The sequence below is a fragment of the Paenibacillus sp. FSL R10-2788 genome (assembly GCF_038003885.1).
Taxonomy (GTDB): domain Bacteria; phylum Bacillota; class Bacilli; order Paenibacillales; family Paenibacillaceae; genus Paenibacillus_AQ; species Paenibacillus_AQ odorifer.
The window spans coordinates 5,419,558-5,534,900 of sequence record NZ_JBBOQA010000001.1 but is presented as its reverse complement, the minus strand read 5'-3'; the positions used below and the strand labels follow the sequence as shown (position 1 = coordinate 5,534,900).

The following is a 115,343-nucleotide window of genomic DNA, read 5'->3' as shown; positions in this document are numbered from 1 at the left end:
TGCTCCTGTGCAAGAAATTGAAATGCAGAGTTTATTTGTTCAGATTACGGTTCCAAATCAAGAGCCGGTTGCTCAACAAGAAGCACCTAAAGCTGAGAAGAAAGCAGACAATGATTGCTCATGGGACAATTCCAACGGATACCCGGGACTGGGAGGAAATCCTTATCTCTATGATTCATATCAAAATAGCCCTAATATGAACATGAACTGGGCACCAAGTTATGTTCAGCCAATGGCTTATGCACCAGAATGTATTTCACCATGTTATTTTTCGGGCAATATGTATTCTAATATGAGTCCAGAACAATGGAATCCAAATGCCGCGCCAAACATAAGCCCAGAACAGTGGAATCCAAATGCCGCGCCAAACATAAGCCCGGAACAGTGGAATCCAAATGCCGCGCCAAACATAAGCCCAGAACAATGGAATCCAAATGCCGCGCCAAACATAAGCCCAGAGCAATGGAATCTCAATGCTGCCCCTAATATGAGTCCAGGACAGTGGAATCCGATGGAGGCTAATGTTGCTGGCATGAATGTTGGCGGGGATTTCTCCCCGTATGCTGTTCCTCAATATGGAGGACAGACGCCGAACCTTCCTTGGCCAACTTGTGGGTGCGGAGGCGTGCATATTCAACCAGTGCAAACTTATTCATATGACATGCCTGTATATAACACCTATCCTGAATATGGGAATCCAAACGCTTTTTCCGCATATGGAGCAGGAATGCCTAATCAGGGAATGGTACCTACTTCTACGCTTGGAGCATTTGGTGGACCGGATAACTCTAATATTCCATCCAATCCGCAGTATCCAGGGATAGGTAATTATTCGCAGCATAATCGGGTGCCGGAAATTCAAGAACCTGAAGCGTTCGTGCAGGAATCTCCCGAAACGGCTAGAACAGAGACTGATGAGTCAACTTCTAACGCTTCTCTCAAGAATAAGGGGAATGTAGCAAAGGAAACAGCAACAGGCAAAAAAGCAAAGACCTCAGGTCAACCTAGTAGCAAGAAAAGCAAAACTGCTACGAAATCTCAAGGTTCAGCAGCGAGTACTAAAAAACGTAGAAATCCTTGGATTTCAAACTAATAAATTTATATATTAAGCCGTTGTTTGACTTACGTGTAGATTCTGTATCCTTAGAATCTACACGTTTTTTTATAGGTAAATAGGGATAAAAGATGTTAAATAAAGTGGGGCAAAAGCACTTATTTATAAAATATAAATTTTTAAGTATTGTTTTTATATAGGGATATATGGTACATTATAAATCCAGTCGCAAAGATGAACTATAAAGCTTTCGGTTGGTGAATGTTAATCTGAATTAGATTGCAAAGAACTTTGAAAAAAAAGAGTTGCAATAAATCAGAAAGCATGATATATTATAAGAGTTGCTGCTGAGACATTAAACGGCGCCAGCGAGAATTTGATCTTTGGAAACTGAACAACGAGTGAGTAGGAAATCACGTAAGTGAAATCCAAAATTAGAGAATTAATTTTCTCGTCAGATGTTTCAAAATGAGCATATCGCTCTTTTCAATACTAATTGGAGAGTTTGATCCTGGCTCAGGACGAACGCTGGCGGCGTGCCTAATACATGCAAGTCGAGCGGAGTTACTTTGAAAGCTTGCTTTCAAAGTAACTTAGCGGCGGACGGGTGAGTAACACGTAGGCAACCTGCCCTTCAGACTGGGATAACTACCGGAAACGGTAGCTAATACCGGATAATTTCTTTTTTCTCCTGAGAGAAGAATGAAAGACGGAGCAATCTGTCACTGAGGGATGGGCCTGCGGCGCATTAGCTAGTTGGTGGGGTAACGGCCCACCAAGGCGACGATGCGTAGCCGACCTGAGAGGGTGAACGGCCACACTGGGACTGAGACACGGCCCAGACTCCTACGGGAGGCAGCAGTAGGGAATCTTCCGCAATGGGCGAAAGCCTGACGGAGCAACGCCGCGTGAGTGATGAAGGTTTTCGGATCGTAAAGCTCTGTTGCCAGGGAAGAACGTCCGGTAGAGTAACTGCTACCGGAGTGACGGTACCTGAGAAGAAAGCCCCGGCTAACTACGTGCCAGCAGCCGCGGTAATACGTAGGGGGCAAGCGTTGTCCGGAATTATTGGGCGTAAAGCGCGCGCAGGCGGCTATTTAAGTCTGGTGTTTAAACCTTGGGCTCAACCTGAGGTCGCACTGGAAACTGGGTGGCTTGAGTACAGAAGAGGAAAGTGGAATTCCACGTGTAGCGGTGAAATGCGTAGATATGTGGAGGAACACCAGTGGCGAAGGCGACTTTCTGGGCTGTAACTGACGCTGAGGCGCGAAAGCGTGGGGAGCAAACAGGATTAGATACCCTGGTAGTCCACGCCGTAAACGATGAGTGCTAGGTGTTAGGGGTTTCGATACCCTTGGTGCCGAAGTTAACACAGTAAGCACTCCGCCTGGGGAGTACGGTCGCAAGACTGAAACTCAAAGGAATTGACGGGGACCCGCACAAGCAGTGGAGTATGTGGTTTAATTCGAAGCAACGCGAAGAACCTTACCAGGTCTTGACATCCCTCTGAATCTGCTAGAGATAGCAGCGGCCTTCGGGACAGAGGAGACAGGTGGTGCATGGTTGTCGTCAGCTCGTGTCGTGAGATGTTGGGTTAAGTCCCGCAACGAGCGCAACCCTTAACTTTAGTTGCCAGCAGGTAATGCTGGGCACTCTAGAGTGACTGCCGGTGACAAACCGGAGGAAGGTGGGGATGACGTCAAATCATCATGCCCCTTATGACCTGGGCTACACACGTACTACAATGGCCGGTACAACGGGAAGCGAAGCCGCGAGGTGGAGCCAATCCCATCAAAGCCGGTCTCAGTTCGGATTGCAGGCTGCAACTCGCCTGCATGAAGTCGGAATTGCTAGTAATCGCGGATCAGCATGCCGCGGTGAATACGTTCCCGGGTCTTGTACACACCGCCCGTCACACCACGAGAGTTTACAACACCCGAAGTCGGTGGGGTAACCCGCAAGGGAGCCAGCCGCCGAAGGTGGGGTAGATGATTGGGGTGAAGTCGTAACAAGGTAGCCGTATCGGAAGGTGCGGCTGGATCACCTCCTTTCTATGGAGAATCGTTCTCTGCAATGAGGACATTCAAATCGGAAGCTCAGCTTCCAAAACTCAGGTTTAGGCCTGTTACTCACTCGTTGCTCAGTTTTGAGAGTTTAAGCTCTCAAGTAAGACTTGATCCTTGAAAACTGGATACCGAAACGAATTTGCGTTTTAGAACATCTTTTAGCAACTTGTGCAAACAAGTAAATGTTATTAGTGAGATGATTCCAAAGAGAATGTCATCGTATGATATTTTTCTACGGAAAAATCAAGGTTAAGCTAATAAGAGCACACGGAGGATGCCTAGGCGCCAGGAGCCGACGAAGGACGTGGCGAACAACGAAACTGCCTCGGGGAGCTGTAAGCAAGCTTTGATCCGGGGGTGTCCGAATGGGGAAACCCAGCTGTGGTAATTCGCAGTTACTCATTTCTGAATACATAGGAAATGTAGAGGCAGACCAGGGGAACTGAAACATCTAAGTACCCTGAGGAAGAGAAAACAATAGTGATTCCGTCAGTAGCGGCGAGCGAACGCGGAACAGCCTAAACCTAAGAGCTTGCTCTTAGGGGTTGTGGGACGTCTCACATGGAGTTACAAAGGAATATGGTAGGTGAAGAGGTCTGGAAAGGCCCGCGATAGAGGTAAAAGCCCTGTAACCTAAACTGTGTTCTCTCCGAGACGGATCCCGAGTAGTGCGGGGCACGTGAAACCCCGTATGAATCCAGCAGGACCATCTGCTAAGGCTAAATACTACCTGGCGACCGATAGTGAAACAGTACCGTGAGGGAAAGGTGAAAAGCACCCCGGAAGGGGAGTGAAATAGAACCTGAAACCGTGTGCTTACAAAAAGTCAGAGCCCTATTAATGGGTGATGGCGTGCCTTTTGTAGAATGAACCGGCGAGTTACGTTTAACATGCAAGGTTAAGCCGAGAAGGTGGAGCCGCAGCGAAAGCGAGTCTGAATAGGGCGAATGAGTATGTGGACGTAGACCCGAAACCGTGTGATCTACCCCTGTCCAGGGTGAAGGTGCGGTAACACGCACTGGAGGCCCGAACCCACGTACGTTGAAAAGTGCGGGGATGAGGTGGGGGTAGCGGAGAAATTCCAATCGAACTCGGAGATAGCTGGTTCTCCCCGAAATAGCTTTAGGGCTAGCCTCGGTATAAGAGTAGTGGAGGTAGAGCACTGATTGGGTGCGGGGTCCGCAAGGATTACCAAGCTCAGTCAAACTCCGAATGCCATATACTTATTGCCGGGAGTCAGACAGTGAGTGCTAAGATCCATTGTCAAAAGGGAAACAGCCCAGACCATCAGCTAAGGTCCCCAAGTGTGTGTTAAGTGGGAAAGGATGTGGAGTTGCACAGACAACCAGGATGTTGGCTTAGAAGCAGCCACCATTGAAAGAGTGCGTAATAGCTCACTGGTCGAGTGACTCTGCGCCGAAAATGTAACGGGGCTAAACACACCACCGAAGCTATGGCTAGATACGTATGTATCTGGGGTAGGGGAGCGTTGTGTAGGGGTTGAAGGTGTACTGAAAAGAGCGCTGGACACTACACAAGTGAGAATGCCGGTATGAGTAACGAAAAGATCAGTGAGAATCTGATCCGCCGAAAGCCCAAGGTTTCCTGAGGAAGGCTCGTCCGCTCAGGGTAAGTCGGGACCTAAGGCGAGGCCGAAAGGCGTAGTCGAAGGACAACAGTTTGAAATTACTGTACCACCGTAATCCGCTATGAGCGATGGGGTGACGCAGGAGGGTAGTGACGCGGACTGATGGATGTCCGTCTAAGCAGTGAGGCTGATGTGTAGGCAAATCCGCACATCGTTAAGGCTGGGCTGTGATGGGGAGCGAAAATTATAGTAGCGAAGGTCATGATCTCACACTGCCAAGAAAAGCCTCTAGCCAGGAGAAGGTGCCCGTACCGCAAACCGACACAGGTAGGCGAGAAGAGAATTCTAAGGCGCGCGGAAGAACTCTCGTTAAGGAACTCGGCAAAATGACCCCGTAACTTCGGGAGAAGGGGTGCCCCGGTAGTGTGAATAGCACGAGGGGGCCGCAGTGAAAAGGCCCAAGCGACTGTTTAGCAAAAACACAGGTCTGTGCGAAGCCGCAAGGCGAAGTATACGGGCTGACGCCTGCCCGGTGCTGGAAGGTTAAGGGGAGTGGTTAGGGGTAACCCGAAGCTATGAACCGAAGCCCCAGTAAACGGCGGCCGTAACTATAACGGTCCTAAGGTAGCGAAATTCCTTGTCAGGTAAATTCTGACCCGCACGAATGGCGTAACGACTTGGGCGCTGTCTCAACGAGAGATCCGGTGAAATTTTAATACCTGTGAAGATGCAGGTTACCCGCGACAAGACGGAAAGACCCCATGGAGCTTTACTGCAGCTTGATATTGAATTTGGGTACGATCTGTACAGGATAGGTGGGAGCCGTAGAAATCGGAGCGCAAGCTTCGGTGGAGGCGCCGTTGGGATACCACCCTGATCGTATCTAGGTTCTAACCTAGTACCCTTACCGGGTACGGGGACCGTGTCAGGCGGGCAGTTTGACTGGGGCGGTCGCCTCCTAAAGAGTAACGGAGGCGTTCCAAGGTTCCCTCAGAATGGTTGGAAATCATTCGCAGAGTGCAAAGGCATAAGGGAGCTTGACTGCGAGACCTACAAGTCGAGCAGGGACGAAAGTCGGACTTAGTGATCCGGTGGTACCGCATGGAAGGGCCATCGCTCAACGGATAAAAGCTACCCTGGGGATAACAGGCTTATCTCCCCCAAGAGTCCACATCGACGGGGAGGTTTGGCACCTCGATGTCGGCTCATCGCATCCTGGGGCTGAAGTAGGTCCCAAGGGTTGGGCTGTTCGCCCATTAAAGCGGTACGCGAGCTGGGTTCAGAACGTCGTGAGACAGTTCGGTCCCTATCTGTCGTGGGCGCAGGAAATTTGAGAGGAGCTGTCCTTAGTACGAGAGGACCGGGATGGACGTACCGCTGGTGCACCAGTTGTTCCGCCAGGAGCATGGCTGGGTAGCTACGTACGGACGGGATAAGCGCTGAAAGCATCTAAGCGTGAAGCCCCCCTCAAGATGAGATTTCCCAATTAGTAAGACCCCTTGAAGACGACGAGGTAGATAGGTTGGAGGTGGAAGTGCAGCAATGCATGGAGCTGACCAATACTAATCGGTCGAGGGCTTATCCTATACTTAGAATGCAGATTCGTTTCGGATTCAGTTTTCAGGCATCAAGCCTGAAATACGCTTAGAAATTCATTGTCACTTCTGGTGATGAACCGAATTTCACGCGGCAGCGTCTGTTTCACAGACGCATGTTTGGTGGCGATAGCGGAGGGGTTCCACGCGTACCCATCCCGAACACGACCGTTAAGCCCTCCAGCGCCGATGGTACTTGGACCGAAGGGTCCTGGGAGAGTAGGACGTTGCCAAGCACGCAAGACCACTGTTGAGTATTCGACAGTGGTCTTTTTGTTGTACGATGTTTAGCAGTTTATTATAAGGATAGGCAATCACTGTGAAGTGGTTTTTGAATGAAAATTAGTTCATGGAGGCAAATGATCATGATTATATGGATCAATGGTGCTTTTGGTCCAGGGAAGACAGAAACCGCAAATGAAATTTATCGAAGAAAAACATAGCTAGCGAATATGATGGAATAATTATCGTACCTATGACCCTAGTGAATCCGGATTATTGCAGGGAAATCATCAGCAAGTTAATGGATGGAGGTATTGAGCTTTATCATTTTAGTTTGTGTGCCTCCCGAGAGACCTTGCTTAAGAGATTAAGCATTAGAGTGAAGGAAAAGACTCTTGGGCTGCTCAGCAGATCGACAGGTGCATCAGAGGGCTTGATCACGAGGTATTTAAGCAGCATCTAGACACGAATGATAGAACTATAGGTGAAATCGTTGAGATAATATCTCAAAAGCTTCATATCAATCTATTACCTAGGAAGAGTAAAAAGAAAAATAATTAGTTTAGGTATTGCTATACTTAATAATACATGATATAATCTTTTTTGTTGTCAAAACAATTTGTTTTTAAAACGGCCCGTTGGTCAAGGGGTTAAGACACCTCCCTTTCACGGAGGTAACATGGGTTCGAATCCCATACGGGTCACCATTTCTTCTTGAAACAACATTAGACTTCTAGAAAAAATGGTTGCATTACAGTTTTGATTGTGTTATGATAATTAAGTTGCTTCTTTACATGGAGGCTTAGCTCAGCTGGGAGAGCATCTGCCTTACAAGCAGAGGGTCGGGGGTTCGATCCCCTCAGCCTCCACCATAACACATCCCTAAAAGTGAAGTTAATGCTTCACTGAGGAATCCGGATACTTTCCGGGGGATCCAAGGGAATTAATACTTTTTACTGACGCGGGGTGGAGCAGCCCGGTAGCTCGTCGGGCTCATAACCCGAAGGTCGCAGGTTCAAATCCTGCCCCCGCAACCAATTTTCATTAAGCAATTATTCTTCTGGAACCGTGGTGTAGTTGGCCTAACATGCCTGCCTGTCACGCAGGAGACCGCGGGTTCGAATCCCGTCGGTTCCGCCATTTTCTTGCTTTATGAGCCATTAGCTCAGTTGGTAGAGCACCTGACTTTTAATCAGGGTGTCGAAGGTTCGAGTCCTTCATGGCTCACTTCTTTAGTGAGTCGGACATCAATACATACCGTGTGCGGACGTGGCTCAGCGGTAGAGCATCGCCTTGCCAAGGCGAGGGTCGCGGGTTCGATTCCCGTCGTCCGCTCCATATAAATTTTGCGCCCTTAGCTCAGCTGGATAGAGCGTTTGACTACGAATCAAAAGGCCGGGAGTTCGAATCTCTCAGGGCGCGCCATATTTTAACTTAATACTTTGCCGGTGTGGCGGAATGGCAGACGCGCTCGACTCAAAATCGAGAGGGAAACCGTGGAGGTTCGAGTCCTCTCACCGGTATATCGAAAAAACTTGTAAGATTGCTTCCAGCAATTTTACAAGTTTTTTTTATTTTTTAAATATAGCTATTTCTAGTGGTCTTTTTGTTTCGCTGAATGCTTCTAGTAGCATATATTGTGAATCATACATCACTTCCAAAATAAGGTTTATCAACTATTATTATGTATTATAATGTAAATTAAAGGGAGTGAAAATATTCATGTTCTTCACCATCCTATCTACTGTAGAAGTTAACGAGGATGTTGTATTTCTAACAGAGCTATACGATAGGTATTATCCTATTATGAAAAAGAAGGCTTATGAGATCTTGCAGGACTATGATGTTGTTGATGATATGATACAGGAGTCCTTCGTCAGACTAATCAGTAAAGCCGCATTATTGCGTTCCCTAGACCTGCATAAACAAGTATCCTATCTGGTCCATACCGTACATAATACTAGTATTAATCATGCGAAGCAGCGCAAAAGACATCTGAATCATACCTCTTCAGGGATAACCGCTGACAGTATAGAGCAAATAGCCGACAAGCAGCCTAGCATCGAGGAGATGTATAGCCTCAAGGAGGATTACACAGAGATTGCCAAGATACTCAGTGAGTTATCAGAACGGGATCAGACTTTATTGTATAACAAGTACATTCTTGAATGGAGTGATCACAAGCTTGCTGCTTCTATGGATGTCCAAGCGGTGAATATTAGATCCTATTTGACCAGAGCCAGGCGCAGAGCAATGAAGCTGCTTCTTAAGAATGGCGGAAGTGGAGTATGAAGAAACATCTGCATAAGAAAAAAATAGAGGGAAATTACGAAGAAATCTTTATTTGCATGACCTTAGAGAGTAGAATATGCTGAACCTGCTGTACAGGAGAAGATAATAATACCCTTTATAGTATATCTCGGTGACATCTGTTTCGCTGACTATTGAGAGTGGGAGAACAATAAAGAATTATACGGATTATGATACTTCTATTACTCTCACCCTACAAAAGAGGTAAAACAGCAGCAATCAATGGTCTGATGTGAAGTCTTGGACCCAGTCTTTCTCGAGCATGGGCTAACATGCTTCGAACGGGTTTAACTATGTCAATTCCGGGAATACCTACCGGGTGGTACATATAACAAAATTTGTGGAATATAGTACGGTTCTGGAGACAATAAACTCCTATTCGTATGAATTCAAGTATTAAGACTCCGATTCTAGCCTAGCAAAAAAGAGCAGCGCTTATGCTGCTCTTTTTTGATTTAGAGTGTTGCAGGTTTCTATGCGAAGTTGTCTATTAAAATATGGGGCTCGGTTTAGTCTTATCAAGTAGAGTTTTCGCCTACTAAACTTCATAACCTAGATGTGGTAAGACCAAAAAGTAACATATTAAAAAAATAATGTGTTGATATTTTTTTAATATGTTACTATAATAATATTCAAGAGTTGTATTTTAATGGCAGGAGGTAATGAAATGGATTTATATAAAGATAACTTCGAAAACTTTTCAGAACTCTTTAATTACATCCAAGAATACAAAAAAGAAAAACCAGCACAAACAGCACTTTCCATAGGGAAGATATTCTCTGAACATAACTTTTACTACTTCTACGATAGTGGTACAAGTAAGGTTGTGATGCTTGACAATGATATAGCTCAGTTATTTGAATTGTTAATTTCCTCTAATAAAAGCTTAGATGAATTAAATCAATATATTTATGCTCACAACGTTAATGTAGATGAATTAATGACTTCAATTAATGAGGAGGATTTATTCAAAGGATTCAAAATTAAGCACTTATATAATGACATATCCCTAGAGTATATAAAAAATGAAATGAATACAGGGACAACGCAACTCATTTTGGAATTAACTGGAAAATGCAACATGCGTTGTCGCTATTGTATATATCATGATGGGTATCCTCACAATCGGGCGTTTACTTCAAAAAGAATGTCATCTGATACGGCGCTTAAATCTATTGATTACATGAAACTTTATGGGGATCAGCAGGAAGTTTCTATTACTTTTTATGGTGGAGAGCCTTTACTTGAATTCGAGCTATTAAAAGAAGTTATTGAATACTCGAAGGTTGCTTTAGCAGGAAGGACTATACAATTTTCTTTTACTACTAACTTGTCTGTATTAACCCCCAAAATGGCTGAATATTTTTCTACCGTTGACAATTTATCTATTCTTTGTAGCATTGATGGTCCCAAAGAAATACATGATATGTATCGAGTTTATAAGAATGGCTCAGGCTCATTTGATGACGTTTTCAAGAAATTCAAATTATTAAATAGTGTAGCTAGAAAAAATGGTAAAGAAATGCACATAAGTGCAAATGCGGTGTACATGCCTCCGTTTAGCGAAGAAAAGGTTTCTCAAATAGATGACTTTTTTACAAATTTAGATTTTACTCATGAAGATTTCCGATATCAATTAGGTTATGCCGGTCCTGGTACTGTGCCTGAAGAATTGCTTAAAAGCTCCGATTATAATGACCAATCGCTACGACAATGGCAGGATAAGCAAATCAGTATTACTAGCAATTTGGAAGAAATTAAAGAACAAACTATCTTTAATTCACTTGACAGAATTCATAAAAGAAGTGTAACAAAAAGAGCTACTAATTTTGTGCCAATGAACGGTTGTTGTGTTGTTGGATCCCGACGATTATTTGTTTCCGCAGATGGCGATTTTCTCGCATGTGAAAGGATAGGAAACAGTCCTTCAATAGGAGATATAAATCAAGGGATTATTGAGGAAAAGATTTATAAAAAATATGTTTATGAATTTTCCGAAGTTTGGGAAAATATTTGCTCTGATTGTTGGGCTGCTAAACTTTGTAGTAGTTGTTATGTAGACAGAATGGATTCTTCGGGAGTCAGGGAACCTGATCTTGCAGAGTGTGAATATTATAGAAGTACAACAGAACGTAGTTTAAGGAATTATCACAACTTACTTAGGACATCACCGGAACAGTTAGCAATCTTTAATGAAGATGTTCTTTTATAACAATTGATTTCTCGGTTTAATTGTTCTCATTTAAACCTGGATAAATACATAATGAAAGGAGGTGAGAATATGCTGAAAATTATGAATCCATATCAACAGCAAGCTATTGACAATGAGAGCATAGCTTTTCGTGCGCCATGTGTGTGTAACTCTAAATTAGCGAACCAAGCAGCTACTAAGGTTTCAGGAACTGGTTGTCAATGCTCTTGCATCGGTTCAGTAAATGAAGCGGCTAACCAAGACGCAGCAAGAAACTAGTTTTACAAACCAGCAGTATGTGTAATTCTCAATTAACGAACTATTCAGTTAATAAAATTTCAGAACCTGATTGTAATTGCTCTTGCGTCGGTTCTGTAAACAACGCGTATAACTCCGACGCGGCAAGAAATTGAGTTTCACAATACAACAGTGTCTTCGTCCAATACCGACGAAGACACTGTTGTATTCAAATCTAAGGTTGTTAGACTGGAGTTACTCTTCAGAAGGCTATGACCTATATTGAAATACAATAACCATACCACATTATTCTTCAGGGTTTAGTCACGTCCTTAGTACTTAGAACACAATTAATACTGGAGGATAATTGAGATGAAGAAATTCAACAATTTTAGACACTTTAGTAACTACTTTGCTATTATAAAAACTACTCTAAGCGTATTATTCGCCTCTTCAAAAAAATACTTCATATTAATTTTAGTCTTAAGTTCTGTTATGGCTTTACCTGATATCATAAACTTAATTGTATGGCAGCATATAATAGATCAAATAGGTTCTCTTTTAATAAATGACACCAAAGATTATATTATCATAATATATCTCTTTCTTCTTCATTTCATTATTGTACTAATAAAATTAATTATTAATAAAACTACAAATTATGTAAAGGAAATTTATACTGTATTAGTTGATAAGTATATAACAAATAAAACTATTGAAATTGTAGACAGCATGGAAATGCAAGATTTCGAAGATCCAAGACTACATAATGACATCCAAAAAACAAATGACGAGTCAACAGTGAGAAGTATAGGTATTTTGAATAACATTGTTGAGATTATCATGAATATGACTTTATTCGTTGGTACAATAAGTATATTGGCATCTTACCAGATAAGTATAGTGATTATCATCATACTATCAATAGTCCCAAGTACAATAATTAATTTAAAATCTATGTCAAAGTTATTTGAAGTATATGATAAACGATATGAAAAAACTAGGTACTATAGTTCTTTAAAGGATATGATAGTTACATATGAAAATTTCAAAGAAATGAAATTATTTTCCAACATATCTTTTATACAGAATATCATTAATAATATTTTTGAAAAGATAATTGAGCAAGATAAAAATGTAAAAAGAACTTTAACTATAAAATCTACAGTAGGTGATTCTATTCAACATTTACTGACCTATTTATTGAAAATAATTATAGTTGTTAATGGTATTATGAGTAAACTGTCAATCGGTGTGATCATAATGAGTATTGAAACTGCTACCAAGCTGCAAAATGCTTTGATCAATTTAATAAGCTGTGCTTTGACACTATATGAAAATTGTTTGTATTTATTGAGCTTTGAAAGGTTAAACAAAATAAATTCAATAAAAAGCGAGGAAGTTAGTGAGGATTTAATAAAGGATTTTGTCGTGGATTCAATTGAGTTTATAGGAGTTTATTTTAAATATCCAAGCTCATGTAACCATATATTAGAAGATATAAATTTGACATTAAAAAAAGGATTTGATTATGCAGTTGTCGGATATAACGGAAGTGGAAAAACTACGTTGATCAAGCTCATTTTAGGGTTATATGCACCAACAAAAGGCGAGATATTAATCAATGGCATTAATAGAACTATGTACGACAAGAAAGCCTATTTCGAGAAAATGAGCGCGATGTTCCAGGATTTTGTGAAGTTTCCGCTTACAATAAGAGAAAATATTGGAATTTCAATGGTTGATAATATTAACAATATGCCAGTTATAATAGAAGCTTCCGTCTTAGGTCAAGCACATGATTTTATTAATGAATTGAATAGGAAATTTGATACAAAATTATTGATTGGATGGGAAAATAGTGAGGATATTTCAACAGGACAATGGCAAAGACTTGCTATCTCAAGAAGTTTCGTCCGGGAAGCAGACGTTATGGTATTTGATGAACCAACAGCAGCTTTAGATGCTAAGACAGAAAGTGAAGTCTTTGAAAATATGGTAAACAAAAAAACAGAGAGGATTAATATAATTATTACTCATAGATTCACTAATATAAAAAATATTGATCAAATAATTGTAATACACGAAGGAAAAGTAGACGCTGTGGGGGATCATGATTTTCTGATTAGCAATAATAAAATATATGCGGAGCTGTATGACATTCAAGCAGACAACTATAAAGGATTCATTAAAGAGCCTGCTCTTGCTGGTGAGTTGTTAAAATAATATAAAGAGCTCAAAGCAGTAATCAGTGCTTGACAAAGTGTCCAAAAGGTGAAAATGGAAAAACATCTGATACTCCTGTATTGTTGTAATTCTTGAAGAAGGAATAAACAGATGTCTATATAGTATATCAACAAAATGCTTGACATACTTAATTTTTCAGTTTTCATACTCGTCCTATATGAATTTTATCTTTAACTACGGTGAGATTAAACTTGGATTTGCATAACTACTTCAATTCTTTTAAACAATCTAACTCATTATTTTCTTTAAAATGTTCTACAAAGTTCGATACTGAAAAATTCTTAGCATTTATTTTTAAAATTTGCAACTGATATGCAGCATATTGTTCTGCACTTATAACAGGCTTATAACTTCTTGTTAATACGGTGCCACTATATACAATGTCAGAAATTTCAATATATTCCTTTTTCAATAAATTCCGAACCGCTGCTTGAACGGTATTAATACCCAATCCGTCCCCTTTATCTGCGATGGCTGATGCGGTTAAATTTCCGCCATCTCGCCAAAAAACCAATAACACATCTTGTTCTTTTTGACTGATTCTAGGCAGTTTTTTCATTTCATTCACCTTTCATATAGTAGGTTGTGTTTATTATAATTGCTAAATTACAATATATCAATCTTAAAATAGTGACATCATATTTTTTTATTCTTAAAATTTACTGGTTTGTTATTAGAGCATATTAAGGGATATATGAGTGATTTACAAAGAAAGAATCAACGTTAGGCAATACCAACATTGCAGTAAAATATTTAGATGATATTTTTTTGATGTCACTATTTATTTGAAACATTATATATATAACGCTCGGTTGAAGTTCGTGTACGGCAGGATACTAATGAAGCAGAGAAGAATAGCAAAGCCAAACCATTTATTTAAGAAAAATTTAAGATCTACACACCTAGATTTTTAAGGTGTTGAATCTATACTTTGTACCAAGAAGAATAGGGAGAAAATGGAAATGGAGAAAGGTGAACGTAGCAAGCTAAAGAACAGGAAACCCAAGTTAGTAAGAATATCAGTATTCACAATTGTTCTTCTCGGAGTGCTAATAGGAACAGCAAGTAAACTGAATTTAGATTCACAAAAGGTCTTGCCATTCTTTGGACAGAACACTTATGCCAGTCCATATATTTATGTCTATGACAGAGAGTCTGATCAAGCCATTTACGAAGAAAGTGCGGGAGCCAAGGTTTATCCTGCTTCACTGACAAAAATTATGACCGCAATTGTCACCCTTGAGCATGTTGATGACTTATCTGTAATCGCGCCGGTAGACCGGAGAACGTTCGGCGAGCTTCTTGCAAGTAACTCTTCTATGGCCGGATTTTGCGAAGATGAGGAGGTTACCTACCAAGACTTGTTATATGGGACGCTTCTCACTTCTGGCGGTGAAGCGGCAAACACTTTAGCTGTCCATGTTGCGGGAAGTGTGGAAAATTTTGTTCTGATGATGAATGATAAAGCCGCTGAATTCAGCTTAAATGGTACACATTTCACTAGTCCTGAGGGCCTTCATGATGACAATCAGTATACAACCGCTTCAGACGTGGGAAAGCTTTTGGATTATGCATTAGCTAACGAGGATTTTAAAAAGATGTTTACTCAAGAGACATACCTGACGACATCAACAACAGACCATCCAGAAGGGATTCTGTTAGAATCGACGGTACTGAAGTACCTTAATGAAGATCAGCAAATCGGCTTCAAAATTATTGGAGGTAAATCGGGAACTACATCTGCTGCTGGACAATGTTGGGCAACACTTGGGTTAGTGAATAACCGTGAGTATATAGTCATCGTCATGGGGGCGCCATTAGAGGACATTAGTCATCCAGATCAGGCTCAGATTAGGGATACTTTAAATTTATACGGAAAATTAAGTCAGTTGAAATAAACGATAAAATGTAGAATTACATATTAAAAATGGAGGTGTCTTAGTGAAAAAAATCATAATGTTTGTATTAACTATAACCATTTTGATTGGAGGAAGCCTCTACTTCCAAAATCGAAGCAGCTACTCAGAATATGCAAGCATACAGGATGATAAAACCATCTCAGAGGATTTAATTATCTTAGATAATAATCCGAAGGATGTAAAGTCAGAGAATAAGAGTCCGGGCAATGAGGAAACTCCAAAGGATGCAACGCTAGATGATAAAAGGACTTTTGAGGATATTGCCTTGGACAAACGTCTTGATGAAGGGAGGAAAAAAAATGAAAGAACTTATCGGGAGCAAGGAAGAAAAGAGTCATCAATTAGGCCAACAATAGAAGTTCCATCTCTTTCTATCGAGGATATAACAGGCATCTACAAAACAGTTGATGCATACATGAGAGAAAATTCAGATCGGTTTCCCGAACCAGCGGACAATGGCACTAGGGGAAACACTGATGATCCAAGAATCCAAAATATTCTATACAAGGAAGAAAAAACAGGTATCATAGCAGGATTCGAAAATGAAAATCTGTTCGCATGGGAAGTGAAAAAGCTGGACGGAGAATATACCAACCTCCTGTTAGGTAGAAAGTCTACGGGAGAAGAATGGAAAGTTCTCTCGGAAGGAGACGTATATCAATTGAGAGAGGAAATTAGCGATGGAAATTAAAGCGGAGAATTTAACAAGAACATTTGGAATGAAACGGGCAATCAGTGAACTAAATTTTACATTGCCTGAAGGTGTGTATGGGCTTTTGGGTGATAATGGGGCAGGGAAAAGCACCTTGATGAGAATTCTTGTGGCAGTTGACCATCAAACTAGTGGTAAGGTTACCTTTAACGGCAAGGATATCTTCCATATGAACGACGACTACCGGAATCTTGTGGGATATATTCCCCAGGATTTCGAGGTTTATTCCGCGTTTACAGCAACAGAATATCTGGAATATATGGGAGCACTGAAGGGGTTGTCAAAAAAAGAACTGAAGCACAAAGTTCCAGAGGTATTACAGTTTGTCAACCTGGAGAATGTTGCTAATAAAAAGGTCAAAACCTTTTCCGGAGGGATGAAAAGGCGGGTGGGCATTGCCCAAGCCATTATTAACGATCCGAAGATATTAATTTTTGACGAGCCCACCGCTGGGCTTGACCCCCATGAGCGAATCCGTTTTTCAAACATCATAAGCGAAATGGGACAGGACAAGATCATCTTGTTTTCTACCCACATTATTTCGGATATCGAAGCAATTACCACCAATGTGATCATCCTAAATCAGGGGAAAATTAAAGAGCAAGGTAATGTGCAAAAGATGTTATCCGGGATTAAAGGAAAAGTATTTACTGAGGAGATGGACAGAGAGCGACTGGCCTCCTTTAAAAAGAAGCACCTGATCGTACGGATCCGGCAGGAAGAAAACGTTGTTAATGTCCGTTACTTGGGAGAAAAGGAATCAGGCGCAATCGTATGCGAGCCCACGCTGGAAGATTACTACATCTACTTAGGGAGTGGGAGCCATGCGTAATTTCATTCCATTAGAACTGAAAAAAATATTAAATAAAAATACAGTAATTATCAGCCTACTCTTTCTCACTATTATTCTGATCCCCTGGATTCAAACCGCCAAGAGTATAGATGTCTTGGATGATGAGGGAACCATACATAGCGGTCTTGGAGGCTGGAAAATTTTAAGGGAGCGCACGGTTGAGGGCACGATGACGACGGATTATTTATTACAAATGAAACAAAACTACGAAAACAGCGTGGACAAACCTTATATTGAAGGCGAAGTGGATACAGATCGCAAGTTGGGAAAAAGATTAACTTTTCCTCACGATGCGCTGAACTGGGAACTGAACTTTCCATATATAAAGTACCGTGTTCTCGATAACAGCTTAAATTTAACGGATGAGCAGCTCGCCAATTTTTATGTAGATTGGAAGGGCAGTTTTACCGAATATTTATCCACTGAACAAAATCTATTTCCTTATACAGAGAAACAAATCGAAATCATATCCCAGAAAATGCAAAAAGTACCCACCCCATTTTTATTCAAATACGATAGTGGCTGGGAGTACCTGAAAATAGGTTTATTAAATACGATCTACCTTTTCTTCATGTTCTTGGCCTTTATCCTATGCGAGGGATTCTCCAAAAACAGCAGCAAAGGAATTGACAAGGTGACCTTATCCACCAAGGAGAGCAGGAGGAGGCTGCTCAGCTACAAGCTTGGTGCCGCTTGTGTGTTTTCTACGATAGCCTATTTTGTGTATATTGCGATCATACTGCTGTTTATTACCGCAGTGTATACGCTGCACGGCTGGGACTCTTCGGTTCAAATCGGAACAATTACATTTTATTCTATGAATCAGCTTCAAGAGGGGTTACTCTATATTTCCATGGGATACTTTTCCACACTTGTCGTGACGCATCTTATCCTGTTTTTGTCAGTGGTTTTTAAAAGAGGGAAACTGGTATTAGCACTTTCACTGATTTATTTTTATCTCGTAAATACTTATCAGATGGGGAGGGGGGCGCTGATTGAAAAAGTGATGGTCTTCATGCCCCAGAACTTTATCAATAATCTTATAGGCATAGAGAAATTATATTTTGTGGGTAATACTGTATTTCCTTATGTTTTTGTCGCCCTGTTTCTGGGTACTGTGTACATTCTCTTATCTCGAATCGGTATCTCTATATGGATGAGAAGATATTATTTACAGTAGAGGAAGGTAGGTGAAATCATGAGCTATTTATCAAAAGTAAACAGAAGTAAAATCCTAAACATAAACATATTCGGTTTTTTGTTGGCATTGTTTCTGATACTTACCTTTTACAACTTAGACACCATCAAAACAGGTTATTTAAATCAGGCAAGATATGAGATAACAGATGGGACGGAATACCGGTATTTCTATCAACCGGAGGTATTGGATGAAGTTGAGATTAATAAAATTTTGGAAAAATACAGAGAACTTAGCCTACCAGAAGACAGGAATAAAGCGGATGTTGCAGATTTGCCAGCCTTGGATATGATTATCCAAGTGTATGGCTGGAACTGGACTGGAATACGGGATGTCTCAGCAGAACAATTTTATCAGGACAGGGCAGACATCATCAAAAGTGCACAGAAGGAAGCGGGGAGTTCTAGGGAAGGAATCAGCAACGGGAATTATGCAGCGGCTTCTCTCTCCGAACCTATCCGGATGGGTTATGCCGAGGGATGGAAGAACGTTAACTCAGGGATGAGCCAGTGTGTTTTTATTATCCTGGTTCTCATTTCCATTCTACTGGTCCCAATTTTTAATGAAGACGAGACCTTGGGCGTGGACGGACTGGTCAAATCCACGAGGTTTGGAAAACGTAAGCTGAGTAGGATACGGATTATCAACGCCTTCCAGCTCTCTTTATTGCTTTATCTGGCGGCGGTGGCGATTTACATTACGCCTATATTCTTTATGTACGGTTTACAAGGAGCGGATTTGCCTATACAAAGTAGTCCACAATTTTTTTTATCAATGGTTGCGGTGAATTATTTCGAGCAGTTTTTAATCAACCTGGTTATTGGATATGTGGCAATCTCACTGATGACAGGGATTACTTTATTTATCAGCGTATTAGTCACACAGATTTATACTGGCTACGCCCTGTTACTATTCACCATAGCCATATCTTACGCCATTCAGATGAGTGAGGTATTCTTTCTGAAACATTATGTGGGCAATTTTCTGCCCATGCAGATAGCCAAGTTCAACAGCTATTACACAAGTTTTGAACCCTATGGAGGTATTTCTAGAATTATTGCCGTTCCTTCCATTACTGTTGCAGTTTTATTTATACTCCTACTATTTTTGCCAAGATGCATTAATAAAATGAGGTTTACTTCTTAGATTGAGCATTACGCATAAAGTTAAAACACATCAAGGATAAAAAAATGAAGTGAAGTTCGGAAAGAAGGTAGATGATGTATTCATTTTTTATTTTATGCGAAGCTGGATCAGAAAAAGATGGTATTAGCAACAACGGTTTAGCTCACGTTCTAGAGCACTTTGTTATACTGGCGATGCTCAAAGATTTTTTCACAGAGAAAGAAAGTAATTTGAGAGGACAAACAAGTTACTGCTATTGCTTATATAGTTGGAGCAATGCGAAGTACCAAGTAGGTTTAAACCTTATCTTTGAATTTGAAAACTATATGAGGAGGATATTAAATAATAAAAATGAATATTATGACTTAATGTTAATGGCCATTAGAGAGGTCGAGGAAGAAATACTATCGAAACACAATGAGGTGGCAAAGATCAATGTAATGATTCATTATTTAAATAAAGATATTGTTTCTCGACCAATAGGCCTACTTGAGGACGTAAAAAGTTTGAACGTTGACCAATTATTTGAGACTTTAAGTAGTATTTATGTAGCAGGAAATTTAAGATATTTCATTTTTAATCATGAAAAGAATGAGTTTGTTATTTCTGACTTGCCTCAAAAAACAAAGCGAAAAGGTTGTGTGGAAAAGCAAGAATTCCATGACAAAGAACTGGAACGCATAGCATCTAATTTAAATATAGATGTACAAATATTTAAATTATTTTGTAATAGTGATAAAAAAGTTGCACTTTCTAGTACTTATTTTTCTAAGATTTTTAACAAAGAACAAACGATTCTTAATGAATTGTACTTGATAAGTATTTGCAAATTATTAGATAAAGCTTATGGTGTCAAAAATAACTGTAAATTTGAAATTATATTTTTTAGTAATGAGGACTCTACTAGAATTTACTATATATTTGAATTAACGAGCAGCAATGATATTTACGAGACTCCAAATAAGATAACCATAGATGTGGAACAGATAATAAATTTCATGCTTGAAAGTGTAAATTTCCACGAGTTAAAAGAGGAGTTAAGGATAAATGTATACAGTAATAGATTTAGTCCAATAAGTCGAAGTGAATGCGAAGCAGAGATATTGAATAAAGTTTACTTTAATAATTTTCAAGTAATAAAAGATTATGAAGATTTTGCTGATATTTTACGGAATGTTACGATTGATAAATTCAAAGGATTCTTGTATTTTGCGTTAGGGGAGATAGATGACTTAATTATTTTTGAATAACGTAAAAGACAGGCCGACAGTTTTCCTCGCTTTGGAGTCTAGAGTCCATTTTCATTGATCAAAATAAACTTGCCGGACGACTGACTTCTATGATACACCACACTTTCACTAGACGAATGGTTTCATTATATAAATTGGTACGGGTGTCGCACTTGGTCATCAAGTCGCCCTCAATGCGAATATGTGGATTGATTCGCTTCTTTACCTTCACAATGGTCTGAGCAGTTGAGTGCTACCAAAGCATTGATATTGAGTAAGCCAAGTGATGGAGTCGTGTCTATAATGATGTAGTCATAGTTGGCTTTCATCGGTTCCAGTAAAGGGGTCAATGTCTTTTCACCGCCATTTTCATCCCGTAGGTTAATTTCGGCAACAGACAGTTCAATGTTGCTAGGAATCAGGTCAATGTTACCTTGAGAATGAATGCACTCTTCGGGCGATGGAAGCGGTTCGTCCGTCATCATCGCGTTCTTGATGTTGAACATAGAGTAAGGGAGTTTATCAGGTTGTTCGATACCAAAGTACATCGTTAGATTCCCTTGAGGATCCAAATCAATCAGTAATATCTTTTTTCCTTCATTATATAAGGCGTAAGCCAGGTTAAAAGCGGTGGTGGTTTTACCTGTACTGCCTTTTTGATTAGCGATAGTGTTTACTGTTGTTTTTCTCATATCAATTCCCCTCCCTGAAGCCAAAGCTTCGATATTATCTGTCAATGATAGGGAGCGGGCTGATCTGTTATAGTTCTCTCCGAGTTCTCTCATTTGTGCAAAAGCGACTACTATTTGAGAAGATTCCCGGAAGCCTTGCGGCGTTTAAATCTAACAAAAGAACCCGCAAAAAAACTTGATCTTACAAGGATTTTCGCGGGCTTTAGATTCCTTTTCTTTGACTTAGTTTCTGCTATCTTCCCGATAGCATGAGCGACTCAAAATCGAGAGGGAAACCGTGGAGGTTCGAGTCCTCTCACCGGTACCAACTAAATCAACTCAAAGTTCATTAGATACTATATCTGATGAACTTTTTTGTTTGTTTTTTTACAATTCCGTTCATGCCTGTGCCGGAAAACTTTTGATACATCCTTCAGTTGTGAATAAGAAATTGTACTTAGTTGTACCGAGAATGATTAATGTAAGAGGATATGTGAATGAGATAGAGGCATTCCTGAGGAAGCTCCACTTCGAAGCTATAAGCAAGCATGATACTAAACAGCGATTGACAAAATAGAGGAACTACCTAATACTAATTGATAATCATTATCATTGTTGTGGAATATAATTAATTCAAATAGATTGTGGAGCAGATCGGAGTGTATGGCAAAGATGAAGCTGGAAGATCATATTTTCGCATGGAATTATGCTGCTGTTAAAGTACTTGATATTCGACATGCTGTGATGGAGCCTGGGGACAATCTGCAAGGCTATATATTACCAGCATGCGGATTTATCTACTGTGTGCGGGGTACGGCCAGCTTGAATCTCAACGGCATAGATTACGACGCAGACCGTCACTTTATTGTGCATGGTGGCAAGGGCATGAGACTAAGTATAGAGACAGGGAAGTTGTTTGAATACTATTTATTATTCTATAGAGCCTCCTTGCCAGGAAGAAAGGATTTAGCAAGACTTTTAGAACGCAGCAATCCATTTCGGATGCAGTATAGCTTCGAGTCTTTGGAGCCATTACCACTGCACTATCAACTAATGGCAATGGAACAACTTTGGGCACAAGGAAGCCAATTGGAAAGAATTCAAGTTAAAGGCTTGTTCTATCAGTTTATACATGAATTATTAAAGCAGTTCACAAAGGATGGAATTAACCTCAGGCAACCGGATGTCATTGGGCAGGTTGTCCGTTATATTGAGGAGCATTATCGTCATAATTTATCACTAGAATCTATAGCGGAGCAATTTAATTACAGCCCTCGTCATTTATCAACCCGCTTTAAAGGGGAGACGGGGTTTAGCTTGATTGAATATTTGATACGATTCCGGCTTAAACATGCAGAAGAGCTATTACGATGTACCGATGCTCCACTTCGCGATATTGCAGAAGAAGTTGGATATAGCGATGTATATTACTTCAGTCGTATGTTCAGTAAATACAATGGTCAATCTCCCATCCGGTTCCGCAAGGAAAGCAGGCAGGTGAGTTCATCGGACAATCGTCCATTTACCACCGCCAAATTCTCCATTGGCGAGCACATATCCTCCCGATATAATGTTATTGAGTATGATAATCATTATCATTACTATTACCAAAATGAAATAACCGGAGGGTCTTCACCTATAAGATTAACAAAGACGTCAAGTTTTATTGTAGCGATGCTGCTTAGCTTTACCTTGCTTTTAAGTGCATGTGGATCTGCAAGCGTTGGTTCTAATGCCACAAATTCTAATGGATCCAAAGCTTCTGAAGTTACATCATCACCAGCAAATAATTCAATTGCAGCTGACAATGTCAATAAGGAGGCTCAGACAAGAACTATCTCTACAATAAAGGGAGATATTGTTGTTCCAGCTAATCCAAAGAGGGTTGTCGTGTTATACCTTCAAGGGGATCTTGTGGCCCTCGGCATTAAGCCAGTAGGTACTTCGAGTGTTTTTGAAGGAGCGGCCTTTGCAGAAGAGCTGGGGGGGATTGAAGATCTAGGTTCATGGTATGAGCCTAATCCAGAGGCTATTATGGCAGTAAAGCCGGACTTGATCATAGCTGCTTCTGAAGAAACTTACGAAATCCTTAAGGATATTGCACCGACCGTTCCAATTCCCTATGAAAAAATGGCGACGGATGAACGTGTAATGAAGATTGGCGAGGTATTTGGCAAGGAGCAGGAGGCACAAGCTCTATTAGATAATTTCCACGAGAAGTTGGAGAAGAGCAAGCAGCAGCTTGATGAACTTGGAATTTTGGATAAGACAGTAACCATTATCGAAGGCGGAAAAAAAGAGATGGCGGTGATCGATAGCAAGCTTTATGGAAGGGGCTCTCAGATCATTTATGAATATTTAGGGCTAAAAGCACCAGAGATTCTTCAGAAAAAGATTGATGGCAGAGAGAAGGCTACTGGAGGGTTTGTTTCCTTAGAGGTGTTACCAGAGTATATAGGAGACTTCGTGTTCCGCTCTGTATGGGATGGTGCTGATGATTTGTCGGACAATCCAATTTGGAACAGCATTCCAGCAATTAAAGAAGGTAGATTGATCGAAATTGGGTTTGATTTTTCATATTATTCCGATATCTACTCTCTTGATAAGCAACTAGATTTTGTAGTAGAGAAGCTAGTGTCAGCGTATGAAAAAAAATAGAAGGCTAGATGATAGAACAACCGTTATCCCTGATTTAAGAGGGAAATCGTATTTCGGTCTGTTTCTACTCCTAGGGATACTGCTGCTGCTGCTTTCAGTAGCAGCTTCTATCTCATTTGGCTCTGCTTCCATGAGCCTGAAGATGGCATGGACAGCGATTTTTAATTTTGATCCTGAACTGACCGAGCATCAGATTATTCATGCCCTTCGTATTCCGCGTACAGCAGCTGATATTATTGCGGGGATGTGTCTCGCGGTAGCAGGAGCGGTTATGCAGGGCTATACGCGAAATCCCTTAGCAGATTCCGGATTAATGGGAGTGAATGCAGGAGCAGCTCTTGCAATGGCCGTTACACTGGTTTTTCTTCCAGGGCAACTGCAGACAACAACCCTGCTGGTTAGCTTTATTGGCGCAGGACTTGGAGCAGGATTAACGTATCTTGCCGCTTCATTGAATCGTTCAGGAATGACACCTCAACGACTGGTGCTAGCTGGAATATCAATTACAATGCTATTTGGAGCTGTGGGGTCATTTATCTCATTAAACTATGGAATTGGTCGTGCCCTTGCTTATTGGACTTCGGGTAGTGTGGCTGGAGCAACATGGGTGGAAATTAGGCTAGTTATACCTTGGTTCTTAGGTGGACTGGCTTTGTCACTATTCATTGCACGCTCTATCACTATTTTAAACTTGGGGGAAGAGATCGCGAAAGGCTTCGGGCAACGGATCGTTCTCGTTAAGATGATAGCTACGCTTGCGGTCCTTTTACTAGCGGGTGTAGCTGTTGCACTTGTAGGGCCAATCGGCTTTGTAGGGTTAATTATTCCGCATATTATGCGTTTTTTTGTAGGTGTAGATTATCGTTATATTATTCCGGCATCAGCCATTTACGGCGGCGCACTTATGGTTGTAGCGGATATCGCTGGAAGGCTGATTAATCGTCCGGCAGAGACAGCACTGGGCATTATTTTTGCAATGATTGGTGTTCCTTTCTTCTTGCTAATTGCGAGCAAAGAGAGGAGAGCCTTCAAATGAATGTTGTTAAATCGCATAAGGCTACAATATGGATTCTATCTCTTTTAATACTGCTTATTGCAGGAGCTATTCTTAGTCTTAATATGGGAAAGGTGTCCCTCAATCCACTTGAAGTATTTCAAGTATTGCTTGGACAAGGTCCAGAGGAGCATAATCTCGTTGTTTATAAGTTTCGTCTTCCTCGGATCGTATTAGCGATACTTGTTGGATTTGGGATGGCACTGGCAGGTGCAGTTATGCAGGCTTTGCTGCGCAATGATCTGGCTGATCCCGGCATGCTTGGTATTAGCTCAGGTTCAGGTCTTATGGTGTTGCTGATTATCTCAACGGTAAGCATTCAAGGCGCCGCTATAACATTATTACTGCCGTCTATGGCATTCTTAGGCGGTCTGCTGGCAGCAGCTCTGATCTATGTTCTAGCCTATAGAAAACGTCGTATGATTTCTTCTACACGACTTGTCTTGACTGGTGTTGCAATCAATATGGGGTTTAGTGCGCTGTCGCTATTCCTGACTTTAAAGCTTGATGACCAGAAGTATGAGTTTGCGCAGCGTTGGCAAGCAGGATATTTATGGGGGGACAAGTGGTCTTATATCAGCTTGTTGGCACCTTGGGTATTGCTGCTATTCGCATATATTCTTTCTAATTTCAGGACATTGAACGTCTTGGTGCTAGGCAACGAAATTTCGATAGGATTAGGAGTCGCTGTAAAGAAGAAATTTTTGCGCTTGGCAATTGCGGCTGTAGGCATAGCTTCTGGCTGTGTAGCGCTCGGGGGCTCGATCTTCTTTATTGGATTGATTAGTCCGCATGTGGCTCGCAAGCTGGTAGGTCACGACTACAAAGTTCTTCTACCTACTTCAGCGCTTATTGGTGCGCTATTGCTGCTTGTAGCGGATACGATTGCTCGAACGGTCAGCTTTAAGTCAGATATTCCCGCAGGAATTATTGTAACAATGCTGAGTGTGCCTTACTTCCTATATCTATTGATGCGTTCAAAATAAATATCGATAGGTTCCATTCCTCTCACCGGTATACTAAAAAGGTCTATAAAATTGCTTAATAAGCGATTTTATAGACCTTTTTCATTTTCAGAGCTTATTGAATTTCTAATAGGAGCATTAGGTTTTCCTCTACTACTACTTCTGAATTACCCTATTTCCAAAGTTCTAGTGTATACCGTTAGCTTCGCATTCGATGATTTAGCATTGATACTATAAAGTGCAAACCTTTTCCTACTTTTCAACGTCTCTAATTTATAGAAACAAAAGAAAAGATGACTTGCATTTTATTTATACAGTTGTATAATAGAAGCAGTTATACAACTGTATAATATGGAGGTTGATTCATGATTAATGAAATTAAGAAGCTACCTGATGCAGAGTTAGAAATTATGCTTGTCATTTGGAAAACTGGGAATCCAGTGAGTTCTTCCTACATATCGAATCAATTACGTAATAAACGAAATTGGGCTTTGGCTACTTTAATGACGGTACTTTCGCGACTCGTTGATAAGGGATTTCTGTATTGTGAAAAGGAGGGACGGAGCAATAGTTATCGTGCAGCCATCTCAGAAACGGATTATAAGGAATGTGAAGGGAAAATCGGCAAAATGGAAATATTGGATATGGATGATTTTGACTATACGCTTGCTACTTCCGTTTAACATTTCGTTTGCCAATAATGTCGTACGGATTCCGCTTCCTGATAGCTCAAAGATAAGTACAGTGTTTCAAGACATTCCCTCCAACAGCATACAAATTGATGTGTCAGGGATTTCTCATCCTGTTCAGCAGGCCGCATCGTTAAATCATATACCATCTCTTATGGACATCTTAACTTGGCTCTGGTTTTCCGGGTTCGTACTTTTTTTGCTTTATCATTTTACCAGTTACTACTTTTTCAGAAAACAGTCTCTTCGTTGGAGTAATTCTCTTTTAAGTGACCAGATGGTATTGAAAATAAACCAAGTTTATAAAGAAATGAAAATAAAATTATCCATCACCGTTTTAATTAGTGAAAAGGTTCCAAATCCAATGTTAGTTGGTTTTTACAAGCCGATTCTCTTCTTGCCGCATGATCAATATAACGATGAAGAGCTTGAATTTATCTTCAAGCATGAGTTAGTTCATTATAAGAGACATGACATTGTATATAAGATACTCCTCTTAATTGTACATGCAATTCATTGGTTTAATCCTTTCGTGTGGTTCATGGTACGCCAAGCAGGACGTGAAATTGAAATTTACTGTGATGAGACGGTAGTGGGTACACGAAGCTTATCTTACCGTAAAAAATATTGTGAGGCTATCTTATCTGTCATACAGAATTCGGATCCCCGCTTTTTGGCTTTATCAACTAACTTTTCAGGAGGGGAAATTTCTATGAAAGAGCGATTTATATCTATTCTTAATACGAAGAAAAAACGAAACGGCATCACTCTATTTTATACCGTCCTGCTTTTGATCGGGGTAATCAGCGTGTTGGCGTCGTGCACTAATATAAAAGGCACCGAATTCATCAAACCCGGCACGATCTATTCCATTGGCTTTGATGGGGAGCAAGTTGTTGTTAATGATGCTGGCAATTCGTACTCCATAGATGCAGAGGGGAATGTTTCTGTTTCATATCGGAATGGAGATGTTAAAGCAAATGTGCCATTAAAATTGGATACGACCGGAGGGGTTCTGGGAATGGGGCAAGAGAACACCGGTTATTTTATATCCGAGGATAAAACAGCTATTGTTTATGGTTTTGCAGATGGAAAATCATTGCCGCTGCATGTTTTAATCAGTAATGATAAGGGACAGACATGGAATGACTATCCTATTCCTGGAGCAATGGGATATGAAACAAAATTTATCGGTTTCACGAATAAAAATGATGGTTGGCTGGTCAGTGGTGCTTCACAAGGAGTTGGGAGTGCGCTGAATTATGTATATCAAACCTCTGACGGAGGTAAGACGTGGAAAGAGATAGGCAATCCAAATGATATTTATTCGGAACATTTGACCGGCGTGGGATTTTCTAGTTCGGATATCGGGTTTTTAGGGTACAGATATTATATGGATGAGGGTCCTGTAATTTATTGGACCAAAGATCAGGGGCAAACTTGGGAAAGGCTTGCTGTATCGCTTCCAGAAAAGTTTGATAAATATAAAAAAAATCCCCTTTCTCCTATCTTTAATAGAAAGGAAGGACTGTTCCCTATCTCGTTAATTGATCAAGATACCGGTGTGGCAGGAACTATATATCTTACCAGTAAAGATGAAGGAATCACTTGGGTTTATGATGAAGCTTATGATAAGCTTCTAAATCCTTAAAAAAAGCGGCCATTGGAATGGCCGCTTTTTGATTGTCCAATGGGATCTCAGATAATGGAAAAATAGATACGATGAATACTAATTCCCGAACTAAAGTCAAAAAGGCTTCTATCCTAAAGTATGCCTAAGGATAGAAGCCTATGAGAGAAATATTCGAAAAGAGTATTAGCGAATTGTAAGGGATCCAATTTTGCAACGTTCATTGATTAAAAAATAACATGAATCCAATGAATTAATATGTTGTATTACAGATGCAACTTCTTATAGGATATTATAGGGTATCAAGCGGTACATGCAGCAGTGAGAAAATTCGGAGGCTAAAGGATCCCTTCTATTTGTTTCTCAATTTGAATAAAATAGGTTACTATTTCCACCCCCCTCCTCCATGAGAAGATGACTCTACGTAATCAATCTTAATCTGACCGTTGCCTGAGCCAAGCGTGGTGTTAAAATTATATTGACGTAAGTTCCAATCATTGAAAGTCCCTGCCCAGCTATTATCGACGATAAAAGTATAACGTGTCGTAGCTGAGAAGGAGCCGCGGATGTAGGCACAAATAGCTCTTGAACCGTAGATTCCCACTTTATAACCGTTAGGATTTAGGGATACTATGAACAGCCCAGCATTAGAAATTCGTGTAATCTCAGCATCTGTAAGTCCGTCATGAGAACCTTCTACACGGTTCAGGTATCGTCCAACAAATGTAAAGTTATTATTTTGAAGATGAGAAATAGTTCACAAGTTCTTGGGGGAATAAATTAGTAGATATAAAAGAGGCAATTGACTTTAGTTGGATATGAGGTACAACCGTGCTAGATTCATTGTTTGAGGAGTAACTAGCATATTTATAAATCTAATTTAGAAAAAGAAGAACAGATCTGTATTTTTATTGAGATTTTTATTAAATTTCGCTTAAGTTTGTTAGGGGAGAGTTGGTTTTCTCCTAGTGCATTTCGTTCTCTTTCTAATGTCCAACTGTGGAGGTTCGATTCATCTCACTGTTAACTAAAAAAGAACAACCTATTGTACTTACGATAGGCTGTTCCTTTTTTTACAGGCGACCATAAAAAGAACAATTTCGACTTGAAATAGATTATTGTTATATGAAATATCTACTAAGCCATTACTATCCTCTACGACCTTCTGGATACTTTTTAAGCCTATACCATGACCTGATTTATTAGTTTTTGTGGAGCAGATGTCGCCAAAACGATTCGTATGAATTTCATTCACATAAGGATTCTGAATCCGGATGAACAAGCTTTCATTAAGATAATGCATATGTATGGTTATATAGCACTCTTCATTTCTTTTATCGCAACAAGCTTCAATGGCATTGTCCAGTGCATTTCCTAAAATCACACTGATAACTGTGGTGTCGAGCGTCAGCTGTGCAGGGATGTTCAAGTCTAACTTGAAGGGGATCTGATGCTTTTCAGCGACCTGCTGCTTGTAGTTGATAATGGAATCAATAATCGTATTCCCGCTATTACTAACGCCTATTGGATTGTCTATTTGCCCCAGTAAGTTGTCCAACTCATTCAGATTGGCAGCTTCACCGGATTGTACCTTTGCGCGTAAACCTATGAGAATATTTTTAATATCATGCTGGAACTTAAAAGATTCTTCCTGTATTTCTTTTGTCAAAAGATATTGATTTACATAGTAAGAATTTTGTTGCTCAAGTAAGTAACTTTGGTTCTGCGCAGATTGGATAACTAACATACGGTCGCATAAGATAAATATCAATAAATTTATAATGAGTAGTCCTGTGGACAGGATTGGAACAAGGGTAGGGAAGGACTGCATATAAAGGCTGGATGCGAAGCTGTAGATCCCTAGTGTACTTATAGAAGGGCAAATAAATAATAGAACCCAATACCATTTAGATAACCCGCCATTTCCAAAGGCTTTAGCTACGCGCACGGACACAAAAGCTAATATAAACATCAGCAGCTTGGAAAGAAACTGGTTCAGAATATATCCCTTTGTCGAGTAAAATAGGGGCAGTGATAACTCACTAAGCGTAATAAGCGCAACCAGAAAAAGAGCGGCAACGATCCGCCATTTGATATTTCCATTGTAAAAAAAAGATAAGAGAGCAATCAGGCCAATATTGAGTGTGAGTAGGATTGAGCCTGGCAGTGAGCTATAGTGCAGAAAGACAATACAGAGGAAATATAGGGAGTACACGATAACAAGATTGACTTTGGTGGTAAGTCGGCTAACGAAACAATGCCTGTAGAAGTAATGAATAATGATAGGTAAAAGTGGAAGCGTTACTATATAAAATAACTCCTCCAGAAAGATATTATCCAACAAGACTCCCCCTGAATTTCAGATATTTTTTCTTGAAATCGGCACTGTATTTTGCACTAATGGGTAAGGCTTCGCCATTTAGGAGAATTACTCCCTGGTTCCTGATTTCTTTAATAAAGTAAAAGTTAACGATGTAGGATTGATGGATTCGGACAAAATCGCTCACAGGAAGCTTCTGCTCTTCCTCGTTTAGTGTACTGTAGTAGTCATGTTGATCCTTGCAGGAATAAAGAATAATTCTCCGCCGGTTGCTTTCCAGATAGATGATATTTCGATAGGGGATTAGAATTTCTTTTCCTTTTTGCTGTAGTGATAAGAAGTTTTTTTTGCCTTGCTGGAGCTTGCGAATTACTTTTTCAATCGTAGAAATCAGTTTGTGCTTAAATATCTCTGAATCGATAGGTTTCTTGATAAACCCCGAGGGCTGAACATCGAAGAGTTGCAGATGATATTCATCATGACTAGAGACATAGATAAGCTGCACTAGATCATTTTCATCATTTCCCCGCAGTACATACCCAGCTTTTATTCCATCCATATCCGCCATTTCAATGTCCATAAAAATAATATCAAACGCGCAGGCCTCTTGAATGGCCTTAGTGAAGCTTTCGCCGGAATAAAAGATCGAGACCTCTATTTTCCTTGTGAAATTAGGTTGAGTCTCCAGAATAAGTCTCTCTATTAATTCAGTAGTGGGAAAGTCATCATCACAGACAGCAATACGTATCACTTTATCATTCCTTTCGACAAGAATTGTCCAAAATATCCGGGAATTTGTCGACCATATAAGTCACATTATACAAATCCTTCTTAATAATTACATTAACTAACTTGATTGTTACAGTTTGAATGTAGTGTCCATGGCAACATGTTAGGATGTGGAAAAGTGAAAAGAGGAGTGTTTGATTTGACTCAAACGATCTTTGAGGCCAAAGGTTTAAGCAAACAATACGGAGAGTCTTTTGCACTTCAGGATGTCTATATGACGATTGGGGTAGGAGATATTTATGGGTTTGTTGGCGAAAATGGGGCAGGTAAAACTACGTTAATGAAAATAATAGGCGGATTGGTACATCCGACACACGGTGAAATCTCTCTTTTTGAAAAAAAGGACACAAAAGCTGTTCACGAGGCAAGGCGAAAGGTTGGATTTCTAATTGAAAGGCCAGCGCTTTATCCTAATCTAAATGCCAAGCAAAATCTTACGTTTTATTGCCATGCGTTTGGGATTAAGGATAAGAGCAGAATTGCGGAAGTATTGCAGGCAGTTTCTCTGGCAGATGCCGGTTCTAAGCTAACCTCAGAATACTCCCTTGGGATGAAACAACGTTTAGGTCTGGCTATTGCTCTACTTAACGATCCCAAATTTCTGGTATTGGACGAGCCTATTAATGGTCTTGATCCGTCAGGCATTGTTGAAGTGCGAAAGATCCTGGAGAAGCTTTCCAAAGAACAAGGAGTGACTATACTGATCTCCAGTCATATTTTAAGTGAGTTGCAGCTATTAGCGACCCAATACGGTTTTATTCATAAAGGAAGGTTAATCAAAGAAGCTTCTGCGGAGGAACTCTTACATACGGCGGAAACTAAGATCTGTATTCGAACGGCTGATCCCGCAGCAACACTTCAGATTTTAAAAAGTGAACTCCAACTAGAAACCATTACGATCACCGAAGCTGGAGAAATTCAAATTCCTAAAGAGAGTACAAATCTGGAAGAGCTGATGTCTCTTTTTCTGACGCAGGGCATCCATATTGAAGGGATTAACCTGTCGGCTCCAAATCTTGAGAACTATTATATGGATCTAATTGCTGGAGGTAACGAATGAGGAATTTTCTTAAGGCTGAAGCTTATTATGTAACCAAAGATCCTATGTTCAAGGGGATAAGTCTTCTTTTGCTGTTTGGAAGTGCCTTATTACTAGTTTGGATGGGGGTGCAAGTAGGATTTGATATAGATGGTCCTTTAGAGCCTTTAATCACTAGCATTCAGTTATCTTTTTTTCTGTATTTCATCATTCCGATTTACGTTTGTTTTTTTGCTACCGAGGGATTTGAGTATGGGTCGGTCCAAACCATTATCGCTTCGGGTCAGCGCAGGTCATTATATTTGCTGGGAAAATATCTAACCGAATTAAAAGTTGTAGTATGGTGGGTAATTCAATTTTTTGGTCTTTTTTATGTATTGTACATGCTGGCAGCGTTTGTTACGGGTTCCCATATCGGAAATGAAAGCTTAGAGGGGAAGTTTATCGTTGCGATGGGGGCTATTGGATTCAATATTTTGTATCTCGCAGCTTATTCCGCTGTCGTACTGTTGTTAGGAGTATTGATGAAAAAATCGGCTACCGCTGTAATTGCCACTTTTGTTTTTGTATTTGGCGATTTTCTGCTCAGTGGTTATCTTAAAGACTCTTCGTATGTATATCTGCGAGTGATTTCTGAAAATACGCTAACGACGCAAATTTTTAAATTCTCTGCTGTAAATTCACATGAGATATATACCCTAAACGAGGGTATTCGTATGATCCTAATTCCTGTTGTAATCATAGGGGTTTGCTTGAGCGTTGCTTTAATTTCTTTTGAAAAGAGAGATGTGCATCTATAGAGAGGAAGGATGGATTATGAAAAAGCATAACAAAAGAACAACTGTGATCTTAAGTATTTCGGTAGTAGTTATTATTTTTTGTGTTCTTTTTGTGAGTATACGAATATCTTGACGCTGTCTATCTAGTTTAACTAGAACGTGAGGATTGAATCTCTCCGTCATATCCTATGAATACGGAAGTGATTTGTGATAAATAATAGAGCATATTTATTAAGGAGGGATTGATACGAAGCTTCATCTAGAAGGAAAAACAACATTAGTTACCGGATCCACCTCCGGCATCGGAAAAGCGATCGCAAAATCTCTGGTACGGGAAGGTGCCGCTGTACTTGTGAATGGTCGTCATGCGGATAAAGTAAAACAAACTATAGAAGAAATACGCGCAGAGCATCCGAAAGCAGTGCTGTATCCGGCTGTGGCCGATCTGGGAACCGAGGAAGGATGTCGCAAGCTTATCGAGGAACACCCAATGGTCGATATTCTTATTAATAACTTAGGGATTTTTGAACCCGCTGAATATTTTGATATTCCGGATGCGGAATGGTTTAAATTTTTTGAGGTTAATGTGATGAGTGGGGTCAGACTTAGCCGCCATTATCTGCAGCGCATGCTTGAAAAGAATGAGGGTAGAGTGATTTTCATAGCCAGTGAAGCAGCAATTATGCCTTCTCAGGAAATGGCGCACTATAGTGCGACTAAGACAATGCAGCTATCACTCTCCCGCAGTTTGGCCGAATTGACCAAAAGTACCAAGGTAACTGTGAATACCGTCATGCCGGGCTCCACATTAACTGAAGGTGTAGAAACCATGTTGAATACCTTGTATCCAGAGGAAAATCTGACAATTGAGGAAGCGGAGATCCGATTTATGAAGGAGAATCGTCCGACCTCTATTATTCAACGTTTGATCCGGCCAGAAGAAATCGCCGATTTAGTCGTCTTTTTAAGCAGTCCTTTATCATCGGCTATCAATGGTTCAGCCTTTCGGATTGACGGAGGATTAGTGCGAAGTGTATTCTAACTTTTAAATTTAGCGAGTTATGTAAAAAAGCCACGGCGTACGTTAATAACGTACCTCGTGGCTTTAGGTGTTTATGGAAGGACATTGCCGGCAGCACGGTAGATCTCATACCATTCTTGCCGAGTGAGAGTAATATCGGAAGCTTTGGCAATATCACGCAAGCGCTGTATATTAGTTGTGCCAACGACAGGCTGCATATTTGCCGGATGTCTGAGAATCCATGCGATGGCAATAGCTGTATTGGTTACGTCTTTTTCAGCTGCTAAGCGGTTAATGACCTCGTTCAATTCAGGGAACTTATCGTTATCTAAGAATACGCCTTCAAAGAGGCCATATTGGAAAGGCGACCAAGGCTGAATGGTCATGTCATGCAGGCGACTGTACTCCAAAATCCCGCCATCATGAACAACTGAACCGGAGTTAGTCATATTCACATTGAAACCTGTATCAATCATGCCAGTGACCATAATGCTCAATTGCAGCTGGTTGAACAGCAGCGGTTGCTTTACATTTTTCTTCAGCAGCTCGATTTGCAACGGGTTCTGGTTGCTGACACCAAAGTGTTTGACCATACCTTTGCTTTCCAGAATATCAAAAGCCTCAGCGACTTCTTCTGGCTCGAACAGCGTATCAGGCCGGTGAAGCAGTAGGACGTCGATATAGTCTGTTTTCAAGCGCTTAAGGCTGCCTTCAACGGATTGCAGGATATGTTCCTTGGAGAAATCAAAAAAACCGTTGCGGATTCCGCATTTGGTTTGGATCATCATTTTATCACGCATACCCGGATTGTTCTCCAGTACGCCTGCGAATACTTCTTCGGCTTTGCCAGCTGCGTAGATGTCAGCGTGGTCAAAAAAGTCTATTCCGAGCTCAAGGGCACTATGTACATGTGTATCTGCTTCTTTTGCAGATAGATCAGCAATCCGCATACAGCCAAGCGAAATTTGTGACACCTCAAGTGCGCCGTTTGCTACACTAATTTTTTTAACCAAAAGTGACTCACTCCTTTGAATGTTAGTAGAACATGCAGTATTCAATCAAACCATATCATAAAGAGGGGAGGTAAGCCAATGTCTGTCTAAAAGAGAAAGAGGTTATCTCATCAGTAGAATTCACTACTTCAGAGACAACCTCATTTGTCTATAGGTCAGTTATTAATACATATTTGGAATGTCGACATTAGGATCAATGTCAGCTTCGTAGTCTACACCCTCTGTTCTAAAACCAAACAGGTTAAAGAAATCTTGGCGGTAGCCTTCAAGATCAGCAAGCTCACCTGCATTGTCGGTTGTCAGCTCGTCCCAACGTTTCATAACCTCAGTCTGAACATCCTCACGCATTTCCCAGTCATCAATTCGGATCAAGCAGCCCCCGTCAGCAGTAGCTTCGCCCCCACTGTAAAGATGCTCAGAGAATAAACGGTACATTTGTTCAATACAGTTCTCGTGCAGCCCTTTTTCCTTCATTACTTCATACAATGCAGAGATATAAAGCGGGACTACAGGAATTGCGGAGCTGGATTGGGTTACCAGAGCTTTGTTCACGGAAACAAAAGCACGTCCACCTTGAGTGGACAGGCGATCATTCAATTGGATCGCTGTTTGTTCCAGATCATGTTTGGCTTGACCAATCGTTCCGTCGCGATAGATAGGGTGAGTGATTTCAGGCCCGATGTAGGAGTAAGCAACGGTTGTAGCTCCATCGGCAAGCACGCCAGCTGCTTGAAGCTGATCGATCCACATTCTCCAGTCTTCGCCGCCCATAACTGCGATGGTCTGACGTACTTCCTCTTCTGAGGCAGGCTCAATAGTGGTCATGGAAACTTCACCTGTGTGGAAGTTCAAGGTTTTGTTCGAATAAGCGGTTCCCACCGGTTTAATGACGGAGGAGAAGGTTTCTCCTGTTACCGGATGAGTGCGGCGTGGTGAAGCGACACTGTAGACAACTAAATCAACTGTGCCATATTCAGCTTTAATCAATTCAATGGTCTTCTCTTTGATAGCATCGGAGAAGGCATCGCCAACTATGCTGTGAGATTTAAGTCCAAGCTGCGCTGCTTGTTGTTCAAAAGCTGCGGAGTTGTACCAGCCAGCAGAAGCTGTACGTTGACCTTCAGCAGCTTTATCAAAGAAAACACCAATAGTGTTGGCTCCAGCACCGAAAGCGGCTGAAATTCTGGAAGCTAGTCCGTATCCGGTAGAAGCACCAATGACTAGTACATTAGCGGGTCCCTCAATTTTCTTTTGTGCTTTTACATATTCAATTTGTTGTTGTATTTGTTTGGCGCATCCCTCTGGATGGGCTGTTGTACATATAAATCCGCGAGTTTTAGGTTGAATAATCATCAAGGAATTCCCCTTTTTATAATAATTAAAGTCCAATGTTACTTCAGAGAAAGTATAGCAAACAATATTTACTAATACAAAGAATTTAGGATATTGGAGAAGAATGACTGCTCTCCACTACGATCGACTGCCATCCGCTGCCGCTTACGGACCCAGATGACGTTATATGCAAATTTATCGCCTTTTCAGCAGGGTTTCGGACCCCAGAGACGTTATTGCTTAGAAAAAGGTTCATATTAGGTGTATTTTGTGCCAATAGCGGCTATGAGGTCCGATGGAATTCCAAAGGTGCAATAATGCTGCGTTACGGGTCAACTGTGTCCGATAGGGCATTGTGCGGGGAACTGTGATAGGTCGATCGAACGAACGTACGAAGGAAATAAAACGAACGAATGACGAATCTTACGAATCATGGCAATCGAACTATCTAACCCGAATCATCGGATGAACCAAAGCACAAAAGGGGCTACCCCAGCAGCCATTTCGTGGCCATGGGACAACCCCTTAATCTAATGAGGCTAGATTACGCCTTAAATATAGAATCTATAGTTTTGATCTCTTCTGGGGTCAGCTGCACCTTCAGCGTCTCTAAGTTGGAAACGATCTGCTCAGGACGTTTGGCGCCCGGAATAAGCGCATCGATGGAAGGTACGGTCAAATACCAGGCAAGTACGACATGTGCGACTTCGACACCTTTAGCATTGGCAATCTGGCGGACCTTGTCCACCTTCTCCAGATTCTTGGCAAAGGTCTCCCCTTGAAATAGCGGGTCATTTTTTCTAATGTCGCTGAATGTATCGCCTTGCTTATATTTGCCGCCCAGCAGGCCCGACGCAAGTGGGAAATAGGGCACGAAAGAAATGCCATGCTCCTGCGTATAAGGCAGCAAATCTTGTTCCGCATCACGATGCAGCAGATTGTAGTGGGATTGAAGAACATCCACATGACCGTCTTTGTTGGCTTCTTTCAGCTGATCAATGGAGAAGTTAGACACCCCGATGGCTCTAATCTTCCCTTCATCCTTCAGCTTCTTAAGTTCACCTACAGCTTCGTCCTTAGGTGTGTTTTCATCAGGGAAATGAATATAGTAAAGATCAATATAATCGGTCTGGAGGCGTTTCAAGCTGTCTTCCACAGACTGTCTTAGAAAAGCTGGAGAGTTGTCCAGTGTAATCTTGTCACCGGTAATCACGTGAGCGCCTTTAGTAGCAATGACCACATTGTCGCGGCCGCCTCTTTCCTTCAGCACTTCGCCAATCAGTTCCTCGGATCTTCCAGGTCCATAAATAAAGGCGGAATCAATAAAATTAATCCCATGATCCAGAGCGCTGCGCACGATATTTCTGCCGGTTTCATCATTTAAACCCGGAAATAAATTATGCCCGCCAACAGCATTGGCACCCAGACCCAGTGGGAGAACCTGCAGATTGGTTTTTCCTAAAGTTATTTTATTAGCCATAATCAATAGTCAGCTCCTTAAAATATAATACGTACTATATTAAGTATAGAGAATAACTGAGGTCAGGACAAATTTTCGCCTTCCAGCTTTAAACATGAATATTTAAACCGGATAAGTTATGATAGTAAGAAAATTTTATATTCGCGTTCGTGCAATCATGATGAGGAGAAGGAGGTCCGTCTTATGCTAGTCATTAATCAAAATGAAGTGGCTGAACTATTAGCTATGGAATCTTGCATCTCTGTTATGGAGTCTGTTTTGAAGGATCTGTCTGCTGGACAAGCCGTGCAAAGCTTAAGACAAGTGCTTCCTTTACAAAAGAGCAATCTGCTCGGCTTAATGCCGGGATATTTGCAGCATGAAGAGGTAGCTGGTGCCAAAATCATCAGTGTATTTCCCAGCAATCACGGTTCAGGCCTGCCTTCTCATCAAGGTCTTGTTACTCTATTCGATTCATCTTCGGGTGTTCTGAAAGCTATAGTGGATGGACAAAAGATTACAGCCATTCGTACGGCGGCAGTCAGTGCAGCAGCAACCCGATATCTGGCCAGAGAGGATGCCGAATTCCTTGCTCTTCTTGGAACTGGGGAACAAGCAAAAAGTCATCTGGAAGCGATGTTGCGGGTTCGACCCATCCGTGAGGTAAAAGTATGGGGCAGGACGCTCGCAAAGGCACAGGATTTCCAAACGGAGATGAGCCAAAAATATAATGTACAGATCATTGTTGCTGAGACAGTTCAAGCGGCAGTCAGCGCAGCGGATATCATTTGTACCGTGACAGCATCCACCGAACCTGTGCTCAAGGGAGAATGGCTGAAACCGGGTGTACATATCAATGCAGTCGGCGCATGTAGACCCAATGACCGTGAGCTGGATTCGGAGACCGTCCATTTAGCTAAGTTATATGTAGATCGGCTGGAATCCGCTCAGAATGAATCTGGGGATTATTTAATCCCGCTGAACGAAGGCAAAATCACAGCAGATCATATTGTCGGGGAGATTGGTGAGCTGATCAGTGGCACTATCGAGGGCAGAAGGTCCACGGCTGACATTACTCTTTTTAAAGGATTAGGGCTGGCCATAGAGGATTTAGCAGCAGCTAATTTTATATATAATGAAGCTGTTAGATTACATAAAGGCACTGAAATTGCATTCTAAGGAGCGACTACACGATGAGCACTTATGAAGGTCTGTATGATTTCAAGTTGACGGAGCAAGAGGAGGAGCGGGCTAAACGCTTGCATGAGCAGAACATTATTATCGATTTGCTGTTTCAAGGTCCCTTATCTCCAAGCGCGATTCCAGACTCTATCTCTGACAGAATCAAAGAATTATGTGAGCCTTATAAAGATGAGCCAATGGTATACAGCAGTATGCCTGCAAAAATCATCACAAAGCTATCTGCGAGCGGAGAGATCCCTGAGTATAAGGAAGAGTGGTACAAGTCCGGAATTACAGCAGGGAACCGTGAACTTCATTTAGAATCCTTAGACAGCATCATTACAAGCATGTCAGAGGTGCAGCTGCAATTCGATTCCGCAGATTGGTTAATCAAAGCCTTAACTGCCGAAGACATACGTGCTGCCAAGCGTAATGGTCATAAAGCGGGCATTATCACAGCACAAGAAACGGATGGTCTGGGCACGAATCTCGATCAAGTAGATGTACTTTATAACTTCGGTTTAAGAATTCTACAATTGACCTACAACAATCAGAACCAGATTGGGGCGGGCTGCGCAGAACAATCGAACGCCGGTGTCACTAATTTTGGAAAAAGATTCATTGCGCGCTTGAACAAGCTGGGGATCATTGTAGATACGGGGCATTGCGGGAAACAGACTACGTTAGATGCCTGCGCTTATTCCACAACTCCGGTGATTGCTTCACATACGGGTGTAGAGGCGATCTATCCGCATATGCGCTGTAAAAGTGATGAGGAGATTATCGCGATAGCCAAGACGGGTGGAGTCATTGGTATTTTTGCTATGCCTTGGTTTGTTCATGAAGACCCTAAACATACAACTATTGACCATGTGCTGGATCATATCGAATATGTAATCCGGCTTGTAGGCGTGGATCATGTCGGAATTGGAACGGATTGGCCGATGAGCGATGTGCTCTGGTCATTGGTTTATTTTAAAGAACATATCGCACCCAAGCTTGGATTCGCCAAAGGAGACGGACCTTCTACAGAAACCGTTGCTGGACTTGAGAAATATAGTTATTTTATTAACTTTACTAGAGGTTTGGTTGCCCGCGGTTATGCGGATGCAGATATTGCTAAGATCATGGGCGGCAACTGGCTGCGCGTATTTGAAGAAATTTGCGGATAGGGGATAAACAGATGACAACCTACTTACACACAACTACATTTAACGTCTACTTTTCTGGTGTTTATACAGGCAAAATTCATTTTACAGAGCAACAGATCATGCTCGCTAAGGTCGATCCGCGCAGAAGAACGCAAATGCAAGACAATGTGCTGGATGGACAGTTCAAAACTGTGCTTCCACTTCAAAAAATCCACAAACATTTAGACGCTTATGCTAAAGGGGAGTGGGTAGATTATGAGGTTGTGCTGAGTAATGGCGATATCTATCAAAAGCATATCCAGTATCAGGCGCAGATTGAAGGCCGCGAACTGACCTCACAAGTATGGGCGCTGCGCAAAGAGACGGCTCTGGACATTGTGACTTTGGATGGGGAGATTATCGCTTTTCTTACACCGAATCGGTATGGTATTGAGCTTATGGTTAAAGCGGGTTATGAGAAGCTGACTCCGTTAGTGGTCTACGATGATCCTCTTCTATCTAAGGCAGAATATGGTGTAAACGATCTGGGCACTGATCTGATTCCGATGCGCGATGGGGTGAAGCTGGCCACAGATGTTTTTTTACCAGAGGGTATTAAGCCGGGAACTAAGTTGCCGACTATTCTCGTAAGAACATGTTATGACCGCAACGGAAAAAAAGAGATTTTTATGAGATGGGCCAATAAAGGTTATGCAGTAGTATCGCAGGATGTTAGGGGGCGGGCGGATTCGGAAGGAGAACTGATTCCTTTTTATAATGAACGGGATGACGGCTATGATACGATTGATTGGATTATTGCTCAGGAATGGTCGGATGGCAACGTCGGCATGTGGGGCGCATCCTATCTAGGTTTTGTTGTTGTGGCGGCGGCCACCAGTGGGCACCCGAATCTGAAGGCGGTTGTGAATGAAGTGAATGTAGGCTCTCCATTTGTTGATACCGTTCGCAAAGGGGGAACTCTTTGTTCTTGGCCGTTGCTCTCTTGGACTCTTGCTCAATCTGTGGGTACTCGGACGGATTTTGATATCTTTGGAGGCATTACGGTGAATCCGGAAGCAGCCGTTGATGCAAGACCGATTAGAGAGATCCCTCAGCAAATGATTGGCAAAACATCAGGTCCTTGGGATTTGTGGAGCCAGCATCCCGAGTATGATGATTTCTGGAAAAACTGTACTTTTACTGAGCGCGGAGATCAGGTGCAGGTGCCTATGTATGTCATCTCAGGCTGGTATGACGGCGACAGCGCCGGCGTATCGGAAACATGGAGAATGCTGACAGAACATGATGTGCCTAATCGCAAAATCCGTCTGGGCGCTTGGGAGCACGGGCCGAACAGAGCCAGAGACTATGAAGGTGTGAGCTTCGGCAATGATGCCGTAGTCTATGATTACGATGTTTCTGTGCTGCGCTGGTTCGACCGCTTCCTCAAAGGCATTCCAAATGGAATAGATCAGGAGCCTAGAGCCTCTTATTATGTTGTTGGTGAAAATCAGTGGAGAACGTCCGCGGATTGGACACCTGCCGAAGCCACAGTTTCTTCCTTCTACCTTTCCAGCGGTGGGCGAGCGAATTCAGGACATGGGGATGGGCAACTGCTCGCAGCGCCTGAGGAACATTCTCCTGAAGATACTTATGTCTATAATCCTCATGATCCTATGAATGATAGCGGTGAACGAGAGCCTGAAAATTTGCGGAAATACGAGCTGCGCAATGATATCCTTGTCTACACTAGTGATATTCTGACGGAAGAGCTGACTGTGGCCGGAGAACTGTCTGCGGTTATCTACGCTGCCAGCACTGGCAAGGATACGGATTGGGTAGTTACGCTTAGTGATGTGAATGAACAAGGGGACTCCATCCGGTTATCCAATTATATTGTCAGAGCTAAATACCGTCATGGATTGGAAGCACCTGAGCTGCTGATTCCTGGGCAGGTGGAGAAATATGATATTTTCATGCCGAATATAGCCCATAGATTTGCTGTTGGACACCGAATTCGGTTCTCGGTTACTTCGTCCAGCAAATTCGTTGCTTTCCCTAATACAAATACAGGTAATAATCCATATGAAGATTCAGAAGCGATTACTGTGCTGCAGACCGTCTACCATAATCGTGAGTATCCGAGCCATGTGAAGCTGCCGGTGGTTCCTAACGCTTAAATATGACTTTAATACGAAGAAGATGCTGAACAAAGGTAAAAGAAATTACCACTTGAAGCTGAGGCAGCATTTGATGACCAATGATGCTTCAAGTGGCTTACCGAGTGAGCACCGATTGAGGTCTAGGTAAAAAAAAGTGAAGAATGAACTTATGCTTCAATTGAAGCGAAAAGTAAAACACTTATAGAGCGATTAGGGAATTTCTCCCTGAAATTCTTAGGATTCTGGTCGTCAGACATATAATGGGGGAAAAACTCCCTAATATATGTCTGATTCCCGGGAATTAAGGAAAACAGCTTATTTATTAGGGAGTAATTCCCTGATTTCGTTCATTTAGAGCGAATATATGCTATTTTCAGGGAGTTTTTCCCTAATTAGTTTTAGATCCACTCCGCACAACGCGCAAACGTAGAACGCATCCCCCCATCACGCAAACGCAGAACGCCTACATCGCTACCATCCCAAACGCCCAATTCAATGGCATAGCACACTAAGAACTAAATAGTCTATTGGCAAAGCAAAAGTTTTGGTGGAAAAAATGGTCGATCGTAATGAAATAGGTATCACCTAAGGCCGGTATGTGAAACCTCTCCCCAGAATCGCCCTTCCAGACTTACACCATAAACCTTGAACCATACTGCAAGGTCAACCTTGTATTTTTGGAGAAATGTCGATTATTCACAGAAAAGCGCATAAATGCTCCCTTCTTAGGTCACAATAGGGAAAAACCAGAATGAAGGGATTAACGTGAACGCGTTTCGCTTAAAAAAACAACTTTGGCGGCGATGGAGACGTTGGAAAAAGGCGCTTTGGGTAGGAGCTGCTTGTATAGCTTTTACTGTACTGGCTTGGCGCAGTATGCAGGTACCTGAGGAAATCAGTGGACTGCTGACGAATTCTAGCTGGGCGGATAGTGCCGATAGTGAGTTAGCCGCAGCTGTCTTTAAAGTAGGCGAGGACAGTGATGAGGCAAAAGAGAAGGGCACTTTAAATAACGAACAACTGCTGCAAACCATCTCCCAAAGTGGGCTCAGCAGAACCGTTCATTTAAAAACAACCTATGTGTCCGGAGAAGAGATTCAGACGTTGCCAGGCGTAAAGAACCCGCTTCAGCTGAAGACTATAATCAATGAACACCCTGAATGGAGCGGTTGGATTAGTTCAGAAGGGGATTTGTGGCTGGAACAAAAAGTGAATGATTTATCGACAATGATAAAAAAAGAAGCCTATATTGGTGTAGATGCGTTTGGGAATTTGACCTTGTTTAAAGGTCCGCCAGTTCAGGAAAAGGTACTGAAGACTTTTTTTCAAATGGATATGGGTTCCCTGAAATCCTCATTGCCGGAAAATATTTGGAAAGAGCTTCACGAGGGGATTCGTGTTCAGGATATTGAAGAGTACAACAGTGTGCTGTCTACCTTCAGTGATTATGCCCGCGAAGCTGCTGAGCATGTCATGCAGAACAAGCAATAGATTTGATAAGCTGTCCAAAAGTCATTATTAATGGCTGAGGGCAGCTTTTTTGTGTGAAATGAAACGGGGAAGAGTCTAAGCTGTAGGCCTAAAGTTGCCATTTCGCTGCAAACGGTAAACTTTTTTTCTCCCGCAAGGGGGATTTTTGCTATAATGGTTAGAAGGAATACATATGTTCGCTTCATGGCGGAGGAATGGATGAAAACGGTGGAATAATCTGCCTGTTATAGAGGAGAGATCATGTTTGCGTATTTTGGGAATTGATCCGGGGCTGGCGATCGTCGGCTTTGGTTTTGTGGATAAGGAAGGACATAAACTGACCCCCGTCCAATATGGTTGTATTCAGACTGAGGCTCATACGCCTGAGGAAGAACGACTGCTGCATGTCTATGAAGGCATGGGTCAGCTCATTGATAAATATAAACCCGATGCTGTGGCGATAGAAAAGCTGTTTTTCGCTCGCAACGTTACTACAGCATTGCCAGTGGCGCAGGCCCGCGGTGTGACTATATTAGCTGCAGTACAGCGGGGTCTCCCCGTCTCGGAATATACACCTATGATGGTAAAGCAGGCTGTTGTGGGTTATGGTAAGGCTGAGAAACGGCAGGTCCAGGAAATGGTGAAGCTGCTGCTGAAGCTATCGGCGATTCCGAAACCCGATGATGTGGCGGATGCGCTGGCGGTAGCGGTATGTCATGCCCATTCGAGCAGTCTTAATTCTAAATTAAATGAGGTATTGCGAAAATGATAGATTTCTTAAGAGGACCCGTTGTTCATTTGGAGTCGGAATATGTGGTGCTGGATGTGCAGGGAGTAGGATACCGGGTATTCTGCCCGAATCCTTATGCTTTTGCCAAAGTAGAAGGACCTGTAACGATCTATATTCATTACCAAACACGTGAGGACGCTACGCTATTATTTGGGTTCCCGACTCGTGAGGAACAAAAATTGTTCCGCAAGCTGATAGAGGTATCTGGCATCGGTCCTAGGGTTGCGCTTGGAATCCTGACAGGTGGAACACCGGATCAGTTGATTTCAGCGATTTATCAAGAGAATATAACGTTCTTAACGAAATTGCCGGGCATTGGCAAAAAGACAGCACAGCGTATGATCCTTGATTTGAAGGACAAGCTGGACGGACTCAGTATGGCTTCAATGCAAACGGGATTGTTTGCAGTGCCAACGGAAGAGGCAACGGACGGATTGGCCTGGCAAGAGGCGCGGGATGCGCTTAAGGGGCTGGGTTATACCGAAAGCGAATTGGACCGCGTGTGGCTCGCTTTGAAGAAAGAGGGAGCAGAGACAGGAACTGTAGATGTGCTGATGAAGAAAGCACTAGGGCTGCTATATATAGCTAAGTAAAGCCGTACACATCCTAAAGAAAGGGAGCGATAGGAAATGGATGACCGGATTATATCCGCGAATTTGATGATGGACGAGCAGGCGGTAGAACTAAGCTTGCGCCCTCGTTATCTGGGAGAATATATCGGCCAGACTCAGGTAAAAGAAAACCTGAAAGTATATATAGAAGCGGCCAAAATGAGAAGCGAAGCGCTGGATCATGTGCTGCTGTACGGACCTCCGGGTCTCGGCAAAACAACGCTCGCTAATATTATCGCCAATGAGCTGGGTGTGAACCTGCGAACAACTTCCGGCCCTGCGATAGAGCGTCCAGGCGATCTTGCCGCTCTGCTGACGAATCTGCAGGAAGGCGACGTGCTTTTCATCGATGAGATTCACCGTTTGCACCGCACGGTCGAGGAGGTTATGTATCCTGCGATGGAGGATTTCGCGCTGGATATCATGATCGGCAAAGGGCCAAGTGCCCGTTCGGTACGATTGGATTTGCCGCCGTTCACACTGATAGGTGCCACAACCCGGGCAGGACTATTGTCTGCGCCACTGCGTGATCGTTTCGGAGTGGTCAGTCGCCTGGAATTCTATAACATAGATGAGCTGAGTTACATTGTATCTCGAAATGCGGATCTTCTAGGCATTGAGATTGTTGGCGATGCAGCAGAAGAGATTGCACTTCGTTCGCGGGGAACGCCGCGGATTGCCAACCGCTTATTGAAGCGGGTCCGTGATTTTGCTCAAGTGCGCGGAGATGGAATTATAACTCCTGAAATTTCTGGGGAAGCATTGAAGATGCTTCAGGTGGACCCGCGTGGGCTGGACAGTATTGACCACAAGATGTTAAGTGCTATGATTTCAAGCTTTCGCGGCGGTCCTGTAGGACTGGATACGATTGCAGCTACGATTGGTGAGGAAAGTCAGACGATTGAGGACGTATATGAGCCGTACCTGCTGCAGATAGGTTTCTTGCAGCGGAGTCCGCGTGGAAGAATTGTAACCCCGGCCGCTTATCATCATTTAGGGCTTCCGCTCCCTCCGGAGCAGCACTAGTTCGTCACTACAATTATAAAGGAGGATGCTGGATGAAGCATACGAAGAGGAAATGGAGAGGGGTCGCCCCGCTAAGCAAAGGATTGCTTGCGGCTGCGCTTGCTGTAGGAAGTTTCCTGATCCCTGCGGGTGCCAGTCATGCCGATTCTAATAGCACGATACGAGTTGCTCTTTATGCTGATATTGGAAGTAAATATAAATCCACTGTGCCAGCAGTAACACTGCAATCAACGCAAAGCTTTACTTTGCTGTCGGATCAAGCAGGAAGTGCTCCTTTGGTATCTGTCCCAGGACAGAAGCAAATTCGTATAAGTCTGGACGGATATAGAGTTAAGGTGATGGAGGCTTCAAGCTGGCAGACAGCAGCGGATGCAGCTAAAAAGCTCCAATCCACCTCCGATAAACCGCAGATTTTTGCAATCTCCAGAAATGGAGCGACTGTGTATCAGTTGTACACGGGCGTCTATGCTAGTGAAGCAACTGCCAAGGATGGGCTTACCCGTGTAGTCAAAGCAGGGCTGAGCATTCCTGCTGACCAAACCCCAGCGGTGAAAGGCAATAAACATTTATCAGCTGGCCGCTATTCTTCGGAGCAGGAAGCAGATGTGGCGCTTAATAGCCTCACTGCAGCTGGTTTAGATGCTTGGAAGGTGTTTCTGGCAGGAAACGACGGCAGTGCACAAGTAGAGGTATGGGTAGGCGAAGCTGCCAACGATAGTGATTTAACAGCTGTTCAGGCCGCTGTGTCTACTGCTGCACCACAATTTACGGTTTCTGTGGCCACCTCGCCCGGATTAATACTGCGTAAGGATGCCGGGCTGGATTTTAGCAGTGAAACTCAAGCCGATCATTATCTGGTTTCTGGAAGCAATGCTAAATTTCTTGCGGCAGGCAGCGAGGCTGGGATTCAGTTAGTGGAAAGATCCAAGCGTACATATCGCGGAAATTTGGAACTGAGCAATTTGAGCGGATCGCTGGCTGTAATTAATGTAGTGCCGCTGGAGCAATACTTGTATGCCGTAGTGGGAGGAGAGGTTTCCTCCAGCTGGCCGGAAGAAGCGCTAAAAGCTCAGGCTGTCGCCGCCCGCAGCTATGCGCTGTCGCAAGGCAACCGTTTTGATGTAGCGAATGTAGTAGATACTACTCTTAGTCAGGTATATAACGGAATCGGGTCTGAAGCTCCCTCCATTATCAAAGCTGTAGATACTACTGCTGGTGAAGTGCTGATGAGCGGTGGTAAAGTTGTTGAGGCTGTATTTTCTTCCAATAGTGGTGGTGTGACAGCTGACCCTTCAGAGGTTTGGGCGAATGGTGGCGATGTATTTGCTAGTGTTCCAAGCGTTGAAGATGTTTCGGCTGCTGCTGCTAAGAAGTGGTATTATGTTCTGCTTGCGAATGGTACCTCTGGTTATGCACGTGAAGATAATATTAAATTAACGGGCAGCAAAACTGCTGCCGGACTCGATATAGTTACGGCTACAACCAAAGATGTGAATATACGTCCTCTGCCAGTTATTGAGAGCAGTGTTAGTGCGGTCGGAAAGCTGAATCCGGGTGAGAACGCTGTGGCTCTGGATAAAGTATATGAGTCCGGCAGCTATAGCTGGATCAAAGGGCCGTATACCTCTGCTGAACTTCTAAAAAGCTTGCAGGGTAAAACAACAAGCACGCTCCCTTCCAGCATCTCTAACCTGCAAGTTACTCAGCGCGGTCCTTCTGGAAGAGCGATTCAGGTGAAAGCTAATGGTCAGGCTCTGAATGTGAAATATCCTGATATGTTCCGCTCCGCGTTTAATGGATTACCTAGTACTTTGTTTGATATTGTGGCACCCGGAAGTTATACTGTATTAGGCGCTGACGGCGCTACCGCCACAATTAGTAGCTCGCAAAGTGCTGGTGTGCTTTCCGCATCGGGGAAGGTTAATGTGAATGGCAGTGGAACTGTAGTGATGGGTGGAGATTCTGCGGCCAGAGTGATCACTAACAGCTCGGGCTTTCTGTTCATTGGGCAAGGCAACGGCCATGGTCTAGGCATGTCGCAGTGGGGCGTGAAAGGCATGGCAGACAGCGGGTATGATTACAAGCAAATATTGCAACACTATTATAAGAACGTTACTATAGTTAAGGAATGAAGACAGACCATGAATGTAGATGCTTATGATTTTCATTTGCCGGAAGAATTGATTGCCCAGACACCTCTCGCTGATCGCAGTGCTTCTAGACTGCTTCTAGTGAATAAGGAGGATGGAGAGCTGGCTCACCGGCATTTTACCGATATTATTGATTATTTTAATCCCGGAGACACGCTTGTTCTAAATGATACGAGAGTCATTCCAGCTAGATTGTTTGGAGTGAAAGAAGATACTGGTGCTAAGGCGGAAGTGCTCCTCCTGAAGAATCTTGGGGATGATCGCTGGGAAGCACTTGTAAAGCCAGGGAAAAAGCTCAAGACAGGCGCAGTGATCATCTTTAGCGATGAGCTTCGTGCCGTTATCGAGGACGAAGCTGATATGGGCGGCCGTACGCTTCGTTTCATATATCAGGGTATTTTTCAGGAGATTCTGGACAGGCTGGGAACGATGCCGCTGCCACCTTATATTAAGGAAACACTGGATGATCGTGAACGATATCAGACTGTGTATGCTCGGCATGAGGGATCGGCCGCTGCGCCTACCGCAGGGCTTCATTTTACCCAAGAATTGCTGGAACAGATTGAGGCTAAGGGTGTAAATATCGCTTATATCACCCTTCATGTAGGTCTCGGTACTTTTCGTCCGATGTCTGTAGAGAAGGTTGAAGAGCATGTTATGCATTCTGAGTACTTCGTAATGTCTCAAGAGACGGCAGATACCATAAATGCTACTAAGGCACGAGGTGGCCGTATTATTGCAGTTGGCACAACGTCTTGTCGGACACTTGAAACGGTCGGAAGACAATGTGAAGGTGGGCCGCTTGTGGAATGCAGTGGCTGGACGGATATTTTTATCTATCCAGGGTATAAGTTCAGTGTAGTAAATGCGCTAATTACCAATTTCCACCTGCCAAAGTCTACTTTGGTTATGTTGGTTAGCGCATTGGCAGGTCGGGAACATATTCTAGCTGCTTATGAAGAAGCGATAGAGCAGAAGTACCGATTCTTTAGCTTTGGAGATGCAATGTTTATTTATTAAGGTAAGAGGATGGGTTAACTTATGGCAGCAATTACTTATGAGCACATCAAAACGTGCAAACAATCCGGAGCCAGACTTGGAAGAGTCCACACTCCACATGGTGTGATTGAGACACCAGCATTTATGCCAGTCGGCACACAAGCTACAGTCAAGACTATGAGTCCTGAAGAGCTGAAAGAGATGGATGCCCATATTATTTTGAGCAATACTTACCATCTGTTTCTAAGACCAGGCCATGATATTGTTCGTGAAGCTGGTGGACTGCACAAGTTCATGAACTGGGATCGTCCGATTCTGACAGACAGCGGCGGGTTTCAAGTATTCTCGTTAAGCGACATGCGCAAGATTACGGAAGAAGGAGTTCATTTCCGTTCCCATCTAAATGGGGATAAGAAATTCCTGTCTCCGGAAGTAGCGATGGAGGTTCAGAACTCCCTGGGTTCAGATATAATGATGGCATTTGATGAATGTCCTCCATTCCCGGCTGAGTATGATTATGTGAAAAAATCACTGGAGCGCACCACGCGCTGGGCAGAACGTTGCCTGAAAAGTCATGCTCGTCCTAACGATCAGGGTCTTTTTGCTATTGTGCAAGGGGGCATGTATGAAGATCTGCGCCGTCAGAGCGCGGCTGATTTGACTTCCATGGATTTCCCGGGGTATGCTATTGGGGGGCTCAGCGTCGGAGAGTCCAAGCAGCTAATGTATGAAGTGCTGGATTATACAGTTCCCCTGCTGCCACAAGGCAAACCTCGCTATTTGATGGGCGTGGGTTCACCGGATGCGCTGCTGGAAGGATCAATCCGAGGAGTGGACATGTTCGACTGTGTCTTGCCTACTCGTATTGCCCGTAATGGAACAACGATGACCAGTCAGGGAAGACTCGTTGTACGCAACGCTAAGTATGCCCGTGATTTTGGGCCGCTTGATCCGGAGTGCAATTGCTATACATGCCGGAATTATTCCCGCGCTTATTTGCGCCATCTAATCAAAGCCGATGAAACCTTCGGACTTAGATTGACGACATACCACAATTTGCACTTCTTGTTGGATTTAATGCGTAAAGTGCGTGAAGCCATCAAGGAAGATCGGCTGCTTGATTTTCGCGATGAGTTTTTTGCCAAATACGGATTATATGATAATCTTAAAGGCTTTTAGGGTTTGATTTATGAGTCATGCTTTAATGTACTTTGAAAGGGGGGAGAAATATGATTCAATCGTTTCAATATGCAGCTGGCGCAGGTGGTGGAGGTAGCATACTAGGTCTGGTAGGTCCCTTTGTCCTTATGTTTGTAGTATTCTACTTCTTGCTGATTCGTCCGCAACAAAAGAAGACCAAAACTCGTAACGCAATGTTGAAAGCTCTGAAAAAGGGCGATAAAATCGTTACTATTGGAGGACTTCACGGTACGATCATGGAGATTTCCGATGATATCGTGGTTCTGCGGGTCAACGATGTAACTAAGCTGACTTTTGATCGCGGTTCCATCAGCCACGCTGTGGCTACGGATGTCGAAGAGAAAGTATAGACTTGTTATTTAAGTACATAAAAAGCGGTGTCTTCTCATTGGAGAGGACACCGCTTTTTTGATCTTCAAGGTTATTGAGATTTAGCAGCTTTAACTTTAACGTACATTTGTTACGCGGCTCGGAACGGTAAGCGATTCTTCACGTCCCCGCAGAGTTAATTTGGCGAGTTGAACGCCAACTGTAGAGGCTAGTACAGCTAGCAAGGTTCCACCAATCATATCTGTAAGCCAATGAATGCCCAGATAGAAGATTCCAAAGACGATTACAACTGCGGAAATACTAGTGATGACCATCCAGCGGCGGTTCCCTGAACGGAAGGCCAGAAGTGCCATTGTAACAGATATGGACGTATGTAGACTCGGGAAGCAGTTATTGAGACCGGATAGCGGTCTATATTCCTGTTCGAATTTCGGAAATACATCCAGCATAGTAAATTTGACGCCTGCCGGCAGATAGGACCATACCTCGTTTACCGGGAAGTAAAGATAGAATGGAATCGCCAAGGCATAGTTGATAATAATAGCATAACAGGTTGCGTATAACATCACCCGGTTTTTATCTAACAAATAGACCCCTAATGAAGCTGCTAGAACGGATTGAAGCATGAAAATGTAGAAAAAGACGATGATCGGTGTTAACCATGGACTGTAGAATATATCCTGAACGGCTTGGACAAAATGACCCTCTAGGCCAAATATAAATGGCGTATAATCAGAGGTAAGATGCATTTTTTGTTCAATTTGCAGTTCATATTTATTTATGGCTAATACGCCAAACATTCCTGCAATCAGCAACAAAAACTTATAAGATCGCAGCATCTCTTTCCCAATTTCAACCAATGCCATGATTGGATTACGTTTAGAGCCAATCCATACTAATATCACTACTAATGCAACTGTGTACAAAACAATATGGTTCATTGATTGGTAAAACAAAGCAATCGAAGCCTCCTTGATCTCTTAATGAAGTCAGATGATCACAGTTTAACATATTTTCAAGGAATGTTTCGAATTTAATGGAATTATAATTTTAGCTTTTTTGTAAATTAACGCCAAACATTCCGCCGAGAGCGCCAATTGCTGCAGCTGCGAGAACCCATAGCAGATCTACGCCAGATGGTGCGCTATCCAGTGCCAAAAAACCGATTAACAGAACGATAATCCCATAAAATGCTCCTGTAAGACTTCCTTGATACCAGCCTTTGCTCGTGGCTCTGCGACCGGCGGTTAGTCCTCCGAATGCTGCAGCTATGCCGTGTACAATGTATGTGTACATTGAGAGATCCTGCTCCTTCAGACTGCTGCCCCATAACAAAAGAGAGAGGACAAACGCACCCATCAGCATCCAAAGGAATGATCGACATAGGCCAGATAACACAGGATTGGCTATTCTCCACGAGAACATGCGCCGGATTAAATACATGGTACAACCTCCTAAAGTTTTTTTGAGAAAAAAGAATCAACATAGTTATTATTCATTGTATGGGATGGCTTGCCCCAATAGTACAAGAAAGGGCATTGCAGCCTTTTTACCATTAATTAATATGCCGGCTTCCGAATGTTCCCTGCACAGAGCGGTCAGAATAGGGTTACATTAATCCACCCGAGGAAACAAGTCTGCGGGTGAGAATGGAGGGGAGCGAAGCTATATGTTCCAGCATATCTCTACCCATATTTTCTTGACCGTGCTGATGTATTTCTTCATATTCCTGTGTATGCGCATCATGGGGAAGAGGGAAATAGGTAAGCTGTCTGTATTTGATTTAACGATCTCCATCATGATTGCCGAGATTGCTGTTTTTGTGCTTGAGGATATCAATCGGCCGATCTATGAAGGAGTCGTTCCGATGGCAACATTGGTGTTGATACAGGTAATTGTGGCTCAACTCAGTCTTAAGAGCAGAAAGCTCAGACTTTTAATGGACGGCAAACCGAGCATACTCATTTCTGGAGGCAAGCTGCACCGGGGCGAAATGCGTAGGCAGAGATATAATATTGATGATCTGCTGCAGCAATTGCGTGGACAGAACATCGCCAGTCCTGCTGACGTGGAATTTGCGATCCTGGAGCCTAGTGGACAGCTAACCGTATTCGAGAAAGAGAAGGGGAGTTCATCCTCTAACCAATCAGGCAATAGCAGTGCAGCTGCTGAGCATAAAAAGAGTGACGATAATAAAGGGAACAAGAACCGTAAGATAGAACTGCCGAAGAATAAGATCAGGTATGAAGGACTTCCAATCCCTCTGATTATGGATGGAAAGGTGCAGGATCAGAATTTAGAGATGATTGGAAAAACCAGATTTTGGCTAAGAACTCAAATTCGCCAAAAGGGAGTATCTGATTTCAAAGATGTATTTCTATGCTCCATAGATCATAAGGGCAGAATTTATGTCGACCGTTTGGACAACAGATAACCTTTTAGAGCCTGCGTTTGATAAACGGCAGACGGTCCAAATCACGCAGTGAGATAAGGCCAGCTAACAGACTGATTCCAAAATACAGGACCATTCCTATCGCAGAGGCAAATAAAAATTGAATCCATTGTACATCTGCAATGGGAATGGAAGTGTATACATAATGCACGCCCGCTCCCATAATGAGCATTGCACATAAGGTTTTTATGGTTTCGGTTACTCTTAAAGATAATGAAATGAGACTGACTACACTGTATCCGTGTAGTAACGTAACCAAAATGCTGTTCACAATAATGGCTATGATAGCGCCGTAAATTCCATATTCAGGTTGGGATGCCAGTATTACAATCAGAATGATTTTGACTACTGCTCCAATCAAGGTGTTGATGAGTGCCCTGCCCGGTCGATCCATAGCTTGCAGCGCAGCTTGTAAGGGAGCTTGAACATAGATGAACAAGGCGAACGGAGCCATAAGCTTCAGCATAGGGGCTGTATCCGCGTTGCCATATAACAAATTGCAAAGCGGGACCGCCAGGATATACATAAGAACAGCAAATGGGGCACCTGTTACCAGCGCAAGCCGCAACGCTTGATGCATACGCTTGTGAATGGTAGGCAAGTCCTTTCTTGCGGCAGCTTCTGATATGGAAGGAACCAGAGACACAGCAAGTGAAGAGGTTAATGCCCCGGGCAGCAGCAATAAGGGAATAACCATCCCTTGTAAAGACCCATACTGGGCTGTAGCGGCAGCAGTGGCTATACCTGCCAAGGCGAGACTGCGCACTGTAATAATAGATTCCAGCAGATATGAAAAAGAGCCCACAAGCCGACTTGCTGTAACGGGAATGGATATGCCTAATAAGCGCCGTAATATGGGGATGTTGGCTTTCACACCTTCTGGATCAGATGGGATAACCTCTGACTCAAGAACGGGTTGCTCTGGAGTCGGATTTGTCTGCTTTTTATCTTTTTTAGTAATGACATAATATTGCCACAGAATCGCTAACATTCCGCCAATTTCTCCTACCGTCACACCTAACATCGCTCCAGCCGCCGCCATAGCAATACCCTTGGGAAGCAACAACCAGGAGAACCAGAGCATAAAGAATATTCGAACTAAAGATTCGAAGATAGAGGAGAGCGCCGATGGAATCATGTTTTGCTTTCCTTGGAAATAACCACGGTAGATTGCAGATACGGCGACGATCCCAATCATTGGGATCATGGCAATAAACGTATAATAAACTCTATGGTCTGTTAAGATAACATTAGAGACCCATGAGGCGCTTATCATAGCAACCAATGTAAAGAAGATTGCAAGTCCAACACTAAGGGCAAGTCCAGTACGTAAAATCAGCCGTGATTTTTCTGGCCGATTCTCTCCTTCTGCTTCCGCTACCATCTTGGCTATCGCCAGTGGAATCCCGCCTGTAATCACAGTAACCAGCACGAGAAAAAAAGGATATGCGAGCTGATACAGTCCCACACCTTCTGCTCCGATAATACGTGGTAAAGCAATCCGGGGAATAAATCCAAGCATCCGATTAATGATGCCGGCGGCTAGCAAGATTAAAGTTCCTTGTATAAAGCTCTGTTTCTTCAAAGGTCACGCCTTCTTCCCAAAATGAAATAAAACGCTGGCGAACTTGTCTATTCTTATGGATATGCTATACCCCTATCTCGGCATGCCTTGTTTTAGTAGCTTTAACTTTTTGTGAAGGAAGAAGGAAAGCGAAGAACAAGAGTCGAATATCTATGGTGAGCATACGAACATGAGCGATCTTTGGAGGTGTCAACACGTGGAATCGGAACAGTGGAATCATGATCAACATAGTGAAGAAATCGAAGCCATGTGCCGCAGCAAAGCTGAAGAATTCCGGCTCCTCGGCTATGAGTATGTAACCAGCAAGGATATCTGGGATTGCATCAGCCGTAATTATGATAAGGAAGGCTTGCCTCCCCTACATAAGCTGGTAAACGACATTTATTCCTTGAAAGCCAATAGTTACATGAATTATTTGACTATTGCGGCCTATCGGGGGTTGAACTGAACAATAAACCACATATTTCTTTTTGCGAACTGCCTGATAAAGCAGTAAAGTAAGAGAATAATAACTCCACATCTCCTATTAAAACGGATGTCTTGCTGATTTAAGCAGGGGCGGCCGTTTCTTTGTGTGAGTATAGCTCTATCAATGCTGTGAATTGACGGTCATTTCGCGTGTAGCTATAATAGGAATATTGAGTTAATGAAAGGGGAACTAGCTAGAGCATGAAGAGACTAATGGGCTTTTTTATTACCGTGCTCGTTTTGACAGGCGTTATGGCATTTACTACTCCTGGACTGCTGGACAAGGTTAGACTTGGTCTTGACCTGAAAGGCGGATTTGAGATTTTGTATCATGCTGAGCCTATGGAAGCGGGAGCAGCATTGTCCCGAGCTTCTCTGCTGAAGACAGCGGAAAGCTTAGAAAAACGGGCGAATGCGCTCGGAACAAGTGAACCAGAGGTAACTACTGAAGGTACGGACCGTATCCGTTTGAAAATTGCGGGCGTAACGGATGAAGCCGAGGTTCGTAAAAAAATGAAGGAACCTGCAGTTCTGACTTTCCGTAGTGCTGCTGAAGGTGACGCTGAGGGAACTTACAGCAAAATCGAACTGGTAGGTAGTGATTTTGTTGAAGGTGCTGCAGAAGTTGGACGGGATAACCTGAATCAGCCAATCATCAGCATCAAGATTAAGGACAAGGACAAATTTGCAGAGATTACTAAACGTCTCTTAGGAAAGAATCTCGCGATTTACTTGGATGAGAACAAACTATCTGACCCTACGGTACAAGCTGTACTTACCGATGGCAGTGCTTCTATTTCGGGTAACTATACAATTAAGGAAGCGCGTGAACTTGCAGACACTATTAACCTAGGTGCATTGCCACTGAAGCTGACGGAGAAATATTCCCAAAGTGTGGGTGCTACCCTGGGTAAGCAATCGCTTGATCAAACGATTCGAGCAGGTCTGCTGGCTTCTGTGATTATCCTTATTTTCATGATCGGAATGTATCGTTTGCCAGGTCTTTTGGCTAGTTTTGCCTTGCTCTTGCATACATGGGCGCTAATTGCGGTCTTCGTCTTCGCAGACTTCACCTTGACGCTGCCTGGTATAGCCGCATTTATTCTGGGTATAGGTATGGCGGTCGATGCCAATATCATTACCAACGAACGGATAAGGGAAGAAATGCGCAGTGGAAAAAGTATACTGTCCTCCGTTAAAGCGGGCAATAAATCCTCTTTCCGGACAGTAATGGACTCCAATGTGACTACTATTATTGTGGCAGCAGTTATGTTTGCCTTCGGTACAGGTGCGGTCAAAGGCTTTGCATTGGTGCTGATTGTAGAAATCGTGCTGAGTATCGCCACGAATCTTTATTTCTCCCACTGGTTGCTTAGCCAGCTTGTCAAAGCGGGTAAGCTGAACAAACCGAAGAGCTTCGGTGTTAAGGAGAGTGAAATCCGTGCGCTTTAAGAAAGAGCTTGATTTCGTACATTTGAGTAAATATTTCTATATTTTCTCTATCGCATTGACAGTAGCAGGATTGATTTTCCTGGCGACATTTGGCCTGAATTACAGCGTTGACTTTAAAGCTGGATCTAATGTGGACATCTCCCTTTCCAAGAATTTGAACTTGGATCAGGTTAAGACTGCAACTAGTGCAATCGATGTCGATCATGAACCAACGATCTCGTTTGGTGATCAGCGTGTGAATATCCGCTATGACGAAGTTCTTGATGAGGCTCAAGATGAAGCCCTAAAAGCTGAAATCCTTAAGCTGGATGACAAAGCATCATTTGAAATTAATACCGTGGACACTGAAATGGCAAAAGAATTGGCACGTAATGCTATTTATGCAGTTCTGATTTCTTGTCTGGGGATTATTATTTATGTAAGTATTCGTTTTGAATGGCGTTTCGCCGTGGCATCGATTGTGGCCTTGCTCCATGATGCCTTTATCGTAGTCGCGCTCTTCTCTATCTTCCGCTTGGAAGTGGATTTGACGTTCATTGTAGCGGTGCTTACGATCATCGGTTATTCCATCAATGATACGATCGTTATCTTTGACCGGATCCGTGAGAATTTACGTTTTGGTAAACAGAAAACTTATGAAGACTTGAAACACCTTGTGAATAAAAGTGTGGCTCAAACGCTCATGCGTTCTCTCTATACCGCATTTACCGTATTTATTGCGGCGTTCTTCCTGTTATTGTTCGGAGGCGAGTCGATTAAGATGTTCTCGCTTGCGATGGTAATCGGCTTGCTCTTCGGAGCTTACTCTTCCATCTTTATTGCAAGTCCACTCTGGTTAGTGCTTAAAAAGCGTGAGAAGGTTAAAGTGAAAAGCAGCCCGAATAAAGGTTAGAAGAAATTAGCATCGAAGTTCTACTTTTCTTATACGTTTAAGAAAGCCGCGTCAAATGCGACGCGGCTTTCGAAATCTTTAGGGTCATGTCATGTGTATTGAATCATCATGAGATTACTTGCTATTGGTAAGGAGGGCCTCGTATGAATAAAGAACGATCACCGCAAAGCGAGACGGTTGCTTGGACAGGGATCATTAGCGATGTTACTTTGGCAGTAGCTAAGGGGAGTTTTGGCTATATTTCAGGGAGCAAGGCATTAATGGGGGATGCTTTGTATTCCGGAGCAGACGCAGCAGCCAAACTGGCGGATATTCTTCCGTGGCGCTCTGAGCAAGGGAGAAAGAGTAAGCAACGGATCGAAGAACGGCGGGGCACTAAGGAGCCGCTGTTGGCTATACTTTTTTCGGTATTTATTCTTATGGGGGGACTGCAGATCGCATTCTCTGCAATCCGCGACTTAACGGATGGAAAATCATCTACACACGGACAGCTGGCGTTTGTAACCGTCTTAGTATCTATTGTTTTTAAAGAAGCTGTATTTCAATATCAATATCGCTACTTTAAAAAAATAGGTGATGGCAGTCACGCTGCATATGTTAATAGTCATCGTTTCAGCTTATATACATCTATCACAGTATTAGTCGGAATTTCGTTATCCATGGGTGGCACCTATTGGCATCCTCTATCTTATATGGATCCTATTGCAGCACTCTTAACCGGAGTTTTAATTCTTCGTAAAGGTTATTCACTCATTGCTAGCTCTATTAACACTAAAAATGCGCAGGAGCTTCCTTCGGAGGAAGCCGCTAATTTTATTGAAACGGTGCAACGTGTTCATGGCGTCATTCGCGTAGAACATCTGAAGGCACTTGAGCAAGGGAATTATGTGAATCTTCAAGTGAAGATCAGTGTGAATCCGCGGATTACGGTGATGGAAGCACAGGATATTTCGGAATGCGCTAGGAAGCTGCTGCAGCACCGGTTTGTTCATGTCGGTGAGGTGCATATGGACGTTGTTCCTTATGATCCCGGCTATCCGTACAAAAGCAATTATGAATTGCCGGATAATGATATTCCTACGTTGCTTCAGTAGTTTGCAAGGTGAGAGAAAGGTGAGTTCTATTGCTTTATCCAAAAACAAGATGGCAATCTCCGGCAGCCAATCCCGACACAGTTAGGGATATGGCCCGGAGCCTTTCTATTTCTCCACTCTTATCCTCACTATTAGTAAATAGAGGAATGAACACGCCTCATGAAGCTCTAAGCTTCATGGATGGCAGTGAGGAAGAACAGCATGATCCGTTCCTACTCAAAGGAATGGCTGAAGCGGTTCCTAGAATTAGAAAGGCTTTAAAAGATGAAGAACATATTCTTATTTATGGCGATTATGATGCCGACGGGGTGTCCAGCACAGCACTTATGATTCATCTGCTGCGCTATTTAGGCGCTTCCTTTGATATTTATATCCCACACCGCTCTAATGAGGGTTATGGGCTGCATAATCATGCCCTGGATTGGGCTTTACAGCAAGGTGTCTCCTTAATCATTACAGTAGATACTGGCATTAGCGCTTATCATCAGGTTGCTTACGCTAATGAACTGGGGATCGATGTGATCGTTACGGATCACCATGAACCCCCTGAGCTTTTGCCAGAGGCCTATACGCTTATTAATCCCAAGCTGCCAGACTGCCCTTATCCGTTCAAAGGATTAGCGGGTGTAGGTGTGGCTTATAAGCTTGCTCAGGCTATTCTAGGGGAAGAAACTCCCACAGAATGGGCAGAGATTGCAGCGATAGGAACGGTTGCGGATTTAATGCCGCTGCTTGGCGAAAACCGTGAGATTGTTAGAAATGGCTTGGAAAGTATGCGGCATTCAAGTTTCCCGGGGATTCGTGCCTTACTCGCTGTCAGCGGTGTGAACATGAGCACTGTGAGTGCGGTCAATATCGCTTTTGGCATGGCGCCGCGCATCAATGCCAGTGGTCGCCTGGACCATGCTGGACGGGCTGTGTCCCTCCTCACTACCGAGCATGCGGCTGAGGCAGAGCAGCTAGCTGGAGAGCTTGACCTGCTTAACAAAGAACGCCAATTGGTGGTAGAAAGAATTGTTGTTGAGGCTACTGCCAAGCTGGAGCAGATGACACAGGGTGGCGAAATCCCAGACATCATTGTTCTTGCTGATCATGGCTGGAATGTAGGTGTGGTAGGTATAGTGGCTTCCAAACTGCTGGAGCGTTATTATCGGCCTGTGATCATTCTGGATATACATCCAGAGACCGGAATGTGCAAAGGTTCTGCTCGCTCCATTCCTGGACTTGACATCTACGCTGCACTTTCTTCTTGTTCTGATTTAATGGATCATTTTGGAGGTCATCCAGCCGCTGCGGGAATGAGCCTGCATCGGGATGGATTAGAAGCCTTTGCTGCAGCATTAAATGAATATGCGTCCGGGGTGTTAACGCCAGAGCATTTCGTTCCTGTTGCTTCCGCTGATGCAGAGGTGTCAATCTCAGATTTATCACTGCAGACCGCGCTAGAATTGGAAAGGCTTGCACCCTTCGGAATGTCTAATCCGTTGCCGAAGTTTATTATTCGTGGGGCTACCGTGAAAGAGACACGTACAATGGGTCAAGATGGAAAACACCTGAAGATTGTATTGCAGCAGGGGAAAAACAGCATTGAAGCCTTGGCGTTTGGTAAAGGCGTTTTATCCAGGCTGCTACCGGCGGGCACTACGATCAACGTGTTAGCTGAGCTGTCGATCAATGAATGGAATGGCTCACGCAAATCACAGCTGATGCTGCAGGATTTATCTGTGCAGGATGCTCAGTTATTCGATCTTCGTGGTGCTGCTGACGCCGTACGGCAAGCCGCACATATTAGAGAACTACTTCTTCCTTATAGTGGTGCGGGTCCGTATCGAGCTGCTGCAGTGTTTCAGAACGGACGTAGTACGCCTGCAAGTGAATTGATAGGAATGTCTTTATGGGTATATGATAAAGAAGCTGGCATTAGCGCTGCTGTTAAGGATGAGCCCCTTCAGGAATCAGGGCATGTCTCCCTGTTATGCTTACTGGATATGCCGGAGACTCCTGAACAACTGGATGCGCTGCTCGAAACCTTCCCTAATGCTGATAATATTGCGTTATTGCATTCTATCAAGGATGGCCGAGAACGACTTATTACTCCGACACGGGATCATTTCAAAATACTATATAAACTGTTGGCTTCGATCACCTCAGTTGCAACACCTGAGAACGAAGTTTTGCTGCGGTTAAGCCGCCAGTCCTCGTTAAGTATCCGCATGCTTAACAACATGCTTGATGTGTTTGAGGAGCTTGATTTTATTAAAAGAAGTCAGGGAAGTGTGGCGTTTATTACTCAGCCAGTAGCTAAAAGTCTGACAGCATCGAGTCATTTTGTCCGACTGGGACAGATGGCGGAAATGGAGCAATACTTCATGGAGGGCAGCCTGTCAGAGTTACAGGACTGGATGTTATCGCGTCGTTTAGGCGTATCATAATCCATGCAAATATGAGCTGCTGAGCGTACCCAACGGTGTATAAAAATGCAACGCTCAATATAACAAAACGTATGCTAACGAAGCAAGTTTTGTCGATCTGAATCAAAGCAGCTATGCTAACAAAACTTATAGGAGATGATAAATTTGGATTTTAAAGATAGTATTCGTGTGATTCCTGATTTCCCTAAAGAAGGTATTAGTTTTAAAGATATCACCACATTGCTTAAGGACGGAGAGGCTTACCGCCAAGCAATTGACGCGTTGAAAGCTCTCGTAGCGCACTTGGAAATCGACGTTATCGCTGGACCAGAAGCACGTGGCTTCGTAGTTGGAGCACCTCTTGCTTATGCGATGGGAGTAGGTTTTGTGCCGATTCGTAAAAGCGGCAAGCTTCCATATGAGACTATAGAGGTAGGTTATGATCTTGAGTATGGCAAGGACACACTTGCTGTTCACACGGATGCTATCAAGCCTGGTCAAAAAGTATTGATCGCTGATGATTTATTGGCTACTGGTGGAACCATTGCTACTTCGGTTAACCTTGTAGAACAGCTTGGCGGTAAAGTGGTAGGTGCTGCTTTTCTGATTGAGCTGGTTGAGCTTGCCGGACGTAATAAGCTTTCTGGAGTTGAAGTTCTTTCCTTGGTGAATTACGAGGATTAATCTTGTAAAGTTTGTCTTTTCCCGGGAAATAAACGGGGATTCGGCTCTCGAATTATGCTGAAAAGTGCAAAGATTAGCGTGTGACGCCAAACGTGAAAGTTAAACAGTAATTGGAAAATGTAAAATAATAACAGCAGCTGTCTGCCTTTTGGCGGAGAGTTGCTGTTTTGTATCTGAGTCAATAAAAAAAGCTGCCCAAGTCCATAAATGGATGTTGGAGCAGCTTTTTTAAAATTCTATTTTTTCAACCGATTAATGGGCAGTTTTATCACTTTCTCCGCCATCATTAGACAGTCCAAGCACTTCAATGAGTTTGAAGAACAGAGCCAGAACGATACCAACAATTGTAGCCAGCGCCATACCACTTAGTTTAACGTTGCCCATGGTAAGGGTTGTACCACTGATTCCGACAACGAGTACCAACGTAGCCATGATCATGTTCGTAGCTTTGGAAAAATCAACTTTTTGCTCAACGAAAATACGTAATCCGGAAGCCGCAATTACACCGAACAGCAGCAGGGATACACCGCCCATTACAGGGGTTGGAATATTAGCGATAACAGAGGAGAAAGTACCAGAGAATGAAAGCAGAATAGCGATCACCGCTGCGCCGCCGATTACATATACCGAATATACTTTAGTCAACGCCATAACCCCGATATTTTCACCGTAGGTTGTATTTGGAGTAGAACCGATAAAACCGGAGATAATTGTAGATATCCCGTTCCCCATCAGGGAGCGATCAAGTCCAGGATCTTTAGCCAAGTCTCTGCCAACAATATTGCTTGTTACAAGTAAATGTCCAATATGCTCAACGATAACAACTAATGATACCGGGATAATAGTGAATATTACATTCCAATCAAATGAAGGAGTAACAATGGAAGGATGCGCTAAAAATTTTGCATTAGAGATAGCAGCGGTATCCACCATTTTTAAAATATATGCTAAACCATAACCAGTGACGATACCAATAAGGATGTGAATGATTTTTGGAAAACCGCGGAAGAGTACAGCTCCAATTACAGTTACACCAAGCGTCACCATAGAAAGTGCGATTGTTTTGCCATCTGGCGTCCAGTCTGCAACTGCAACGCCTTCAGGAGCAATAAGTCCTGCCATTCGTGCGGCAACAGGTACAAGTTCAAGTCCGATCGTAGCTACGATAGCTCCCATTACTGCTGGAGGGAAAACAACATCAATCCATTTGGTTCCTGCATAACGAATGATCAATGCCACGAGCACGAATATAATACCAGTGACGATAAAAGCACCCAAAGCAAGCGAGTATCCTTTCATGTGATCATTTGGGTAACGACTGAGTACTGATAATACCGGTGCAATAAAGGCAAAGCTGGAACCAAGGTACGCAGGGATTTTACCGCGACAGATCCAAATGTACAGCAATGTACCGATACCATTCATAAGCAAAATCATTCCAGGGTCGACCCCGAACAAGTTAGGCACTAGCACTGTACTGCCAAACATGGCAAACAAATGCTGGAGACTTAATAGAAAGCCTGGGCCCCATGGAAGTTTTTCGTTAACTTGAATTTCGCGTTGCAATGGAGTTCACTCCTCTTTCTTATCTGATATTATGTTGTCCGGCGAAAATCCGCCTTTACTAGATTAAATAGAACTTGGCTTTTTTACAACAACATTTTCACAAGTGTTATTAATTTGTCCGAATTTAATTACTTTTACTTCTGGAATCCCATGAGATGGCAAGTGTTGACGTAATCCTCCTTAAGCCTCATAATTATAGACAACTTTGAATAAGGGCGTAAGTAAGCTTGGACAAATGAAATGATTGGAACCTGCAGATTTTTGAACAGTTGCGGGTTCATTTTATTATAGAAAGGAATCGGATACGACGAGAATGGGCATTGAGCGATTAATTGATAAGGCTGGCGCCTATATAAAAGATAAAGATCTTCTCCGCATCCGGGAAGCTTATGAATTTGCCGATCAGGCTCATCACGGGCAGATCCGCAAGTCGGGGGAGCCATACATTCTGCATCCGCTGGCGGTGGCAGATATTGTCGTCAATATGCAAATGGATGTTATATCTATTGTTGCAGCGCTTTTGCATGATGTGGTGGAAGATACGACGGTCTCACTGGAACAAATCCGCGCTAAATTTGGCGATACCTGCGCAATGCTTGTTGACGGCTTAACGAAGCTGGAACGCATTCGCTTTCGCTCAAAGGAAGAGCAGCAGAACGAGAATTACCGCAAAATGTTTATTGCTATGGCTCAGGATATCCGGGTCATTGTCATTAAACTGGCGGACCGTCTGCATAATATGCGAACGTTAAAATACCAATCTGAAGAGAGCCAGCGCCGTATTTCTTATGAGACGTTGGAGATTTTCTGTCCTGTAGCTGACCGGCTGGGGATTTCCGCGATTAAGTGGGAGATGGAGGATATTGCGCTTCGTTACTTGAACCCGCAGCAGTATTACCGGATTGCTAATCTGGTGCATAAGAAGCGGGCCGAGCGTGAGCAATTTATCGACAGCGTAATTGGCCGTATTCGTGCCAAGCTGGATGAAATGGGCATTGAAGGTGATCTTTCCGGCCGCCCGAAGCATATTTACAGTGTTTATAACAAAATGAGCACAAAAAACAAGCAGTTTAATGAAATTTATGACCTGCTGGCCATTCGTATCATTGTGGATAATATCAAGGACTGTTATGCAACCCTTGGAATTATTCATACCTTATGGAAGCCAATGCCGGGGCGTTTTAAAGATTATATAGCTATGCCGAAAGCCAATATGTATCAATCTCTGCATACTACTGTGGTAGGACCAGGCGGAGAGCCTACTGAGGTGCAAATTCGCACCTGGGAAATGCACCGCACGGCAGAATACGGGATAGCCGCACACTGGGCATACAAAGAAGGCAGCAGTAATAATGCTAATCCGGAGAATCGGATGCCTTTCTTTCGCGAAATATTGGAGCTGCAGCATGAAGCTAAGGATGCCGAAGAGTTCGTAAAATCACTGAAAATGGATTTTTTCTCAGACCTCGTGTTTGTATTTACTCCTAAAGGTGAGGTTATCGAGCTTCCTGCCGGTTCTGTGCCTCTTGACTTCGCGTTCCGCATTCATACAGAAGTGGGCAATCGTACAATTGGTTCCAAGGTGAACGGGCGGATCGTGCCGCTTGATCACAAGCTGAAGACGGGCGATATTGTTGAGATTTTGACGTCTAAGCATTCTTACGGACCTAGCCGTGACTGGCTTAAAATTGCACAATCCTCTCACGCAAGAAGCAAAATTAAGCAATGGTTCAAAAAAGAAAAACGTGAGGAAAATGTCGAAAAAGGTCGCGAAGCGATTGAACGTGAGCTGAAGCGCCTGAATGTCGAAGTTTCCGAGTGGATTTCTGATGAAAAACTATTGGAAGCTGCGAAAAAATTTGCCTTTAATGATGTAGAGGATATGTTGTCTGCCGTTGGTTTTGGTGGGATTACCGCTTCGCAAATTGCCTCCCGCTTGACGGAGAAGCTGCGCAAGGAGCAGGAAGAAGCTGCTAATCACTTGGAGCTTACTTCAGAGATGAAGGAGATCAAGTCTTCCGGCGAGAGACGTAATCAACCTACCAATGGTGTTAGTGTAAAAGGAATTGAAAACTTACTTGTTCGTTTTGCACGATGTTGCAACCCGGTTCCGGGTGACGACATTGTAGGTTATGTTACACGGGGCCGGGGCGTATCTGTACACCGCCAGGATTGTCCTAACATTCCGGGTGAAGGTGACGGAGAAGAAGCAGCTAGAGTGATTGAAGTGGAATGGGAAGGCACGATGGAAGCAAACTACAGTGTGGATATTGAGATTACAGGCCATGATCGCAATGGACTGCTCAATGAAGTACTGCAGGCAGTGTCCGAGAGCAAAACGAACATTTCAGCGGTCACTGGGCGCTCTGACAAGAATAAGATGGCAATGATTCATATGACCATCCTTATTCGTAATACGGAGCATCTGCAATCCGTTGTAGATAAAGTGAAACGAGTCAAAGATGTATATACAGTGAATCGGATCATGCAATAAGGCAAGGAGCGAAGTAGTGCGATGAGAGTTGTAGTACAGCGTTGCAAGGACGCCAAAGTAACCGTGGATGAGACAGTGACCGGAGCGATTGGCAATGGTCTGATGCTGCTTGTCGGCGTTACCCATGAAGATACGGAGAAGGATGCCAAATATTTGGCGGATAAAATAGCTGGACTGCGTATTTTTGAAGATGATGCTGGCAAAATGAACTATAGTGTCACGGATACTAACGGAGCTATTCTTTCAGTGTCCCAGTTTACTTTATACGGAGATTGCCGTAAGGGAAGACGGCCGAATTTCATGGGAGCTGCAGCTCCTGCGGAGGCCGAGCGTCTTTATGATTATTTTAATCAAGAGCTTAGAGCTGGAGGTCTTCAGGTGGAGACGGGCATATTTGGAGCGATGATGGATGTGTCGCTGACCAATTGGGGCCCAGTTACTCTCATTCTGGATAGCCGCAGCTAACGAAATAGAGGATGTCGAAGATTGCTTCTGGCCGGAGCTAACTTTCGACATCTTTTTTTTATGCGGATAGAGCTTCTTTGGGCTGGATAAACTAAATGCAGGCAGATATCACGCATAAGGCAGGGAGTTTAAGAATGAGACAATCACAGAAGGCATGGGTATGGAGAAGTATCCCGGCACTACCGGCTGGGAGTCCTATGGAAGCCTGTGCATTAGCCAAAAAGCTAGAAGGCGAGACCGAACCATTAGTAATCAAAGGAAGAAGCCGCAATCTCTTGCCGCGTACCTGAAGCGGGTGGAAAAGGCGGCTTTTTCGGTGTTGTGAATGAAGCCTTTTTTCCGATTAAAGGTTAGAAAGCATCCTCATAAGGGTAATAGACCACAAGAAAGAATAATTAGAACATCATTAATTGCTAAAGACAGAGAGGAGAAACTATTACATGAGTAACGTTGCTTTCTTACTGGCTAATGATTTTGAAGATTCTGAAATGAAGGTTCCTTATGATGAAATTATAAAGGCAGGACATCAAGCTGACATTATTGGTTTGAAAAAAGGGGAGACCTTGCTAGGTAAAAAGAAAGAAGTCTCCTACGCAGCAGACAAGGCGATCGCCGATGTTCGAGCAAGTGATTATGACGCGATTGTCATCCCGGGTGGTTCTTCCCCCGAGAATTTACGGCAAAATGCCGATATTTTGAAGTTTGTAAAAGAAGCAAATGAAGCAGGCAAGCCTATCGCCTCTATTTGCCACGGACCGCAAATTCTGATCAGTGCAGACTTGCTTAAGGGACGCACCATTACCTCTTATCCTCCGCTGAAGGATGATGTTGTGAATTCCGGCGCGGAGTTTAAGGATGAGGAAGTAGTGGTTGATCGCAATTACATTACTTCGCGTACACCAAAAGATGAGCCTGCATTTGTTCGTGAAATATTGAAGGTCCTGAAATAAATAAGCAATATTTAAATAAGAGTCTTATAATCCAAGGAGGTAATGGCAATGAGCAGAAAAATCCAAGCGTATTTCAGAACTGAAAATGAAGCAGAAGGCGCAAAAACAGCATTGATTAGCTATAAGGTGGATGGCTTGGAGGTTTGGCCACTCACGGACCCTATCGGCAATGATCGTAATATTCTGTTTCCAATCATTCCACTGGATAGTGCATCTGTAGTCGCAGGCACAACTGGAACGCTTGGAACGGCTAGCACACCTGCAGCTGGAGCTATGCTGGTTCCTGGCATTGCCGCCTCCGACACACGGGCTGACCCTGAAACGCATTATAGTGTGAATGAAGATCAGGTTAGTGCGAACGTGGCAGAAGGAGATCTCGAAGATGGGGATTTAAGTGAACTTCGTTATGTGATGGAGCTAAGTATAGCAGAAGAGAATTATAATGAAGTTGTGGAAATCCTCCGGGGCAAAGGAGCTTATGTTGAACAATTCGAATAGTATTCTATTAAAAATAAACCGCTTTCATGGAATGTAATATAATCGTAATATTACGTACATGATTCCTTAATATAGCGTGTTTATAATAAAGGCATGACCCCCTTTTTAATAATATATGATGATGGACCTGCAGCATTCGGCTGCAGGTCATTTTTTTTGTTACAATATAATTGCTGAATAAAAAACTCGGAAGCTGTCAAAATTTATACTAGGCATCCTTTTTACTACCTTGACTTTAATGCAGTAGTTCAGTAGAATATTAACAATATACGATTTTATCATATGGTTTTGATGACGGGACCAAGTAATTCGAGAACCCACAACTCCAGAGAAGAATCCCTTGTCGATTCGGATGACATCTACTTAAGTGGATGATGAACCGGTATCGCTTGGCTGCAAGGATTCTGTTGATGAGCGAATGAATGACCTCCCCGAGAACGTACGGCGAAAGTGGGCAGTGTTGATTGCCGCGATCAGTAGCCGTTTACGCGTAGGCGGGCGTTAACCGCTTTGAGCGGCTTCAGTATATTTTTACTGATCCGGAATGTGGGTGGTACCACGTGGTGTATTATTGGTTATGATAATCCCTCGTCCCTGTTTTTTTATAAAACAGGGCGAGGGATTTTTTGCTTTTTCTGCAATAGAAACAGATGAAGAGAACAGCTTTAGAGGGGTTATTTTTTAGGAGGGATAGACTGTGGCTAAAGAAAGATTCGAGAAACCAACTGGAACGCAGGACGTGCTTCCGGGTGCTGTGGAGAAATGGCAGTATATTGAGGGGAAGGCCAGAGATTTATGCCGCCGTTTTAACTACCGGGAAATTCGCACACCTATGTTTGAGCACACAGGGTTATTCGAACGTGGAGTAGGCGAAACAACGGATATTGTGGAAGGCGAAATGTATACGTTCAAGGACAAAGGCGACCGTGATTTGGCTCTTCGTCCAGAAGGAACGGCTGGTGTCGTGCGAGCTTACGTTCAGAACAAGCTATACGGTGAACCTGATGTAAGCAAGCTGTATTATATCGGACCTATGTTCCGTTATGAGCGTCCGCAGGCCGGAAGATATCGCCAGTTCCATCAGTTTGGGATTGAGGCGTTTGGGGCCGTGGATCCGGCTATTGATGCAGAAGTAATCTCTATGGGCTATCAGTTCTATAAGGATCTAGGTCTTAAGGATGTAAGAGTGGAGCTTAATTCCGTGGGTAATGCACCAAGCCGTGCGGCTTACCGGGAGAAGCTGCTGGGATTCCTTAGACCGATGAAGGATAACCTCTGTAGTGACTGTCAGCGTCGAATCGAGCGTAATCCGCTTCGTGTGCTGGATTGCAAGGTGGATCAGGATAAATTTACAGATGCCCCTTCTATTTTGGACAGTTTGGATGATGAATGCATAACTCATTTTGAGAAGGTTAAGATGCATCTCGACATTATGGGTGTAGAGTTCACGATTAATCCTCGTCTTGTACGTGGTTTGGATTATTACACGCATACTGCGTTTGAATATAAAGCAGCTGGCATTGGCTCTATTGATACTGTAGGCGGCGGAGGCCGGTACAACGGTTTGGTTGAAGAAATCGGTGGACCGGATCAACCGGGTATTGGTTTTGGGATCGGACTGGAGCGTATTCTTCTTATTCTGGAGGATCAGAAGGTAGAACTGGAGACTGCGAAGCCACTGGATGTGTATTTTGTAGCTCTTGGCGAAGAGGCTGACATTGAAATCTCCAAGCAGCTATACTTTCTGCGTAGCCAAGGGTTCTCGGCAGAACGCGACTACCTCGGCCGGAAGATGAAGGCGCAGATGAAGTCAGCTGACCGTATGTCGGCACGTTATACTGCGATTCTTGGCGAAGACGAGCTGAAGAATGGTGTAATTGCGCTGAAGTCGATGAGCACAGGGGAACAGCAGACTGTGAAGCTCGAAGAGCTGGCTCAGGCGTTGGTATAGAAGAAGACTTTTTAAGTAGAAATGTATTTTTAAATAAAAAGGGGAATGGTGAATTATGCAAAGAAGTCATAACTGTGGGCAATTAACACCAGAACATATTGGACAAACGGTAACCTTAAACGGATGGGTCCAGACCCGCCGCGACCTTGGGGGCGTACTTTTTATTGACCTGCGTGACAGAAGCGGTATTGTGCAAGTTGTATTCAACCCGGACTACTCCGGCGAAGCACTGCAAATTGCGGATAAGGTTCGCAGTGAGTATGTTTTGGCTGTCAAAGGAAAAGTGGTTAAACGTGATGAAGAAACCATTAACCGCAATCTGCCAACAGGTGAGATTGAAGTTCAAATTACAGATATCGAAGTGCTGAACGCTGCTAAGACTCCTCCATTCTTCATCGAAGATGGAGTGGAAGTAGACGAATCTCTTCGTCTGAAATATCGTTACCTGGATCTGCGTCGTCCGGAAATGCAAAAAACACTGTTGCTACGCTCGAAAGCTTCTAAGATTTTCCGCGATTTCCTTGACAGTGAAGGATTTATTGACGTAGAGACACCAATCCTAACTAAGAGCTCACCGGAAGGTGCGCGTGATTATTTGGTGCCAAGCCGTGTGCATGAAGGCGAATTTTTCGCATTGCCTCAATCTCCACAAATCTACAAGCAGCTTTTGATGGTGGGTGGCGTTGAACGCTATTATCAAATTGCTCGTTGTTTCCGTGATGAAGATTTGCGTGCTGACCGCCAGCCGGAATTTACACAAGTGGACATCGAGACTTCATTCCTGTCTCAAGATGAGCTGCTTGGCATGATGGAGAACCTAATGCAGCGTTTGTTCAAAGAAACTGTAGGAGCGGATATTCAGCTTCCATTCCAACGTTTGACTTATGCTGAGGCAATGGGCAAATACGGTTCAGACAAACCTGACCTGCGTTTTGGATTAGAGCTTGTAGAAATGAACGATATTGTTGCAACAAGTGGCGTAAAGGTATTCGCTTCCGTGATCGAAAAAGGCGGAGAAGTGAAATGTCTAAATGCTAAAGGCTGCGGGACTTGGACTCGTAAAGAAATCGATGATCTCGGACCTTATGCTGCGCGTTATGGAGCGAAAGGTCTGGCTTGGATTCAAGTGAAAGACGGCGAGTTCAAAGGACCGATTGTCAAATTCTTCACTGAAGAAGAAATTGCCGCTGTGAAGGAGCGTACAGGCGCTGAAGAAGGCGACCTACTGTTGTTCTCCGCTGATACCAAAAAGGTTGTAGCGGACGTTCTAGGCGCCCTTCGTGTCAAAATCGGACGTCAGCTGGGTCTGATCGACGATAACGTGTTCAAGTTCGCTTGGGTGACTGACTTCCCATTGCTTGGTTATGATGAAGATCAGAAACGTTATGTAGCAGAACACCATCCGTTCACTCGTCCGCGTGAAGAGGATCTGCATCTGTTTGACACAGATCCAGGTGCAATTCGTGCACAAGCCTACGATATCGTTCTGAACGGTTATGAAGTAGGCGGTGGCTCCATGCGGATTTACAAACGTGAAGTACAGGAAAAAATGTTCCAAGCTCTCGGCTTCACAGAAGAGGTTGCTTACGAGAAGTTCGGTTACCTGATGGATGCGTTCGAATATGGTACACCTCCACACGGTGGTATCGCCTTCGGTTTAGATCGTCTAATCATGCTGCTGGCGGGCCGTACAAATCTGCGCGAAACCATCGCATTCCCGAAAACGGCAAGTGCAACGGATCTGCTTATGGATGCACCTGCACCAGTAGACGGTTCACAATTGGAGCAACTGCACATTAAGCTGGCCCTTAAACCAAAGAAAGAAAAAGAAAAAGAATAATTAAATAAAGCGGGCGAGGCAGATTTCTGCTTCGCCATAGCTTTTGAAGGAGGCTGACCTCATGCTGCATCAGTTCTCACGTACGGAACTGGCGATCGGACCGGAAGGTCTGGAGATTATGAAGAACAGCACAGTAGCGGTACTTGGTATCGGCGGTGTTGGCGGTATGGCTGTTGAGGCATTGGCTCGTAGCGGGATCGGCAGACTGATTCTGATTGATAAGGATTCTGTCGACATTACCAATGTGAATCGGCAGATTCACGCACTTACTACTACGGTTGGGCAAAAGAAGGCCGAACTGATGGTGGATCGCGTGAAGCTGATTAATCCGGAATGTGAAGCGATTGCGCTGAACATGTTCTATACGGAAGAAACCTATGAGGAACTGTTCAAGCTGAAACCGGATTATGTGATTGATGCCTCGGATACGATTATCTACAAGGTCCATTTGATTAAAGAATGTCTGTCACGGGGAATTCCTATGATCTCAAGCATGGGCGCTGCCAACAAAATGGATCCTACAAGATTCCAGGTAGCGGACATTTCCAAGACAACGTATGATCCGATTGCCCGTGTCATTCGCCAGAAGCTGCGTAAGGATGGGATTAAGAAAGGCGTGAAGGTGGTCTTCTCTACGGAGCCGCCAATGAAGCCACGTCAGGATGTTACGGACAAGATTGTTCCGGAGAATGCGCCGGATCGACGTAAAGCGAAACAACCGCCAGCCAGCAATTCATTTGTTCCACCGGTAGCCGGCCTAATCATGGTCAGCGTTGCCGTGCGTGATTTGCTTGAGGCTGGAGGCGTCAGCTTGTAAGTGAATCGCTGAGCTGAGGCTGTTTCAATTATAGATATAGGATTAGAGTAATGGACAAAAGGGCGAGTAGCTGGAATCCGGCTGCGTACGCCCTTTTGTTGTCGTTAAACAGGCGGGTTCTGCAAGAAGCAGGCCACAAATAGGCATAATAGCTGAACCGGGATGAACGGCTGATTATTAGATTTATAATCCGGGTAATATCCGCCTGCGGAACTTAATATCAGTGGAGGTTTTTGTACATGAAATCGAATTTTTGGCGAAATAGTGTGGGGCTTGCGCCTGAGAATGACTGGAAACGGGAATGGGCTGCAGGGATTCTCTCCTATTTTGCTTCAGTTTATATTGTTATGGTGAATGCGACGATTCTCCATGACGCGGGGATGCCGCTTAGACCTGCAATGGTGGCTACACTGTTGACTGCTATTACCGGCTGTCTGCTGATGGCTTTTGGCGGGAAGACGCCTATCATCGTGGTTCCGGGGATGGGGATTAACGCATTTTTCACTTATACGCTTGTTCATTCCATGAAGCTGGACTGGAGAGAGGCGCTTACTGTAGTCGTTATAACAGGCGTGTTATTCGCTATCGTGGCCTTTACATCACTTTATCGTATTCTTAGTGAGGCAATTCCCCAAAACCTGCAGCATGCCATTACAGTCGGTATAGGGCTGTTTCTGACTTTTATAGGGCTGCAAAAGAGCGGGATAGTGATTGCCCATCAGACTACTTTTGTTGCCATAGGACATTTTAGTGATCCTGCAGTTATTACATCCTGTGTGACTTTATTGCTGGCTTTAGTGTTATTTATCCGGGGAACTAACGGCGGCCTGCTGATAAGTATGCTGGTTGGTACAGGACTAGCCTATCTTCTGGGAGCTGCACATGCACCGGAAAAACAAGCTTCAGGGCATGTATTCTCAGGTTATGGCGGCCTATTTTTCGGAATGGACTGGAGCGGTATTGTGAGCCTTGTGTTCTGGATTGCTGTATTCCTGTTATTGTTAATCGTTGTATTTGAAAATATCGGTCTTGTAGCCTCACAGACGATGATGGCAGGCCGTCCAGAACGCTTCAAAAGCAGCCTGCGTGCGCTCTCGCTTGCCAATATCGCCGCGGGTCTTTTCGGAAGCAGTCCAGTCGTGGCCGCTGCAGAATCCAATGCAGGAATAGCTGCGGGCGGGCGTTCGGGTCTCACCTCGCTGGTGACAGGGCTTCTATTCGGGGCGACCTTCTTATTCCTTCCGTTGTTATCCTATATTCCCGATAGTGCGATCGCACCGATCCTGATTGTGATCGGCGGACTTATGGTACAGAATGTGCGTGAGATGGACTTGAGTGATTTGACCGAGCTGTTCCCGTCTTTTCTAATCATGGTTATGATTCCATTCACCTATAGCATTGTGGATGGTATGGCTTTTGGTTTTATTACCTACCCAATTGTGAAGCTGGCGCTGGGCAAAGGGAAGGAAGTGCCACCTGCGCTGTATGGGATTGCTGGTTTGTTTGTAGCTAACTTTATTTTGCAGGCTGTGCTATAGTGCGGCATCCAGTTTCTTTGATTGCGAGGGAACTGTTGTTCACTAATCAGCTCTATTAGCCAGCGTTGAAATCAAAGGTATAAATACCGTCGATTGGAGCTAAATGCGCGTAGACGTCGAAATCAAAGGTATAAATACCGTAGATTCGAGCTAAAAGCGCATAGACGCCGAAATCAAAGGTATAAATACCGTTGATTGGAGCTAAAAGCGCGTAGACGACGAAATCAAAGGTATAAATACCGTAGATTCGAGCCGAATACGCGTAGATGTCGAAATCAAAGGTATAGATACCGTTGATTGGAGCTAAATGCGCGTAGACGTCGAAATCAAAGGTATAAATACCGTAGAATGGAGCTAAATGCGCGTAGACGCCGAAATCAAAGGTATAAATACCGTTGATTGGAGCTAAATGCGCGTAGACGCCGAAATCAAAGGTATAAATACCGTTGATTGGAGCTAAATGCTCGTAGAAGTCGAAATCAAAGGTATAAATACCGTTGATTGGAGCCGAACGTGAGCGAACGCTGAAACCAAAGGTATAAATACCGTAGATTCGAGCCGAATACGCGTAGACGTCGAGATCAAAGGTATAAATACCGTAGATTGGAGCCAAATGCGCGTAGAAGTCGAAATCAAAGGTATAAATACCGTAGATTGGAGCTAAATGTGCGTGTACGCCGAAACCAAAGGTATAAATACCGTTGATTGGAGCTAAATGTGCGTGTACGCCGAAACCAAAGGCAAAAACACCTTTGGTGTGTCCTGAATATTCGACGCTTGTGCGAGCTAAGGAGCACCAAAGGGTTTTAGGTTGGAGAACTTATAAGTTTAGTCAAATCATTTGAAAGATTTGGTATTTAAGCGCTGATTGTGCTACAATGGGTATCCTTTTGCGTGAGAAATGGGCGTAGGAGCATGAAAATTTAAGCTCGATAAACTTTTAGGAGGTAACTGAAATTGGAAGACAACTTTCAAAGTGCCTATCAAGAGGAAGAAGACAGGCTGAATCAAGCGCTTACTGAAATTGACACTTTGCTGGAGAAGCTCCAGCAGACACCAGTGTACACGGGACATGACTATACGGAACAGGTGCTGGAAGCGAACCGTGATCAGAAGCGCAAAGATCTTGCCAAGCTTAGGCAGGAGCCTTATTTCGGACGGCTTGATTTTCAAGGCAATGATGAGAATGAACGGAAGGCACTCTATATAGGCAAAATCGGCGTAGACCGTGAGCAGGTAAGCGACCGTCCGCTAGTCATCGACTGGCGCGCACCGGTAGCAAGCCTGTTCTATTCGTTTACCGGCGGTACCGAGCCAGCCTCCTATGAAGCTCCTGAGGGATTGATAGAGGGGCTGGTATACCTCAAACGCAACGTCGTGATTCGGAAGCAAATTCTGGAGCGGGTCGCGGATACGTACAATCGGGAAAGCGATGCACCGATAGTATCAGATGAGTTTCTCGTCTATCGACTTGGGGAGAATAAGGATAATCGCCTACGGGATATCGTATCGACCATACAAGAGGAGCAGGACAAGATTATCCGTGCTGCCAAGAATACAGCGCTGATCATTCAGGGCGTGGCAGGAAGCGGTAAAACAACCGTTGCACTGCACAGGCTTGCTTTTCTGCTGTATCAATACAAGGATCAGGTTTCTGCGGAAAAAATGATCATTTTTGCACCAAACCGGATGTTTTTAGATTACATCTCGGATGTATTGCCTGAGCTCGGGGTAGGTAATATTGCTCAAAGTACATTTCCGGATTGGGCGGCTAATGTACTAGGACTGGAATTGCCGGAACAGGATGCGACAGAGACGATGAACCGCTGGTTCGAAACCCCTGGGGGCATGCCGGTAATTACAGAAGAGACACCGGGGCGCTTCAAGGGTTCCACGGTGCTGATGGGAATCATAGAGTCCAGCATCAAGCTATTGGAAAGCAGCTCCGTACCTGAGGGTGATTTTAGCCCGTGGGAGGGTGCGGTGCTACGCCGTTCTATGATTTTGCGCTGGCATAATGAGGAGTATGCTCCCTATCCTCCAGCTAAGCGCAAGGAACGGGTAATGGCGCGGATTCATCGCTGGATTGAGATGGAACTGAAGAAGAGCCCTTCAGCTGCTGCTATGAAGGATCGCAAGAAAAAAGGCGCGCAGCGAGAGAAGGCTTATAGTGCCAAATGGCCTAAATATGATCCATTAACGATCTATAAGCAAATTTTCCGAGCAGCTAAACTTCCTGAGGATTGGCCGATTGAACCGCCTGAGGAAATTCCGGCAGCTGTACTGAAGGAAACGGCAAAAGAGCTGAAAAAAGGCATCATACGTGAAGAGGATTTACCTCCGCTGCTGTATATCCATTATCTTTTGAACGGTGATGAGGGCGTTACTCGCTTTGACCATGTAGTAATCGATGAGGCTCAGGATTTTTCACCTTTCCAAATTGCCGTTCTGGATTTATATGTGCGAGGCCATTCCTTTACGATCCTGGGTGACCTCTCGCAGGGTATACATGCCTATAAAGGCGTACACGCGTGGGAAGAGATGCAGACGTTGTTTACCCCTGAGAACACGGCTTATCACGCGCTGACACGCAGCTATCGTTCTACTATGGAAATTATAGACTTCGCTAATGGAATTCTATCTTCAGGTGTGGAAAGCTCATTGCTGGCCGTTCCTGTGTTTCGTAGTGGAGATCCCGTGCGTATGATCGCCTACGGCGAGGATAACGGGAAGCTGATAGCTGATGAGCAAGCTCGCTTGCGGACAATAACCTCTGCACTGAAGTCTCTGTCAGGAAGGGAATACCGTACGGTGGCTGTCCTAACAAGAAATCTTCATGAGGCTGCAGAACTATATGCGGAGCTGTCACAGCATTTTGAAGATATTCATCTGATTGATGGCAGTATGACCCAATATCAGGGTGGGCTATCGGTGCTGCCTGTCTATTTATCAAAAGGTTTGGAGTTCGATGCAGTGATCTTAGCAGATGCCGATCAAGACCATTACGGAGCGACGGCTTGGGACGCGAAGCTGATGTATGTCGGCTGTACACGTGCTCTCCATGAGCTGTGGCTGCTCCATAATGGGGAAGTTCCTTCCTATGTGCAAACGGCGGCTGGAAGCGATTCTGAGGGGGAGTAAGACTGGTGGAGAATGGTTATAACTGTTCTTGGTCTTGTAACTCCCCCATAGGTATGGCTTAATAATAAGTGTCCGGCCGGGCAAGAACACTTCTGGAAGGAGGCTGATTGAAATGATTTCAGTATACGAGGTGGTTTCCGTTTAAGACGGAAACCTGCTTAAAGCGAGGAGGCCTTATGGCCTCCTTATTACTAACATAAGAAGTACCACACTTATCCATAAGAACGAAATTTATGAAATCGAATGTAGACGCTACCAAAAGGTTTTTATATAATGAAATTACGGATTTTTCCAAATATGAGGAGAAGAAAGGAGGCAGGTGACGTGATTATAACTAAAAACTTAGTTGACCGACGCATAGGGACACACCTGTTGAAGGAGGAAATGCAAGTTGAGTTATGTAAATGGGAAGGATGTGCTCCCCCCTGGCTTGCTCGAAGAGCTTCAGGGATACATCCAAGGTGAACTGCTCTACATCCCAAAGAGGACGGAAGAGCGGGTTCGATGGGGCGAGAACAGCGGTTCGAGGAAAGAAATAGCGAACCGGAACAAGGAAATTTTCAGTTGTCATCGAAGCGGTGATTCCGTAGCGGAACTTCAGAAGAAGTACCATCTATCGGAAGAAAGCATTCGTAAAATCATATCAAAAATGCGGCTGGCAGTAAATTGCTAGCTTGCAATTCAAGCATAAACGCCTTTGGCGTCCTTATAAGGACGGTAAGCGTTATGCGAGAAATCATAAGGATAAAGTATAGCGTGAAACCTATACTTTCTTATATTTTGAAAAAAGAGCATGGCTCCCGCCTTTCTAAGACGAGATCATGCTCTTTTTATTTTGGCGTAAAATAAGTCTATGCTGATACTGTTACCTTGAACCGGCAGGACATCCTAATCCTTCCCTGTGATATGGTATGATAGAGAGGGATTTATATTGAGCTTTTACAAGAATATAGCAAGGAAGTGGAGTTATGGATTTATTTTCTTTCGGAGAGGACACCGGGGGCGGACGGCTGCTTGCGGACCGGATGAGACCGGAGAATCTTGATGAATATATTGGTCAAGAGCATATCATAGGTCGGGGGAAGCTGCTGCGAAGAGCGATTGAGGCGGATCAAGTCTCTTCGATTTTGCTCTATGGTCCCCCGGGATGCGGTAAGACGACACTCGCGCATATTATTTCTCATCACACACAAGGGGAATTCGTACGTCTGAATGCGGTGGAAGCTACCGTGAAGGATGTACGGGAGGTTATTGAGCGAGCTCAGAACAATCAAACATTGTACGGCACAAAGACGATCCTGTTCCTGGACGAGGTGCATCGATTTAATAGCTCACGCCAGGATGCGCTTTTGCCAGCGGTAGAAAAAGGGACCATCACCTTCATTGGAGCGACTACAGAGAACCCGTTCCATTATGTTAATGGGGCGCTTATGAGCCGCTCCACCTTATTTCAGCTGGAGGCATTAACGAGTGAACACAGTCTGATCGCGATGCGCAGAGCCTTGGCGGACAAAGATAAAGGTCTTGGATTTATGGAGCTTCAGGTCGATGAAGAGGCTTTGTTGCATATTGCAACTATGGCTAATGGAGACATTCGCCGGGCACTAAATGCGCTGGAGCTGGCAGCCCTGACTACCGCGCCGCAAGTTGATGGAAGTGTTCATATTACGCTGGAGGTGGCGGAGGAATCCATTCGGCGCCCCATTGTGAAGGCTGATGAATCGACGCAGTATGATGTGCTATCCGCTTTTCATAAAAGTATCCGCGGTTCCAGCGACGCCGCGTTGTTTTGGTTTCTGTATGCGGTAGAAAAGCTTGGAATGGACCCTATGACTTTTATTCGGCGCCTGATTGCAGCCAGCAGTGAGGATATCGGCCTGGCTAATCCCCAAGCTATGGTTCAAGCGGTGAGTGCGCTGGATGCTTATCGAAACAATGGTTGGCCAGAGGCGAAGCTGAACATTGCCCAAGCTATTCTTTTTGCCGTGGAGAGTCCGAAGTCTAATGCTGTGGTTATGGCTATTTCCAATGCAATGGCAAGTATGGATGAGATCAAATCAGCGGAGGTACCGCTGCATCTGCGTGATACGCACTATAAAGGCGCAACTGCGTTAGGGCATGAAGGATATCAATATCCGCACAATTTTCCGGGGCATTATGTAAAGCAGGAGTATTTGCCTAAGGAGATTTCTCAGCGTGTTTTTTATCAAGCAACTGAGCAAGGCAACGAGATTAAGATTCGTCATAATCAAAAGCTTCGGCGGGAGCAGTAACCCAGCTAGCGACTGTAATACCTTCCAATTTCATGCTGGAAAGCAAAAGATTTTAACTTTCAGACGAACTAAATAATTCCCGAAAAAAGGCGGCCTAGAGCCGTTTTTTTGTTGCCTACGTTACTTTTGATCACATCGATTGAAAATTTTTTATAGGAAAAGATTGATAATTTACCATAAGTTAATTAAAATGAACTACAAAGTTACGAGATGTTCATTTTTATTTCCGATTGAACTACTGGTAGTATTCTTAATGGTGTTAATTATCATCACATTGGTTATTTCAAAATGTTTCATGAAAATCAACACTATTTATATCAAAATTTACATAATATTTTCATTGTGTTAATTTTGAAATCCTTGTCGTTAGGGTGATGAATATGGGCGAAGAACTACTAGAAATCAAAAATTTGTCGACATCGTTCAGAATTGCAGACGACTATTATGCTGCGGTTGATGATGTTACCCTGTCTGTTCGCAAAAATGAAATTCTGGCTATCGTTGGAGAGTCTGGTTCAGGAAAAAGTGCGCTCGCCTTTTCAATTATGGGGCTGCACACCAGAGCCAAAATTGACGGACAAATCAAATACAAGGGCCAGGACATCGTTACCATGTCTCCTGCTGCACTAAACAAGCTGCGCGGCCAAGAAATGTCTATGATTTTTCAAGATCCTTTATCCGCTTTAAACCCGCTAATGATCATCGGCTCACAGATTGAAGAAGTACTTATCCTACACGATTCCAAGCTTTCTAAGAAACAGAGAAAAGAGAAGGTCATTGATCTTTTGACCAAGGTTGGAATTTCCCGTCCCGAGCATACATATCAGCAGTACCCCCACGAATTATCCGGTGGCATGAGGCAGCGGGTGGTTATCGCCATTGCGATAGCCAATGGACCCAAGCTTTTGATCGCCGACGAACCTACTACAGCACTAGATGTGACTATCCAATTACAAATCCTTGAACTTATTAAAAAATTAAAAAACGATATGGAAGCAGGCATTATCTTAATCACTCATGACTTAGGGGTTGTAAGCGAAATGGCTGACCGTGTTGCGGTGATGTATGCCGGACAAATCGTCGAAATCGCAGATATTTTTACGTTGACGTCTAATCCGAAACATCCGTATACGAGATCCTTATTAAACTCCATTCCAACGGCAAAAGAAGAGAAATCCAGATTGCATGTGATTCAGGGGATTGTTCCACCACTGCAAAACCTTCCGCGTAAGGGCTGCCGTTTCTCGGCACGGACGCCTTGGATTCCTGAATCGGAGCATGAGGAGAACCCACAGCTGCATGAAGTCGCACCCGGACATTTCGTTCGCTGCACCTGTTATAACAATTTCCATTTCCCTGATACTAACGAGGAGGCAATCCACAATGGGACTTCTTGAGGTTAAAAATTTAGCAGTACATTTTCCAATCCACGGCGGTGTTTTTCGAAGGGAAGTTGGCGTAGTTAAGGCTGTCGATAATGTTAATTTTACCATTGAAGCTGGGCAAACCTATGGTCTGGTTGGTGAATCTGGTTCCGGGAAGACGACAACGGGTCGCGCGATTATAGGTCTTAATTCTATTACTAGCGGCAGCGTGATTTTTGAAGGGCAAGATTTGGCCTTGAGGGGTGTACGTAAGCAAAGAAATGTCCGCAAAGACATTCAGATGATCTTTCAGGATCCGTACTCTTCCTTAAATCCTAAGAAGCGTGTACTCGATATTATTGCAGAACCGTTGCGTAATTTCGAAAAAATGTCTCCAGGGGAAGAAAAACGCCGGGTGCAGGAATTGCTTTTACAGGTAGGCTTAAGTCCTGAGAACATCCTGAAATATCCGCATGAATTTTCTGGCGGCCAGCGGCAGCGGATCGGAATTGCCAGAGCAATTGCACTCAAGCCAAAGCTTATTATTGCTGACGAGCCGGTATCTGCGCTAGATGTCTCAGTACAGGCACAAGTGCTTAACTTCATGCAGGACATTCAAAAAGAGCTGAATCTTACTTTTCTATTTATCAGTCATGATCTCGGGATCATCAGGCATATGTGCGATCACATAGGGATTATGTATAAAGGACGACATGTGGAGCAAGGGACTGCTAAAGATATTTTTGACAATCCTCAGCATATTTATACCAAACGACTCATTGCCGCCATTCCTGATATTGATCCGAAACAGAGAGAAAAGCAGACGGAGTTTAGAAAATCAGTAAGCAAGGAATATGAACAAGCGCACCGGAATTATTTTGATGAAGAAGGCATGGCTTATCCATTAAAATCAATTTCCGAGACTCATCTGGTAGCCTTGCCTGAGAAAGGTTGAGAATATGTGGAAGATTATCGTTCGTAGAATTCTTATAATGATCCCTCAAGTAGTTCTATTAAGTATTCTTGTTTTTCTTATGGCGAAGGCGATGCCTGGTGACGCACTTTCAGGAATGCTTGATCCGAATATTGACCCGGCGGCCATTGATGCGATGAGAGAAAAGCTCGGTTTAAATGATCCATGGTACATCCAGTACTGGGATTGGATCACTAAAGCGATACAAGGGGATTTCGGCCAGTCCTTCCGTTTCAAAATGCCGGTCTCAGAGCTAATCGGTCAACGCCTGATGAATACCCTTTGGCTGGCCATTGTTACGCTGATTCTTACATACCTTATTGCTATCCCGCTTGGTATTACCAGCGGACGTTATAACGATTCGTGGCTGGATCGCTTGATAACTGGCTATACCTATATTGGATTTGCTGCACCGTTGTTTATATTTGCACTCTTAATGGTATGGGTTTTCGGGTTTCATTTTCATTGGTTTCCTACCAGCGGCAGTGTCAGTCCCGGGGAAGTTCCAGGTACACTAAGTCACTTCTGGAGTAAATTCTATCATCTGCTTCTGCCTGCGCTATCTATGGCGCTAATTGCAACGGTTGGGACTGTACAATATCTGAGAAATGAGATCATTGATACGAAGCAAAAAGATTTCATTCTCACTGCTAGAGCTAAAGGGGCTTCGGAGTCACGCGTATACAATCGTCATATTTTGAGAAACTCCTTGCTGCCGATCGCTGCATTTTTTGGATATGAGATCACTGGACTAATCGGTGGTACGGTGTTCGTTGAAACGATCTTCAGCTATCCAGGAATGGGTTTGCTGTTTCTAAGTTCGATAACGATTCGGGATTTCAGCGTGGTAACAGCTCTTGTTCTTCTGTATGGGGTTGCTTCCATCGTCGGTGCGTTGTTATCAGACATTATTTTAAGTATCGTAGATCCTCGTATCCGGATTAAATAAGAAGATGAACACTTTGGGGTGAATGAAATGGCAAAGACGAGCGCAGAGATAGCTCTGCTGCAGGAAACTGATAAAAGTCCATCGGGCTTCAAAATTGTTTGGCGGGAGATGGTGCGGGATAAGCTGGCACTGATCTCATTGATTTTCCTATTTACGATTATTGCTGCTGTATATGGGATCTCCTTATTTTTAGATCAGAAAGAAATTGTCACGGTTGACTTGTTCGCCCTATATGAGAAGCCTTCGGCTGTGCATTGGCTGGGGACTGATTATGGAGGACGGGATGTATTCGGTCAATTAATTATAGGAACACGAAATTCCATGTCTATTGCCTTTATGGTTACTTTTTTTACGGGAATTATCGGTATTCTGGTAGGTTTAGTCTCAGGTTACTTTGGGGGAACGGTAGATAATGTCGCGATGCGTATTGTGGATTTCTTCATGATTCTACCTTTTCTAATGATTGTTATAGCTTTTGTCAGCGCAGTTCCTAAGTACAATACATTGACCTTCTCCTTTATCATGACAGCATTTCTTTGGATGGGGATTGCCAGGCTAATTCGTTCCAAGACATTGCAAGAGAAGGAATTGGATTATGTTCAGGCATCTAAGACCCTAGGCTCCTCCAATCTAAAAATTATGTTCACGCAAGTTCTGCCGAACTTAAGCTCTATCATTATCGTAACGATGACCTTGAATCTGGCAGCTAATATTGGATTGGAATCAGGCCTATCCTTTCTAGGTTTTGGTTTTCCAGAAAGTACACCCAGTCTGGGTACTCTAGTAAGCTATGCGAGAAATCCGCAGACCCTTGAGTTCAGATGGTGGATCTGGTTACCCGCATCATTGCTGATCCTGGTATTGATGTTGAGTATAAATAATGTGGGTCAAGCGCTTAAACGTGCGACCGACGCAAGACAAAGAAAAGGATAATAAGGGAGGAAATGATTAAATGAGAAAAGCCATTCGTTCAAAAGCTTTACTAGTTTCATTAATGTTTGTAATGTTGTTCGCTCTTGCGGCTTGCGGCTCCAAGAACAACAACGAAGCGGCTGAATCAACAGCAGCTCCTAGCGCCAGCGCACCTGCGGCAACTGCAGAAGCAACGGCCGCGCCTGAGGCAGAAGACGGACTTTATAACATTAAAGATTTTAGTAACGTTAAGACTAACCAAGGTGAAGCTATTGACGGAGGGACAATTACATTTGGACTTGTTTCCGATAGTCCATTTGAAGGTACTTTGAACTGGAACTTCTATTCTGGAGATCCAGATGCTCAAGTTCTGAACTGGTTTGATGAAGGTTTGTTAACTTGGGATAAAGACTATGTATATACTAATGATGGTGCGGCTACTTATGAAGTTGCAGAAGATGGACGGACCTTTACCTTTACGATTCGCGACAATGTAAACTGGCAGGATGGTAAGCCAGTAACGGCTGAAGACTGGTTGTTCGCCCATGAAGTTATTGGTAATCCTGCTTATGATGGTCCTCGTTATGGTTCTGACTTCACTAATATTGAAGGCATGGATGAGTACCATTCCGGTAAAGCCAAGACCATATCCGGGATTAAAGTGCTGGGTGATAAGAAACTGCAGATTACTTATAAGCAATCTACACCTTCCTTGTTAACGGGTAGCGTATGGATTTATCCATTAGCCAAACATATCTTTGGCGGCATGGATGTTGCCAAAATCTCCTCTTCCCCTGAAGTCCGCCAAAAGCCAATTGGCTTCGGAGCTTTTAAAGTAGAGAGCATCGTTCCTGGTGAGTCTGTAGTATTTGTTAAGAATGAAGATTACTGGCGCGGAGCCCCAAAACTGGATAAAGTAATTTTGAAGGTTATCAACCCAACAACGATTGTACAAGAACTGAAATCTGGCGGAGTTGACTTGGTGGATTCCTTCCCTATTGATCAATTCCCGGATAATGCAAAGATGTCAAACGTTGAATTCCTGGGTGCGGTTGATCGTGCTTATACGTATATAGGCTTTAAGCTTGGTAAATGGGATGCAGAGAAAAAAGTTGTTGCAACAGATCCTAAAGCTAAAATGGCGGATGTAAATCTGCGTAAAGCCATGTGGGCTGCTGTAGATAATGATACTGTCGGTAAGAAGTTTTATAATGGACTTCGCTGGAATGCGACTACGTTGATCCCACCTTCCCATCCTGAATTCCATGATGCTTCCAATCCAGGTGTAGCTTATGATCCAGAAGCAGCTAAGAAGATCCTGGATGACGCTGGTTACAAACTAAACGGTGAATTTAGAACGAATCCAGATGGCAGCGAGCTGAAGATTAATTTCATTTCGATGACTGGTGGAGACATTGCTGAGCCGCTGGCTCAATATTATGTACAATCCTGGAAAGCGATTGGTCTGAATGTAACTTTGGAAATGGTAGAGTTTAATACCTTCTATGATCGCATAGGTCAAAATGGTGAGGATGATCCTACTGTTGATGTGTACCAAGGCGCTTGGGGTGTAGGGATTGACGTTGACCCATCAGGTCTGTATGGCAAAGATGCAATCTATAACTTCCCGCGTTACTCGAGTGCAGAGAACGATCGTTTGCTCGCCGAAGGGATCTCCGAGGCTGCATTTGATGTAGACAAACGTAAAGAAATCTATAAAGAGTGGCAACAATTTATGGTTGATGAGATTCCAGTATTCCCAACACTTTATCGTGCTGTAATAGTGCCAGTTAATAACCGCGTCCTGAATTATTGGGCTGTTGGTGATGGAGTTGAAATCTATTATAACGACATTGCGGTTTCTGCAGATAAAGCTGCGGTAGCTCAGTAAGAGGGTATTAATGAACAGCAGTTCAAGGAGAGATCCTGAGCTGCTGTTTTTTATTTTTCATTAAATTAACAATAATTCCTATATTTTGTGCATTATTTACTGTAAAAATATAGTGTTTTAATGAAATATATGGTATATTTTGGGTGAGAGCGAAACTTTCGCTTAAATATAGCTCTTAGAGAGAGGTGAGTGGATGATCGCAATGACGGGTACCTGATTCAAGTGAGGGAGGTGTTACGGGACTGAGGTGTAATCTTTCTTGTGGCATTCACTGAAGAGAGGGGCAGTAGAAATGATCAAGAGGTATAGGAAACAAGGACTGGTGATCAGTTTGTTGTTTACGCTTACATTTTGTTCAAATGCTGCATTTCAACCGGCGATAGCAGAGGCGGCGGCCGGAGACTATAACTATGCGGAGGTTCTTCAAAAATCTATTTATTTCTACGAAACCCAGCGGTCTGGTGAATTGCCAGATAACAATCGGGTGGAATGGCGGGGCGATTCCGGTCTTTTGGACGGGGCGGATGTGGGACATGATCTGACTGGTGGTTGGTATGATGCCGGTGATCACGTTAAATTCGGTCTGCCTATGGCTTATTCTACGACGATGCTGGCGTGGTCGGTTTATGAGTACAAGCAAGGATATGAGGGGTCTGGGCAGCTGGAGGAAATATTAGACAATATTCGCTGGGCAACCGATTATTTTGTAAAAGCTCATACTGCTCCTAACGAGCTGTGGGGACAAGTTGGTAACGGAACAACCGATCATAATTGGTGGGGACCCGCAGAAGTCATGCAGATGCAGAGACCTTCCTACAAAATTGATGCCACTCATCCCGGATCAGATCTTGCCGCAGAAACAGCTGCAGCGTTAGCTTCAGCATCCATTATTTTCAGGGATACGGATGCCGTATATGCGGACAAGCTGCTGCTGCATGCTAAACAGCTTTATAATTTTGCTGACACTTACCGCGGCTCCTATTCCGATAGCATTACCGATGCCAAACAATATTATAATTCTTGGAGCGGTTATGCGGATGAATTGAGCTGGGGGGCTGTCTGGTTGTATTTGGCGACTAACGATCAGCAGTATCTCAATAAGGCTATTGCAGCAAGTGATCAATGGGGAACGAATCAGGCTGGAAACTGGGGTTATCAGTGGACGCAGTCTTGGGACGACAAGCATTATGGCGCTCAATTACTGTTGGCACGAATCACCGGGCAGACCAAGTTCATTCAATCCACTGAACGGAATATGCAGTATTGGACGACTGGAGTGGGTGGAACAAGTGACCGTGTTGCCTATACACCTGGCGGACTAGCCCATCTGGATCAATGGGGCGCATTGCGTTATGCAGCCAATCAGGCTTTTATAGCCTTCGTTTACTCGGACTGGGTGAGCGATCCGGTGAAGAAAGATACGGCGCGTTCTTTCGCGGAGAGACAAATTACGTATATGCTTGGCGACAATCCACGAAACAGCAGTTATGTTATCGGTTATGGTAATAATTCTCCTCAGCATCCCCATCATCGAACCTCACATGGATCATGGAATGATAGTCAGACCGTTCCGGTAAATCATCGCCATGTCTTGTACGGAGCGCTAGTTGGAGGCCCGTCCAAAACAGACAGCTACACCGACTCCATTAACGATTATGTCTCGAATGAAGTTGCAACCGATTACAATGCAGCTTTTACAGGAGCTATTGCAAAAATGGTGCTGCTGCATGGACAAGGGCAACAGCCGCTTGCACAATTTCCACCTGCAGAGACACGTGAAGATGAGATGTTTGTCGAAGCCTCTGTGAATGCTAGTGGCAGCAACTTCGTAGAGATTCGAGCATTGCTGAATAACCGTACGGGCTGGCCGGCACGGGCCAGTAAAGAGATGTCTTTTAACTACTATGTGGATCTTAGTGAAGCGATAGCGGCTGGTTATGCTCCTGAGGATATTACGGTTACGGCGGGAGGCTACAATCAGGGTGGAACGGTGTCTGCACTTCAGCCTTACGATGCAGCTAACCATATCTACTATACTAAGGTTGATTTTACAGGTACTTTGATTTATCCGGGTGGACAATCTGCTCATCGTAAGGAGATTCAATTCCGAATTGCAGCCCCGCTGAACACTAACTTCTGGAATAATGCTAATGATTATTCATTCCAAGGTGTGGCAGCTCAAGGAGCAACTCCTGTAAAAACAGCGAACATTCCGGTGTTTGATGCAGGTGTGCACATGTATGGAGAACTTCCAGCGGGTGGTGGACAACCTGGAGAACCTCAAGTCCCTGCACGTCCGACTAATGTTCAGGCAGTAGCAGGTAATGGGACTGTCCATTTGACTTGGAATGCCATTAGCGGGGTTAGTGAATATACCGTTAAACGCAGTGAAGTGAGTGGAGGCCCGTATACGGTGCTTGAGAATGTCATGGGAACGGATTACATGGATAGTGGACGGGTGAACGGAACCACTTATTATTATGTGATCACTGCCACGAATAGTGTAGGGGAGAGCTTGCCATCTATACAGGTTAGTGCCAAACCCCAAGAACCAACACAGCCCACAACGGGGAATTTGAAGGTGCAATATCGTACGAATGATACGAATGCCAGTGATGGACAGCTGCGCCCTCAGTTCCGAATTATGAATACAGGAACCGAGTCTGTGGCACTTAGCGGCTTGAAGCTGCGTTATTATTTCACTGTGGATGGGGATAAACCACAACAGTTTCATTGTGATTATGCTGTAGTGGGCAGTGGTAATTTAAGCGGCAGTTTTGTTAAGCTGAATCCCGCCAGTACGGGCGCGGATTATTATCTGGAGATTTCTTTTGGTGCAGGGGCTGGAAGCGTAGCGCCTGGTGGAGATAGCGGCGAGATTCAGGCTCGCACCAATAAGACGGACTGGACGGCTTACAATGAAACGGATGATTATTCCTACAGCGCGGTTCAGCAGACATTTGCCGATTGGAATAAAGTTACACTTTATCAAGGTGAAACACTTGTATGGGGCTTAGAACCATAAATATATCCAAGAGAGGGAGCTTGCCTAAGATGATGAAATTGAGCTTAATAAAGAAGCCTGTTTCTGTAATGATGGCCGCAGTCCTGTTTCTCTCACTCATGACCGGTCTATTTAATTTTAGACCTCAGACTGCTCACGCTTCTACTACGGAGCAGACGCGATTTCTGCAATTATATGCGCAGCTAAAAGACCCCGCAAATGGTTATTTCTCTGCTGAAGGAGTACCTTATCATGCGGTAGAGACCTTGATGAGTGAAGCCCCTGATTACGGACATATGACGACCTCAGAAGCTTACAGTTATTGGATGTGGCTTGAGGTACTCTATGGTTATCACACAGGGGACTGGACTAAGCTGGAATCAGCTTGGGACAACATGGAGAAGTATATCATCCCTATTAACGAAGGTGATGGCAAGGAAGAACAGCCAACCATGAGTTATTACAATCCGAACAGCCCGGCTACGTATGCAGCGGAGCATGCTCAGCCGGATCAGTATCCAAGTCAGCTAGGTGGCCAGTATGCAGCAGGTAAAGATCCGCTAGATGCTGAATTGAAGGCGACGTATGGCAACAACCAGACCTACTTGATGCACTGGCTGGTAGACGTGGACAACTGGTACGGCTTCGGCAACTTGCTGAATCCTACGCATACAGCCGCTTATGTGAATACATTCCAACGGGGTGAACAAGAGTCCGTTTGGGAGGCGGTCCCTCACCCGTCTCAAGATGACAAAACGTTCGGAAAAGCAAACGAAGGCTTCATGAGCCTGTTCACAAAAGAAGCTAACGTGCCTTCCGCTCAATGGCGTTACACGAATGCTACAGATGCCGATGCACGGGCAGTACAAGCAATGTACTGGGCTAAAGAGCTCGGCTACAACAATACAGTGTATTTGAATAAAGCTAAGAAAATGGGCGATTTCCTGCGGTACGGTATGTATGATAAATACTTCCAAAAAGTAGGAAGTGCAGCTACTGACGGCACACCTGATGCCGGGACTGGCAAAGATTCCAATCAATATCTTCTGGCTTGGTATACCGCATGGGGCGGTGGAATTGGAGCTACAGGAAACTGGGCTTGGAGAATCGGGGCGAGCCATGCCCACCAAGGGTATCAGAATGTCGTGGCTGCCTACGCACTTTCTGATTCGGATGGTGGTCTGATCCCGTCATCAGCTACAGCTGGACAGGATTGGGAAAATTCTCTGAAACGTCAATTGGAATTCTATACTTGGCTGCAGTCCTCTGAAGGGGCAATTGCCGGAGGAGCGACCAATAGTTATCAAGGCGCCTACAAGGCTTATCCAGCCGGAACCAGTACTTTTTATGGCATGGCATATGACGAAGCTCCAGTCTACCACGATCCTCCATCCAATAACTGGTTCGGGATGCAGGCATGGAGTGTGGAGCGGGTAGCAGAGCTGTACTATATCCTTGCTTCTAACGGAGACACTACATCTGAAAACTTTCAAATGGCAAAACAAGTTATAGAAAATTGGGTAGATTGGTCTAAAGATTATGCCTTTGCCAACAAACGTCCAGTTACGGATGCTGAAGGTTACTACCTGAACAGTCAAGGTAATCGAATTCTTGGAGGAGACAACCCACAAGTGGCAACAGTCTCTGCACCAGGAGAGTTCTGGATTCCAGGTAATGTGGAATGGACAGGACAACCTAATACGTGGAATGGCTTCAGTGGTTCTGCAGCAAACAGTAACCTGAAAGCCGTAACTAAGAGTCCAAGCCAAGATACAGGTGTACTGGGCAGCTATATTAAGGCACTTACCTTCTATGCGGCTGGCACCAAAGCTGAACATGGCAGCTACAGTACTCTGGGAGGAGAGGCTCAGGTACTGGCTAAATCTTTGTTAGACACGGCATGGGGTTATAACGATGGAGTTGGTATTGCAACTACCGAAAGCCGTGGAGATTATTCTCGCTATTTCACTAAAGAAGTCTATTTCCCAAGCGGTTGGACAGGTACATTCGGCCAAGGAAATACGATCCCTGGTTCATCTACAGTGCCTTCCGATCCAGCTAAAGGCGGAAACGGGGTATACGCAAGCTATACCGATATCCGTCCAAATATCGTGAATGACTCCAAGTGGCAATATTTGCTGGACAAATACAATACTTCTTTTAATAAAGTGACTAAAACTTGGGACAATGGAGCCCCTGAATTTACCTACCATCGCTTCTGGTCGCAAGTAGATATGGCAACTGCTTATGCTGAATACGATCGACTGATCAACAGCAGTGTGCCTACTGAGCCAGTAGCTCCAAAAGCACCTTCCAAACCAAGTGTGGTCGCTGGTAACAAAGTTGTAGATCTTAGTTGGAACAACGTAACTGGAGCTACTAGCTACACTGTGAAAAGAGCTGCGACAACTGGTGGCCCTTACAGCGATGTGGCTGTTGTCACTCAGGCGACTTACAATGACGCTTCAGTGGTTAACGGTACGGATTACTACTACGTAGTTAGTGCTTCCAACGTGGTTGGAGAGAGCCCAAATTCGCTTGAGGTTCACGCCAAGCCTATTGATGTGCCGATTCCGGTACAAGGAGATTTGCTGGTGAAATACCGGACAAGTGATACCAATCCGGGAGATATTCAGTTCCGCCCGCAGCTGCAAATTGTTAACAATGGGGATACGGCTGTAGCGCTTAGCGATGTAAAGCTGCGGTATTATTACACGATTGATGGCGATAAACCTCAACAATTTAATGTTGACTATGCTAACATCGGTGGAAGTAATATACAGGGAACATTCGTGAAGGTGGACCCTGCCAAAACTGGAGCGGATTATTATTTAGAAATCTCCTTCGGCGCAGGTGCAGGCAGTCTTGCACCGGGAGCCAACACGGGTGATATCCAGATCCGGGTCAACAAAACGGATTGGAGCAATTACAACGAGGTTGGAGACTACTCTTATGATCCTGCCAAAACATCGTACACGGAATGGAATCATGTGCTGTTGTATTTGAATGGTGATCTAGCATGGGGACTTGAGCCTTAAAGTCTAAATAAGGGAAGCCCTAGCCATTTGGCTGGGGCTTTTTTTAGTAATTGGCTAGTTAGCGACTGCGACTAAATGTGGCTTCATATCCATTTTAATTGTATTTCCTACAACTAAAATACACCCTAGCCGCGCCAACGTAATTTAGTTGCACTTCATACAACTATTTATCAGTATATGGGTATTTATTGAGGTATAAGCTCAGTTTAACTGTACAATATACAACTAAAACCCAAAAAGAAATAAAAAAGCACGAAATAGCTGTATTAAATACAACTATTTCGTGCTTTTGGTATGTTAGTTAGATATTGTGAGTTACTACGATTACTTGTAGATAGGCTTTTATAGAAGCTTGGCTTACATTCACACTTGTGCTGAAGGAACAACCTTCTGCGCGTATTCTATCGTTCCGCCGCCGAGACATTGCTCGCCGAGATAGAAGACAACGGCTTGACCAGGTGTGATAGCTTTTTGTGGAACATCAAAGGCTACATTTATTGTTCCATCTTCACGCGCTGTAAGGGTCACGCCTTGATCTGGCTGGCGATACCGGAACTTGGCGGTGCATTTCAGCGGCTCTTGCCCAAGCTCTTGACCGTCAATCCAGTTAACACCGGAAGCAATCAGGCTAGTAGAGTACAGGCTATGGTGCTTGTCTCCTTGTACTACATAAAGAATGTTGCGGCTAAGGTCTTTCTCAGCTACAAACCACGGTTCGCCGTTGCCAGAGCCACCAATACCAAGGCCTTGGCGTTGGCCTAACGTGTAATACATAAGTCCGTCGTGGCGGCCTTTGATCTCTCCAGTTACTATGTCAACCATATCGCCAGCTTGTGCCGGGAGATATTGACTGAGGAATTCGCGGAAGTTGCGCTCGCCGATAAAGCAGACGCCTGTGCTATCTTTTTTCTTGGCAGTGTAAAGTCCTGCTTCTTCAGCAATTCTCCGCACTTCAGGTTTCGGCAGATGTCCAATAGGGAACATTGTTTTAGAGAGTTGATGTTGCCCCAGTGCATTCAGGAAATAGGTTTGATCCTTATTGTTGTCTACGCCGCGGAGCAGCTTGTACACACCATCTTCTTCTATAACACGTGCGTAATGTCCAGTTGCGACATAATCGGCACCAAGCTGAAGAGCTTTGTTCAAAAATTCTCCAAACTTAATCTCGCGGTTGCACATGACGTCAGGATTTGGCGTCCGGCCGGCCTTATATTCATCGAGAAAATAAGAAAATACCTTATCAAAGTATTCCTTCTCGAAATTAACGGTATAGTAAGGAATATCAATCTGCTCGCATACGCGGCGAACATCCTCTGCATCGCTTTCGGCCGTACATACTCCGAATTCGTCGGTATCGTCCCAGTTCTTCATGAAGATGCCGATGACGTCATAGCCCTGCTGCTTGAGCAGAAGCGCCGTGACGGAGGAATCGACCCCTCCGGACATGCCGACGACGACACGGGTGTCTTGTTTTGCTTTTGTCATCGTAATCACCATTTCTGTACCCAAAATACCGGTCATTCATGGAACACCCGGCTCAAAATGTATTATAACATACCTGTCTACTCTAAACCTCTGAAATAAGAGACTGGAAACAACAAAATGTCCACCTGGGGTGAACATTCTCGTAAAATGTTTCGTTTACCATTTCATTTGTGACTTCGGATATGATAACATAAACTGAGAGTAATTATCGGAATACCTTGATATGACAATCAAAATGACTTGCCGAATCAATAGTATACAATAATCAGACATTAAACTGAAAGAGGTGCCCCTTTGAAAATATCAACCAAAGGTCGTTACGGACTAACAATTATGATGGAGCTTGCACTGAAATTTGGTGAAGGACCAACTTCACTTAAGAGTATCGCTGAGAAAAATGGTCTTTCCGAGCATTATCTGGAGCAACTAATTGCTCCTCTGCGCAATGCAGGGCTTGTAAAAAGTATTCGTGGAGCATATGGCGGATACATTTTGTCGCGTGAGGCGAACGCTATCACTGCCGGTGATATCATCCGTGTGCTGGAGGGCCCTATCTCTCCTGTAGACTTCACGGAAGAGGACGATGCAGCGAAACGGGATTTATGGTTGCGTATTCGTGACAGCATTGCCGATGTGCTGGATTCCACAACACTTTATGATTTGATTAACTACAAAGAAGAGAGTTTGGCTGACAATTACATGTTTTATATTTAGTCCTCGAATGAAAGATATTCCAAAAAAAAATGTGTCAACGTTTAGGCTCCCATTTGGGAGTCTTTTTTTATCTGCGATTCTATTTGTTCTTACGCTTATTAAAGAGCGCGATCCAGCAGCAAGAGGCTCCGATGAACGCTGCGAGAATCGGTATCCATTGATTAGTAGTCAAATTAGCATCTCCATAGTGCTTATAATTCTTTCGTCATAAAAACACTATAGGGGTCTTCAATGTAATCTGCAAACGGACTGCAGTATTCAAATCCATATTGTTCATATAATTTTCTAGCTGCTTCGAACCCTTCAGTGGATCCGGTTTCTAAGCTCAGCCGCCGATAGCCTTGTTGCTTAGCTTCCTTAATGATATGGGCAAGCATTTTAGATGCAATGCCCTTCCTAAGATGCTTGGTAGAAGTACGCATGGATTTGATTTCACCATGATGGCTACCCAGGTCTTTAAGAGCACCGCAACCTAAGAGTTCGCCCTGCTCCCAGGCGCTCCAGAAGGTAATTTCAGGTGTTTTTAATTTATCTAAATTCAACGCATGTACACTCTCTGGCGGGGATTGCTCAAACATGCTCTGCAGATGTTCACTGATCAATGCTATGATTTCGGTTCCGGTTAAGTTATCGATTCTAAACTCCATATTATTCACTCCCAATGATAAGATTATGGTTTGCTCTATATATCATATTTCTTTAGCGGAGTCCGCTGTTGTATGTTGTAGCAATCGGTCCAAGGCTTTCTGTATAAGTGGCATAAAGTAATTAAGAATTAAGCCGCCTAAACAAATGGTAAGTAGAGTGCCAATCCCAATAGGCCCATTGAAAATAATGGCGGCAAATAAGAAAACCAGATAAATGATTGTTTTAGTAAATAGTATACTAAGCCTAGTTATCGTTTGCAGTACTAATGTTAGTCGGTCCACTGGAATCGGTGCGAAATTTGCGTACAAATAAATGGATGTACCTAATCCAATTGCGATTAAGCCTAAACCATAAAAGGCGATTTTACTGATCCACAGATTAGGCTCGATCAGATTGTTTAACAAAAAAAGCCACATATCGATACCAATGCCTGCTATAAATGCAGTTACCAACCCTAATAATTCTGGTCTTTGCTTGGATAAACATGAATTACATCCAATCAATAGGCATGCGATCAGCACTTCCCAACTGCCTACTGTAAGACCGACATTTTGGGATAGACCGACTAAAAGTGCATCAAAAGGTGACGCTCCAAGATCGGAGATTATTGTTAGTGAAACGCCTAGGGTTAAGATGAAAATTCCGCAAGTGAAAATGGAAAACGTAGTTACACTAAACTTCTTCATTCTATTGAAGCAGAAAGATCTTTAATCATTAAAAGATGAGGGATGCCATCCTCCATAAATTCAGTAGATGAAGCCCGATAACCAAGTTTCTTATAGAACCCCTCTGCCTGAGTTTGCCCGTGCAATTTAACCTTTTGATGCCCCTTTTCAACCACGATCTCTTCTAATGCAGAAATAATTTTTTTCCCAATTCCAAATTTACGATAAGGTTCTAGGATGCAAATACGCTCTAACTTACCTAATCCATCAAGAAAGCGGATCCTTCCTGTGGCAACTGGTTGCCCATCATAATAGGCGAGAACATGCTCACATTCTCCATTCAGCGTATCGAATTCATCAAATTCATCATTAAGGGGTACGCCTTGTTCCTCAACAAATACTTTTTTTCTTATTGAAAATGCAGCTTCAAGTTCCTCGATTAGTGTAATTCTTTTAAGATTCATTCTTGCTTACTCCATTCTGTATTTGTTTTTTTTAGGAAAAACGTCATAATGAATTAACGACAATTATAAGTATATATATAATCAATATTGTTGTAAATACAACATTATTGGAACTGGTAGGTGATTGAATGAAGGAGATACTTCGTGAAGTTGGAATGATAGCGAGGGCATTAGATTCCATAAGTAATATAGAGTTCAAGGAATTAGAGCTTACAAAGGGGCAGTATTTATATCTGGTCCGGATATATGAGAATCCAGGTATTATTCAAGAAAAGCTGTCGGAAATGATAAAGGTGGACCGAACAACAGCAGCGCGTGCGATTCAGAAACTTGAAATCCAAGGTTTTATTGAAAAGAAAGACGATGAAACGAACAAAAAAATAAAAAGGTTATTCACAACTGAAAAAGGTAAACAAGCCTATTCTTTTCTGAAGAGAGAAGGGGAACATACCGATTTGGTTGCGTTAGCAGGATTATCTGAAAAAGAAACGGAAGTATTGTTTCAACTCTTGCAAAGGGTTAGGAAAAATGTTGAGGTTGAGTGGGAATACGTAAAGAAGGGAAATAAAAGAGAGTACTAAAATCAGCAATTGTTATTGAACTAACCCAACGCGATCGCATGAAAAAATGCCTTGCTAGTGATAATACTGGCAGGGCATGTTAATGTGATGATCTATATATCAACGGAGCCGTGGAACGTGCGGAGCGGAGAATAAAAAAAACACCCTAAGGTGTTCTTTGAGGGTAATTATTGTTCTGCGGGTGTATTTCCCATTGCAATAGAAATTCTGTTCCAACTGTTGATTTGATTAATGACCAGTACAAGATCAATATATTGTTTCTCATCGTATTGTTCACGTACTCGTTTATATAGCTCATCAGGAACTCTTTTGGAAGGGATTAGCGTAATATGCTCAGATAGTTCGAGAGCAACCTTCTCTTCAGGTGTATAAAAAGTACATTCCTCCCAAACATTTAAACAATAAATTCGTTGTTCGATTTCACCCATTTTACGAGCTTCGGATGTATGCATATCTATGCAGAAAGCACATCCGTTAATTTGAGAAACTCTGATTTTGATAAGTTCTCTTGTAGTCCGATTAATCGTAGATTTTTTGGTGTACATCTCCATATCCATCATGATTTTCATACCCTCAGGTGCAACTTCATTGTAGGCAACTCTTTGACTCATTTGGCAAGACTCCTTAGGCTTTAGTTTAGGAATAGTATAACTTTATTTTAACACTATTATTCTTTATATGCGAACATTTGTGCTTATTTACTTATGAGAAGGCAGAAATCACCCGATGACCTCTGCATTGGTATACATAATGTTCCAAATCTAGTATTCTAGTAAGAAGATTTTATACGGATGATGTGAAATACATAGGAGCCCGTAATGAGACGTAGTTAACATAATAATACTCAAAATGAGGTGTTTTAAAATGGGCAAGAATTATCGTTGGAGGCACGAGAAAGGAATGGGAGTATTTCGAATGTTTGGTGTGATATTTATTTTTACTCTAATGCTTAAGGGCGTCACGTTATTAGTTCAGGGAATGGAGAGTCTGGTAAGAAATACATATGAATTTGGTTATGCTTTTGGATCTTTATTAGAGAAGGTTTTTTAACTGAAAAATCGAACATATGTAATATCAAAGCCCAGTATGCTATGGATCTTGCCAGAGTGGGAATCGGCGATGATGCGGATGCGAAAGCTCAGCGTAACAGCGTTCAAGTTCATGAAAATATTTTCTTTTTCATTACCTGCACTAAAAAGCCTATCGCCTAATCCCCGGCAATAGACTTTTTATGATGTGGGCAGCCAGCCCCAATCAAGTAATAACTACATCGGAATATCCCGCAAAAATAGTCTGTGTTCCCGGACTAGTATCTGTCCATACGCCGATATATCCTCCAGGCGGAACGGAAGTGATATCAATATAATCCCCTATTAAGGTTACAGGTCCTGTACCTCCAGCATTCGGATCGAAGGAAACGTTAGTTATTCTAGTGTTGGTAAATGTCTGTCCACCGTTAATGGATCGCGCAACATATACATCTAGCAAAAATCCGTTAACCTGATTGCTGTAATAGATCACATTTACTACGCCCGTCAAAGGGTCGACATCGATCGCAGGAAAAAAGTTCTGAGATCCCGCGGGTGCACCGGTAATACTAACGGGAGTGCTCCAAGTCATGCCCCTGTCGTTTGAAATGGACATGAATACATCAGAGTACCCTTGGCGGAAATCCTGCCAGATGGTATACACACGGTTGGTAAAGGGTCCGACTGATCGATCGGTTGAAATATTCGCAAATGTTAAGACCCGAAAAGCATAGCCGGGAACGGGCAGGACTATGGGCACAGGTACGATCGTGGACACAAGAACAGGGGCGCCAAACGTTGTTCCACCATCCAAAGAAGTTCTGATCACAAATCGGAATTCCGGATTTGTCGTAATCCATGCTCCATACACGCTGCCTATCAAATCCACAGCCACATCGGGACGTTCTACCTGATTAGCTTCACTGGAAAGCAGGATGGGAGTGTCCCATGTGGCTCCATTATCACGAGATCGACTAAGAAAAGCTGTCGAGTTACCTCCGTTAGCTACATTGAACTGATGATTGTAAGAAACATAGATATTTCCTAAATATGGGCTAGATTGTCCTACATCGATTGTGATATTTGTTTCGTCATTATTAATGTAGGTTCCATACCCGCTACTTACAATTACAGGGCTGCTGAAATTAGTACCATTGTTGGTGGAAATATAGAATATAGTTGTTCCGTCTGAAGCGCCTGGAAAAGCATGTGCAGAAATGGCAAATGTATTCGGAAAGGAGTACGCAACAGCAGGTGCTTCGGCCCCTGTAAATCCTGGAGGCAGAGGCAGTAAAGCTTGTGACCAGTTGGCACCGCCATCTAACGAGCGATACATCCCTATTAATGGAACTCCGGTTGTAGTGTCTACAGCTACAGCAATCATGATCCCGGGAATAAGCAGATTCACAGCAACATAGGGTTCAAACTTTGGTGGCAAACCTGTAGTGACCTGAAAATTGAAATTGGTCATTGTCACCTCTCCTTTTTCATCTTTAATCTATGTTATGAAAAAAGCGGGAAAGGAACTGTATACCTGTCTATTTGGCTATTATTCCACGTGTTAACCCCTCCTCTTGCCTCACAACTATAAGCTAGCTGTTGAATAAGTTGATAGAAACCAAGAGGAGGAGTGAGAAAATGCCTTATACAACAGGTCTTATTACGAATACGAGAGCAACTGGTACTGCAGCGAGTAATGTAGTGGTCAGTGTTCGTAACACAAGTAATGCGAGTGCAATGATGATTGTCGAAGTCTTCGGTGTTCCATATTCCTTGCCAGCTCTTACCCCGCTTTATGTCACAGGTTATTTCGTTCCTGCAAAGAGTTCTGATATTAGAGAGTTTTTCATTGGGGGGAATCTGGCTTACGAGGTGCAAATTAGTAGTCCTTATCCTTTGGCAGAAGTAGTCACCTCTGTTTATGGGCTGGATGAGTTCGGAAATCTAGTTACCGATCAGCGGGTGCTTCAATCTGAAATGACGGAGATTACCGCTCTTTCTATACCTGTATAATAGTAATATTTAGACCATTAAGCAGCAGTCGCTGAAAGAAATAGGGCGATTGCTGCTTTTTTAGGCGTAATAAAGTATTTTAAGGGCATTCACACAGTCAGATGGGAGGAATCAAAATATACTGATTTTATACTCCAATGTAGAGAGAGGTAAAAAATCATGGCGGATGTAGGAGTAGTTATGCCTGTGTATACCCAAAAGCCGGAGTTCTTACGGCAAGCTCTGCAGTCTGTTCTACACCAATCTTTTACCAATTTTCGGCTGGTTGTTGTGATCGATGGTGCACCTGAAATGGAACCGCTCGTGAGATCCATTATTGTCGAAGATCCAAGGGTAACGGTTATCTCTTACGTACAGAACAGGGGTATAGCACATGCACTGAATACCGGCTTTGATCTTTTGTATAGTGAGCCTAGTATTCAATATCTAAGTTGGGTTTCCAGCGACAATGTTTATGAACCCCGTTTCCTCGAAATCCTTCGGGGGGCGCTAGTTAGAGGTCCACAGGAGTTAGGCATCGTGTACAGTTCTTTTCAAAGCATCGATAACGAGGGAAGGTTTCTTCATAACGAACATCAATTAGCTACTCAGCGTAATTATCAGTCACAGCCTAAAGAGAGATTGCTGGATTACTCGCTTATTGGCGTTTCTTTTATGTACAAAGCACAGATTGCGAAGCTTGTTGGAGCTTATGGAATGGAACCGGTGGAGGATTATGATTACTGGCTGAGACTGGCTGAACATTGTGAAATTCGCTTTATACCGGTGGAACTGGTGAATTATCGTGTGGATTCTACCTTTAGTGTATCTGCCCAATTACATTCGGTTGAAAATCATCGTAGATGGAGATATGCCTATCATTTGACCCGCCATCAGGCACGGTTTCGCAGAGGAATTCCGGCGATGATTACCGTTCTATATCCTGTAGTGAATGCTTGTGCGGATGAAATAACGCGGATAGAGAATCTGTACGAACAAACGTATAGCAATTATGAATGCCGGGTGTTGGATTTATCAACTACGCGTCAGCCATCGGCTCTATTGGAAACCATACCTCATCCTGCGACAGCGTTCGCCTGGCTGCCTGGAGCTGTGGAGTCACACGCGATTTGCAGTGCTATAGAACAACTATCCACTCCATTCACGATAGTTTTAGGTCCAAAAGTTTTTATAGGAGCGCTCGATATTGAGTACATGCTGGAAGCTTTGGTAACTACGGGCGGGGATACGACTTCCAATTACTATACGGATGATCATAGCCTGATTGGATTTCGACACAGACATGTCCCATCGACCAAAGGCCACTATTATAATGAGCTGTTTCGCAGCGCAGATCTGTATGATTTGTTGAAGACCTCTTTTACCTAAAAATAATTTGCGAATGAGTGATCATAATGAAGATTTTGTTCACTTTTTATAACCCGAGTGGAGGTATGCAAACCCTGAACCGAGTTCGCTGCCAAGCGTTACATGCTCGCGGTGTAGAGTGCCATTTACTGTATACACACCATGGAAAAGGACAGCAGAATATCCGTAACATTCAAACGCATATTACCAATAGCGATGACGAGATCAGGGCAATGCTTGCTCGTGAAGCTTTTGACTTAATTGTAGTGTGTACGGATATTAACTTAGCAGAGCGGATTCGAGGGTTCGGGTATAAAGGGCCGCTTGTTTTTGAAGTGCAGGGTTTAGGCACCTTAGATGAAGCTGAGCAGGTCGTTAATAATTTTACAGAGCGCATTTACAGGCTCACCGATGCACTGCTGTATCCAGAAACAACCCATTTGCAGGCGCTTTTCAAAGGCGGATTTCCAACCATTCCACAATATTGTTTTGATGATCCGATCGATTGCGATCAGTTTGGATATACCAATTATCCCGCGAAAAGTTTCCCTATCCTCGGCTGGGTAGGACGCATTCAAACGAATAAGAATTGGCGGGAATTTCTGCAAATCGGGCAAAGGCTGCTGGCGATCCATCCCGAACTTTATTTATGGATTTTTCAGGATGATACTTTGTTTGATCCAGAGCAAAAAGAAAGCTTTGATCAATTTGTAGCTGAGACGGGGATTTCTTCACGGTTGATTTCGTATTCCAATATTCCTCATGAGCAAATGGCAGATTATATGAGTATTATTGGTGATTCGGGAGGTTTGCTCCTTTCTACCTCTATTTTGGAAGGGTTTGGATACGCGGTTGCTGAGGCGATGTTGTGCCGTTGTCCTGTACTTACTACAGATTCAGACGGCGTTCGTAGACTCGTCATTAACAATCACACTGGAAAAATATACACTAGAGGGCAGCTGGATGAAGCTGTGGTTGCTGCTCTATCCTTAATGAATGATCCAGAACTACGGGCCAGAATCAGGATGAATGGAGAATGGCATATCCGGACTAACCTATCCTCTGAGCTGTATGCAGACAGATTTCTACAGATGTATCATCAATTGATGGGACGCAGAATTCATATTGAGCGGCGCTGGTCTTAACTCTGCGGTTAATCCGCAGGGTTAAAATGTTTTTTCATGGATAAACAACGAGGTCAGAATTAGTGTCAATAAAAGGGTGATAATCATTCCTACCATTTGAATAATATTGTTTTCTATATCTCATTGATTAATTCCTTCGTATTATTCCGAACATTTCCCACTGCAGTAGAAACCGGGTAGGCTCTCATTTGATGCTGATCATAGGGTTTAAGAAGCTTTATTAACGAAGTTGCGTCCTGATTGTCCCGGCTCAGCCATTCTGGCTCATCCTCAGGCTTCAAAATAACTGGCATACGGTTATGGATTTCAGCCATAAGTTCATTTGGGGTAGTCGTTATAATCGTGCAGGTACTTAATTTATTACCTTCAGGGTCCATCCAAATATCATACAATCCGGCCATTGAAAAAATACCCCCATCGCGCATCACGATTCGCATGGGTTGTTTGCTATTGCCCTGAACCTTCCATTCATAGAAGCCATCAGATGGAATGATGCAGCGGCGGGAGCTTACTAATCGCTTGAAAGAAGGCTTCTCAAGGAGTGACTCTGCCCGGGCATTGATCATTTTACTGCCGATTTTGTCATCTTTGGCCCATGAAGGAACCAGACCCCAGCGCAGTTCCCCAAGTTTATTGCTGGATCCTGTGTTAATGACTGCCGGAATTTGCTGCATGGGTGCTGCGTTATATGTTGGAGCATAGTGGATAATGGTTGAATCATTCGCAAAATATCTGACCATCAGCTCTTCCATGGTGACGGTTATCGTATATCGTCCGCACATTTTATACACTTCCCATTCGGTCGTTTTTGAGGCTGGATTTGTTTACAGCTTGTAATCAGCATGTTATGCTCGAAATATTTCTTAGCTTGAACGGCTGTTAAGGGTTGTATCTTATTATAAACGAAGCATAATGAATGAAGAAAGCGGTGCATATAGGTGATTTTGGTAAGCTCTTGTTTAGCTGGTATGAAGGTAAGATATAATGGCACGGATTGTTTGGATGAGAAAATTCAGAAGCTTTTGAATGAGAATCAAGCTATTGCTGTGTGTCCGGAATTATTAGGGGGATTCTCTACGCCTAGAGAGCCAGCTGAAATTGTCGGCGGGGATGGTGAGGCTGTGCTTGCAGGAACGGCTAAAGTAGTGGACCGATCGGGCATAGATGTAACAGAACTATATTTAAAAGGGGCTTATATTACGCTTGAGAAAGCTCAAGAAGTTTCAGCTACGATGGTAGTCCTCAAGGAAAACAGTCCTTCTTGCGGCAGCACCATGATTTATAACGGAGAGTTCAAAGGGAAGAAGATCGCTGGGAACGGCGTGACTGCAGCTTTACTTAGAAAAAACGGCATAGAAGTTACCTCTGAAGAGAATTGGCTGTCATTACCTTAGCCTGTGCAGGGAATTGATTACAATATTGTGTTCTTTAGTTTGTGGAAAACTAACTTCTCGCGCGGTATAATTTAATAGTTCTTAAAAACGAACTGTTTTCCTATACCCTAGAAGTGGAGAAATGAATGATGAAAACCATCTATTTGGACCACGCCGCATCAACCCCGGTTCATCCGGAGGTGGCCAAGGTCATGCTGAATATAATGACAGAACAATATGGAAATGCGTCCAGTGTACATCAGTTCGGACGTTCAGCCAAGAAAATATTAAATGGGGCGCGCGATACTATCGCCGCCTTTTTAGGCTGCTCGCCGGAAGAGTGGGTGTTCACTGGCGGCGGAACCGAAAGTGACAATCTAGCACTCTATGGAGCTGTCGCTGCTGTTGCCCAGAAAGGCAATCATATTATCACCTCTGCGATAGAGCATCATGCAGTGCTACATACCTGCGAAGAGCTGGAGAAGGAAGGCTTTAAGATTACTTATCTTCCTGTGGATTCTACAGGCCGAGTATCCGTTGCAGATGTAGAAGCAGCGGTGCAGGAAGACACAGTGCTAATCAGTGTAATGTATGCCAACAATGAGGTAGGAACCGTTCAGCCGATTCAGGAAATTGGCCAATTTGCCAGAGAGCGGGGTATTCTGTTCCATGTTGATGCTGTACAAGCTCTTGGTGCCTTACCGATCACACTGCGGGAGCTTCCGGTAGATTACATGAGCTTTACAGCTCACAAAATCAATGGACCTGGGGGGATCGGTGGCCTTTATGTGCGGAGTGGAGCACCGCTGCATCCAAGACTCCACGGTGGCCTTCAGGAGCGCGGCAGACGAGCCGGAACAGAAAATTTAGCAGGTACTGCTGGATTTGCCAAGGCTGTTGAAATAGCAGTTACAGGTCTATCAGAACGTCGACAAAAAGTGCAGCTCCTGCGCAATAGACTACTTGAAGAGCTGGATGCGCTGATTGGACGGGAAAGTTATTCAATTAACGGCAATACCGAGCATTTTTTGCCTAGTATACTGAATTTGAGCTTCCCGGGAGCTAGAACAGATGTTATGCTGATGAACCTGGATATGGACGGGATTGCGGCAGCAAGCGGTTCAGCCTGCACGTCAGGATCACTGGAAATATCCCATGTTCTGAGAGCAATGGAGCTTCCAGAAAATATTTTAGGGTCAGCGATTCGATTTAGCATGGGTTTGGGTAATACTACTGAAGAAATTGAGTACGTTGCTCGAAAAGTTGAAACCATTCTGAATCGGCTTCGTATCAGAGACTAGTTACTTCTAGGCTATGGTAGGTATCCTGATCATTCGGGCTTTCACTTTTTGAGAACTCGTAATTACACTCAAAGTGAGGAGACCGAGCAGCCATGAAACTTCAAGATCTGATCGGCTTGGCTGTATATGAAGTTGAAGAGGGTAACGCAATCGGCAAAATTGTCGATATTTTGCTCGATTCAAACTGGAATATTACGGGTATTGAACTGGAAAGCAAATCTTTTTTTGGTGGCCATGTGAAATTTGTGGCATGGGAAGATATTGTGGCCTACGGCGAGGATGCTGTCATGATTCGTAATAAAGAGTCGATTGATAAGATAGATGCCGATCATATACCTTGTACTTTTCTACTTGGAAAGAACAAACTTAAGGATTTGAAAGTGCTAACTACAACTGGAACTATACTCGGACGAATATCTGATGTTTATTTTGACCAAAAGTTGGGAAACACAATAGGAGCGCTGGAAATTAGTGACGGGCTTGTCACTGATTTGATCGAAGGCCGCAAATGGCTGCCTTGTTCTGACGAGATGTCCATTGGTGAGAATGCATTAATGGTTCCTGCGATGAGCGAAGAACGGCTACAAAAAGCCATTAATATTGTTAACGGATAGGTGGAATGTATTATATGAAGTGTCCAAACTGCAACTCCAAAGATATCGGAAAGATCGGTTCCCACCAGTTTTATTGCTGGGGCTGTTTCATCGAATTGACGGTAAATGGCGAAAAAATGTCGGTTTATCAAGTTGAAGAAGACGGCACACTAAGCTCGCTGGACGACCTGTTCTCCGGGGATGATATGACTCAGGATTTCCCGCAAATTCATGCGTCGTCTTAACTATGAATCTTGCTTTGTAAGCAAGACTGCTCTATGTACTTAAGCGTCAATTTCCTTTCAGCTGAAATCAGTTGCAAGGTTATTGACGCTTTTTTGTGTGTTTGATGGTTATTTTGCTGCGGCCATACATATACTTATTTACGAAGCTAGTCCAGGCTCTACCGCAGGAGGGTACTCTCATGGAACAATGGTCCCAAAGTAAATGGTTCCGCTGGATGATCGGAGTGCTGCTATCCCTGATCATTTTGTATTTTGTTTGGTTGCTTCGTCCGATGCTGCAGGGGATTTTTGTATTTTTAAAGGCAATCCTCGCTCCATTTCTGGCAGCTATGATTATTTCCTATGTGCTGAATCCCGTGGTTAGTATGCTGGCCGGACGGAAGATGCCGCGTAGCGTAGCTGTTCTACTTATATATGCAGTGTTTCTAACGGCGATTACCGTGATCGCCATCAACCTTATCCCGATGTTTATTGAGCAGCTTGAAGAATTAAATGAACATCTGCCTGAGATCACACTGCAAGCCCAGGGGCTGATGAGCCATATGAATACAAGGCTAATACCGCCTGGGGTTGAAATGGGGATGAACAACTGGTTTTTTCAACTGGAGAATCGTCTGGCCGAAGGGATTTCGCATTTTCTCGATAATATAGGGACAACGATTAACTTGCTGTTCAATGCTTTTATCGTGCCGTTTCTGGTGTTCTATATTTTGAAGGATTTTGACGTATTTGAACGGACGGTGGTCTCTTGTCTGCCCCGCGCACGCCGCAAGTCTATTGTTACTTTGTTAAAAGATATCGATGCTGCGCTCGGCAATTACATTCGCGGACAATTTCTGGTCTGCATCATTATAGGTGTGCTTGCCTATATCGGCTATGCCATCGTCGGAATGCCTTATGCCTTACTGTTCGCCAGTGTGGTGGCAGTATTTAATATTGTTCCGTATATGGGTCCTTTTCTAGGGGCTGCACCTGCCATTGTGATGGCTTCGACCGTCTCTTTTCGATTAGTTCTACTGGTTGCTGTGGTAAACACTTTATGCCAAATTGTGGAGAGCAATATTATTTCTCCACAGGTCGTAGGCAGGACGCTACATTTGCATCCGCTGCTTATTATCTTCGCATTGCTGGTAGGTGGTGAACTGGCAGGGATGATTGGACTTATCCTTGCTGTACCGTTCTTTGCAGCTGCAAAAGTCGTAATTCAACACTTTATGGCGTTTTTAATCAAACGAAAGCCCGTATAAAGGGATAATCATTGACTATTGATAACAGTTTTGTATATAATGTTGGGGAATATTACTGATGACTCAGTATATAGTTGTTCGATGATGAGGAGTATTAATTCTATACCGTTATTGCAGAGAGCCGACACTAAGGTGCGAGTCGGTTAACGGAACAGAGTGAACTCACCTCGGAGTAACGGTGCAAGTTTACAGGATATCCATAAGAGATAATGGATGTCATGAATGAACCGCCGTCGCCTCACCCCCGCTAAAGGGTGCAAAGTGAGTGGCAGAATAAAGTATATTCGCCGCTAACTAGGGTGGTACCACGGGAATTATAACCTCTCGTCCCTAGCGATAATACGCTAGGGATGGGAGGTTTTTTTGTAAATATAAGAGAGTATACGTTTTACGCAATACTTCATGTCTTATATTTCCCGCATAAACGCTTACCGTCCTTATAAGGACACCGAAGGTGTATATGCTTGGTTAAGAAATAAGAAATCTAAGAAGTAACACTCCAAGGAGGAGCAGACAATGAGCGACAATCAAACAAATAGCACACCCGCTGGTGGTTACCGGGCGCAGACTATTGAGCCGAAATGGCAAAAGTTCTGGGATGAGAACAAAAGCTTTAAGACAGGAGAAGATCCTGAAAAACCCAATTTTTATGCACTGGATATGTTTCCGTATCCTTCAGGTGCAGGACTGCACGTAGGTCATCCAGAGGGTTACACAGCGACTGATATCGTTTCTCGCTACAAGCGGATGCGCGGTTTCAATGTATTGCATCCGATGGGCTGGGATGCTTTTGGACTTCCGGCAGAGCAGTATGCGATGGATACCGGCCAGCATCCACGTGATTTTACCGATAAGAACATCGATAATTTCCGTCGTCAGATCAAATCGCTGGGTTTCTCCTACGATTGGGACCGCGAGATCAGCACGACAGATCCGGATTATTATAAATGGACACAATGGATTTTTATCCAGTTGTATAACAAAGGCCTGGCTTATGTAGCAGAAGTACCTGTTAACTGGTGTGAGGCACTGGGTACGGTACTTGCCAACGAAGAGGTTATCGATGGTAAAAGTGAGCGCGGCGGTCACCCGGTCGTGCGCAAACCGATGCGTCAATGGATTCTGAGAATTACAGAGTACGCTGAGCGTTTGCTGGAGGATCTGGAAGAACTGGATTGGTCCGAAAGCATCAAGGATATGCAGCGCAACTGGATCGGGAAATCAACAGGTGCAGAAGTGAACTTTAACATTGAAGGTCACGAGGCTAACCTGACCGTGTTTACTACACGTCCAGATACACTGTTCGGAGCAAGTTACTGCGTACTGGCACCAGAGCATGAGCTTGTTGATGTGATTACCACTGAAGCTCAGCGTGCTGCTGTGGCAGAATATCGTGAAAAAGCTTCTCGTAAGAGCGATCTGGAGCGTACGGATTTGGCAAAAGAGAAGAGCGGTGTCTTCACAGGCGCATATGCAATTAATCCTGTGAATGGTGCGAAGGCGCCAATCTGGATTGCAGATTATGTGCTTGCTGGTTACGGAACGGGAGCAATCATGGCAGTTCCGGGTCACGATACACGCGACTGGGAATTTGCTAAACAATTCGGCCTGAATATCGTGGAAGTCGTTCAAGGCGGCAACGTTGAAGAAGAGGCTTATTCCGGAGATGGTCCGCATGTCAATTCTGATTTCCTGAATGGACTCAAGAATGAAGAAGCGATTGCGAAGATGATTGCTTGGTTGGAAGAAAAGGGCGTAGGTAAAGGCAAAGTAACCTATCGTCTGCGTGACTGGCTGTTTAGCCGCCAACGCTACTGGGGAGAGCCCATTCCAATTCTGCATTTGGAAGACGGCACAATGAAGACTGTTCCAGTTGATCAGCTGCCGCTGGTACTGCCGGATGTAGATGCGATCAAACCTTCGGGTACAGGGGAATCTCCACTTGCGAATGTAACAGAGTGGGTGGAAACTATTGATCCTGAGACTGGCATGAAGGCTCGCCGCGAGACGAACACCATGCCGCAATGGGCGGGCAGCTGCTGGTATTACCTGCGTTATATTGATCCGAAAAACGATCAAGAGCTGTGCTCCCCTGAGAAGCAAAAAGCATGGCTTCCAGTAGATCTGTATATTGGTGGAGCGGAGCATGCCGTGCTTCACTTGCTCTATGCACGTTTTTGGCACAAGGTGCTTTATGATCTCGGCGTTGTTGAAACAAAAGAACCTTTCCATAAGCTGGTTAACCAAGGTATGATTCTTGGAAATAATAATGAAAAAATGAGTAAATCACGCGGAAATGTCATCAACCCGGATGAGATTGTGGAAGCTTTTGGTGCAGATACACTACGTGTGTATGAAATGTTTATGGGCCCTCTGGAAGCAACCAAACCTTGGAATGAAAAGGGTGTAGAAGGAGTTCACCGTTTCTTGTCCCGTGTATGGCGCCTGTTCGTGAGTGAAGATGGTAAGCTGAGCACCAAAATCACAGCAGACGGTGGCACTGACGAGTTCAAACGCACTTGGCACAAGACCATTAAGAAGGTCACTGATGATTTCGAGCATCTGCGTTTCAATACCTCAATTAGCCAGTTGATGATTTTTATTAACGATGCTTATAAGCAAGAAACTTTGTCCCAAGAAGCTGCTGAACACTTCGTACAAATGTTGTCACCACTGGCGCCTCACATCGCTGAAGAGCTGTGGCAGCTGCTCGGTCACGAAGGAAGTATCAGCTACGTGGCTTGGCCAACGTATGATGAAGCATGGACGGTGGATGCTGAGGTTGAAATCGTTATTCAGGTAAATGGTAAAATCGTACAACGCGCGTTGATCCCGCAGGATATGGGTCAAGAAGAGATGCAAGCTCATGCGTTGTCACTCCCGAATGTGAGTGCAGCAGTAGAAGGTAAAACCGTACGCAAGATCATTGCGGTTCCTGGCAAGCTTGTAAATATCGTAGTGGGTTAAGCGAAGAACGCAATAATGCCCGCAGCAACGGAGAACTCCGTGCTGCGGGTTTTATTGTTTTCTAACGGTCTACAGGACTTTGAATAATACCGTCATGCCCAAATAGCGCATCCAGCTTGGTGACATCCTCATCGTATTTATCATGCGTAGTCATGATGAGACGTTCGAATACGCCCTCAAGGCTAATGCGAAGATGGTTCAGTGCCTCTGCGGTAATCCCGCCACGGACAGCTACACGTTCTTGGAGCTCTTGCGGGGTGAATTCTCCTTCTGTTAGCAGCTTGCCTGTTCCAAGCAGCATTTCACCTGCAAGCCGGCTGATTAACGTCTCTTCAATCCCGGTAACTTCCACCGCAGCTTCAATCCAGCGTTCAATGAAATAGCTCAAGAACGCAGGTCCGCAGCTGGAGAAATCAGAAGCGATTCGGGTATGGGCCTCTTGAATTTCCAAAGGAACACCTATGAAAGACAACATCTGCAGCAGCACAAGCCTGTCTTCTTTATTAAGCCTGCTGCCAAATATGCACAGTGATGTCCCACTTTTGACACAGTGTGTAATGCTGGGGATGATCTTGGCTATTTTGGACGGCAAAGCGGATTCCAGATGTTGCAATTGAACGGGACTAGTAATGGATACGACGATTTGATCGCTGCGGAGATAAGGGCCGATCTCATCTGTTAAGGTTTTGAATTCCAGCGGTTTTACACATAAAAAAACAATGTCACTTCCAGTCGCTGTTTCACTATTGCTTCCGCATAAGTTTATGCCGGGATGACGATCTTCTAGCTCCAGCAGTTTATTCAGACTGCGGTTGCTGGCGAGTACATCGCACGGATTCAGGGCTCCGGAAGAAAGAAAGGCGTCAATCAGCAGGCTGCCCATGCTGCCTGTTCCGATAAATCCTACTTTCACCTGTGGTTCCTCCTTTCTAGCGTTGCTTTTTTACTAACTGACATGAATGCTCTTCGTTATATGTATGCAGGATAGACTTGGACAGATGACAGGTTTTGTATGAATTATTAAAGGAGTTTCCAGCCGCAGGAATGTATGAAGATTCACAAAAAGGCATAAGAAGAATTTTTGTGAGGAGGAAAGTGATATGAATAAAGGGAGTATCGTGCTCGGAGTGGCTGCTGCTGTAATAGGAAGTGGGCTATTCTGGGCGGCGGGAAGCAAGGGCGATTCCGGGATTGCCGGGTGGGAGACTTTGAATGTTGGTATGGAGCAAGCTGTTGGAATCGCTGAGTCTGGTGACGCTCCAGCTGCTGGGGGCAGTGAGGGAGGTCATCAGACGAAAGGAAATAAGCAACATTTAGAGAAAGATGCAGGGCAGGCTGAAGCTGCTGGGAATGTTGAAGACGGTGAGAAGGTTAAGGAGGCTGCGCAAGCAGAAGAAGCTGAACAAGCTGTCCAAACTTCGGCAGATGAAAAAGCTACGGCAGCCGCTGCGGGGGAGCGAGCAAAAGGAGCGGGCCAAACACCAACGGCAGAAGGTCAAACACCAACAGGGGCAGAAGTTCAAACGCCAAACATTGCAGGAAAGCAAACGTCGGCAGGGGATAAAGCTGTTGCGGCTAAGGAGGCGACTGAGCTTTCCGCATCAGCAGCTTCACAGGAAGGTAAAGTAAATGTGAATACTGCGGGTGTTAAGGAGCTGATGGATCTTCCGGGCATCGGAGAAAAGAAGGCTCAGGCAATTATGGATTACCGCAACCTTGTAGGGACCTTTCGCAGCCTATCTGATCTGGGGAAGGTGAAGGGGATAGGACCTAAAATGCTGGAGAAGTTAAAAGCTTTAGTAATATTTTGAAGATAAATAGGAAATGAAGATCGTTGGAAGTGCCACAACCGTTGTCCTAGTGAAAACTTGCGGGGATGTGCTACAATAGTTAACAACTATTTAGAAGGATATGGAGATTGATTATGACTACTGCCTATCGTAAAGACTGGGATACTTATTTCATGGACATTGCCTGTATGGTCTCAACTCGTTCACGCTGCTCACGACGACATGTAGGTGCTGTGCTGGTGCAAGGCAAAAAGCTGCTTGGTACCGCGTACAACGGGGCGCCAATGGGCGTACCTGATTGCTCAGAGGCAGGTTGTATGCTCTCGGAGCAATATGAGATGGAGATCGTGGATGGCGTAGAGACTATGGTGAAGAAACAGCGCTGCATTCGCACGATTCATGCGGAACAGAATCTTTTGCTATTCACAGACCGGATTGACCGGGAAGGCAGCACCGTCTATGTGACGGATGAGCCTTGCTGGACCTGTGCAAATATGCTGGCTAATAGCGGTATTGTGGAGATTGTGTATTATCGTCCTTACCGTAAGGATATGGAAAAGGTAGAGGCAATGATGGCTGCCAAAGGCATCGTATTTCGCCAATTGGAAAATTATGAGCCGCCAAGTGAAACGATGATTAAAGTAGCGGATTAGCTGTATTGTACAACCCTAATTGAATAAGATGACTTGAGGAAGAACCTCTCGTACGCTTTTATGGCGTATGCAGAGGTTCTTTTTTTATCTTGCGAAAGGAGGAGAATGGAGGCGTGAAGGAGAGACCCTTATTAAGTTTTACAGTGTGTTGGGTGACTGGAAGTGCAGCAGCGTGTTTATACTCAGGGATTAGCTTGTGGTTGGCGGGGGCTGGATTACTATTGTTACTGGTTAGTATGAGAGTTTGGGTGAACATGAGCTGGAAACAGCTGGCGGTATTTTGTTTGGCGATTATTATATCCGCTGGATATTGGGAATGGAATGAAGGCCGCAATGTAAGTCACCTGCCTGAAGTGCTGGGGAAATTATTTTCGGAGTTGAATGAGACTGCCGTGGAGGCTAAGGGGACGATTATTTCCGTTGTGGAACGGGACGGGGACCGGGTTGATTTTACGATGAAGCTCTCAGAGTTATCGTTGATTACTGAGGAAGAGGCCGCTTCGCCTGATCCGCGGGACGAACAAGATATAAGGGGGCATGGGGAGTTAATTATGGTGCAGATCAAACTTCTTGCCGAGCAAGAAATCGCTATTGCCGCGGAGTGGCGCAGAGGGGATCAGGTGTCGCTAAACGGTGTACTTGAAGAGCCAGCGACAGCGCGGAATTACGGAGGGTTTGATTATCGAGCCTATTTACATACGCAGAAGATCCACTGGCTTCTAAAGGGTCAGGGGGCAGAGAACGTGCAAGCAACGGCTCCAGATTCATGGCGTCCGTTAATGATCTTACGCTGGAATGATAAAGCGCGGGCAGTTCTTGGAGCAGAGACGGATCGGCTGTTTCAAGAGCGCCACTCTGGATATATGAAGGGTTTGGTGATTGGGATGCAGGATGATCTCGATCCGGATACCTTTAAGCAGTTCTCACAACTTGGGTTGACACATATCCTCGCCATTTCAGGCATGCATGTTGCAGTGTATGTTGGTGTTCTTTTATTTATATTCAGGCGCTTACGGATGACAAAAGAGACCACGCTAACAGTCACCTTAGTGCTCGTTCCCATATACGTCCTTTTGACAGGTGCAGGTCCGTCTATCGTACGTGCGGGATTAATGAGTATGATTGCATTGCTCGCTGCACGAGTTGGCATGCTGAAGGATGGACTGAATATTTTGGCTGCAGCGGCACTGGTTATGCTGATTTGGAATCCTTACATGCTGCTCAGTGTCAGTTTCCAGTTGTCATTTCTGGTGACCTTAGGATTAATGGTCTACGTTCCGCTTATGGACCCTCTGCTGAGGGCACTGCCACGCTGGCTTAAAAGCGCCGTCTCTGTGACTCTAGTTGCCCAGTTGGTCTCATTTCCATTGACGATCTATTATTTTAATCAATTTTCGCTGCTGTCTTTAGTGGCTAATCTGGTTTTTGTGCCCTTTATTACTTTTATTGTATTGCCTTTAGGAACGCTGGCGCTACTGCTTGGACGATTGTGGGGAGATGCTGCAATTTTTTTGGCACATATTACGGAGCTGCTGAATAACGTTACTTTTTATGCGGTTGAATGGATCAATGGTTTTGCTGGTGGAGTTTTGATTTGGCGCTCGCCTTCACTGCTGTGGATCGGAGTGTATTATGTCTTGTTGTACGGGCTGTTGTATGCTGCCAAGCTAAGAATGGAAGCCCGCGCAACACCGCAGTATATGGAGGATGAGACGAGGCCGTTAGCTGAGATTGGTTTAGCTGTGAACAAGCACGGCGGGTTTGGGGGAGCGGGGAGCGCACAGTATTTTTTGGATGCGCCTATGTTTGTACGTTGGAGCGGAGCGATTGTTCTACTATCTGCGGTTGGACTGGGCCTAATGCTGTACAATGGTTATCAGTCAGAAAGAATGGAAGGTAAAGGGACGATTAGTTATCTGGATATCGGGCAAGGCGACAGTATCCTCATCACTACACCAAAAGGAGCTCATATCCTTGTAGATGGTGGAGGAACGTTAAATTTTGGGCAAAAAGAAGAATGGCGGATTCGCCGCAGCCCGTTCGAGGTAGGGGCTAAAGTGTTGGTGCCCTTGCTTAAAAAACGTGGGATCCACCGTCTGGACGCGATTATTTTGACTCATGGGGATCAGGATCATGCCGGGGGACTCCAAGCCGTTATGGAGGCGATTCCGGTTTCGGCACTGCTTTTTAATGGCACACTCGCTGACCGTGAATCTTATATGGAGATGATGCGGACTGCGCTGGAGAACAATGTTCAACTGTATGCCGTGTATCAGGGAATGAGGCTTTCCCCGGATGATAAGACAAAGCTGTCCTTTTTATGGCCGGGAGAACAAGATAGAGAGGGAGCAGCGTCAGGTGCTTCTATGCTGAATAGCATCCCAATGCTAGAGGATCAGAACCACGATTCTGTAGTTTTTCGTTTAGAGATGAACGGAAGAAATTTTCTATTTACCGGAGATATGGATCTGGAAGCCGAGGAGGAGATTGTGCAGCAAGCACTGCAAAAGGGTATTAACGCAGGACCTTCCATTGACGTTTTAAAAGTAGCTCACCATGGGAGCAAAACTTCAACAGGCGAGTCTTGGCTGCAGTTCTGGCATCCATCGGCTGCGGTGATTTCTGCGGGAGTAAATAATCTATATGGTCATCCGAAAGCTGAGGTATTGGAACGTTTGGAAGTTAATCATGCTGCTATTTTTAGAACGGATCAGCAGGGGGAGATTCAGATGCGTGTGCGGGCCGACGGGATTATGGTGCGTCATAAGTTGGCGGAGGGAGCGGATTAAGGAAGGTAGTAGAGTAATGTGATTGAGTGCTGGGTGGTGTATGTTAATTTTCGCAGACTCTATAAAGCTCCTTTAAAGCTCCTTTAAAGCCCCTTTAAAGCTCCTTTCGTGGTCTTTTACACCACTATAAAATCTAAAACCTTGTTTAGTTGCACTTTGTGCAATAGATCGCACCTTAAAGTAGCTGGATCTTCATTTAGTTGCACTTTGTACACTTAAAATCTGGAAAAACGCCTATTTCTCTAATTTTGAGCAGAAATAGTTGCATGAAGTGCAACTAAATCACTTTATGAGCTGGAAAGATCTTTTTTAGTTGCACAAAGTGCAATTGAACGCTCCATATGAACATATCAAAGCATCTCAGTTACATATTATCGTTGTAGCGATACTAACTTTCGCATAAGTTCCTGTTACTTGCTGATGATCCCAGTCCATTTGTTCTAGCACCAGCTGCTCTAATAACGTAACTGTTGTCCTGTCTAGCACCAGCTGCTCTAATAATGTAACTGTTGTGCCTGTCTAGCACCAGCTGCTCTAATGCAGTAACTGTAGTCCCTGTCTAGCACCACCTGCTCTAA

At 43.8% G+C, this 115,343-nt stretch carries 92 protein-coding genes, 8 tRNA genes, 3 rRNA genes and 1 other annotated feature (1 of these 104 running past the window's edge); of the genes, 83 read left to right on the top strand and 20 right to left on the bottom strand.

Annotated features, from left to right (window positions below; genetic code table 11):
* From NSQ50_RS24670 to NSQ50_RS24595, 16 genes are all read left to right on the top strand, one after another.
* Window positions 1-1,093 carry the 3' portion of a LysM peptidoglycan-binding domain-containing protein gene (locus NSQ50_RS24670; protein ID WP_036685191.1) on the top strand. 635 nt of this gene lie to the left of the window's left edge, so only the last 1,093 of its 1,728 coding nucleotides appear in the window; its start codon lies beyond the left edge, outside the window; its stop codon occupies window positions 1,091-1,093.
* A 454-nt stretch (window positions 1,094-1,547) separates the two neighbouring features.
* A 16S ribosomal RNA gene (locus NSQ50_RS24665) occupies window positions 1,548-3,105 on the top strand.
* Window positions 3,106-3,367: 262 nt separating this feature from the next.
* Window positions 3,368-6,294: ribosomal RNA gene (locus NSQ50_RS24660) — 23S ribosomal RNA — on the top strand.
* Between the two features lie 128 nt (window positions 6,295-6,422).
* Window positions 6,423-6,539 (top strand): 5S ribosomal RNA (gene rrf / locus NSQ50_RS24655).
* The 16S, 23S and 5S rRNA genes sit together here, the layout of an rRNA operon.
* Window positions 6,540-7,157: 618 nt before the next feature.
* A tRNA-Glu gene (locus NSQ50_RS24650) sits at window positions 7,158-7,232 on the top strand.
* Between the two features lie 89 nt (window positions 7,233-7,321).
* Window positions 7,322-7,397 (top strand) — tRNA-Val (locus NSQ50_RS24645).
* A gap of 88 nt (window positions 7,398-7,485) precedes the next feature.
* A tRNA-Met gene (locus tag NSQ50_RS24640) sits at window positions 7,486-7,562 on the top strand.
* 25 nt (window positions 7,563-7,587) lie between these two features.
* Window positions 7,588-7,665 (top strand) — tRNA-Asp (locus tag NSQ50_RS24635).
* Window positions 7,666-7,679: 14 nt separating this feature from the next.
* Window positions 7,680-7,752: transfer RNA gene (locus NSQ50_RS24630), tRNA-Lys, on the top strand.
* A 36-nt stretch (window positions 7,753-7,788) separates the two neighbouring features.
* Window positions 7,789-7,863: transfer RNA gene (locus tag NSQ50_RS24625), tRNA-Gly, on the top strand.
* Between the two features lie 10 nt (window positions 7,864-7,873).
* Window positions 7,874-7,950 (top strand) — tRNA-Arg (locus tag NSQ50_RS24620).
* 19 nt (window positions 7,951-7,969) lie between these two features.
* Window positions 7,970-8,048 (top strand) — tRNA-Leu (locus tag NSQ50_RS24615).
* A 199-nt stretch (window positions 8,049-8,247) separates the two neighbouring features.
* On the top strand, window positions 8,248-8,817 hold the full coding sequence (locus NSQ50_RS24610) for an RNA polymerase sigma factor (protein WP_036687464.1): 570 nt from the start codon (window positions 8,248-8,250) through the stop codon (window positions 8,815-8,817).
* A gap of 685 nt (window positions 8,818-9,502) precedes the next feature.
* Window positions 9,503-11,047, top strand: coding sequence for a radical SAM/SPASM domain-containing protein (locus NSQ50_RS24605; protein ID WP_038573026.1), 1,545 nt, complete (start codon window positions 9,503-9,505; stop codon window positions 11,045-11,047).
* A gap of 69 nt (window positions 11,048-11,116) precedes the next feature.
* Window positions 11,117-11,305 (top strand): hypothetical protein, encoded by a 189-nt coding sequence (locus tag NSQ50_RS24600; protein ID WP_036687467.1) that lies wholly within the window; start codon window positions 11,117-11,119, stop codon window positions 11,303-11,305.
* Between the two features lie 330 nt (window positions 11,306-11,635).
* Window positions 11,636-13,489 carry an ATP-binding cassette domain-containing protein gene (locus tag NSQ50_RS24595; protein WP_038573025.1) on the top strand — a complete coding sequence of 618 codons (1,854 nt, stop codon included), beginning with the start codon at window positions 11,636-11,638 and terminating at the stop codon, window positions 13,487-13,489.
* A 226-nt stretch (window positions 13,490-13,715) separates the two neighbouring features.
* Here the strand turns inward: NSQ50_RS24595 and NSQ50_RS24590 are convergent, their stop codons facing one another.
* Window positions 13,716-14,069: a BlaI/MecI/CopY family transcriptional regulator gene (locus NSQ50_RS24590; protein WP_051491512.1), complete on the bottom strand. Its 354-nt coding sequence runs from the start codon at window positions 14,067-14,069 to the stop codon at window positions 13,716-13,718.
* A gap of 403 nt (window positions 14,070-14,472) precedes the next feature.
* On the opposite strand from NSQ50_RS24590, the gene NSQ50_RS24585 reads away from it, so the two are divergent.
* The 6 genes from NSQ50_RS24585 (at window position 14,473) to NSQ50_RS24560 (ending at window position 20,567) form a co-directional block, all read left to right on the top strand.
* Window positions 14,473-15,408: a D-alanyl-D-alanine carboxypeptidase family protein gene (locus tag NSQ50_RS24585; RefSeq protein ID WP_038574794.1), complete on the top strand. Its 936-nt coding sequence runs from the start codon at window positions 14,473-14,475 to the stop codon at window positions 15,406-15,408.
* A 43-nt stretch (window positions 15,409-15,451) separates the two neighbouring features.
* On the top strand, window positions 15,452-16,120 hold the full coding sequence (locus NSQ50_RS24580) for a hypothetical protein (protein WP_038573024.1): 669 nt from the start codon (window positions 15,452-15,454) through the stop codon (window positions 16,118-16,120).
* Window positions 16,110-16,973: an ABC transporter ATP-binding protein gene (locus NSQ50_RS24575; protein ID WP_038573023.1), complete on the top strand. Its 864-nt coding sequence runs from the start codon at window positions 16,110-16,112 to the stop codon at window positions 16,971-16,973. Before NSQ50_RS24580 ends, NSQ50_RS24575 begins: the two co-directional genes overlap by 11 nt.
* Entirely contained in the window at window positions 16,966-18,174 is a 1,209-nt protein-coding gene (locus NSQ50_RS24570; RefSeq protein WP_076148063.1) for a hypothetical protein, read from the top strand. The genes NSQ50_RS24575 and NSQ50_RS24570 overlap by 8 nt, the downstream gene beginning before the upstream one ends.
* Before the next feature lie 81 nt (window positions 18,175-18,255).
* Window positions 18,256-19,338 (top strand): hypothetical protein, encoded by a 1,083-nt coding sequence (locus NSQ50_RS24565; protein ID WP_169744801.1) that lies wholly within the window; start codon window positions 18,256-18,258, stop codon window positions 19,336-19,338.
* 71 nt (window positions 19,339-19,409) lie between these two features.
* Complete coding sequence (locus NSQ50_RS24560; RefSeq protein WP_143767795.1) at window positions 19,410-20,567, top strand: hypothetical protein; 1,158 nt, start codon at window positions 19,410-19,412, stop codon at window positions 20,565-20,567.
* 170 nt (window positions 20,568-20,737) lie between these two features.
* Here NSQ50_RS24560 and NSQ50_RS24555 read toward each other — a convergent pair whose 3' ends face one another.
* Window positions 20,738-21,238: a ParA family protein gene (locus NSQ50_RS24555; protein ID WP_076225219.1), complete on the bottom strand. Its 501-nt coding sequence runs from the start codon at window positions 21,236-21,238 to the stop codon at window positions 20,738-20,740.
* Window positions 21,239-21,880: 642 nt separating this feature from the next.
* On the opposite strand from NSQ50_RS24555, the gene NSQ50_RS24550 reads away from it, so the two are divergent.
* The 5 genes from NSQ50_RS24550 (at window position 21,881) to NSQ50_RS24530 (ending at window position 28,234) form a co-directional block, all read left to right on the top strand.
* Window positions 21,881-23,875, top strand: a complete 1,995-nt coding sequence (locus NSQ50_RS24550) for an AraC family transcriptional regulator (RefSeq protein WP_256717126.1) — start codon at window positions 21,881-21,883, stop codon at window positions 23,873-23,875.
* The gene (locus NSQ50_RS24545) at window positions 23,862-24,911 is read left to right on the top strand and encodes a FecCD family ABC transporter permease (RefSeq protein WP_081382417.1); all 1,050 of its coding nucleotides are present in this window, start codon (window positions 23,862-23,864) and stop codon (window positions 24,909-24,911) included. The genes NSQ50_RS24550 and NSQ50_RS24545 overlap by 14 nt, the downstream gene beginning before the upstream one ends.
* The gene (locus tag NSQ50_RS24540; RefSeq protein WP_076098983.1) at window positions 24,908-25,915 is read left to right on the top strand and encodes a FecCD family ABC transporter permease; all 1,008 of its coding nucleotides are present in this window, start codon (window positions 24,908-24,910) and stop codon (window positions 25,913-25,915) included. Before NSQ50_RS24545 ends, NSQ50_RS24540 begins: the two co-directional genes overlap by 4 nt.
* Before the next feature lie 344 nt (window positions 25,916-26,259).
* Window positions 26,260-26,577 (top strand): BlaI/MecI/CopY family transcriptional regulator, encoded by a 318-nt coding sequence (locus NSQ50_RS24535; protein ID WP_076225220.1) that lies wholly within the window; start codon window positions 26,260-26,262, stop codon window positions 26,575-26,577.
* Window positions 26,543-28,234, top strand: a complete 1,692-nt coding sequence (locus tag NSQ50_RS24530) for a M56 family metallopeptidase (RefSeq protein ID WP_256717128.1) — start codon at window positions 26,543-26,545, stop codon at window positions 28,232-28,234. The genes NSQ50_RS24535 and NSQ50_RS24530 overlap by 35 nt, the downstream gene beginning before the upstream one ends.
* A gap of 1,030 nt (window positions 28,235-29,264) precedes the next feature.
* On the opposite strand, the gene NSQ50_RS24525 is transcribed toward NSQ50_RS24530, so the two are convergent.
* Both NSQ50_RS24525 and NSQ50_RS24520 read right to left on the bottom strand, forming a co-directional pair.
* A complete protein-coding gene (locus tag NSQ50_RS24525) occupies window positions 29,265-30,554 on the bottom strand; it encodes a sensor histidine kinase (RefSeq protein WP_076225222.1) in 1,290 nt (429 codons plus the stop codon).
* Window positions 30,547-31,284, bottom strand: coding sequence for a LytR/AlgR family response regulator transcription factor (locus NSQ50_RS24520; protein WP_076225223.1), 738 nt, complete (start codon window positions 31,282-31,284; stop codon window positions 30,547-30,549). Before NSQ50_RS24520 ends, NSQ50_RS24525 begins: the two co-directional genes overlap by 8 nt.
* A gap of 156 nt (window positions 31,285-31,440) precedes the next feature.
* On the opposite strand from NSQ50_RS24520, the gene NSQ50_RS24515 reads away from it, so the two are divergent.
* The 3 genes from NSQ50_RS24515 (at window position 31,441) to NSQ50_RS24505 (ending at window position 34,182) form a co-directional block, all read left to right on the top strand.
* Complete coding sequence (locus NSQ50_RS24515) at window positions 31,441-32,382, top strand: ABC transporter ATP-binding protein (protein WP_179087790.1); 942 nt, start codon at window positions 31,441-31,443, stop codon at window positions 32,380-32,382.
* Window positions 32,379-33,161 (top strand): hypothetical protein, encoded by a 783-nt coding sequence (locus NSQ50_RS24510; protein WP_076225225.1) that lies wholly within the window; start codon window positions 32,379-32,381, stop codon window positions 33,159-33,161. The genes NSQ50_RS24515 and NSQ50_RS24510 overlap by 4 nt, the downstream gene beginning before the upstream one ends.
* 220 nt (window positions 33,162-33,381) lie before the next feature.
* A complete protein-coding gene (locus tag NSQ50_RS24505; protein WP_076225226.1) occupies window positions 33,382-34,182 on the top strand; it encodes an SDR family NAD(P)-dependent oxidoreductase in 801 nt (266 codons plus the stop codon).
* Between the two features lie 71 nt (window positions 34,183-34,253).
* Here the strand turns inward: NSQ50_RS24505 and NSQ50_RS24500 are convergent, their stop codons facing one another.
* The 3 genes from NSQ50_RS24500 to NSQ50_RS24490 all read right to left on the bottom strand — a co-directional run bounded on the left by NSQ50_RS24500 (window position 34,254) and on the right by NSQ50_RS24490 (window position 37,986).
* On the bottom strand, window positions 34,254-35,174 hold the full coding sequence (locus tag NSQ50_RS24500; RefSeq protein WP_256717127.1) for an aldo/keto reductase: 921 nt from the start codon (window positions 35,172-35,174) through the stop codon (window positions 34,254-34,256).
* A gap of 162 nt (window positions 35,175-35,336) precedes the next feature.
* Entirely contained in the window at window positions 35,337-36,527 is a 1,191-nt protein-coding gene (fabV, locus tag NSQ50_RS24495) for an enoyl-ACP reductase FabV (RefSeq protein WP_036687496.1), read from the bottom strand.
* Between the two features lie 523 nt (window positions 36,528-37,050).
* Entirely contained in the window at window positions 37,051-37,986 is a 936-nt protein-coding gene (locus tag NSQ50_RS24490; protein ID WP_076225227.1) for an aldo/keto reductase, read from the bottom strand.
* Between the two features lie 183 nt (window positions 37,987-38,169).
* On the opposite strand from NSQ50_RS24490, the gene NSQ50_RS24485 reads away from it, so the two are divergent.
* The 11 genes from NSQ50_RS24485 (at window position 38,170) to yajC (ending at window position 51,035) form a co-directional block, all read left to right on the top strand.
* On the top strand, window positions 38,170-39,144 hold the full coding sequence (locus tag NSQ50_RS24485; RefSeq protein WP_076225228.1) for an ornithine cyclodeaminase family protein: 975 nt from the start codon (window positions 38,170-38,172) through the stop codon (window positions 39,142-39,144).
* Between the two features lie 14 nt (window positions 39,145-39,158).
* Entirely contained in the window at window positions 39,159-40,319 is a 1,161-nt protein-coding gene (locus NSQ50_RS24480; protein WP_076225229.1) for a dipeptidase, read from the top strand.
* Between the two features lie 11 nt (window positions 40,320-40,330).
* Window positions 40,331-42,457 (top strand): CocE/NonD family hydrolase, encoded by a 2,127-nt coding sequence (locus NSQ50_RS24475; RefSeq protein ID WP_081387014.1) that lies wholly within the window; start codon window positions 40,331-40,333, stop codon window positions 42,455-42,457.
* A 747-nt stretch (window positions 42,458-43,204) separates the two neighbouring features.
* The gene (locus NSQ50_RS24470) at window positions 43,205-43,930 is read left to right on the top strand and encodes a BofC C-terminal domain-containing protein (protein ID WP_036677682.1); all 726 of its coding nucleotides are present in this window, start codon (window positions 43,205-43,207) and stop codon (window positions 43,928-43,930) included.
* A 244-nt stretch (window positions 43,931-44,174) separates the two neighbouring features.
* Complete coding sequence (ruvC, locus tag NSQ50_RS24465) at window positions 44,175-44,678, top strand: crossover junction endodeoxyribonuclease RuvC (RefSeq protein ID WP_036677679.1); 504 nt, start codon at window positions 44,175-44,177, stop codon at window positions 44,676-44,678.
* Complete coding sequence (gene ruvA / locus NSQ50_RS24460; RefSeq protein WP_036677675.1) at window positions 44,675-45,292, top strand: Holliday junction branch migration protein RuvA; 618 nt, start codon at window positions 44,675-44,677, stop codon at window positions 45,290-45,292. The genes ruvC and ruvA overlap by 4 nt, the downstream gene beginning before the upstream one ends.
* Window positions 45,293-45,328: 36 nt before the next feature.
* A complete protein-coding gene (ruvB, locus tag NSQ50_RS24455) occupies window positions 45,329-46,336 on the top strand; it encodes a Holliday junction branch migration DNA helicase RuvB (RefSeq protein ID WP_036677672.1) in 1,008 nt (335 codons plus the stop codon).
* Between the two features lie 32 nt (window positions 46,337-46,368).
* Complete coding sequence (locus NSQ50_RS24450; protein ID WP_076224585.1) at window positions 46,369-48,468, top strand: SpoIID/LytB domain-containing protein; 2,100 nt, start codon at window positions 46,369-46,371, stop codon at window positions 48,466-48,468.
* Between the two features lie 9 nt (window positions 48,469-48,477).
* Complete coding sequence (gene queA / locus NSQ50_RS24445) at window positions 48,478-49,506, top strand: tRNA preQ1(34) S-adenosylmethionine ribosyltransferase-isomerase QueA (protein ID WP_038573001.1); 1,029 nt, start codon at window positions 48,478-48,480, stop codon at window positions 49,504-49,506.
* A gap of 21 nt (window positions 49,507-49,527) precedes the next feature.
* Window positions 49,528-50,664, top strand: coding sequence for a tRNA guanosine(34) transglycosylase Tgt (gene tgt, locus NSQ50_RS24440; protein ID WP_036677666.1), 1,137 nt, complete (start codon window positions 49,528-49,530; stop codon window positions 50,662-50,664).
* Window positions 50,665-50,714: 50 nt separating this feature from the next.
* Entirely contained in the window at window positions 50,715-51,035 is a 321-nt protein-coding gene (gene yajC, locus NSQ50_RS24435; RefSeq protein ID WP_038572999.1) for a preprotein translocase subunit YajC, read from the top strand.
* A gap of 96 nt (window positions 51,036-51,131) precedes the next feature.
* On the opposite strand, the gene NSQ50_RS24430 is transcribed toward yajC, so the two are convergent.
* Window positions 51,132-51,971, bottom strand: a complete 840-nt coding sequence (locus NSQ50_RS24430) for a phosphatase PAP2 family protein (protein WP_254924631.1) — start codon at window positions 51,969-51,971, stop codon at window positions 51,132-51,134.
* Window positions 51,972-52,065: 94 nt separating this feature from the next.
* A complete protein-coding gene (locus tag NSQ50_RS24425) occupies window positions 52,066-52,458 on the bottom strand; it encodes a TIGR04086 family membrane protein (protein WP_036677660.1) in 393 nt (130 codons plus the stop codon).
* 226 nt (window positions 52,459-52,684) lie between these two features.
* On the opposite strand from NSQ50_RS24425, the gene NSQ50_RS24420 reads away from it, so the two are divergent.
* Entirely contained in the window at window positions 52,685-53,449 is a 765-nt protein-coding gene (locus NSQ50_RS24420; protein ID WP_036677658.1) for a DUF421 domain-containing protein, read from the top strand.
* Between the two features lie 4 nt (window positions 53,450-53,453).
* Here the strand turns inward: NSQ50_RS24420 and spoVB are convergent, their stop codons facing one another.
* The gene (spoVB, locus tag NSQ50_RS24415) at window positions 53,454-55,052 is read right to left on the bottom strand and encodes a stage V sporulation protein B (RefSeq protein ID WP_076105445.1); all 1,599 of its coding nucleotides are present in this window, start codon (window positions 55,050-55,052) and stop codon (window positions 53,454-53,456) included.
* A gap of 196 nt (window positions 55,053-55,248) precedes the next feature.
* Between spoVB and NSQ50_RS24410 the strand changes: the two genes are divergently transcribed.
* From NSQ50_RS24410 to NSQ50_RS24385, 6 genes are all read left to right on the top strand, one after another.
* Window positions 55,249-55,500 (top strand): post-transcriptional regulator, encoded by a 252-nt coding sequence (locus NSQ50_RS24410; RefSeq protein ID WP_036677655.1) that lies wholly within the window; start codon window positions 55,249-55,251, stop codon window positions 55,498-55,500.
* Between the two features lie 221 nt (window positions 55,501-55,721).
* Complete coding sequence (gene secD / locus NSQ50_RS24405; RefSeq protein WP_036677653.1) at window positions 55,722-56,972, top strand: protein translocase subunit SecD; 1,251 nt, start codon at window positions 55,722-55,724, stop codon at window positions 56,970-56,972.
* Window positions 56,962-57,864, top strand: coding sequence for a protein translocase subunit SecF (gene secF, locus NSQ50_RS24400; RefSeq protein ID WP_052097271.1), 903 nt, complete (start codon window positions 56,962-56,964; stop codon window positions 57,862-57,864). Before secD ends, secF begins: the two co-directional genes overlap by 11 nt.
* A 143-nt stretch (window positions 57,865-58,007) precedes the next feature.
* Entirely contained in the window at window positions 58,008-58,958 is a 951-nt protein-coding gene (locus NSQ50_RS24395; protein ID WP_036677651.1) for a cation diffusion facilitator family transporter, read from the top strand.
* A gap of 29 nt (window positions 58,959-58,987) precedes the next feature.
* Entirely contained in the window at window positions 58,988-61,390 is a 2,403-nt protein-coding gene (recJ, locus tag NSQ50_RS24390) for a single-stranded-DNA-specific exonuclease RecJ (protein WP_076224583.1), read from the top strand.
* Window positions 61,391-61,534: 144 nt separating this feature from the next.
* Entirely contained in the window at window positions 61,535-62,053 is a 519-nt protein-coding gene (locus tag NSQ50_RS24385; protein WP_036677647.1) for an adenine phosphoribosyltransferase, read from the top strand.
* A gap of 252 nt (window positions 62,054-62,305) precedes the next feature.
* Here the strand turns inward: NSQ50_RS24385 and uraA are convergent, their stop codons facing one another.
* Window positions 62,306-63,619, bottom strand: a complete 1,314-nt coding sequence (uraA, locus tag NSQ50_RS24380) for a uracil permease (protein ID WP_038572987.1) — start codon at window positions 63,617-63,619, stop codon at window positions 62,306-62,308.
* A 313-nt stretch (window positions 63,620-63,932) separates the two neighbouring features.
* Between uraA and NSQ50_RS24375 the strand changes: the two genes are divergently transcribed.
* From NSQ50_RS24375 to NSQ50_RS24330, 10 genes are all read left to right on the top strand, one after another.
* Window positions 63,933-66,113, top strand: a complete 2,181-nt coding sequence (locus tag NSQ50_RS24375) for a RelA/SpoT family protein (RefSeq protein ID WP_036677643.1) — start codon at window positions 63,933-63,935, stop codon at window positions 66,111-66,113.
* Between the two features lie 21 nt (window positions 66,114-66,134).
* Complete coding sequence (dtd, locus tag NSQ50_RS24370; RefSeq protein WP_036677641.1) at window positions 66,135-66,578, top strand: D-aminoacyl-tRNA deacylase; 444 nt, start codon at window positions 66,135-66,137, stop codon at window positions 66,576-66,578.
* A gap of 134 nt (window positions 66,579-66,712) precedes the next feature.
* Window positions 66,713-66,868, top strand: coding sequence for a hypothetical protein (locus NSQ50_RS24365; protein ID WP_155288183.1), 156 nt, complete (start codon window positions 66,713-66,715; stop codon window positions 66,866-66,868).
* Window positions 66,869-67,018: 150 nt separating this feature from the next.
* Window positions 67,019-67,528 carry a type 1 glutamine amidotransferase domain-containing protein gene (locus NSQ50_RS24360; RefSeq protein WP_076098992.1) on the top strand — a complete coding sequence of 170 codons (510 nt, stop codon included), beginning with the start codon at window positions 67,019-67,021 and terminating at the stop codon, window positions 67,526-67,528.
* 48 nt (window positions 67,529-67,576) lie between these two features.
* Window positions 67,577-68,026: a hypothetical protein gene (locus NSQ50_RS24355; RefSeq protein ID WP_036677637.1), complete on the top strand. Its 450-nt coding sequence runs from the start codon at window positions 67,577-67,579 to the stop codon at window positions 68,024-68,026.
* Window positions 68,027-68,393: 367 nt separating this feature from the next.
* Entirely contained in the window at window positions 68,394-68,531 is a 138-nt protein-coding gene (locus tag NSQ50_RS24350; RefSeq protein WP_155288182.1) for a hypothetical protein, read from the top strand.
* 192 nt (window positions 68,532-68,723) lie between these two features.
* Window positions 68,724-69,977, top strand: a complete 1,254-nt coding sequence (gene hisS, locus NSQ50_RS24345) for a histidine--tRNA ligase (protein WP_036677635.1) — start codon at window positions 68,724-68,726, stop codon at window positions 69,975-69,977.
* 55 nt (window positions 69,978-70,032) lie between these two features.
* Window positions 70,033-71,817, top strand: coding sequence for an aspartate--tRNA ligase (aspS, locus tag NSQ50_RS24340; RefSeq protein WP_038572979.1), 1,785 nt, complete (start codon window positions 70,033-70,035; stop codon window positions 71,815-71,817).
* 61 nt (window positions 71,818-71,878) lie between these two features.
* Window positions 71,879-72,634 carry a tRNA threonylcarbamoyladenosine dehydratase gene (locus NSQ50_RS24335; protein ID WP_036677632.1) on the top strand — a complete coding sequence of 252 codons (756 nt, stop codon included), beginning with the start codon at window positions 71,879-71,881 and terminating at the stop codon, window positions 72,632-72,634.
* Window positions 72,635-72,873: 239 nt separating this feature from the next.
* On the top strand, window positions 72,874-74,172 hold the full coding sequence (locus NSQ50_RS24330) for an NCS2 family permease (RefSeq protein WP_036677630.1): 1,299 nt from the start codon (window positions 72,874-72,876) through the stop codon (window positions 74,170-74,172).
* A 55-nt stretch (window positions 74,173-74,227) separates the two neighbouring features.
* On the opposite strand, the gene NSQ50_RS24325 is transcribed toward NSQ50_RS24330, so the two are convergent.
* Entirely contained in the window at window positions 74,228-74,785 is a 558-nt protein-coding gene (locus tag NSQ50_RS24325) for a hypothetical protein (protein WP_076141542.1), read from the bottom strand.
* 344 nt (window positions 74,786-75,129) lie between these two features.
* On the opposite strand from NSQ50_RS24325, the gene NSQ50_RS24320 reads away from it, so the two are divergent.
* The 10 genes from NSQ50_RS24320 to NSQ50_RS24275 all read left to right on the top strand — a co-directional run bounded on the left by NSQ50_RS24320 (window position 75,130) and on the right by NSQ50_RS24275 (window position 91,717).
* Window positions 75,130-77,313 (top strand): HelD family protein, encoded by a 2,184-nt coding sequence (locus tag NSQ50_RS24320; protein ID WP_076141543.1) that lies wholly within the window; start codon window positions 75,130-75,132, stop codon window positions 77,311-77,313.
* Between the two features lie 391 nt (window positions 77,314-77,704).
* The gene (locus NSQ50_RS24315; protein ID WP_036677625.1) at window positions 77,705-77,986 is read left to right on the top strand and encodes a CD3324 family protein; all 282 of its coding nucleotides are present in this window, start codon (window positions 77,705-77,707) and stop codon (window positions 77,984-77,986) included.
* Window positions 77,987-78,281: 295 nt separating this feature from the next.
* The gene (locus tag NSQ50_RS24310) at window positions 78,282-79,586 is read left to right on the top strand and encodes a replication-associated recombination protein A (RefSeq protein WP_036677622.1); all 1,305 of its coding nucleotides are present in this window, start codon (window positions 78,282-78,284) and stop codon (window positions 79,584-79,586) included.
* Window positions 79,587-79,966: 380 nt separating this feature from the next.
* On the top strand, window positions 79,967-80,983 hold the full coding sequence (locus tag NSQ50_RS24305) for an ABC transporter ATP-binding protein (RefSeq protein WP_036677618.1): 1,017 nt from the start codon (window positions 79,967-79,969) through the stop codon (window positions 80,981-80,983).
* Window positions 80,970-81,905, top strand: coding sequence for an ABC transporter ATP-binding protein (locus NSQ50_RS24300; protein ID WP_036677615.1), 936 nt, complete (start codon window positions 80,970-80,972; stop codon window positions 81,903-81,905). The genes NSQ50_RS24305 and NSQ50_RS24300 overlap by 14 nt, the downstream gene beginning before the upstream one ends.
* Before the next feature lie 4 nt (window positions 81,906-81,909).
* Window positions 81,910-82,872 (top strand): oligopeptide ABC transporter permease, encoded by a 963-nt coding sequence (gene opp4B / locus NSQ50_RS24295; protein ID WP_036677612.1) that lies wholly within the window; start codon window positions 81,910-81,912, stop codon window positions 82,870-82,872.
* Between the two features lie 27 nt (window positions 82,873-82,899).
* Window positions 82,900-83,805 (top strand): ABC transporter permease, encoded by a 906-nt coding sequence (locus NSQ50_RS24290; RefSeq protein WP_051490985.1) that lies wholly within the window; start codon window positions 82,900-82,902, stop codon window positions 83,803-83,805.
* A 19-nt stretch (window positions 83,806-83,824) separates the two neighbouring features.
* Window positions 83,825-85,675, top strand: coding sequence for an oligopeptide ABC transporter substrate-binding protein (locus NSQ50_RS24285; RefSeq protein WP_036677608.1), 1,851 nt, complete (start codon window positions 83,825-83,827; stop codon window positions 85,673-85,675).
* Between the two features lie 292 nt (window positions 85,676-85,967).
* The gene (locus NSQ50_RS24280) at window positions 85,968-88,700 is read left to right on the top strand and encodes a glycoside hydrolase family 9 protein (RefSeq protein WP_076141545.1); all 2,733 of its coding nucleotides are present in this window, start codon (window positions 85,968-85,970) and stop codon (window positions 88,698-88,700) included.
* A gap of 32 nt (window positions 88,701-88,732) precedes the next feature.
* A complete protein-coding gene (locus tag NSQ50_RS24275) occupies window positions 88,733-91,717 on the top strand; it encodes a glycoside hydrolase family 48 protein (protein WP_081386958.1) in 2,985 nt (994 codons plus the stop codon).
* A 363-nt stretch (window positions 91,718-92,080) separates the two neighbouring features.
* Here the strand turns inward: NSQ50_RS24275 and mnmA are convergent, their stop codons facing one another.
* Window positions 92,081-93,202 carry a tRNA 2-thiouridine(34) synthase MnmA gene (gene mnmA, locus NSQ50_RS24270; protein WP_076141568.1) on the bottom strand — a complete coding sequence of 374 codons (1,122 nt, stop codon included), beginning with the start codon at window positions 93,200-93,202 and terminating at the stop codon, window positions 92,081-92,083.
* 294 nt (window positions 93,203-93,496) lie between these two features.
* On the opposite strand from mnmA, the gene cymR reads away from it, so the two are divergent.
* The gene (gene cymR, locus NSQ50_RS24265; protein WP_036677599.1) at window positions 93,497-93,916 is read left to right on the top strand and encodes a cysteine metabolism transcriptional regulator CymR; all 420 of its coding nucleotides are present in this window, start codon (window positions 93,497-93,499) and stop codon (window positions 93,914-93,916) included.
* A 191-nt stretch (window positions 93,917-94,107) separates the two neighbouring features.
* Here the strand turns inward: cymR and NSQ50_RS24260 are convergent, their stop codons facing one another.
* The 3 genes from NSQ50_RS24260 to NSQ50_RS24250 are packed head-to-tail and all read right to left on the bottom strand — an operon-like array spanning window position 94,108 to window position 95,693.
* Window positions 94,108-94,563 carry a GNAT family N-acetyltransferase gene (locus NSQ50_RS24260; protein ID WP_076141546.1) on the bottom strand — a complete coding sequence of 152 codons (456 nt, stop codon included), beginning with the start codon at window positions 94,561-94,563 and terminating at the stop codon, window positions 94,108-94,110.
* 42 nt (window positions 94,564-94,605) lie between these two features.
* Window positions 94,606-95,250, bottom strand: coding sequence for a YczE/YyaS/YitT family protein (locus NSQ50_RS24255; protein ID WP_038572968.1), 645 nt, complete (start codon window positions 95,248-95,250; stop codon window positions 94,606-94,608).
* Window positions 95,247-95,693, bottom strand: a complete 447-nt coding sequence (locus tag NSQ50_RS24250; RefSeq protein WP_038572966.1) for a GNAT family N-acetyltransferase — start codon at window positions 95,691-95,693, stop codon at window positions 95,247-95,249. The genes NSQ50_RS24255 and NSQ50_RS24250 overlap by 4 nt, the downstream gene beginning before the upstream one ends.
* Window positions 95,694-95,821: 128 nt before the next feature.
* On the opposite strand from NSQ50_RS24250, the gene NSQ50_RS24245 reads away from it, so the two are divergent.
* Entirely contained in the window at window positions 95,822-96,274 is a 453-nt protein-coding gene (locus tag NSQ50_RS24245; RefSeq protein ID WP_036677586.1) for a MarR family winged helix-turn-helix transcriptional regulator, read from the top strand.
* 167 nt (window positions 96,275-96,441) lie between these two features.
* Here NSQ50_RS24245 and NSQ50_RS24240 read toward each other — a convergent pair whose 3' ends face one another.
* On the bottom strand, window positions 96,442-96,885 hold the full coding sequence (locus NSQ50_RS24240) for a carboxymuconolactone decarboxylase family protein (protein ID WP_076141548.1): 444 nt from the start codon (window positions 96,883-96,885) through the stop codon (window positions 96,442-96,444).
* Window positions 96,886-97,174: 289 nt separating this feature from the next.
* Between NSQ50_RS24240 and NSQ50_RS24235 the strand changes: the two genes are divergently transcribed.
* Complete coding sequence (locus tag NSQ50_RS24235; RefSeq protein ID WP_155288181.1) at window positions 97,175-97,324, top strand: hypothetical protein; 150 nt, start codon at window positions 97,175-97,177, stop codon at window positions 97,322-97,324.
* A gap of 204 nt (window positions 97,325-97,528) precedes the next feature.
* Here NSQ50_RS24235 and NSQ50_RS24230 read toward each other — a convergent pair whose 3' ends face one another.
* Window positions 97,529-98,773, bottom strand: coding sequence for a sialidase family protein (locus NSQ50_RS24230; RefSeq protein WP_051490984.1), 1,245 nt, complete (start codon window positions 98,771-98,773; stop codon window positions 97,529-97,531).
* Window positions 98,774-98,940: 167 nt separating this feature from the next.
* Between NSQ50_RS24230 and NSQ50_RS24225 the strand changes: the two genes are divergently transcribed.
* The 3 genes from NSQ50_RS24225 (at window position 98,941) to NSQ50_RS24215 (ending at window position 101,807) form a co-directional block, all read left to right on the top strand.
* Window positions 98,941-99,315, top strand: coding sequence for a hypothetical protein (locus tag NSQ50_RS24225; protein WP_036677578.1), 375 nt, complete (start codon window positions 98,941-98,943; stop codon window positions 99,313-99,315).
* A 159-nt stretch (window positions 99,316-99,474) separates the two neighbouring features.
* Complete coding sequence (locus NSQ50_RS24220) at window positions 99,475-100,683, top strand: glycosyltransferase family 2 protein (protein WP_036677575.1); 1,209 nt, start codon at window positions 99,475-99,477, stop codon at window positions 100,681-100,683.
* A gap of 26 nt (window positions 100,684-100,709) precedes the next feature.
* On the top strand, window positions 100,710-101,807 hold the full coding sequence (locus NSQ50_RS24215; protein ID WP_036677572.1) for a glycosyltransferase family 4 protein: 1,098 nt from the start codon (window positions 100,710-100,712) through the stop codon (window positions 101,805-101,807).
* 113 nt (window positions 101,808-101,920) lie between these two features.
* Here the strand turns inward: NSQ50_RS24215 and NSQ50_RS24210 are convergent, their stop codons facing one another.
* Window positions 101,921-102,589, bottom strand: a complete 669-nt coding sequence (locus tag NSQ50_RS24210) for an SOS response-associated peptidase (protein ID WP_036677569.1) — start codon at window positions 102,587-102,589, stop codon at window positions 101,921-101,923.
* A 156-nt stretch (window positions 102,590-102,745) separates the two neighbouring features.
* Here NSQ50_RS24210 and NSQ50_RS24205 point away from each other — a divergent pair, with 156 nt between their 5' ends.
* The 6 genes from NSQ50_RS24205 (at window position 102,746) to leuS (ending at window position 109,533) form a co-directional block, all read left to right on the top strand.
* The gene (locus tag NSQ50_RS24205; RefSeq protein WP_036677566.1) at window positions 102,746-103,201 is read left to right on the top strand and encodes a DUF523 domain-containing protein; all 456 of its coding nucleotides are present in this window, start codon (window positions 102,746-102,748) and stop codon (window positions 103,199-103,201) included.
* 128 nt (window positions 103,202-103,329) lie between these two features.
* Window positions 103,330-104,481, top strand: coding sequence for a cysteine desulfurase family protein (locus NSQ50_RS24200; RefSeq protein ID WP_076141549.1), 1,152 nt, complete (start codon window positions 103,330-103,332; stop codon window positions 104,479-104,481).
* A 92-nt stretch (window positions 104,482-104,573) separates the two neighbouring features.
* The gene (locus NSQ50_RS24195) at window positions 104,574-105,095 is read left to right on the top strand and encodes a PRC-barrel domain-containing protein (protein ID WP_038572961.1); all 522 of its coding nucleotides are present in this window, start codon (window positions 104,574-104,576) and stop codon (window positions 105,093-105,095) included.
* 14 nt (window positions 105,096-105,109) lie between these two features.
* Window positions 105,110-105,319 (top strand): hypothetical protein, encoded by a 210-nt coding sequence (locus NSQ50_RS24190; RefSeq protein ID WP_036677557.1) that lies wholly within the window; start codon window positions 105,110-105,112, stop codon window positions 105,317-105,319.
* A 179-nt stretch (window positions 105,320-105,498) separates the two neighbouring features.
* Window positions 105,499-106,566: an AI-2E family transporter gene (locus tag NSQ50_RS24185; RefSeq protein WP_036677553.1), complete on the top strand. Its 1,068-nt coding sequence runs from the start codon at window positions 105,499-105,501 to the stop codon at window positions 106,564-106,566.
* A gap of 72 nt (window positions 106,567-106,638) precedes the next feature.
* Window positions 106,639-106,901 (top strand) — a binding site (T-box leader).
* Between the two features lie 181 nt (window positions 106,902-107,082).
* Window positions 107,083-109,533 (top strand): leucine--tRNA ligase, encoded by a 2,451-nt coding sequence (leuS, locus tag NSQ50_RS24180; RefSeq protein ID WP_036677550.1) that lies wholly within the window; start codon window positions 107,083-107,085, stop codon window positions 109,531-109,533.
* Between the two features lie 61 nt (window positions 109,534-109,594).
* Here leuS and comER read toward each other — a convergent pair whose 3' ends face one another.
* Complete coding sequence (gene comER, locus NSQ50_RS24175; protein WP_076224579.1) at window positions 109,595-110,446, bottom strand: late competence protein ComER; 852 nt, start codon at window positions 110,444-110,446, stop codon at window positions 109,595-109,597.
* 187 nt (window positions 110,447-110,633) lie between these two features.
* Between comER and NSQ50_RS24170 the strand changes: the two genes are divergently transcribed.
* The 3 genes from NSQ50_RS24170 (at window position 110,634) to NSQ50_RS24160 (ending at window position 114,765) form a co-directional block, all read left to right on the top strand.
* A complete protein-coding gene (locus tag NSQ50_RS24170; protein WP_076224577.1) occupies window positions 110,634-111,344 on the top strand; it encodes a ComEA family DNA-binding protein in 711 nt (236 codons plus the stop codon).
* Between the two features lie 113 nt (window positions 111,345-111,457).
* A complete protein-coding gene (locus NSQ50_RS24165; RefSeq protein WP_036677545.1) occupies window positions 111,458-111,976 on the top strand; it encodes a deoxycytidylate deaminase in 519 nt (172 codons plus the stop codon).
* A gap of 113 nt (window positions 111,977-112,089) precedes the next feature.
* Window positions 112,090-114,765, top strand: a complete 2,676-nt coding sequence (locus tag NSQ50_RS24160) for a ComEC/Rec2 family competence protein (protein ID WP_076224575.1) — start codon at window positions 112,090-112,092, stop codon at window positions 114,763-114,765.
* Window positions 114,766-115,343: the final 578 nt, after the last annotated feature.

Bases quoted from the DNA above. Each gene is read 5' to 3' on its own strand.
- NSQ50_RS24610 (WP_036687464.1), top strand. From the start codon at position 8,248: ATGTTCTTCACCATCCTATCTACTGTAGAAGTTAACGAGGATGTTGTA.
- NSQ50_RS24605 (WP_038573026.1), top strand. From the start codon at position 9,503: ATGGATTTATATAAAGATAACTTCGAAAACTTTTCAGAACTCTTTAAT.
- NSQ50_RS24600 (WP_036687467.1), top strand. From the start codon at position 11,117: ATGCTGAAAATTATGAATCCATATCAACAGCAAGCTATTGACAATGAG.
- NSQ50_RS24595 (WP_038573025.1), top strand. From the start codon at position 11,636: ATGAAGAAATTCAACAATTTTAGACACTTTAGTAACTACTTTGCTATT.
- NSQ50_RS24590 (WP_051491512.1), bottom strand. From the start codon at position 14,069: ATGAAAAAACTGCCTAGAATCAGTCAAAAAGAACAAGATGTGTTATTG.
- NSQ50_RS24585 (WP_038574794.1), top strand. From the start codon at position 14,473: ATGGAGAAAGGTGAACGTAGCAAGCTAAAGAACAGGAAACCCAAGTTA.
- NSQ50_RS24575 (WP_038573023.1), top strand. From the start codon at position 16,110: ATGGAAATTAAAGCGGAGAATTTAACAAGAACATTTGGAATGAAACGG.
- NSQ50_RS24570 (WP_076148063.1), top strand. From the start codon at position 16,966: ATGCGTAATTTCATTCCATTAGAACTGAAAAAAATATTAAATAAAAAT.
- NSQ50_RS24560 (WP_143767795.1), top strand. From the start codon at position 19,410: ATGATGTATTCATTTTTTATTTTATGCGAAGCTGGATCAGAAAAAGAT.
- NSQ50_RS24555 (WP_076225219.1), bottom strand. From the start codon at position 21,238: ATGAGAAAAACAACAGTAAACACTATCGCTAATCAAAAAGGCAGTACA.
- NSQ50_RS24550 (WP_256717126.1), top strand. From the start codon at position 21,881: ATGGCAAAGATGAAGCTGGAAGATCATATTTTCGCATGGAATTATGCT.
- NSQ50_RS24545 (WP_081382417.1), top strand. From the start codon at position 23,862: ATGAAAAAAAATAGAAGGCTAGATGATAGAACAACCGTTATCCCTGAT.
- NSQ50_RS24540 (WP_076098983.1), top strand. From the start codon at position 24,908: ATGAATGTTGTTAAATCGCATAAGGCTACAATATGGATTCTATCTCTT.
- NSQ50_RS24535 (WP_076225220.1), top strand. From the start codon at position 26,260: ATGATTAATGAAATTAAGAAGCTACCTGATGCAGAGTTAGAAATTATG.
- NSQ50_RS24530 (WP_256717128.1), top strand. From the start codon at position 26,543: ATGATTTTGACTATACGCTTGCTACTTCCGTTTAACATTTCGTTTGCC.
- NSQ50_RS24510 (WP_076225225.1), top strand. From the start codon at position 32,379: ATGAGGAATTTTCTTAAGGCTGAAGCTTATTATGTAACCAAAGATCCT.
- fabV (WP_036687496.1), bottom strand. From the start codon at position 36,527: ATGATTATTCAACCTAAAACTCGCGGATTTATATGTACAACAGCCCAT.
- NSQ50_RS24490 (WP_076225227.1), bottom strand. From the start codon at position 37,986: ATGGCTAATAAAATAACTTTAGGAAAAACCAATCTGCAGGTTCTCCCA.
- NSQ50_RS24485 (WP_076225228.1), top strand. From the start codon at position 38,170: ATGCTAGTCATTAATCAAAATGAAGTGGCTGAACTATTAGCTATGGAA.
- NSQ50_RS24480 (WP_076225229.1), top strand. From the start codon at position 39,159: ATGAGCACTTATGAAGGTCTGTATGATTTCAAGTTGACGGAGCAAGAG.
- NSQ50_RS24475 (WP_081387014.1), top strand. From the start codon at position 40,331: ATGACAACCTACTTACACACAACTACATTTAACGTCTACTTTTCTGGT.
- ruvA (WP_036677675.1), top strand. From the start codon at position 44,675: ATGATAGATTTCTTAAGAGGACCCGTTGTTCATTTGGAGTCGGAATAT.
- ruvB (WP_036677672.1), top strand. From the start codon at position 45,329: ATGGATGACCGGATTATATCCGCGAATTTGATGATGGACGAGCAGGCG.
- NSQ50_RS24450 (WP_076224585.1), top strand. From the start codon at position 46,369: ATGAAGCATACGAAGAGGAAATGGAGAGGGGTCGCCCCGCTAAGCAAA.
- queA (WP_038573001.1), top strand. From the start codon at position 48,478: ATGAATGTAGATGCTTATGATTTTCATTTGCCGGAAGAATTGATTGCC.
- tgt (WP_036677666.1), top strand. From the start codon at position 49,528: ATGGCAGCAATTACTTATGAGCACATCAAAACGTGCAAACAATCCGGA.
- yajC (WP_038572999.1), top strand. From the start codon at position 50,715: ATGATTCAATCGTTTCAATATGCAGCTGGCGCAGGTGGTGGAGGTAGC.
- NSQ50_RS24425 (WP_036677660.1), bottom strand. From the start codon at position 52,458: ATGTATTTAATCCGGCGCATGTTCTCGTGGAGAATAGCCAATCCTGTG.
- NSQ50_RS24420 (WP_036677658.1), top strand. From the start codon at position 52,685: ATGTTCCAGCATATCTCTACCCATATTTTCTTGACCGTGCTGATGTAT.
- secD (WP_036677653.1), top strand. From the start codon at position 55,722: ATGAAGAGACTAATGGGCTTTTTTATTACCGTGCTCGTTTTGACAGGC.
- NSQ50_RS24395 (WP_036677651.1), top strand. From the start codon at position 58,008: ATGAATAAAGAACGATCACCGCAAAGCGAGACGGTTGCTTGGACAGGG.
- NSQ50_RS24375 (WP_036677643.1), top strand. From the start codon at position 63,933: ATGGGCATTGAGCGATTAATTGATAAGGCTGGCGCCTATATAAAAGAT.
- dtd (WP_036677641.1), top strand. From the start codon at position 66,135: ATGAGAGTTGTAGTACAGCGTTGCAAGGACGCCAAAGTAACCGTGGAT.
- NSQ50_RS24365 (WP_155288183.1), top strand. From the start codon at position 66,713: ATGAGACAATCACAGAAGGCATGGGTATGGAGAAGTATCCCGGCACTA.
- NSQ50_RS24360 (WP_076098992.1), top strand. From the start codon at position 67,019: ATGAGTAACGTTGCTTTCTTACTGGCTAATGATTTTGAAGATTCTGAA.
- NSQ50_RS24355 (WP_036677637.1), top strand. From the start codon at position 67,577: ATGAGCAGAAAAATCCAAGCGTATTTCAGAACTGAAAATGAAGCAGAA.
- aspS (WP_038572979.1), top strand. From the start codon at position 70,033: ATGCAAAGAAGTCATAACTGTGGGCAATTAACACCAGAACATATTGGA.
- NSQ50_RS24335 (WP_036677632.1), top strand. From the start codon at position 71,879: ATGCTGCATCAGTTCTCACGTACGGAACTGGCGATCGGACCGGAAGGT.
- NSQ50_RS24330 (WP_036677630.1), top strand. From the start codon at position 72,874: ATGAAATCGAATTTTTGGCGAAATAGTGTGGGGCTTGCGCCTGAGAAT.
- NSQ50_RS24310 (WP_036677622.1), top strand. From the start codon at position 78,282: ATGGATTTATTTTCTTTCGGAGAGGACACCGGGGGCGGACGGCTGCTT.
- NSQ50_RS24305 (WP_036677618.1), top strand. From the start codon at position 79,967: ATGGGCGAAGAACTACTAGAAATCAAAAATTTGTCGACATCGTTCAGA.
- NSQ50_RS24300 (WP_036677615.1), top strand. From the start codon at position 80,970: ATGGGACTTCTTGAGGTTAAAAATTTAGCAGTACATTTTCCAATCCAC.
- opp4B (WP_036677612.1), top strand. From the start codon at position 81,910: ATGTGGAAGATTATCGTTCGTAGAATTCTTATAATGATCCCTCAAGTA.
- NSQ50_RS24290 (WP_051490985.1), top strand. From the start codon at position 82,900: ATGGCAAAGACGAGCGCAGAGATAGCTCTGCTGCAGGAAACTGATAAA.
- NSQ50_RS24285 (WP_036677608.1), top strand. From the start codon at position 83,825: ATGAGAAAAGCCATTCGTTCAAAAGCTTTACTAGTTTCATTAATGTTT.
- NSQ50_RS24280 (WP_076141545.1), top strand. From the start codon at position 85,968: ATGATCAAGAGGTATAGGAAACAAGGACTGGTGATCAGTTTGTTGTTT.
- NSQ50_RS24275 (WP_081386958.1), top strand. From the start codon at position 88,733: ATGAAATTGAGCTTAATAAAGAAGCCTGTTTCTGTAATGATGGCCGCA.
- mnmA (WP_076141568.1), bottom strand. From the start codon at position 93,202: ATGACAAAAGCAAAACAAGACACCCGTGTCGTCGTCGGCATGTCCGGA.
- NSQ50_RS24260 (WP_076141546.1), bottom strand. From the start codon at position 94,563: ATGGAGTTTAGAATCGATAACTTAACCGGAACCGAAATCATAGCATTG.
- NSQ50_RS24255 (WP_038572968.1), bottom strand. From the start codon at position 95,250: ATGAAGAAGTTTAGTGTAACTACGTTTTCCATTTTCACTTGCGGAATT.
- NSQ50_RS24250 (WP_038572966.1), bottom strand. From the start codon at position 95,693: ATGAATCTTAAAAGAATTACACTAATCGAGGAACTTGAAGCTGCATTT.
- NSQ50_RS24245 (WP_036677586.1), top strand. From the start codon at position 95,822: ATGAAGGAGATACTTCGTGAAGTTGGAATGATAGCGAGGGCATTAGAT.
- NSQ50_RS24240 (WP_076141548.1), bottom strand. From the start codon at position 96,885: ATGAGTCAAAGAGTTGCCTACAATGAAGTTGCACCTGAGGGTATGAAA.
- NSQ50_RS24235 (WP_155288181.1), top strand. From the start codon at position 97,175: ATGGGAGTATTTCGAATGTTTGGTGTGATATTTATTTTTACTCTAATG.
- NSQ50_RS24230 (WP_051490984.1), bottom strand. From the start codon at position 98,773: ATGACCAATTTCAATTTTCAGGTCACTACAGGTTTGCCACCAAAGTTT.
- NSQ50_RS24225 (WP_036677578.1), top strand. From the start codon at position 98,941: ATGCCTTATACAACAGGTCTTATTACGAATACGAGAGCAACTGGTACT.
- NSQ50_RS24220 (WP_036677575.1), top strand. From the start codon at position 99,475: ATGGCGGATGTAGGAGTAGTTATGCCTGTGTATACCCAAAAGCCGGAG.
- NSQ50_RS24215 (WP_036677572.1), top strand. From the start codon at position 100,710: ATGAAGATTTTGTTCACTTTTTATAACCCGAGTGGAGGTATGCAAACC.
- NSQ50_RS24210 (WP_036677569.1), bottom strand. From the start codon at position 102,589: ATGTGCGGACGATATACGATAACCGTCACCATGGAAGAGCTGATGGTC.
- NSQ50_RS24200 (WP_076141549.1), top strand. From the start codon at position 103,330: ATGAAAACCATCTATTTGGACCACGCCGCATCAACCCCGGTTCATCCG.
- NSQ50_RS24195 (WP_038572961.1), top strand. From the start codon at position 104,574: ATGAAACTTCAAGATCTGATCGGCTTGGCTGTATATGAAGTTGAAGAG.
- NSQ50_RS24190 (WP_036677557.1), top strand. From the start codon at position 105,110: ATGAAGTGTCCAAACTGCAACTCCAAAGATATCGGAAAGATCGGTTCC.
- NSQ50_RS24185 (WP_036677553.1), top strand. From the start codon at position 105,499: ATGGAACAATGGTCCCAAAGTAAATGGTTCCGCTGGATGATCGGAGTG.
- leuS (WP_036677550.1), top strand. From the start codon at position 107,083: ATGAGCGACAATCAAACAAATAGCACACCCGCTGGTGGTTACCGGGCG.
- NSQ50_RS24170 (WP_076224577.1), top strand. From the start codon at position 110,634: ATGAATAAAGGGAGTATCGTGCTCGGAGTGGCTGCTGCTGTAATAGGA.
- NSQ50_RS24165 (WP_036677545.1), top strand. From the start codon at position 111,458: ATGACTACTGCCTATCGTAAAGACTGGGATACTTATTTCATGGACATT.